Source organism: Nakamurella sp., from assembly GCF_044224575.1.
In the GTDB taxonomy this organism is placed as follows: Bacteria; Actinomycetota; Actinomycetes; order Mycobacteriales; family Nakamurellaceae; genus Nakamurella.
The window spans coordinates 1-90,518 of the sequence record NZ_JBGAKE010000023.1 but is presented as its reverse complement, the minus strand read 5'-3'; the positions used below and the strand labels follow the sequence as shown (position 1 = coordinate 90,518).

Annotated in this window: 76 protein-coding genes, 2 tRNA genes and 2 pseudogenes; 39 read left to right on the top strand and 41 right to left on the bottom strand. The window is 70.4% G+C overall.

Translation table 11 applies throughout. The annotated features are described in order from the left end of the window. Positions 1–122: 122 nt before the first annotated feature. Complete coding sequence (locus tag ACILSK_RS20915; protein WP_395729114.1) at positions 123–1,034, bottom strand: hypothetical protein; 912 nt, start codon at positions 1,032–1,034, stop codon at positions 123–125. 100 nt (positions 1,035–1,134) lie between these two features. Here ACILSK_RS20915 and ACILSK_RS20910 point away from each other — a divergent pair, with 100 nt between their 5' ends. Further along, positions 1,135–1,323: a hypothetical protein gene (locus ACILSK_RS20910; protein ID WP_395729113.1), complete on the top strand. Its 189-nt coding sequence runs from the start codon at positions 1,135–1,137 to the stop codon at positions 1,321–1,323. A 55-nt stretch (positions 1,324–1,378) separates the two neighbouring features. Here the strand turns inward: ACILSK_RS20910 and ACILSK_RS20905 are convergent, their stop codons facing one another. The 6 genes from ACILSK_RS20905 to ACILSK_RS20880 form a co-directional block, all read right to left on the bottom strand. Further along, positions 1,379–2,359: a biotin-dependent carboxyltransferase family protein gene (locus ACILSK_RS20905; protein WP_395729112.1), complete on the bottom strand. Its 981-nt coding sequence runs from the start codon at positions 2,357–2,359 to the stop codon at positions 1,379–1,381. Positions 2,360–2,408: 49 nt separating this feature from the next. Next, entirely contained in the window at positions 2,409–3,284 is an 876-nt protein-coding gene (locus ACILSK_RS20900) for an allophanate hydrolase subunit 1 (RefSeq protein WP_395729111.1), read from the bottom strand. Beyond that, the gene (locus tag ACILSK_RS20895; protein ID WP_395729110.1) at positions 3,281–4,639 is read right to left on the bottom strand and encodes an acetyl-CoA carboxylase biotin carboxylase subunit; all 1,359 of its coding nucleotides are present in this window, start codon (positions 4,637–4,639) and stop codon (positions 3,281–3,283) included. Before ACILSK_RS20895 ends, ACILSK_RS20900 begins: the two co-directional genes overlap by 4 nt. Continuing rightward, the gene (locus ACILSK_RS20890; protein WP_395729109.1) at positions 4,639–4,878 is read right to left on the bottom strand and encodes an acetyl-CoA carboxylase; all 240 of its coding nucleotides are present in this window, start codon (positions 4,876–4,878) and stop codon (positions 4,639–4,641) included. The genes ACILSK_RS20895 and ACILSK_RS20890 overlap by 1 nt, the downstream gene beginning before the upstream one ends. A gap of 104 nt (positions 4,879–4,982) precedes the next feature. Next, positions 4,983–6,395 carry a purine-cytosine permease family protein gene (locus tag ACILSK_RS20885; protein WP_395729108.1) on the bottom strand — a complete coding sequence of 471 codons (1,413 nt, stop codon included), beginning with the start codon at positions 6,393–6,395 and terminating at the stop codon, positions 4,983–4,985. Between the two features lie 102 nt (positions 6,396–6,497). Then, positions 6,498–7,280 (bottom strand): 5-oxoprolinase subunit PxpA, encoded by a 783-nt coding sequence (locus tag ACILSK_RS20880; protein WP_395729107.1) that lies wholly within the window; start codon positions 7,278–7,280, stop codon positions 6,498–6,500. Positions 7,281–7,378: 98 nt separating this feature from the next. On the opposite strand from ACILSK_RS20880, the gene ACILSK_RS20875 reads away from it, so the two are divergent. Both ACILSK_RS20875 and rpmB read left to right on the top strand, forming a co-directional pair. Then, the gene (locus ACILSK_RS20875; RefSeq protein ID WP_395729106.1) at positions 7,379–8,293 is read left to right on the top strand and encodes a LysR family transcriptional regulator; all 915 of its coding nucleotides are present in this window, start codon (positions 7,379–7,381) and stop codon (positions 8,291–8,293) included. 162 nt (positions 8,294–8,455) lie between these two features. Continuing rightward, positions 8,456–8,647, top strand: coding sequence for a 50S ribosomal protein L28 (rpmB, locus tag ACILSK_RS20870; RefSeq protein WP_137448485.1), 192 nt, complete (start codon positions 8,456–8,458; stop codon positions 8,645–8,647). A gap of 114 nt (positions 8,648–8,761) precedes the next feature. Here the strand turns inward: rpmB and ACILSK_RS20865 are convergent, their stop codons facing one another. Continuing rightward, complete coding sequence (locus tag ACILSK_RS20865; RefSeq protein WP_395729105.1) at positions 8,762–9,883, bottom strand: branched-chain amino acid aminotransferase; 1,122 nt, start codon at positions 9,881–9,883, stop codon at positions 8,762–8,764. A gap of 112 nt (positions 9,884–9,995) precedes the next feature. Continuing rightward, a complete protein-coding gene (gene gcvT, locus ACILSK_RS20860) occupies positions 9,996–11,117 on the bottom strand; it encodes a glycine cleavage system aminomethyltransferase GcvT (RefSeq protein WP_395729104.1) in 1,122 nt (373 codons plus the stop codon). A 71-nt stretch (positions 11,118–11,188) separates the two neighbouring features. Here gcvT and ACILSK_RS20855 point away from each other — a divergent pair, with 71 nt between their 5' ends. After that, positions 11,189–12,697, top strand: a complete 1,509-nt coding sequence (locus ACILSK_RS20855) for a leucyl aminopeptidase (protein ID WP_395729103.1) — start codon at positions 11,189–11,191, stop codon at positions 12,695–12,697. Positions 12,698–12,725: 28 nt separating this feature from the next. On the opposite strand, the gene ACILSK_RS20850 is transcribed toward ACILSK_RS20855, so the two are convergent. Beyond that, entirely contained in the window at positions 12,726–13,103 is a 378-nt protein-coding gene (locus ACILSK_RS20850) for an oxidoreductase (RefSeq protein ID WP_395729102.1), read from the bottom strand. A gap of 278 nt (positions 13,104–13,381) precedes the next feature. Between ACILSK_RS20850 and lpdA the strand changes: the two genes are divergently transcribed. From lpdA to ACILSK_RS20825, 5 genes are all read left to right on the top strand, one after another. After that, on the top strand, positions 13,382–14,758 hold the full coding sequence (gene lpdA / locus ACILSK_RS20845; protein ID WP_395729101.1) for a dihydrolipoyl dehydrogenase: 1,377 nt from the start codon (positions 13,382–13,384) through the stop codon (positions 14,756–14,758). A gap of 102 nt (positions 14,759–14,860) precedes the next feature. Continuing rightward, the gene (sucB, locus tag ACILSK_RS20840) at positions 14,861–16,540 is read left to right on the top strand and encodes a 2-oxoglutarate dehydrogenase, E2 component, dihydrolipoamide succinyltransferase (RefSeq protein ID WP_395729100.1); all 1,680 of its coding nucleotides are present in this window, start codon (positions 14,861–14,863) and stop codon (positions 16,538–16,540) included. Positions 16,541–16,651: 111 nt separating this feature from the next. Continuing rightward, the gene (locus ACILSK_RS20835; RefSeq protein ID WP_395729099.1) at positions 16,652–17,533 is read left to right on the top strand and encodes a TIGR01777 family oxidoreductase; all 882 of its coding nucleotides are present in this window, start codon (positions 16,652–16,654) and stop codon (positions 17,531–17,533) included. A 134-nt stretch (positions 17,534–17,667) separates the two neighbouring features. Next, positions 17,668–17,871: a CopG family transcriptional regulator gene (locus tag ACILSK_RS20830; RefSeq protein WP_395729098.1), complete on the top strand. Its 204-nt coding sequence runs from the start codon at positions 17,668–17,670 to the stop codon at positions 17,869–17,871. Then, positions 17,868–18,263: a type II toxin-antitoxin system death-on-curing family toxin gene (locus ACILSK_RS20825; protein WP_395729097.1), complete on the top strand. Its 396-nt coding sequence runs from the start codon at positions 17,868–17,870 to the stop codon at positions 18,261–18,263. Before ACILSK_RS20830 ends, ACILSK_RS20825 begins: the two co-directional genes overlap by 4 nt. A 9-nt stretch (positions 18,264–18,272) precedes the next feature. On the opposite strand, the gene ACILSK_RS20820 is transcribed toward ACILSK_RS20825, so the two are convergent. Genes ACILSK_RS20820 through recO form a run of 4 tightly spaced genes read right to left on the bottom strand, consistent with a single transcriptional unit; the run spans position 18,273 to position 21,773 of the window. Beyond that, positions 18,273–19,217 (bottom strand): TIGR03943 family putative permease subunit, encoded by a 945-nt coding sequence (locus ACILSK_RS20820; protein WP_395729096.1) that lies wholly within the window; start codon positions 19,215–19,217, stop codon positions 18,273–18,275. Next, positions 19,217–20,233 (bottom strand): permease, encoded by a 1,017-nt coding sequence (locus ACILSK_RS20815; RefSeq protein ID WP_395729095.1) that lies wholly within the window; start codon positions 20,231–20,233, stop codon positions 19,217–19,219. Before ACILSK_RS20815 ends, ACILSK_RS20820 begins: the two co-directional genes overlap by 1 nt. Beyond that, positions 20,230–21,030, bottom strand: coding sequence for an isoprenyl transferase (locus tag ACILSK_RS20810; protein WP_395729094.1), 801 nt, complete (start codon positions 21,028–21,030; stop codon positions 20,230–20,232). The genes ACILSK_RS20815 and ACILSK_RS20810 overlap by 4 nt, the downstream gene beginning before the upstream one ends. Then, positions 21,027–21,773, bottom strand: coding sequence for a DNA repair protein RecO (gene recO, locus ACILSK_RS20805; RefSeq protein ID WP_395729093.1), 747 nt, complete (start codon positions 21,771–21,773; stop codon positions 21,027–21,029). The genes ACILSK_RS20810 and recO overlap by 4 nt, the downstream gene beginning before the upstream one ends. 342 nt (positions 21,774–22,115) lie before the next feature. Here recO and ACILSK_RS20800 point away from each other — a divergent pair, with 342 nt between their 5' ends. From ACILSK_RS20800 to ACILSK_RS20790, 3 genes are all read left to right on the top strand, one after another. Then, positions 22,116–22,598: a GNAT family N-acetyltransferase gene (locus ACILSK_RS20800; RefSeq protein WP_395729092.1), complete on the top strand. Its 483-nt coding sequence runs from the start codon at positions 22,116–22,118 to the stop codon at positions 22,596–22,598. A gap of 32 nt (positions 22,599–22,630) precedes the next feature. Continuing rightward, entirely contained in the window at positions 22,631–23,491 is an 861-nt protein-coding gene (gene fdhD / locus ACILSK_RS20795) for a formate dehydrogenase accessory sulfurtransferase FdhD (protein ID WP_395729091.1), read from the top strand. A 220-nt stretch (positions 23,492–23,711) separates the two neighbouring features. Then, a complete protein-coding gene (locus tag ACILSK_RS20790) occupies positions 23,712–24,302 on the top strand; it encodes a hypothetical protein (protein WP_395729090.1) in 591 nt (196 codons plus the stop codon). A gap of 85 nt (positions 24,303–24,387) precedes the next feature. On the opposite strand, the gene clpX is transcribed toward ACILSK_RS20790, so the two are convergent. The 5 genes from clpX to ACILSK_RS20765 form a co-directional block, all read right to left on the bottom strand. Further along, the gene (clpX, locus tag ACILSK_RS20785) at positions 24,388–25,656 is read right to left on the bottom strand and encodes an ATP-dependent Clp protease ATP-binding subunit ClpX (RefSeq protein ID WP_395729089.1); all 1,269 of its coding nucleotides are present in this window, start codon (positions 25,654–25,656) and stop codon (positions 24,388–24,390) included. A 319-nt stretch (positions 25,657–25,975) separates the two neighbouring features. Then, positions 25,976–26,563: an ATP-dependent Clp protease proteolytic subunit gene (locus ACILSK_RS20780; protein WP_395729119.1), complete on the bottom strand. Its 588-nt coding sequence runs from the start codon at positions 26,561–26,563 to the stop codon at positions 25,976–25,978. A 56-nt stretch (positions 26,564–26,619) separates the two neighbouring features. Further along, complete coding sequence (locus ACILSK_RS20775; protein ID WP_395729118.1) at positions 26,620–27,222, bottom strand: ATP-dependent Clp protease proteolytic subunit; 603 nt, start codon at positions 27,220–27,222, stop codon at positions 26,620–26,622. 306 nt (positions 27,223–27,528) lie between these two features. Beyond that, complete coding sequence (tig, locus tag ACILSK_RS20770; RefSeq protein ID WP_395729088.1) at positions 27,529–29,094, bottom strand: trigger factor; 1,566 nt, start codon at positions 29,092–29,094, stop codon at positions 27,529–27,531. 236 nt (positions 29,095–29,330) lie between these two features. Beyond that, positions 29,331–29,404: transfer RNA gene (locus ACILSK_RS20765), tRNA-Pro, on the bottom strand. Positions 29,405–29,487: 83 nt separating this feature from the next. Here ACILSK_RS20765 and ACILSK_RS20760 point away from each other — a divergent pair. Further along, positions 29,488–29,558: transfer RNA gene (locus tag ACILSK_RS20760), tRNA-Gly, on the top strand. A gap of 43 nt (positions 29,559–29,601) precedes the next feature. Here the strand turns inward: ACILSK_RS20760 and ACILSK_RS20755 are convergent. Further along, entirely contained in the window at positions 29,602–30,069 is a 468-nt protein-coding gene (locus tag ACILSK_RS20755; RefSeq protein WP_395729087.1) for a hypothetical protein, read from the bottom strand. A gap of 759 nt (positions 30,070–30,828) precedes the next feature. Here ACILSK_RS20755 and ACILSK_RS20750 point away from each other — a divergent pair. From ACILSK_RS20750 to ACILSK_RS20740, 3 genes and pseudogenes are all read left to right on the top strand, one after another. After that, a complete protein-coding gene (locus tag ACILSK_RS20750; protein ID WP_395729086.1) occupies positions 30,829–31,980 on the top strand; it encodes a DUF222 domain-containing protein in 1,152 nt (383 codons plus the stop codon). A 518-nt stretch (positions 31,981–32,498) separates the two neighbouring features. After that, complete coding sequence (gene ltrA, locus ACILSK_RS20745) at positions 32,499–33,968, top strand: group II intron reverse transcriptase/maturase (protein WP_395726837.1); 1,470 nt, start codon at positions 32,499–32,501, stop codon at positions 33,966–33,968. A gap of 122 nt (positions 33,969–34,090) precedes the next feature. Next, positions 34,091–34,315 (top strand): annotated as a pseudogene (locus tag ACILSK_RS20740) (HNH endonuclease signature motif containing protein); the annotation flags it as partial. A 153-nt stretch (positions 34,316–34,468) separates the two neighbouring features. Here the strand turns inward: ACILSK_RS20740 and ACILSK_RS20735 are convergent. From ACILSK_RS20735 to glgX, 3 genes are all read right to left on the bottom strand, one after another. Next, positions 34,469–35,059 carry a DUF4276 family protein gene (locus ACILSK_RS20735; RefSeq protein ID WP_395729085.1) on the bottom strand — a complete coding sequence of 197 codons (591 nt, stop codon included), beginning with the start codon at positions 35,057–35,059 and terminating at the stop codon, positions 34,469–34,471. Next, entirely contained in the window at positions 35,056–36,282 is a 1,227-nt protein-coding gene (locus ACILSK_RS20730; protein ID WP_395729084.1) for an AAA family ATPase, read from the bottom strand. The genes ACILSK_RS20735 and ACILSK_RS20730 overlap by 4 nt, the downstream gene beginning before the upstream one ends. 65 nt (positions 36,283–36,347) lie before the next feature. Next, a complete protein-coding gene (gene glgX / locus ACILSK_RS20725) occupies positions 36,348–38,429 on the bottom strand; it encodes a glycogen debranching protein GlgX (protein ID WP_395729083.1) in 2,082 nt (693 codons plus the stop codon). A 205-nt stretch (positions 38,430–38,634) separates the two neighbouring features. On the opposite strand from glgX, the gene ACILSK_RS20720 reads away from it, so the two are divergent. The 7 genes from ACILSK_RS20720 (at position 38,635) to ACILSK_RS20690 (ending at position 48,789) form a co-directional block, all read left to right on the top strand. Next, a complete protein-coding gene (locus tag ACILSK_RS20720; RefSeq protein ID WP_395729082.1) occupies positions 38,635–40,089 on the top strand; it encodes a cytochrome ubiquinol oxidase subunit I in 1,455 nt (484 codons plus the stop codon). Between the two features lie 11 nt (positions 40,090–40,100). Continuing rightward, positions 40,101–41,114 carry a cytochrome d ubiquinol oxidase subunit II gene (gene cydB, locus ACILSK_RS20715; RefSeq protein WP_395729081.1) on the top strand — a complete coding sequence of 338 codons (1,014 nt, stop codon included), beginning with the start codon at positions 40,101–40,103 and terminating at the stop codon, positions 41,112–41,114. A 28-nt stretch (positions 41,115–41,142) separates the two neighbouring features. Then, entirely contained in the window at positions 41,143–42,429 is a 1,287-nt protein-coding gene (locus tag ACILSK_RS20710; RefSeq protein ID WP_395729080.1) for an NAD(P)/FAD-dependent oxidoreductase, read from the top strand. Positions 42,430–42,523: 94 nt separating this feature from the next. Then, positions 42,524–44,083 (top strand): GMC oxidoreductase, encoded by a 1,560-nt coding sequence (locus ACILSK_RS20705; RefSeq protein ID WP_395729079.1) that lies wholly within the window; start codon positions 42,524–42,526, stop codon positions 44,081–44,083. A gap of 5 nt (positions 44,084–44,088) precedes the next feature. Next, entirely contained in the window at positions 44,089–45,369 is a 1,281-nt protein-coding gene (locus ACILSK_RS20700; protein WP_395729078.1) for an MFS transporter, read from the top strand. 3 nt (positions 45,370–45,372) lie between these two features. Next, positions 45,373–47,985: an MGH1-like glycoside hydrolase domain-containing protein gene (locus ACILSK_RS20695; protein ID WP_395729077.1), complete on the top strand. Its 2,613-nt coding sequence runs from the start codon at positions 45,373–45,375 to the stop codon at positions 47,983–47,985. Between the two features lie 27 nt (positions 47,986–48,012). Beyond that, complete coding sequence (locus ACILSK_RS20690) at positions 48,013–48,789, top strand: SDR family NAD(P)-dependent oxidoreductase (protein ID WP_395729076.1); 777 nt, start codon at positions 48,013–48,015, stop codon at positions 48,787–48,789. 548 nt (positions 48,790–49,337) lie between these two features. On the opposite strand, the gene ACILSK_RS20685 is transcribed toward ACILSK_RS20690, so the two are convergent. The 3 genes from ACILSK_RS20685 to ACILSK_RS20675 all read right to left on the bottom strand — a co-directional run bounded on the left by ACILSK_RS20685 (position 49,338) and on the right by ACILSK_RS20675 (position 54,178). Further along, the gene (locus ACILSK_RS20685; RefSeq protein ID WP_395729075.1) at positions 49,338–51,461 is read right to left on the bottom strand and encodes a glycosyl hydrolase; all 2,124 of its coding nucleotides are present in this window, start codon (positions 51,459–51,461) and stop codon (positions 49,338–49,340) included. A gap of 89 nt (positions 51,462–51,550) precedes the next feature. Next, a complete protein-coding gene (locus ACILSK_RS20680) occupies positions 51,551–52,273 on the bottom strand; it encodes an HlyD family efflux transporter periplasmic adaptor subunit (protein ID WP_395729074.1) in 723 nt (240 codons plus the stop codon). A 153-nt stretch (positions 52,274–52,426) separates the two neighbouring features. Further along, the gene (locus tag ACILSK_RS20675; protein ID WP_395729073.1) at positions 52,427–54,178 is read right to left on the bottom strand and encodes a glycosyltransferase family 2 protein; all 1,752 of its coding nucleotides are present in this window, start codon (positions 54,176–54,178) and stop codon (positions 52,427–52,429) included. A gap of 575 nt (positions 54,179–54,753) precedes the next feature. Here ACILSK_RS20675 and ACILSK_RS20670 point away from each other — a divergent pair. The 3 genes from ACILSK_RS20670 to ACILSK_RS20660 are packed head-to-tail and all read left to right on the top strand — an operon-like array spanning position 54,754 to position 57,879. Next, on the top strand, positions 54,754–55,971 hold the full coding sequence (locus ACILSK_RS20670) for a pyrophosphate--fructose-6-phosphate 1-phosphotransferase (RefSeq protein ID WP_395729117.1): 1,218 nt from the start codon (positions 54,754–54,756) through the stop codon (positions 55,969–55,971). A 54-nt stretch (positions 55,972–56,025) separates the two neighbouring features. Beyond that, a complete protein-coding gene (locus ACILSK_RS20665) occupies positions 56,026–57,249 on the top strand; it encodes a GNAT family N-acetyltransferase (RefSeq protein WP_395729072.1) in 1,224 nt (407 codons plus the stop codon). A 60-nt stretch (positions 57,250–57,309) separates the two neighbouring features. Then, positions 57,310–57,879, top strand: coding sequence for a hypothetical protein (locus ACILSK_RS20660; protein WP_395729071.1), 570 nt, complete (start codon positions 57,310–57,312; stop codon positions 57,877–57,879). 10 nt (positions 57,880–57,889) lie between these two features. Here the strand turns inward: ACILSK_RS20660 and ACILSK_RS20655 are convergent, their stop codons facing one another. Further along, on the bottom strand, positions 57,890–58,432 hold the full coding sequence (locus ACILSK_RS20655) for a universal stress protein (RefSeq protein WP_395729070.1): 543 nt from the start codon (positions 58,430–58,432) through the stop codon (positions 57,890–57,892). 140 nt (positions 58,433–58,572) lie between these two features. Next, entirely contained in the window at positions 58,573–59,229 is a 657-nt protein-coding gene (locus ACILSK_RS20650) for a DsbA family protein (RefSeq protein WP_395729069.1), read from the bottom strand. 165 nt (positions 59,230–59,394) lie between these two features. Between ACILSK_RS20650 and pepN the strand changes: the two genes are divergently transcribed. Beyond that, positions 59,395–61,947: an aminopeptidase N gene (gene pepN / locus ACILSK_RS20645; protein ID WP_395729068.1), complete on the top strand. Its 2,553-nt coding sequence runs from the start codon at positions 59,395–59,397 to the stop codon at positions 61,945–61,947. A 92-nt stretch (positions 61,948–62,039) separates the two neighbouring features. Here the strand turns inward: pepN and ACILSK_RS20640 are convergent, their stop codons facing one another. The 3 genes from ACILSK_RS20640 to ACILSK_RS20630 form a co-directional block, all read right to left on the bottom strand. Then, on the bottom strand, positions 62,040–62,468 hold the full coding sequence (locus ACILSK_RS20640) for a DUF5130 family protein (RefSeq protein ID WP_395729067.1): 429 nt from the start codon (positions 62,466–62,468) through the stop codon (positions 62,040–62,042). After that, positions 62,455–62,688, bottom strand: coding sequence for a hypothetical protein (locus ACILSK_RS20635; RefSeq protein WP_395729116.1), 234 nt, complete (start codon positions 62,686–62,688; stop codon positions 62,455–62,457). Before ACILSK_RS20635 ends, ACILSK_RS20640 begins: the two co-directional genes overlap by 14 nt. 80 nt (positions 62,689–62,768) lie before the next feature. Further along, the gene (locus ACILSK_RS20630) at positions 62,769–63,371 is read right to left on the bottom strand and encodes an HNH endonuclease (protein ID WP_395729066.1); all 603 of its coding nucleotides are present in this window, start codon (positions 63,369–63,371) and stop codon (positions 62,769–62,771) included. A 302-nt stretch (positions 63,372–63,673) separates the two neighbouring features. Between ACILSK_RS20630 and ACILSK_RS20625 the strand changes: the two genes are divergently transcribed. The 4 genes from ACILSK_RS20625 to ACILSK_RS20610 all read left to right on the top strand — a co-directional run bounded on the left by ACILSK_RS20625 (position 63,674) and on the right by ACILSK_RS20610 (position 66,988). Then, positions 63,674–64,669 (top strand): mechanosensitive ion channel family protein, encoded by a 996-nt coding sequence (locus ACILSK_RS20625; RefSeq protein ID WP_395729065.1) that lies wholly within the window; start codon positions 63,674–63,676, stop codon positions 64,667–64,669. An 88-nt stretch (positions 64,670–64,757) separates the two neighbouring features. Further along, on the top strand, positions 64,758–65,153 hold the full coding sequence (locus ACILSK_RS20620; protein ID WP_395729064.1) for a globin: 396 nt from the start codon (positions 64,758–64,760) through the stop codon (positions 65,151–65,153). Positions 65,154–65,214: 61 nt separating this feature from the next. Next, a complete protein-coding gene (locus ACILSK_RS20615; protein ID WP_395729063.1) occupies positions 65,215–66,228 on the top strand; it encodes a polysaccharide deacetylase family protein in 1,014 nt (337 codons plus the stop codon). Between the two features lie 436 nt (positions 66,229–66,664). Further along, positions 66,665–66,988, top strand: a complete 324-nt coding sequence (locus tag ACILSK_RS20610; protein ID WP_395729062.1) for a hypothetical protein — start codon at positions 66,665–66,667, stop codon at positions 66,986–66,988. A 190-nt stretch (positions 66,989–67,178) separates the two neighbouring features. Here ACILSK_RS20610 and ACILSK_RS20605 read toward each other — a convergent pair whose 3' ends face one another. The 8 genes from ACILSK_RS20605 to ACILSK_RS20570 all read right to left on the bottom strand — a co-directional run bounded on the left by ACILSK_RS20605 (position 67,179) and on the right by ACILSK_RS20570 (position 78,864). Continuing rightward, positions 67,179–68,609 carry an FAD-dependent oxidoreductase gene (locus ACILSK_RS20605; RefSeq protein WP_395729061.1) on the bottom strand — a complete coding sequence of 477 codons (1,431 nt, stop codon included), beginning with the start codon at positions 68,607–68,609 and terminating at the stop codon, positions 67,179–67,181. 61 nt (positions 68,610–68,670) lie between these two features. Continuing rightward, positions 68,671–70,719 carry an ATP-binding protein gene (locus tag ACILSK_RS20600; protein WP_395729060.1) on the bottom strand — a complete coding sequence of 683 codons (2,049 nt, stop codon included), beginning with the start codon at positions 70,717–70,719 and terminating at the stop codon, positions 68,671–68,673. A 41-nt stretch (positions 70,720–70,760) separates the two neighbouring features. Further along, positions 70,761–71,390, bottom strand: coding sequence for a hypothetical protein (locus ACILSK_RS20595; RefSeq protein ID WP_395729059.1), 630 nt, complete (start codon positions 71,388–71,390; stop codon positions 70,761–70,763). Then, positions 71,383–71,817 (bottom strand): acyl-CoA thioesterase, encoded by a 435-nt coding sequence (locus ACILSK_RS20590; protein WP_395729058.1) that lies wholly within the window; start codon positions 71,815–71,817, stop codon positions 71,383–71,385. The genes ACILSK_RS20595 and ACILSK_RS20590 overlap by 8 nt, the downstream gene beginning before the upstream one ends. An 86-nt stretch (positions 71,818–71,903) precedes the next feature. After that, complete coding sequence (locus tag ACILSK_RS20585; protein ID WP_407077052.1) at positions 71,904–76,745, bottom strand: NAD-glutamate dehydrogenase; 4,842 nt, start codon at positions 76,743–76,745, stop codon at positions 71,904–71,906. Between the two features lie 314 nt (positions 76,746–77,059). Then, positions 77,060–77,941, bottom strand: a complete 882-nt coding sequence (locus tag ACILSK_RS20580) for an ABC transporter substrate-binding protein (protein ID WP_395729056.1) — start codon at positions 77,939–77,941, stop codon at positions 77,060–77,062. A gap of 105 nt (positions 77,942–78,046) precedes the next feature. Then, a complete protein-coding gene (locus tag ACILSK_RS20575; protein WP_395729055.1) occupies positions 78,047–78,487 on the bottom strand; it encodes a MarR family winged helix-turn-helix transcriptional regulator in 441 nt (146 codons plus the stop codon). Continuing rightward, on the bottom strand, positions 78,484–78,864 hold the full coding sequence (locus ACILSK_RS20570; RefSeq protein WP_395729054.1) for a hypothetical protein: 381 nt from the start codon (positions 78,862–78,864) through the stop codon (positions 78,484–78,486). Before ACILSK_RS20570 ends, ACILSK_RS20575 begins: the two co-directional genes overlap by 4 nt. 210 nt (positions 78,865–79,074) lie before the next feature. Between ACILSK_RS20570 and ACILSK_RS20565 the strand changes: the two genes are divergently transcribed. Genes ACILSK_RS20565 through ACILSK_RS20545 form a run of 5 tightly spaced genes read left to right on the top strand, consistent with a single transcriptional unit; the run spans position 79,075 to position 84,458 of the window. Further along, entirely contained in the window at positions 79,075–80,739 is a 1,665-nt protein-coding gene (locus ACILSK_RS20565) for an ABC transporter substrate-binding protein (protein ID WP_395729053.1), read from the top strand. A gap of 27 nt (positions 80,740–80,766) precedes the next feature. Then, positions 80,767–81,798 carry an ABC transporter permease gene (locus ACILSK_RS20560; RefSeq protein WP_395729052.1) on the top strand — a complete coding sequence of 344 codons (1,032 nt, stop codon included), beginning with the start codon at positions 80,767–80,769 and terminating at the stop codon, positions 81,796–81,798. Further along, a complete protein-coding gene (locus ACILSK_RS20555) occupies positions 81,788–82,798 on the top strand; it encodes an ABC transporter permease (protein ID WP_395729051.1) in 1,011 nt (336 codons plus the stop codon). Before ACILSK_RS20560 ends, ACILSK_RS20555 begins: the two co-directional genes overlap by 11 nt. 50 nt (positions 82,799–82,848) lie before the next feature. Further along, the gene (locus ACILSK_RS20550; RefSeq protein ID WP_395729050.1) at positions 82,849–83,814 is read left to right on the top strand and encodes an ATP-binding cassette domain-containing protein; all 966 of its coding nucleotides are present in this window, start codon (positions 82,849–82,851) and stop codon (positions 83,812–83,814) included. Next, complete coding sequence (locus ACILSK_RS20545) at positions 83,811–84,458, top strand: ABC transporter ATP-binding protein (RefSeq protein WP_395729049.1); 648 nt, start codon at positions 83,811–83,813, stop codon at positions 84,456–84,458. The genes ACILSK_RS20550 and ACILSK_RS20545 overlap by 4 nt, the downstream gene beginning before the upstream one ends. A gap of 121 nt (positions 84,459–84,579) precedes the next feature. Here the strand turns inward: ACILSK_RS20545 and ACILSK_RS20540 are convergent, their stop codons facing one another. After that, the gene (locus ACILSK_RS20540) at positions 84,580–85,290 is read right to left on the bottom strand and encodes a (2Fe-2S)-binding protein (protein ID WP_395729115.1); all 711 of its coding nucleotides are present in this window, start codon (positions 85,288–85,290) and stop codon (positions 84,580–84,582) included. Positions 85,291–85,516: 226 nt separating this feature from the next. Here ACILSK_RS20540 and ACILSK_RS20535 point away from each other — a divergent pair, with 226 nt between their 5' ends. Further along, positions 85,517–85,693, top strand: coding sequence for a hypothetical protein (locus ACILSK_RS20535; protein WP_395729048.1), 177 nt, complete (start codon positions 85,517–85,519; stop codon positions 85,691–85,693). 118 nt (positions 85,694–85,811) lie between these two features. Here ACILSK_RS20535 and ettA read toward each other — a convergent pair whose 3' ends face one another. After that, positions 85,812–87,491 carry an energy-dependent translational throttle protein EttA gene (gene ettA / locus ACILSK_RS20530; RefSeq protein ID WP_395729047.1) on the bottom strand — a complete coding sequence of 560 codons (1,680 nt, stop codon included), beginning with the start codon at positions 87,489–87,491 and terminating at the stop codon, positions 85,812–85,814. Between the two features lie 231 nt (positions 87,492–87,722). On the opposite strand from ettA, the gene ACILSK_RS20525 reads away from it, so the two are divergent. Both ACILSK_RS20525 and ACILSK_RS20520 read left to right on the top strand, forming a co-directional pair. Then, the gene (locus ACILSK_RS20525; RefSeq protein ID WP_395729046.1) at positions 87,723–89,027 is read left to right on the top strand and encodes a hypothetical protein; all 1,305 of its coding nucleotides are present in this window, start codon (positions 87,723–87,725) and stop codon (positions 89,025–89,027) included. Between the two features lie 501 nt (positions 89,028–89,528). After that, a pseudogene (locus ACILSK_RS20520) lies at positions 89,529–90,437 on the top strand (cytosine permease); the annotation flags it as partial. Positions 90,438–90,518: the final 81 nt, after the last annotated feature.

Genomic DNA, 90,518 nt, shown 5'->3' with positions numbered 1-90,518 from the left:
CGGTCGGCGTTGGTGGTGAGCACGCCGATCGCCACGAAGAGCCCGCCGAACGCCAGCACCAGCACCCCCGCCCAGAGCGGAATCTGCAGACCCCCGATCATCCCGGCACCCTAGCGAATCGATCAGCCGAGCCGGGTGATCGCCAGATCGAACGGCACTCCGCTGGCGTAGAGCTGTTCGATCGCCTCACCGGGCCGGTCGGTGTGCAGGTGCAGCGACGACGACCGATCGGTGGGCCACAGCGCCACCTCCCGGCACAACCGGTTGAGCTCACCGATCAGCGTGGGCAGCGCCTCGTCGGCGACGTGCAGGGTGCAGGTGATCTCGGCGAGGAACGCGGCGCCCCGATTCTCCCCGGGCAGGGCTCCGCAGCTGGCCGGCCGGGCCGGCGGCAGCGGTTCCCGGCACTCCAGTTCCAGGGCCACCAGCACGGTCCCGACGAGGGCCTTGGCCCGGTAGTCGGCGCGTTCGGCCGGATCGTCGGGCAGGCCCACCCGCCAGCCGTCGACCGCGGTGCCGGCGGCGTGGGCGGCGACCCGATGCAGGTCGGCGCCGTCGACGACCACTTCGGCCGCGGTCACGCCGGCGGCGCGGGCCGACTCGGCGGCGGTCGGACCGCCCCGGCCGGCGGACGGCCGGTCGGCGGCCCACCCGGCCAGGGCCGCGGCCGCCGCGTTCAGACCGGCCGCCAGCGCCAGCGCCCCGACCGCCGATGCGCCCGGATCGACGCCGCCGGCCAGGCCACCCAGGTCCACCGCCGGCTCGACCCGGAGCAGCCGGCGGGCTTCGGTGATCCCGGCGGCAAAACCGGTGAGATAGTCGCGCAGCATCAGCGCGGGCGTTTCCGTCAGCGCCAGCACGGGTGCCGGCGCGGGAAGGTCACGGATCGCGCAGCCGATGGCCGTTCCGCCCTCGTCAATGGCGGCGCGCTCCTGGTCGGTGGGTCGCACGTCCCAGAACGCGATCGCCGACAGGTCCTGCCGGCGGAGCCGGTCGAACCAGCGGTGCACCAGGTCGGCATCGAGAACGGCCATGGGCCCATGGTGCCCGACGCGGGTCGCCAGCCGGCTCGCCCACCCCGGCCCGGCCGGACAGCACGCTCGACCGGAGCAATGCCGGGGCGCACACTGGTGTATGGCCACTGTCGCAGTGAACAGGATGTGGGACACCCACCGGCGCCTGCAGCCATGGGTCGTCTACGACTTGGAGCGGGTCGCCTGGATCGTCGAGGCCCGGGCCGGCGACCTGACCGATGCGGAACGGGTCCTGGTCCGGGACGCCGCGGCCCGGCTGGGTCGCGCCGTCGATTCCGACCGCGGGTGACGCGCGACGCCACTGTCGCACGTCACCACGCTCCGCGGCTTGCCCACCCCGGCCGTCACGCGGCGACGGCCGCCCGGACCCGGTCAAGGCGGGCGGCCCGGGACGCCCGGGCGGCGAGTGCCTGTTCCATGGTCACCGCGACGAACCGAACCTTGGTGTTCGGCGGCATCTGCCCGATCAGGTCCAGGTCGGCGCTGATGACGGTGCCGACCATCATGTAGCCGCCGCCGGACACCGCGTCCCGGTGCAGGACGATCGGCTGCTGCCCGGAGGGCACCTGGATCGAGCCGATCGGATAACACGCGTCGACGATGTTCGACGGGTCGTCGCCGGCGCCGAACGGTGGCTCCCGCGGCACGAAGTCCAGTGGAGTCCCGCCCTTGAGCCGGTAGCCGATGCGATCCGCCTCGGACGCCACCAGCCAGGTCTCGGCCAGGAACGTCGCCATCGACTCGGCCTGCACCCGGTAGTCGTAGAGCCCGGGCACCATTCGCAGCTCGTATTCCTTGCCCAGCGGCGCCCGCAGCTCCTCGGGGAGCACGGCCCCCGCCGGCGGGGCCGCGGCGGCCGGATCACCGGTCACCAGGGTGTCGCCGGCCTGCAGGGTCCGGCCCCGGTGGCCGCCGAGGCCGCCCAGGGCGTACGTGGATCTGCTGCCCAGGCGCTCCGGGACGTCGACCCCGCCGACCACGGCCAGGTAGCCGCGGGCACCCTTCGCCGCGAACCCGAACGAGAGCGTCTGTCCCGCTCCGACCGCCAGCACCGTGTTCGTCGGGTGGGCCTGACCATCGATCTTCGGAGCCATCTCCGCACCGGTGACACAGATCCGGGTGGCCCGGTCGAACCGCAGCTCCGGGCCCATCAAAGCGCACTCCAGCGACGCCGCGGTCTCCGGGTTGCCCAGCAGCAGATTGCCGGCCCGGTAGGACATCTGGTCCATCGCCCCCGACGGCGGGATGCCCAGGTGGTAGTAGCCGGACCGGCCGCCGTCCTGGATCGACGTGGCCAGGCCGGGCTTGACGACCTCGATCGACACCGGGCCCACGGTCGGGGCCGGTCGCTCGGAGCGGTCGGAGCGGAAGGCATCAGGCATGGACACGGAGGGCCTCCACCATCGTCGACGGGTAACCGGCGGGGTCGGCCTCGAACTCGCGGAGCGAGAACTCGACCGGCGCGGACCGGAGTTGATAGTCGTTGCGCTCGACCGCCGCCAGGATCTCGTCGTACTCGGCGCGGTCGACGGGGCGGAACTTCACGATGTCGCCGGGCCGGAACAGGATCATGAAATCCGCGAGATAGCTGAGCCGCTGATCCGGGTCGTAGATGGGCACCGGCGTCACCCCGAACATCTGGTAGCCGCCGGCCCCCCGCACCGAGTAGATGCAGCTGAAGCAGCCGCCGTACCCGACGGTCAGCTTGGGGGTGTCGGTCCGCGGCTTGAGGTACTTGGGCACCTGGATCTGCCGGTCCCGCTCGACCATCTGGTACATGAACGGCAGCCCGGCGACGAAGCCGACCATCGACACGAACCAGGGCGTGGCCGCGTGCGCGGCGATGAAACCGGCCACGTCCGGGTACCCGTTGACCCGGGCGGCGTAGGCCAGGTCGGTCGATTCCGGGTCCTGGTGCCGGTCCCGGAACCGTTGCTGCGTCTCGTTGGTCCACGGATCGTCATACAGCACCGGGATTTCCAGGATGCGGGTGGACAGCGTGCCGTGGCCGATGTCCAGCCCGTCCTCGATCCCCTCCAGCGTGGCCCGCAGCTCGCCGACGGGCAGCACGTCCGGGTCGAACCGGACCTGGTAGGACGCGTTGGCCGGGCAGATCTCGGTCACCCCGGCCAGGTTCCGCCCGGCCAGCTCACGGGTGATCATGATGGCCTTGAAGAACGCCTCCAGGGACATGCTTTCGGACAGTTCGACGAACAGGTGCTCGTCGCCGCCCGGCGTGTAGCGGGTCATGCCGGCCCCGCCGCCAGCCAATTCTCGACCCAGGTGGTGTGAAAGTCGTTGTTCACCACTGCTTCCTGGTCCAACAGCGTCGCGAAGAACGGCAGCGTGGTCTTCGGGCCACCCAGTTCGGTTTCGCCCAGGGCGCGGCGCAGGCGGGCCAACGCCGCCGGCCGGTCCGGCGCCCAGACGATGAGCTTGCCGATCATCGAGTCGTAGTACGGCGGGATCGTGTATCCGTCGTAGGCCATGGTGTCGATCCGCACCCCGGGGCCGGCCGGCCAGCGCAGGCCGTCGATGGTGCCGGGCGACGGCAGGAACTTGCGGGCCGGATCCTCGGCATTGATCCGCACCTCGATGGCGTGGCCCCGGCGGGTGATGTCCGATTGGCGCACCGGCAGCGGATCGCCCTGCGCGACGGAGAGCATCAACTGGATCAGGTCGACGCCGCAGATCTCTTCGGTGATCGGATGTTCCACCTGGATACGGGTGTTCATCTCGATGAAGAAGTACTCGCGGGTGGCCGGGTCGTACAAGAATTCGATGGTGCCGGCGCCCCGGTAGCCGACCGACCGGGCGAGCTCGACCGCGGACGCGCACAGGTGGTCACGGGTCGGCTCGTCCAGGATGGCGGCCGGCGCCTCCTCCCAGATCTTCTGCCGGCGGCGCTGCAACGAACAGTCGCGTTCGAAGAAGTGCACGGCATCGGTGCCGTCGCCGACCACCTGCACCTCGATGTGCCGGGCCCGCGGGATGAAACGTTCGAGGTACACCCCGCCGTCGCCGAATGCGGCCTGCGCCTCCTGCTGGGCGGCGGTGATGCCGGCGACCAGCTCGGCGTCGTCGCCGGCGATCCGGATGCCGCGGCCGCCCCCGCCGGCCGCAGCCTTGATCAGCATCGGGTAGCCGATCCGGGCCGCCGCCGCGAGCGCGTCGTCGGTGGTCGCGACCAGGCCGTCGCTGCCCGGGACGACAGGCACACCGGCCGCCTTGGCGGTGGCGATGGCTTGCGCCTTGTGCCCCATCCGGGCGATCGTGTCGGCGTCGGGACCGACCCAGGTCAGCCCGGCCTCGACCACGGCCCGGGCGAAATCGGCGTTCTCCGAGAGGAAGCCGTAGCCGGGGTGGACCGCATCGGCACCGGTCTGTTGCGCCGCGGCCAGCAGGGCGTCCGCGTTGAGGTAACTCTTGCGGGCATGCGCGCCCCCGATGTGCACCGATTCGTCGGCGAGCCGGACGGCCAGCGAACTCTCGTCGGCGTCGCTGTAGACGGCGATCGCGGTGATGCCCATCTCCTTCGCGGCCCGGATCACCCGCACCGCGATCTCGCCGCGGTTGATCACCAGGAGTCGTTTGACGGCCGGCATCAGGACTCCTCGATGACGACGAGCACGTCGTCGACGTCTACGGGATCCTCATTCTGGAAACGGATCTCGACCACGGTCCCGGCCACCTCGGTGGTCACCGGGTTGAACATCTTCATCACCTCGACCAGCCCGACGGTGTCGCCGGCCGCGACCGTCGCCCCGACCTGGACGAACGGATCGCTGGTGGGTGACTCGCGGTGGTAGAAGGTGCCGGGCAGCGGGGACGTGACTTCGTGCATTGTCTGCTCCTGCGGTTCGAAGGGGTGGGACGGAACTCGGATCCGGGGGCGCCGCCGATCGCATCATGTTCGTCGGCGCGGAGCCAGTGGTGGACGAGGATCGGTCAGGGGGTCGGGGCGCGACCCGCCGCACGGGCGGCCGCCGCGGCCGGCCCGGTGGCGTACCACGTCGGCCGGGCGACGCGCAGCATCGCGCCGTAGATCGCCGCCGACAACAGCACCGTGACCACCGGGGCGAAGGCGGCCCCGACCCCGGTCAACGTCATGGTCAGACCGGTGCCGGCGGCGACGAACCAGGCCGTCAGGCCGGCCGGGTTGACGTTGGGCACCTCGTCGAAGTGGTAGTGCACGGCGTCGCCGAACATCCGCCGGTACCCGCCGGACAGTACGTGGGTCAGCGCGATCCCGACCCAGGCGGTGACGAAGATGCCCTGATAGGTCAGCGCGGCCAGGATGTAGCTGAAGACGTCGGTGGCCTGCATCATCACCAGCACCACCGCCCCCACCACGATGGCCCAGATCCACTTGCGCAGATGCACGCCCAGCTTGCCGAAGAACGCCTGCATGTTGACCGTGGCCAGGTAGAAGTTGGCCGTGTTGATCCGGGTCTGGGTGACCCAGATGAACAGCAGGGCCAGCACCCCGCCCAGCACGGTGATCAACTGGTCGACCACCGCCGTCTCGGAGACGGTGGCGACCTCACCGGAGGTGACCAGGAAGATGCCGACCAACCCGTTGGCACCGAAAGTCATCAGGTAGAAGGGGATTCCGAAGTTGAAGCGGGAGTGGTAGCGCACGTCGGTATGGCGCCCGAACCGGGCGTAGTCGACGGTGAACATCATCAGCACCCAGACGCCCATGTAGGCCACGTACGCGCTGAACCAGCCGCCGGCCGGGGCGCCGCCGGGCGGGGTGTAGGTCAACCAGTCGTTGCTGTAGCCGTAGGTGGCCACCGTCGCCACCACGGCCGCGATCAGTCCCAGCACGTAGAACGGCAGCAGCAGGCCGTTGAGCTTGTCCAGGAACTTCTGCACGCTGCCGAACACCATGGGTACCGCCAGCAGCACCACAATGACGCACGCCCAGCCGTAGCTCAGCCCGCCGACCACCTGGCTGGCGGCGACCGCGATCACCGAACCCTCGAACACCGCGTAGTAGATCGCGGTCAGGAAGAAGATCGCGGTGGCCAGCAGCGCGCCGACCCGGCCGAACAGGATCCGGGAGAACAGCGAGACGCTGAGCCCGTTTCCGATCGCCGACCGCGCCAGTACCCCGTTGATCAGTCCGTACGTGACGATGGTCAGCGCCATGGCGATCAGCGTGTCGACGGTGCCGTAGGCCACGGCGAGGGTGGCGGCCAGGAAGATGTAGAACAGCGCGCTGCACACTCCCCACCACGCCATGGTGAGCGATCCCCGGGTCGCCCGGCCGGCGTCCGGGATGGCATGGGTGGCGGAATCGATGCCGTCGTCGGCGGCTTCGGCGGCGGGCTGATCGGTGGTGAAGGAACCCGGCATGGGGTGCTCCTGGCATGAGTCATCGGCCCGACGGTCGATCCGTCGCGGCGGGTGGGCTGCGGGATGAAGCCGGCTGCCGGTAGCGGAAAGCCGGCCGTCCGGTCAGGCGGCGAACGAGTGGACCTGGATGCCGGCGGCGTCCAGCGCCGTCCGGGTGCGGTGCATCAGGTCGTAGGCGCCACGGGTGTCGCTGTGGATGCAGACCGACTCGAACTCGATCGGCACGGTCGAGCCGGTGACGGTGACGACCGTGCCCTGGTGGCAGGCCCGCAGCACCTTGGCCGCGACCTCGTCGGCGTCCAGGGCGCCGACATTGCGGGTGAAGACGATCTGACCGTGGTCGCCGTAGTGCCGATCGGCGTAGAACTCGCGGACGACCGGCTGGCCGCGGTCCCGGGCGACCTGGTCGAGCACCGACCCGCCCATCGCCAGCACCGGCAGCTCCGGGTCGACGATCTGCAGGGCGTCGACCAGCGCGACAGCGAACTCCTCGTCCCGGGCCGCATGCATGTACAGGGCACCGTGCAACTTGAAGTGCTGCAGCTCGACCCGGTGGTACCGGACGAACTCGCGAAGCGCGCCCAACTGGTACAGGGCGTCGTTGACCAGTTCGGCGGCGCCCGCGTCGATGTGCCGGCGGCCGAACCCGACCAGGTCACGGAAGCCCGGGTGCACACCGACGCCCACTGCGTGCTCCTTGGCCAGGCCCACCGTGCGGGCCATGGTGTTGGGGTCGCCGGCGTGGAATCCGGCCGCGACGTTGATCGAACTGACCATCGGAATCATCGCCGCGTCGATGTCGTCGCCGAACATCCAGGCGCCGAAGCCTTCGCTCATGTCGCAGTTGATGTCCACCATGGTCCTGCCCGTACCGGTGCCGTCCATGTCGCACCTCCTTGACCAAAACCTAAAGGGCCCCTCATCGATCGACAAGGTTCATATTCCGATAGCGTGCTATCAACTGAACTGATACCCGCGGGAGGTTGCCTGTGCTCTCCATCCGGCAGCTGCAGTTCTTCGTCGCGGTGGCCGAAGCCGGCCAGATCAGCGCTGCCGCCCGGGACCTGTACGTCTCGCAGTCGGCGGTGACGATGGCCGTGCAGGAGGTCGAGCGAACGCTGCGGCAACCGCTGTTCACCCGGACGTCCCGCGGTGTGACGCTGACCCCGACCGGGATCGAGTTCCTGCCCAGGGCGCGGCGGATCCTGCAACTGGTCGAGGAGGCGACCCTGGTCTCCACCACCGATGCCGAGCTGCGCGGCCGTCTCCGGATCGGCGTCACCTACACGGTCATGGCTTATTTCCTGCCCCACCACATCCAGCGGCTGGCGATCGTGTTCCCCCACCTCGAGTTCGACTGGCGGGAACTGGGGCGACCCGAGACGGAGGCCGCCCTGGTGCAGGGCGACCTGGACTTCGGCTTGCTGCTGACATCGAACCTCCGGCATCCGGAGGTCGCGCACGAGACCCTGGTGCACTCCAAACGGCGGTTGTGGGTGGCGCCCGGGCATCCGCTGGGCGAGGTGGCGGACGCCGGTCTGGCCGACGTCGCCGCCCATCCGTACGTGCAGCTGACGGTGGACGAGACCGAGCGGACCACCCAGCGTTACTGGGGCGCCATCGACCCGACGGTGTTCCTCCGCACCTCGTCCATCGAGGCGGTCCGCAGCATTGTCGCCAACGGCAACGGGGTCACGATTCTGTCCGACATGGTCTACCGACCGTGGTCGCTGGAGGGCAAGCGGGTCGACACTGTCGTGCTGCGCGATCCGATCCCGGATATGCGGATCGGGCTGGCCTGGCGCCGGGGCACCCGGCCGTCGACGGCCATGACGGCCGTGCGGGCGTATTTCGCGGGGCAGTTCGGCCACCCCGAGCCGTCGGGTGCCGGCACCTGAGTCCCGCCCGCGCCGTTGGGTCGGCCGCGGTTTGGCGTCTGCGCCGCGGGTCAGTACCCTGGTGAGGTTGCCCGGCGGCCGCCGGGCCGTTGTTGACTGCTCTGAACGGCCGCTGTAACTCCGGTCTGGCCGCTCGCTCGAAATGTGACAGGGGTGTTCGGCGTGGCTGCCGTGTGTGACGTGTGTGGCAAGGGTCCAGGATTCGGCATGAGCGTGTCCCACTCGCACCGGCGGACCAACCGCCGGTGGGATCCGAACATTCAGCCGGTGCGGGCGCAGGTCGCGCCGGGCACCGTGCGCAAGTTGAACGTGTGCACCTCGTGCATCAAGGCGGGCAAGGTCGTCCGGGGCTGACCCCGGGGCGGCCTGCTCCCGAACGCAAGAACGGCGCCGATCGACTCTGATCGGCGCCGTTTTTGCTGTCTCTGGAGGAGCTCGTTCCCGTCCCGCCGGGTTCGGTCCGCCGGGTCAGCCCAGCTTGGTCAGCCACCCGTGGGTGTCCGCGATCCGGCCGTACTGCAGATCGGTCAGCCGCTTGCGCAACTCCATGGTGATCGGGCCCGGCTGGCCCCCGTTGATGTCGAAGCCGCCGTCGGCGTGCAGCACCGAGCCGACCGGCGTGATCACGGCGGCCGTGCCGCAGGCGAACACCTCGGTCAGCTCGCCGCTCTCCACCTTCTTGGCCCACTCGTCGGTGGAGATCCGCCGTTCGGACGCGGTGTAGCCCAACTCGCGGGCCATCTCCAGCAGGGAGTCGCGGGTGATGCCGGGCAGCAGCGAACCCGACAGCTCGGGGGTGACCAGCTCCGCCGCGGGCCCCGAGCCCATGACGAAGAACAGGTTCATCCCGCCCATCTCCTCGACCCAGCGGCGCTCGACGGCATCGAGCCAGACCACCTGGTCGCAGCCCTTCTCCGCGGCCTGCGCCTGGGCGGCCAGGGACGCGGCGTAGTTGCCGCCGAACTTCGCCGCGCCGGTGCCGCCGGGCGCCGCCCGGACATACTCGGTGGACCACCACACGCTGACCGGCGCCACCCCGCGCGGGAAGTAGGGCCCGGCCGGCGAGGCGATGATGCAGAACAGGTAGCTGGCCGACGGCCGTACGCCCAGGCCGACCTCGGTGGCGATGACGAACGGCCGCACGTAGAGCGACGACTCGCCGCCGGATGGCACCCAGGAGCCGTCGACGGCGAGCAGCTCCCGGATCGCGGCCAGGAACAGCTCCTCCGGCATCTGCGGGATCGCCAGCCGGTCGGCCGACCGGTTGAACCGGGCCGCGTTCGCCTCGGGCCGGAACGCCGCAAGCGACCCGTCCGCCTGGGCGAAGACCTTCAACCCCTCGAAGATCTCCTGGCCGTAGTGCAGCACCATGGTCGCCGGGTCCAGCGAGAACGGCCCGTACGGCACCACCCGCGGGTCGTGCCAGCCCTGGCCGTCGTCGTAGTCGATGAGCACCATGTGGTCGGTGAAGTAGCGACCGAAGCCGGGCGCCGCGTGGATCTCGTCCCGCCGGCTGACGCTGACGGGCGAAGGATGCAGTTCGCGCCGGAACGTCGGGACCGCGTTCGCTCCGGCGGTGGAGGTCGTCATGGATCAACGATATCGCAATTAGTAGGACGTCCGAGTATCTGCCACCGCGGCCGCAGGAAATCAGGCCAGTTCTACCGGATCGGCCTGGTCGCCGCACCCGGAGCCCGGCACCTCAGCGCACGTGGGAGGGCACGAACGGCGGCTTGGCCACCCGGACCCGCAGCTGGCGGCCGCGGACGTCGACGGCGAGCTCGTCGCCCTCCACCACCCCGGCCACCGTGTCGATGAGGGCGAGCGCGATGCCCGCCCCGAGCGTCGGCGAGAAGGTCCCTGACGTGGTCTCGCCGATCTTGGTACCGGCCGGGTCGACCACCGCCAGGTGCCCGCGCAGCACCCCGCGGTCCAGTGCGAGCAGCCCCCAGGATGCGCGGTGCGGACCGTTCTCCCGCTCGGTCAGCAGCACGTCCCGACCGAAGAAGCTGGTCTTGCGCCAGCCGACCGCCCAACCGACCCGGGCCTGCACCGGCGTGATCTGCGGTCCCAGGTCCTGGCCGTGCAGGGCGTAGCCCATCTCGGTGCGCAGCGTGTCCCGGGCGCCGAGTCCGGCCGGTCGCCCGCCGCGCAGGCCGGCCTCGTGCACCACGGCGTCCCACACCTGCTCGGCGGCGCCCCACCCGGGCACCAGTTCGTAGCCGTGCTCGCCGGTGTACCCGGTGCGGCAGACCCGGACCGGCAGGCCGTCGAGGTCACCGTCCCGCCAGGACATGTAGTCCAGGTCGGAGGGCAGCCCGACCGCGTCCAGAACCTCGGCCGAGGCCGGCCCCTGCACCGCCAGCACCGCGAAATCGGTGTGCCGGTCCACGATCTCGATGCCGTCCGGGGCGGCGGCGGCGAGTGCGGCGACCACCGCGGCGGTGTTCGCCGCGTTCGGGATCAGGAACACCTCGTCCGGCGAGACCAGGTAGGCGATCAGGTCGTCCAGGACGCCGCCGTCGCCGGTGCAGCACAGCGTGTACTGGGCCTGACCGGGCTTGATCCGGTTCAGATCGTTGCTCAGGCAATCGTTGAGGAATGCCGCCGCCCCCGGCCCGGTGACGCTCGCCTTGCCCAGGTGGGAGACGTCAAACACGCCGACCGCGGTGCGCACCGCGGTGTGCTCGGCGACCACGCCCGCGCCTGCGTAGGAGATCGGCATGTCCCATCCGCCGAACGCGCCCATCGTCGCGCCGAGCGAACGGTGCCGGGCGTCGAGCGGGGACAGCTTGAGGGGGGCGTCATCGTCATGCTGGACCATGCCGCCGACCGTAACGTGCGTCACCACCGGCCCGCACCGGCGGCGTCCGGACGCCCGACTACGGTCGGGGCATGACGCGCCTGAGCCTGACCACCGCCGACCCGCTGACCGTCAAGGCCGACGCCCTGGTGGTCGCTGCGTACCAGGGCGCCAATGGCCCGGTCGCCGCCGACGAACGATTCGCCGCCCTGGTCGACGCCGCGGCGCTGGCCGGCGCCGCCGGCAAGCCCGGATCGGTGACGACCATCCCGGCCGCCGGGGCGGTCGCCGCGGATCGGGTGGTCGTGGTCGGTGTCGGCGCGGCGGCCGACGACCGGTCGCCGGCCGAGTCGGACGACCTGGCCGATCGGGTGCGCCGGGCGGCCGGCGCGGCGTCCCGGGCGGTCGCGGGCCACACCAAGGTGGTCTCCACCCTTTCGCTGCTGGACGCGGCCGCCGCCGCCGAGGGTCATCTGCTGGGCGCCTACGTCTTCGATGCGTACAAGAAGCCGGGATCGGCCCCGGTGGACGCCGTCGTGCTGACCGTCCCGTCGGCGAACAAGGCGGCCAAGCAGATCCTGGAGCGGGCGACCGTCGCCGCCGAGTCCGTCGCCTTCGCCCGCGACCTGGTCAACGCGGCCCCCAACGACCTGTACCCGGCCGAGTTCGCCGCCCGGGCGTCGGCGGCCGCGAACAAGGCCGGGCTGACCGTCGAGGTGCTGGACGAGAAGGCGCTGGCCAAGGGTGGTTACGGCGGGATCCTGGGCGTCGGCGCCGGCTCCTCCCGGCCGCCGCGGCTGGTCCGGATCGCCTACACCCCCGCCAAGCCGGTCACCACCGTCGCGCTGGTCGGCAAGGGCATCACCTTCGACACCGGCGGCATCTCGATCAAGCCCGGACCCAAGATGGATCAGATGACCAGCGACATGGCCGGGGCGGCCGCGGTCGTCGCCACCGTGCTGGGCGTCGCCCGGCTCGGTCTACCGGTCACCGTCATCGCCTACGCGGCGCTGGCCGAGAACATGCCGTCCGGCACCGCCTACCGGCCCGGCGACGTCCTGCGCCACTACGGCGGCGCGCCCGCCGGCCGGGGCAAGGCAGCCGCGCAGGGGAAGACGGTGCATGTGCTGAACACCGACGCCGAGGGCCGGTTGGTGCTGGCCGATGCGATCGTCCGGGCGTGCGAGGACAACCCGGAGTACCTGCTGGAGACGTCCACGCTGACCGGCGCGCAGGTCGTCGCGCTGGGCAAGCGAACCATGGGCGTGATGGGCGACCCGGGGCTGCGCGACCGGGTCGCCGAGCTGGCTCGATCGGTCGGCGAGGGCGGGTGGGCGATGCCGCTGCCCGAGCACCTGCGGGAGGGTCTGGACTCGCCCCTGGCCGATCTGCAGAACATCTCCGGTGAACCGGCCGGCGGCATGCTGGTGGCCGGGCACTACCTCGCCGAATTCGTCGCCGACGGCGTGCAGTGGGCGCACCTGGACGTGGCCGGGCCCGCCTTCAACGACGGGAAGGCGTACGGCTACACCGCCCCGGGCGGCACCGGGGTTCCGGTGCGGACGCTGCTGGCCACGATCGCGGACCTCGCCGGCCGTTGAGCCGCTGAGCGCCCGCGGGTCGGCCGGGTCAGTGCTGGTCGTCGAGCGCCGCGCGCTGGGCACGCTCGCGCAGGATGGTCTGCCGGCGCGAATAGTCCCGCATGCGCTGCGGGTACCCGACGATCATCGCGTCGTAGATCGGCAGCTCGTGGGCGTGCGCGAACTTCTGCGCGGCCTTGGGCGAGGAGATGCGGCGGCGGGTGAACTCGCCGTCGTGCGCCACCAGCACGACGCTGGTGCCGGTGACCGCGGTCTTGGGCTCCACGTACACCTCGACCCCGCGCCGGCGGGACGCCCACTCGGCCAGATCGTCGGCGACCTTGCCGCGCGCGCCCTTGCCGGAGCCGCCCGACGGACCGGACGAACCCGATCGGCTCGATCGGTGCAGCCAGGAGAACATTCCCATGCGGTCAATCATCCCTGTCCGATCGAGGGCCGCGGACCGCCGGGGCGACGACATCCCGCTCGTCCGTGTTCCCGATCACCGGCAATCGGTTGACAGGGCGCCGAATGTGCGGGGATGCCAAGATGGACACCGCGCCGACTGGGGAGCACCGGCCAACGGCCCACCCGACCATGCCGCCGGAATCGCGACCACGCGTCGAGCGTTGCCGTGAGTGGTAATGAGATTCAAATTCAGTGCGGTTCGGCCAGCGGCTGAACTGGGAAGAGGAGCGCGTAGCGATGACCGACACCAACGTCGACCTGGTCGTCCTGGGCGGAGGTTCCGGCGGATACGCCGCCGCCCTCCGGGCCGCAGAACTCGGCATGTCGGTGGCCCTGATCGAGAAGGAGAAGCTCGGCGGCACCTGTCTGCACTGGGGCTGCGTCCCGGCCAAGACGCTGCTGCACGCCGCCGAGGTCGCCGACGAGGCCCGTGAGGGTGCCTCCATCGGAGTGAAGTCGACCTTCGACGGAATCGACACCGCCGCCCTGCTCAAGTACAAGGACGGCATCATCACCCGGCTGTACAAGGGTCTGCAGGGTCTGATCAAGTCCCGCGGCATCCAGGTGGTCGAGGGCGTCGGCACGTTCGTCGGCCCGAACACCGTGGTCGTCGGGAACGACCGGTACATCGGCAAGGACGTCATCCTGGCCACCGGCTCGTACTCGCGGTCGCTGCCCGGCCTGGAGATCGAGGGTCGGGTCATCACCTCCACCCAGGCGCTGAGCCTGGAGTGGGTGCCGGAGACCGCCATCGTGCTCGGTGGCGGCGTCATCGGCGTCGAGTTCGCCTCGACCTGGGCCTCCTTCGGCACCGACGTGACGATCGTCGAGGCGCTGCCGACATTGGTTCCGCTGGAGGATCCGTGGGCCGCCAAGCTGGTCGAACGGGCCTTCCGCAAGCGCAAGATCGGCTTCAAGACCGGCGTCCGGTTCAAGAGCGTGACCCAGGACGACTCCGGCGTCACCGTCCTGCTCGAGGACGGCACCGAACTCAAGGCCGACCTGCTGCTCGTCGCCGTCGGCCGCGGGCCGGCGACCGCGGGCTGCGGGTACGAGGAAGCCGGCATCACCATGGACCGCGGCTTCGTCATCACCGACGAGCGGCTGCACACCAACCTGCCGCACGTCTACGCCGTCGGCGACATCGTGCCCGGCCTGCAGTTGGCCCACCGCGGCTTCCAGCAGGGCATCTTCGTCGCCGAGGAGATCGCCGGCCTGAACCCGGTCGTCATCCCCGACGAGAAGATCCCGAAGATCACCTACTGCGACCCCAACGTCGCCTCCGTCGGGGTCACCGAGGCCGTCGCCCAGGAGCGGTACGGCAAGGACAAGGTCGAGTCCTACGTCTACGACCTGGGCGGCAACGGCAAGTCGCAGATCCTCAAGACCGCCGGCGGCATCAAGGTCGTCCGGGTCAAGGAGGGTCCGATCGTCGGGGTGCACATGGTCGGCGCCCGGATCGGCGAGCTGATCGGCGAGGCCCAGCTGGTCGTCGGCTGGGAGGCGCATCCCGAGGACGTCGCCCCGATGGTTCACGGCCACCCCTCGCAGTACGAGGCCTTCGGCGAGGCGATGCTGGCGATGGCCGGCAAGCCCCTGCACGTGCACGACTGACCCGCTTCCCGGTCGCCGCCGCGGTAGGCGGTGCGGCGACCGGGAGTCGATCGCCAGCAGATCTTCCGCAGACCCGGTCACCCAGCAAGGAGAGCAACACCCATGTCCCACTCCGTCCAGATGCCCGCGCTCGGGGAGAGCGTCACCGAGGGCACCGTCACCCGATGGCTCAAGAACGTGGGCGATCAGGTCGAGGTCGACGAGCAGATCCCTGCGCCGTACGGCGGCGTGCTGGAGAAGATCCTGGTCGGCGAGGACGAGACCGCCGCCGTCGGCGCCGACCTGGCGATCATCGGCGACGGCTCCGGAGCCGCCGCCGCGCCCGCCAGTGCACCCGCAGCGGAGCCCGAGGCGGCGCCCGCCGCCGCGGCGGCCCCGGCCGAGGCTCCGTCCACCGAGACCGAGGTCCCGGCCGAGAAGCCGAAGGCCGCGACCGGTGGGGCCGCCTCCGGCACCTCGGTCAAGCTGCCCGAGATGGGCGAGTCGGTGACCGAGGGCACCGTCACCCGGTGGCTCAAGGCCGTCGGCGACGAGGTCGCGGTGGACGAGCCGCTGGTCGAGGTGTCCACCGACAAGGTCGACACCGAGGTGCCGTCGCCGGTCGCCGGCACCCTGCTGGAGATCAGCGTCGGCGAGGACGAGACCATCGAGGTCGGCGGCCAGCTGGGCATCATCGGGGACGCCGCCGCGGCGCCCGCGCCGGCACCGAAGGCCGAGGCCCCCAAGGCCGAAGCGCCGAAGGAAGCCCCGAAGCCCGCCGCCGCTGCCCCGGCTCCGGCCAAGCCCGTCTCGGCGCTGCCGCCGGAGCGGGTGCCGGAGGGCACCTACGTCACCCCGGTGATCCGCAAGCTCGCCGCCGATGCCGGCGTCGACCTGGCGTCGGTCAAGGGCACCGGAGTCGGCGGTCGGATCCGTCGCGAGGACGTGGTCGCGGCGGCCGAGGCGGCCAAGGCCGCGGCGGCCGCACCGGCGCCGGCGGCTGCGCCTGCTGCCGCCGCTCCCGCCGCCGCCCCGGCGGCCGGGTCCAGCGTGCCCAAGCCGGACGCGAAGGCCAGCGCGCTGATCGGGACCACGGTGAAGCTGCCGCGGATCCGCCAGTCCATCGCCAAGAACATGAAGCACGGCCTGGACACTGCCGCTCAGCTGACCACGGTGTTCGAGGTCGACTGCACCCGGATCGCCGCACTCCGGGCCAAGGCCAAGGGCTCGTTCGCCGCCCGCGAGGGCGTCAACCTGTCCTTCCTGCCGTTCTTCGTCAAGTCGGCGCTGGAGGCCCTCAAGGCCTACCCGGTGATCAACTCGACGCTGTCGGAGGACCTGAAGGAGATCACCTACCACGGCTCGGTCAACCTGGGCATCGCGGTCGACACCCCGCGCGGCCTGATCGTGCCGGTGATCAAGGGCGCGGACGACCTGAACATCGCCGGGTTGGCCCGCAAGATCGGCGAGCTGGCGGGCAAGACCAGGGACAACAAGGTCGGCCCGGACGAGCTGTCCGGCGGCACGTTCACCATCACCAACACCGGGTCGGTGGGCGCGCTGTTCGACACCCCGATCTTCGTGCCGCCGCAGTCGGCGATCCTGGGCACCGGCGCGATCGTCAAGCGGCCGGTGGTCGCCAAGGACGCCGACGGCAACGAGGTCATCGCGATTCGCTCGATGTGCTACCTGGCGCTGTCCTACGACCACCGCAACATCGACGGCGCCGACGCCTCCCGCTTCCTGGCCGCGGTCAAGAAGCGGATCGAGGCCGGGGAGTTCGAGGGCGACCTCGGTCTGTAACGTCCCAGCCTGTAACGTGCGCACGCGGGCGGCCTGCCTCCAGCGGGCCGCCCGCGGCCGTATTCAGACGGCCAGCGCAGGACAGGTTCAACGCGTGGAGGTTCGCACAGCGTGAAGGTCGTTGCCGCCGGGGTGAGCGGGTTTCTGGGACGCGGGTTGACCCAGGCCCTGACTACCGCCGGTCATCAGGTCATCCGGTTGGTCCGCTCGGAGCCGACCGGGCCCGATGAGAGCCTGTGGAACCCGCATTCGGGCGATCTGGACAGCTCCGTCTTCGACGGAGCGGACGCCGTGGTGAACCTGTGCGGTGCCCCGACCGCGTTCCACCGCTGGACCCGGGAGTACAAGCACCAGCTGCTGTCCTCCCGGGTGAACCCGACCCGGACGCTGGCGGCCGAGTGCGCCCGGCTCGGCGTCCCGGTCCTGCTCAACGCCTCCGCGGTCGGCTACTACGGGGCCTGCGGCACCGAGATCGTCACCGAGAACGCCCCGCCGGGCGACTCCTTCCTGGCCCAGCTCTGCGTGCAGTGGGAGGACGCCACCGCCCCGGCCCGCGAGGCCGACGTGCGGGTCGTCCTGCTGCGGACCGGCCTGGTCCTGGGCATGGACGGCGACCTGCTCAAGCTCACCTCGCTACTCACCCGGCTATGGGCGGGCGGCCGGCTGGGCTCGGGCGACCAGTACTACCCGTGGATCTCCGTCACCGACCACCTGGCCGCGATGCAGTTCCTGCTGACCAACCCCGTGCACGGACCGGCCAACCTCACCGCGCCCTATCCGGTCACCAACGCCGAGTACACCAAGGAGCTGGGCAAACAGCTGCACCGGCCGACACCGTGGATCGTGCCGGAGTTCGCGCTGCGGATCGCGCTGGGCGAGTTTGCCGACGAACTGGTCGACGGGCGCCGGGCGGTGCCGGCGGTGCTGCACGAGGCCGGCTTCGAGTTCGCGCACCGGACCCTGCCCGAGGCGCTGGCCGCCGAGCTGCGGTAGGACCGCGCGGAACGATCCGGCTCCTCCGTCGCCGAATTGTCGGCGCCCGGTCCTGCAGCGATTCGATGGCGGCCTCGCAGGCTCGGCCGACTGGACTCGTCGCGGGCGTGGTATCACGTTGATACCATCGGTGCATGGCCATGACACTTCGGCTCGATGAGGCAACCGCGGACGCCCTCCGCGATCAGGCGCAGTCCGACGGTCGGTCGGTGCACCAGACCGTGCTGATTGCGATCGACGAATACTTGGCGCGGCACCGGCGCAGCCGGCAGATCGATGCACTGGCGCGGGAAGCGGCGTCGGACTACCCGGATGTCCTCCGGCGCCTGGGCGAGTGACCCGCTTCCTGTCCGCCGAGGACGCCTTGGCGATCGCGCGCATCGCGGTCGGCGGCGACCCCGGCGTCCGCGACCTCGGCCTGCTCGATTCGGCCTGCCATCGACCGTCCAGCACTGTCTTCGGCGAAGACGCCTACTCCTCACTCACGCTGAAGGCGGCGGCGCTGCTGCACTCGCTGACGGCGAACCATCCGTTTGTCGACGGCAACAAGCGGACGGCCTGGCTGGCGACGGTGGTGTTCCTCCGCGACAACGGCGCGACAGTCACCGCCCCCGATGCCTACGACGGCGACGTCACCGATCTCGTCCTGGCCATTGCCGCAGGTGAGTTGCGGGACGTCAACGATATCGCCGAGCGGTTGGGCACCATGGTGCAGCAGCCCGGGGACTAGCGCCGCACGTCAGTGCTCGTACGGGTCGTCCGGCTGGTCAATCGTCTGCATCGACTGGACGGTCACCGACGGGACATAGCCGTTGTCCAGGGTGCCGGTGTTCGGCACGTTCACCACCACGGCCTGCACCCACGTGTTCGACGGCATGGGCATGTCGCCGTCGACGTGCAGCTGCAGCGGGTTCGCGTCGGCCGCGCAGCAGCTGATCGCCATCCGGGCGATGGTGTACCCGGAGTCGAAGCCGTCCCCGGCGGGGGCGAGAAAGCCGGTGACGGTCACCGGGGTGCCGCTGTCCAGCGAGCGGTCGGCGTCGTACAGGGAGCGCAGCACGAAATCCTTCATGGTCAGCTGCGGGTCGGTGCCGGACAGCGGATCGAAGTGCATCGTGCGCCGGCCGCCGCTGGAGTCGTAGACCGATCCGCTGCCGTCGTTGAACGCGTAACCCCCACTGACCCCGGTGGTGCCGTCCTTGCCGCCGACGTCGGTCTGCGCGGGCGCCGCCGGGGCACTCGCGGCCGCGACGTCGTACCCGGCCAGCCCCTGCGATCCGGCGTTCCGGGCGACCGCGTCCGCGCCCAGCGCGGGCGGCGCAACCAGTAGCAGCACCAGGACCGGGGCCAGGATCAACCAGGACGCCTTGGACGTCGAGTGGTCGTGGCCGTGCGCATCGTGACCCTCGGCGCCGGGTTCGTCCTGCTTGCCGGCCTTCATGTCCGCGCGGACCGCGAGAACCAGGGAGACGATGCCGACGACGACCAGAATCGCCCCGGCGATCAGCAGCAACCACTTGAAGCCGGGCCGGACGTACGAGGTGAAACGCCCGGAGACGGTGATCGAGATCAGCAGCCCGCCGAGCAGGGTGACGATGATCGACTGCGTCTCGACGCCCATGCCGCCGAGACGGAACCGTCGGCGCCCGGACCCGGTGCGGGGCTGCTCATCGGTTCCGAGCATCACTGCCACCCCCAGAAGATCAGGCCGACGGTGGTGCCGACCAATACGGCCACGCCGAACGTCAGCGGGGCGAACCGGACGGCGAACTTGCGGCCGAAGATGCCGGCCTGCATGGCGAAGAGCTTGACGTCCACCGCGGGCCCGACGGTCAGGAAGACCAGTTTGCCGACCATCGGGATGGTCGAGAAGGAGGCGGCGACGAACGCGTCCGCCTCGGAGCACAGGGCCAGGATGAACGCCAGGCCGGCCATCAGCAGCACCGAGAACAGCAGGGAGGCGCCGATGCCCTCCATGACGTGGGCCGGCACGATGGTCTTGAACGTGGCCGCGGCCGCGGCGCCGATCACCAGGAAGCCGGCGGCCTGGGTGAAGTCGCCCAGGATGGTGGACAGGAACACCCGCCACCCGGACTGTCCGGGCTCGGTCCGGGCCGGGTTCTTCGGCCGCATCCATTCGGGACGGCCGATCCGCTCCCACAGCCAGCCGACGATGAGCGCGGTGAGCAGGCCGGAGAGCAGCCGCGCCCAGACCATCGCCGGGTAGCCGGTGAACGCGACCGCGGTGGCGACCAGCACGATCGGGTTGATCGCCGGCGCGGACAGCATGAACGCCAGCGAGGCCGACGGGCGGACGCCGCGGTCGATGAGCCGATTGGAGATGGGCACCGAGCCGCATTCGCAACCGGGCAGGGCGGCCCCGCAGACGGTGGCGACCGGGACGGCCAGCAGCGGCTTGTCCGGCAGCACCTTGCTGAACCAGGCGGCCGGCACGAACGCGGCGATCGCGCCGGAGACGACGACCCCCAGGACCAGGAACGGCGTCGCCTGCACGCAGATGGCGATGAACACCGTCGCCCAGCTCTGCAGCGCCGGTTCGCCCAGCAGCGACTCCAGCGGGCCGCGGAACAGGATCGCCAGCAGCAGGATCGCGCCGAACAGCTCCAGCGAACCGGGCCGGTAGCGCTGTCGAGCCGGCGGGACGACCGGATCGGCCACCTGGGTCTTGCCTGCGGTCACGCTGTCCCCCCATCCGGGTTCGTCTCGATCACTGCGCCGAACCGCCGCTGACGCGACGCGTACTCCACGCACGCCCGCCACAGATCCCGGCGATCGAAGTCGGGGAACAGCGTGTCCTGGAACACCAGCTCGGCGTAGGCGGACTGCCAGATCAAGAAGTTGCTGGTGCGCAGCTCCCCCGACGGTCGCAGGAACATGTCCACGTCGGGCATGTCCGGCTCATCCAGGTACCGCGCCAGCATCCGCTCGTCCACCTTTGCCGGGTCCAGCCGACCGGCCGCGACCTGCTCGGCGATGGCCCGCGCGGCGTCCGCGATTTCCGCGCGGCCGCCGTAGTTCACACACATCGTCAGGGTCAGGACGCGGTTGTTCGCGGTGAGTTGCTCCGCGATCTCCAACTCCTTGATCACGCTGCGCCACAGTCGCGGCCGGCGGCCGGCCCAGCGGACCCGTACGCCCAACGCGTGCATGTCGTCCCGGCGGCGGCGGATGACGTCCCGGTTGAAGCCCATCAGGAAGCGCACCTCATCCGGCGAGCGCTTCCAGTTCTCCGTGGAGAACGCGTACGCCGACAGGTGGGTGACACCGATCTCGATCGCACCCTCGACCACGTCGAACAGCGCCGCCTCGCCCCGCTTGTGACCTTCGGTCCGCGGCAGACCGCGCTCTTTGGCCCACCGACCGTTGCCGTCCATCACCAGCGCGACGTGCTGGGGCACCGCGCCGGCGGGCAGCACCGGCGGCCGCGCACCGCTGGGGTGCGGAGTGGGGGGTCGGGGCGACGTCGAACGGATCATGCCCGGACCTCGCGGTCGACCATCGGCAGCGAGCGCAGGCCCCGTTCCAGATGCCACTGCAGCAACGCGGCGACCAGGCCGGACGCCTCCCGCCGGTGGCTCGATTCGGAGGCATCGGCGACGGTCCACGCGCCTTCGGTCAACGCACACATCAGGTCGATGGTGGCCGGCGCCGGCCGGACCACCCCGGACGAGCTGAGCCGGCAGTCGGCACACAGCGCCCCACCGGAGGCCACGTGAAAGGCGCCGTGCGGGCCGGGGCGACCACACCGGGCGCACTCCCGCAGCGCCGGCGCCCAGCCGGCGAGCACCATCGCCCGGAGCAGGAATGCGTCCAGGACGAGCGTCGGCACCCGGGTCGGCTCGGTCAACGCCCGCAACGCCGACACCGCCAGCAGATACAACCGCAGGGCCGGCTCCCGCTCCTCGGCGGCCAGCCGCTCGGCGGTCTCGGCGATCGCGGTGGCGCAGGTGTATCGGGGGTAGTCGGCGGCCAGCGTCGCGCCGAACGGGTCGAGGGTCTCGGCCTGGGTGACGATGTCGAGGTTCCGGCCGGCGTACAACTGCAGGTCGACGTGACTGAACGGCTCCAGCCGGGCGCCGAACTTGCTGCGGGTCCGACGCACGCCCTTGGCGACCGCCCGCACCTTGCCCGTCCGCCGGGTGAGCAGAGTGACGATGCGGTCCGCCTCGCCGAGTTTGGTCACCCGCAGCACTACGGCGGAGTCACGGTAGACGGGCACCTGGCCATGGTGCCACCCATATCCGGCCAGGTGCGGCAAGCTCGCGTGTGGGGCTCCGGTCGACCTTTCGCAGTGTTCACGAGCGCTTCACCCGGCACGCCCGCCCGGCGGCCTGGCGCGGACGGACGGCGATCCGGGGTGCACTAACCTGAGGATGGTCGGTTGACGACCGCATCGACATGCATCTGCCCGACGACGACTTCGGTCCCCCGCGTGACCGACGTGAACTTGCTGCCCGAAAGGTGGATCCATGAGGGAGGCTTGCCGACCGAATCAACGGCACCGCACGGTCGCACCCGCGCGGGGTGCCGATCCAGCGGGGCACTCCGTGGGAGCGGTGGCATGACCCCCACGCCCACGGTCCGCCCGGCGCTGCCGGACGACGCGGACGCGTTCGCCGCCTGCCACCTGGCGTGCTGGGAAGAGGCGTACGGCACCCTGTGGGGAGCGGACCGGTTCGAGGGCATGGACGTCGCCCGGCTCGGGGCGCGCCGACGCAAGGAGATCGAATCCGGGGTCGCCGACCACTACCTGGTGGAGTCGGACGGCGAGGTCATCGGCATCGCGATCGCCGGTCCCACCCGCGACGATGACCCGCAGACCGAGCGCGAGCTCTACGCGATCTACGTCCGGGAGGCCCATCAGGGCACCGGCCTGGCGGACGCGCTGCTGGCCGCGGCGATCGCCGACGGCCCGGCAACGTTGTGGACCTACCGGGACAATCCCCGGGCGGCGGCGTTCTACGTCCACCACGACTTCATCCCCAACGGTGCCGAACGCACGGACTCCGAGGGCATTCTGGAGATCCGGATGGTCCGCCGCTGACCGTCCGACGCGGTCGGTGGCATGCTGGCTGAATGAGTCGGGTCACCGTCCGGACGCCGGTCGTTCGCTACCGCGACGGCGCCTTCAGCAGCCGGTCGGACACCGTGGCGGGCGAGGAGCCGCTGGAGATCCGGATCGGCGGCGAACCGTTCACCACCACGATGCGCACCCCCGGCGCGGACATCGAGTTGGTGCACGGGCTGCTGCACGCCGAGGGCATCATCGCGAGCCGGGACGACGTCAGGTCCGCGCGGTACTGCACCGGGGTCGGGCCCGACGGGCGCAACACCTACAACGTCCTCGAGGTCGGGTTGGCCGACGCCGCTGCCCAGGCCCGAGTGCGCCCCCGCCGGCAGGTCACCACCTCGGCCTGCGGGGTCTGCGGCGCCGAATCGATCGACGCGATCACCCGGGCCGGCCGGTACCCCCCGGGGAGGGTCGAGCTGGCGCCGGAGACGATCCGTGCTCTGCCCGGCCGGCTGCGTGCGCAGCAGCGGACATTCCGTACCACCGGCGGCGTTCACGCCGCCGGCCTGGCCACCGCCGGCGGACTGGTGGAGCAGGTCCGGGAGGACGTCGGCCGGCACAACGCGATGGACAAGGTCATCGGGGCCGCGCTGCTGGCCGACCGGTTGCCACTGGTCGACCGGGCGCTGGTGACCTCGTCGCGGGCGTCATTCGAACTGGTTCAGAAGGCGGTGCTGGCCGGGGCCGGCATGCTGGTCGCGGTCTCGGCACCCTCCTCCCTGGCCGTGCAGTTGGCGCAGGAGGCCGGGCTGACCCTGATCGGCTTTACCTCCGCATCCGGGTTCAACATCTACTCGGGTGCCTGGCGGGTCGTCGGTGCGACGAAGGCGGACGAGAGCCTGGCCGGAGCCGGCTCCGCCGAGTAGGACCGCGCTGAACAATCAGGCTCCTGCGGCCCAAGATTGCCTGCGCACGGTCCTACTGTCCACATGGCGGCCTCGCAAGCTGGTCCAACTGACCCGATCGGACGCGTCGTATCAGCGCGCATGCCGCCGCCTCTTGGCGGCTGTGTCCATTGGCGGCCGCGCAAGCTCGGCCGACTAGGATCCTGCTTGCCCAGTCCGGTTGCGTCCGTAGGAGTGAACCATGCGGTCTCGTCATGCCCTCACCGCCGCGCTGGCGCTCAGCGTGGTCACCATCCTGACGGTCGCCGCGTGCGGCTCATCGGTCCAGGGGTCGGCCCAGGTGAACACGGCGGCCGCCGAATCCGCGACCTCGGCGGCGACGACGTCGGAGCGGACCAGCCGGACCTCGACCGCGGCGCCCACCGATCTGTCCGATCTAAGCTCGATGCTCAACGACCTGAGCACCGAGCTGTCCGTGCCCGACCTGTCGGTGCCGTCCGACCTGAGCGATCTGAACATCCCCGGGTACAGCGACACCTGTTTCGCCGTGTCCATCGCCTACCTGACGATCGTCGCCGCGCCATTCGCAACGCTGGGAGGTGGCTCCGGTCAGTACGACGCATCCGAGTTGAAGCAGGCCCTGGAGGATCTGGGCAACGGCGGGCAGGTCCCACCGGAGCTTGCCCAGGACTTCGCCACGCTCTCCCAGTTGGCCGACCGGGCCGGGGGCGAATCGTTGTCCGACGCAGAAGCAGTGTTCGGTAGCCCCGAATTCGCCACGGCCAGCGACAACATCTCCAAGTGGGTCGACGCCAACTGTGGTGGCAACTGACCGCGATCAGCGCGAAGGCCCCGGACCCGTGAGCGGGTTCCGGGGCCTTTGTCGTTGATCCGGGAGTGGACTGGCCGGGCGGCCGTCAGGCCGACTTCTCCCGCGGTGTGCGCTTGGGTGCCCGCGGCACGATCGTCGGGTAGACGTTGGACCGGACGGTCTCGGCGCTGACCACGACGCGTTCGACGTCGTCGCGGCCGGGCACCTCGTACATGGCAGGGAGCAGGACCTCTTCCATGATGGCCCGCAGCCCCCGCGCGCCGGTGCCGCGCAGGATCGCCTCGTCGGCGATCGCCTCCAGGGCGTCGGCCTCGAACTCCAGGGCGACGCCGTCCATCTCGAAAAGCCGTTGGTACTGCTTGGACAGCGCGTCCCGAGGCTCGGTGAGGATCTTGACCAGCGATTCCTTGTCCAGGTTGGTCACCGAGGCAACCACCGGCAACCGCCCGATGAACTCGGGGATCAGCCCGAACTTGATGAGGTCCTCGGGCATGACGTCGGCGAAGACGTCGGAGCCGTCGATGTCGAACTTGCTGCGCACCTCGGCGCCGAAACCCAGTCCGCGCTTGCCGACGCGTTCCCCGACGATCCGTTCCAGGCCGGCGAACGCGCCGGCCACGATGAACAGCACGTTCGTGGTGTCGATCTGGATGAATTCCTGATGCGGGTGCTTGCGGCCGCCCTGCGGCGGCACCGACGCCTGGGTGCCTTCCAGGATCTTGAGCAGGGCCTGCTGCACGCCCTCGCCGGACACGTCCCGGGTGATGGAGGGGTTCTCGGACTTGCGGGCGATCTTGTCGACCTCGTCGATGTAGACGATGCCGGTCTCGGCCCGCTTGACGTCGTAGTCGGCGGCCTGGATCAGCTTGAGCAGGATGTTCTCGACGTCCTCGCCGACGTACCCGGCCTCGGTCAACGCCGTCGCATCGGCGATGGCGAAGGGCACGTTGAGCATCTTGGCCAGCGTCTGCGCCAGGTACGTCTTCCCGCAGCCGGTCGGCCCGAGCATCAGAATGTTCGACTTCGCCAGCTCGACCGGCTCGGGACCGCGATCGGGGCCGGCCTGAATCCGCTTGTAGTGGTTGTAGACCGCGACCGACAACGCCTTCTTCGCGACATCCTGACCGATGACGTACTGGTCCAGGTACTCACGGATCGCGGTCGGCTTGGGCAACTCGTCGAGTTTGACCTCGCTGGTCTCGGCGAGCTCCTCCTCGATGATCTCGTTGCACAGGTCGATGCACTCGTCACAGATGTAGACGCCGGGTCCGGCGATCAGCTTGCGCACCTGCTTCTGGCTCTTCCCGCAGAAGGAGCACTTGAGCAGGTCGCCCCCGTCACCGATGCGCGCCATGAGACCTCTCGATCCGTCGTGTGCCAGTCCTCGTTAACACCCTGAAGGACCCAATTCCCAGTACTGCCGCGACCGCGTTGACGTTACCTGCCGGACACGCACCGGTCCCCGGTTTAGAGGTCACGACACGAACACTCGCAAGTTCGTGTGCTCGACCTTCCCCGACCGGAGGCGTCCGGTCGGCGGGCCTGGCACCGATGCCAGCACGGCAAGGCACTTGCTACCAGAGTATCGGGCTCCGCCGACGACGCCAGAGGCAATATCTGCCGATGGAAACCCGCGCGACGGCGGATTCCGGGCCGGGACCGCCGGGCCCGGTTCAGCCCAGCTTGCGGTAGTTGAGCACCTCGTCGATGAGCCCATAGTCCTTGGCCTCGGCGGCCGTCAGGATTTTGTCCCGGTCGATGTCCTTGCGGACCTCTTCCGGGGTCTTGTTCGAGTGCCGGGACAGGATCTCCTCGAGCGCGGACCGCATCCGGCCGATCTCATTGGCCTGGATCTCCAGGTCGGACACCTGGCCGTAGACGCCCTCGGTGGCCGGCTGGTGGATCAGGATCCGGGAGTTCGGCAGCGCGAGGCGCCGACCCGGGGTGCCGGCGGCGAGCAGCACGGCGGCCGCCGACGCGGCTTGGCCCAGGCACACCGTCTGGATGTGCGGCCGGACGAACTGCATCGTGTCGTAGATCGCGGTCATCGAGGTGAACGAACCGCCCGGCGAATTGATGTACATGATGATCTCGCGGTCGGGATCGGTGGACTCCAGCGTCAGCAGCTGAGCCATCACGTCGTTCGCGGATGCGTCGTCGATCTGCACACCGAGGAAGATGATGCGCTCCTCGAACAGCTTGTTGTAGGGGTTGGACTCCTTGACCCCGTAGCTGGTCCGCTCGACGAACGACGGCAGGATGGTGGCCGGGCTTGTTCACGGTCGTGTCTCCTTCTGGACGGTCCGGCTGGCCCGGATCACTTCTTGCCGGACTGCTCGACGGCCGCCTGCTCCTGCGGATTGGCCCGGCTCACGACCTGGTCGATGAAGCCGTACGCCAGCGCCTCCTGTGCGGTGAACCAACGGTCCCGGTCCTGATCGACCTCGATCCGCTCGATCGGCTGGCCGGTGTGCAGGGACTGCAACTCGGTGAGCTCCCGCTTGGACTTGGTCAGCATGTCGGCCTGGATCGCGATGTCCGCGGCCGTGCCGCCGACCCCGGCACTGGGCTGGTGCATCAGGATGCGGGTGTGCGGCAGCGCGGACCGCTTGCCCTTGGCCCCGGCGGTGAGCAGGAACTGCCCCATGGAGGCGGCCAGGCCCATCGCGGTGGTGGCCACATCGGGCTCGATCCACATCATCGTGTCGTAGATCGCCATGCCGGCGGTCACGCTGCCGCCGGGCGAGTTGATGTAGAGGGTGATGTCCCGCTCGGCGTCCTCGGCGGCCAGCAGCAGCAGCTGCGCCGTGATCTCGTTCGCGTTGGTGTCCCGAACCTCGGAGCCGAGCAGGATGATCCGCTCCCGCAGCAACCGCTCCGCCACCGAGTCGGACAGCGACATCGGCGCGCCGGCCCGCATCATCGGGTCCGCCAACCCGGGAGCAATGGCCTCCAGGCGCTGCACGGCCTGCACGGCCCTGGAGACGGGGGAATGACGATCGCTCACGGAATGCTCCTTTGTCGACTGCCCGGCCGGGTGCGGTTGGGTGGTCATGAATTCTGCTGCCGCCGACCGCCGCGTCACCGCGGTGACGTCGGGGGCATCACCCGACAGTAACGACCGACGCCGGCCGACCGATGCCCGGTGCGGCGGTGTTCGCTGACGGCGTGACCTTGGGTGCGCGGGGCCGGCACGCTCCCATTCCGCGTCGGCCCCAGGCCCCGCTCAGGCCTTGGAACTCTCGTCGCCCTCGGCCTGCGCGATGTCCTCGGCCACGATCTCCTCGGCGATCTCCTCGGCCAGCGCTTCGGCCACGATCTCCTCGGCGATCTCCTCCGCCAGTTCCTCCGCGATCTCCTCGGCCAGCTCGTCCGCGACGGCTTCCTCGATCAGCTGTTCCTCGACCTCGGCCTCGGCCAGCGCGGCGGCCTCGTCGGCGAGTTCGATCGCCTCGTCCTGCTCGTCGACCTTCTCCAGACCGAACAGCTCGGCGACATCGAGCACATCGCCGGAGGCATTGGTGACCGTCGCCTGCTCGACCGCCTGGGCCAGCGCCTTGCCCCGCCGCACCTCGGCGAAGATCGCGGCGAACTGGTTGCCCTCCTGGATCCGCTGGAAGTACTCGTCCGGCGACATGCCCAGCCGCTGCGCGTTGAACAGCACCCGCTCGGTGAACTCGTTCTGGTCGACGCCCACCTGGTTGGCCTCGGCCAGCGCGTCCAGCAGCAACTGGGCCTGAACGGCCTTGGTCGCGCTCTCGCGCAACTCCGCGTCGAACTCCTCGCGGGTCTGACCCTCGCGCTCGATGTGCGCGTTGAGCGCATCCTCGCTGTGGTCGAAGGCGTGCACGGCGTCGTGCGCGCGCGACTCGAACTCGGTGGTGACGATGCCTTCGGGGGCCGGCACATCGGTGATCTCGAGCAACGCGTCCAGCACCTTGTCCCTGGCCTGGGCCCCCTGCTCGCGGTTCTTCACCCGACGGATCTTCTCGGCCAGGTCGGTCCGCAGTTCGTCGACGGTGTCGAACTCGCTCGCGAGCTGGGCGAAGTCGTCGTCGACGTCCGGCAGGTTTCGGTCCTGGACCTCGGTGACGGTGACGGTGACCTGGGCATCCTGGCCGGCGTAGGGTCCGGCAACCAGCTTGGTCGGGAAGGTCTTGCTCTCCCCCGCCGACAGCCCGACGATCGCCTCGTCGATCCCGTCCACGAGGTCGCCGGCGCCGACCCGGTAGCTCAGGCCCTCGGTGGCCGCCTCGTCCAGGGCCGCACCGTCCACCTCGGCGGCCAGGTCGATGGTGACCAGGTCGCCGTCAGCGGCCGGTCGATCGGCCGGGGTCGTGGTGGCGAAGCGCTCCCGCAGGGCCTCGACCTGCTCGTCGATGTCGGTCTCGGCGACCTCGACGTCGTCCACCGAAACGGTGATCTCGCCGAGCGCGGGCAGGGTGATCTCCGGCCGCACATCGACCTCGGCGGTGAAGGCGAGCGCGTCGCCGTCGTCGATGCGGGTCACCTCGATGTCCGGCTGGCCCAGGACCAGCAGGTTGGCCTCGCCGATCGCCTCGCTGTACTTGGCCGGAACCGCCTCGTTGACCACCTCGGACAGGATGGTGCCTCGGCCGAGCCGGGCGTCCAGGATCTTCGCCGGCACCTTGCCGCGGCGGAAGCCCGGGATGTTGACCTGTCCGGCCAGGGCCTTGTAGGCCCGGTCGAAGTGCGGCTTGAGCTCGTCGAACGGAACCTCGACGGTGAGCTTCACCCGGGTCGGGTTCAGGTTTTCGACAGTGCTCTTCACGGTGCAGTTGCTCCTCGGACGGGCGGGTGACCGACGTCGTCCGGGTGGCGGACGCCGGGGCATGCCGGCAAGCACGAACCCGGCGCCAGGAATGCGCCACGCTGCCGCAGTGCGTTCGAGGGCGGGCTGCCAGGCCGCGGCGGCACGCCGGCCGCGTCACGGCCGTGCTGCAGGCAGAGCCGCGGGCCATTCTAGGGCAGGACGGGACCGGGTCGACCCACCGACTGCGTCCCGGGTCGGGGTGACAGGATTTGAACCTGCGACATCCTGCTCCCAAAGCAGGCGCGCTACCAAGCTGCGCTACACCCCGCGGCCGCACCGTCGACCGGTGTGACCGGTCGAGGGTACGACGTGCGTTAGCATTCGTGTGCACCCGCCACCGGCGGGTGCACAGCGGGCGTAGCTTAGTGGTAAAGCCTCAGTCTTCCAAACTGATGATGCGAGTTCGATTCTCGTCGCCCGCTCCCCTGTTTCGAGCCGACCAAGCCTGATGGGGCGCTGCCAGGCTCAGAACCTGCGGAAGTCCCGCCGCCGCTCCCGGCGGCGCATGCCGGCCACGGATACCGGGCTCAGCGGGCGGCCGAACGGGTCGATGAACAGCGACACGGCCCCACCCTCGGCCGGCACCGCTCCGTCGAGCACCTCGATCGAGTAGGTGATGGCGTCCTCGCCGGCCACCGGGTCGCGCAGCACCACTACCGCGTCCTCGGGAGCGTCGTCACCCGACTCGACCCACGACAGCACCGCGTTGGGCGGGTCCTCCAGGAAGCTGTTCGGGCCCTGCGACCACATCTGCACGAACTGCGCCGTGGTCATGTGCCCGACGACCCGCTCGGGGCGGTCGGAGAAGTACAGGGTGGACGGGTTCAGCCCGTGCAGGGTCAGCGTGCCGGCGTCGCTGGAGACCGACCGTGCCGTGTGCACGAACATCTCCTCCAGCAGGGCCGGCGAGGGGGTCTCGGGAGCTTGAGTCATCTTGTGCCTCCGTGGCTTTCGAATACGACCCGGCATGGGCCGCACCGCTGGGAGCCAGGCTGGCACCGTGGCGCCCCGCTCGCCTCACCCGACCTGGACGGTCCGGGCTCGGAGCCCGATGGGAGCCCGATGAGAACGGTGCTCGGACCTGGCACGCTCCGGCGGGTTCGCGGGCGGGCGCGCGCCGGCGGTTCGACCAAGCCAGGCGGGCGACACTGCTGGAAGGGCCCGTTGCCCAGCCGGCAGTCCTGCGCCACCTCATCCAACGGGAAGACGACGCTGGAGGCACTGAAGGCGCTGGACGGCACTGAAGCGGCCGGACGAGCTCGGCTTCCGCACCGGCTTGCGATGGCATGCCGGCAGCAATTGCGGACCCATAATCCGGCAGCCGGATGCCTCATTCCAGGCGGTCTGGTCGCGCAAGCGGGCGGACTCCGCGGATGACCGTGCCAGTGACCAGTTGGAACGGGCAGGGTGTCGACGCCGTGGCCTGCACCGCAGGGTACGACCGACGGCTGACCAGAGGCCTGGTTCTGAGCATCACCCCTGGCCGGGCGCCGCTGTCGTACACGTGTGGGATGGTTCGGGTGTGACCACAGCGTTGACCACCAGCGACGACTTTCATGGCGTCACTGCCGCGGAATCGCCCGACGGCCGCGCCCGACCGCCTGCCCGGCCGGCCGGTCGGTCGGTCGGCCCGGGTTGCGGTGTTTCCGCTGATCAAGGGTCACTGTCGTACACGTGTGGGATGGTTGGGGTATGACCACGGCGGTGACCACCCTCGACGACGTCCAAGACGTCGCCGCGACGGTCGCCGCCGGTCTGGACCAGCTGCTGCACGCCGAATACTGGAAGCTCCCCGGCGATGACCTGCTGGCCGCGGCCCGCACCGTGGAACACCTGGCCCGGCTGACCTACGCCGTGCAGGTCGCCGTCGCCGGCGAGATCGACCTGGCCCACCTCGCCCAGACCCACGGCCAACCCAGCACCGCCGCCCTCCTCCGGCACGCCCTGACCATCGGCCCCGGCGACGCCCGCGGCCGGGTCCGCGCCGCCCGCACGGTGCTGCCCCAGGACGCGATCAGCGGTGGCGAGATCCCACCCGTACTCCCCGAACTCGGCGACGCCCTCCGCGGCGGGGCGGTCGGCGCCGAACAGGTCGGCATCGTGGTCAAGACGATGAGCCGCGTCCCCACCGACACCCCACCCGACATCCGGGACCAAGCCCAGAGCACCCTGGTCGGCCACGCCCAACACATGGACCCGGTCCACCTCGGCCGGGTCGCCGAGAAACTCCTGGACACCCTCGACCCGGACGGCGACGTCGAACCCCGCGACCCGGCCGACCGCGCCGACCTGACCATTGGCCCCCGCGGTGCCCGCACCGGCCTGACCGGCATCAAGGGCCGACTCGACGACCTGACCGTCGCCGCGTTCATCGCCGCCACCGACCCGCACGCCCAGCCCCGCCCCGAAACCGACGGCATCAAAGACCCACGATCCGCCGCGACCCGCCTCGCCCACGCCCTGGGCACCGTCCTCGACGGCTACCTGACCGCCGCCGCCGGCCCCACCCAGGCCGGGGAACGACCCCACGTCACCATGACCGTGCCCTACGACGTCCTGACCGGCCGGCTGGGTCAGGCGACGCTGGACGCCACCGGCATCACCATCGGCCCCGCCCAGGCCCGGCGGCTGCTGTGCGACTGCAACGTCATCCCCGCCGTCCTCGGCACTCCCAGTGAACCGTTGGACATCGGTCGCGCCACCCGGATCTGGCCCACCGGCCTGCGCCGCGCGATCACCCTGCGCGACAGGCAATGTGTGTTCCCCGGGGTGCGCCGTGAGGCGCTTGTTGATCGTGTGGAGGTGAGAGGCCTTCGCCGCAGTCCTGTCGCAGCAGTGCTGTGAAGCTGGGGGCAGCCCGCTCCGGGAGACGCCGGACGTGGGTGGCAAGCGGCCCTGACAAAGCCGGGACGTGTCGGCACTGCCAGACGGTGCGGGCCCGGCAAGCGAGACGAAACGGTATACGCAAGAAACCGATGTTCTAAAGCCTCTCAAATACGCACCGACCCCGAGCCTGGCGGGTATGGGTCGGAGGCGGTGATGTCCCTCATAAAGTCTGGGTAAGAGGGAACTCCCGGCGACCGAGGTCGTTCGGGATGGCCATGGTGAAGTGCTGCGGGGTAACCGTGGTGAGCGCCGCAGGGGCAAAGTCGGGTGCCTCGTTCGTCGAGCGATCAACGAGTGAACACGGGAACCATCCCGGTTCCGCCACCTGGCGCCGCATCCAGCGGCGACAGCAGGGGCTGGGTCCGTCGTCGGCCGATCGGCCCGGGATGGGGCGGAGCCGCCGTAGTAGTCCGAGACCGGGAAAGCCGGTCACATGGCGAAGGGCGGCAGCGGTAATCACGAAGAGAGGCACTGACATGACGAGAGATGCGTCGGTGAATACCGGCGCCGACCCGGTCCGGGATGACCCGGACGGGTGGGTATCGCGGATTCAGACCAAACTTCATTGTTGGGCGGCGGCCGATCCCGGCCGCCGGTTTGATGATCTGTTCAACCTCGTGCACGACCCGGCCATCCTCGCGGTGGCGTGGGACCGGGTCGCGACCAACAGGGGGGCCCGCTCGGCCGGATCGGACGGCATCACCGTCGCCCGGATCGAGACCGAGATCGGGTCCGCCCAGTTCCTGAGCGAACTGCGGATGCAGCTGCGGACCAGCGAGTTCGGTCCGCAGCCGGTCCGGGAACGGAAGATCCCCAAGCCGGGCGGTAGTGGAAAACTGCGCCGCCTTGGGATCCCTACCGTGGCCGACCGGGTCGTTCAGGCGGCGTTGAAGCTCGTGTTGGAGCCGATCTTCGAGGCCGACTTCTTGCCGGTCTCCTACGGCTTCCGACCCGAACGGCGCGCGCACGACGCGATCGCCGAGATCCATCTGTTCGGCACCCAGCAGTACCAGTGGGTGCTGGACGCGGATATCGAGGCGTGCTTTGACCGAATCGACCACACCGCCCTTCTCGAGCGGGTCCGTGGCCGGGTCAAGGACAATCGCGTGCTCGCACTGGTGCGGGCATTCCTCAAGGCCGGGATCCTCACCGAACTCGGCGACTACGAGGACACCTACACCGGCACACCGCAAGGGGGCATCCTGTCCCCGCTGCTGGCCAACATCGCGTTGTCGGTGCTCGACGAGCACCTGCACGCCGATTGGCAGCCGGGCGGACGGATGCACACGAGTGACCAACGCGCCGGCCGCCGCAAACGCGGAAAACCGAACCATCGCCTGGTCCGCTACGCGGACGATTTCGTGGTGATGGTCAACGGCACCCGCGCCGACGTGGAGGCCCTGCACGAGGACGTCGCCCGCGTGCTCGAACCCATGGGATTGCGGCTGTCACCGGCCAAAACCCAGATCGTGCACATCGACGACGGATTCGAGTTTCTTGGCTTCCGAATCCAACGGCGCAAGAAGCGAGGCAGCAACCGCTGGCACGTCTACACCTTCATCGCCGACCGCTGCATTCGGTCGGTCAAGGCGAAGGTTCGGGCCCGCACGCGCAGAACATCACAGGCCGACCTGAAGGACACGCTGATCTGGCTCAACCAGATCCAGCGTGGCTGGGTCAACTACTTCCGGCACGCCATCGCCCAGCGCACGTTCGATCATGTTCGCCAGTTCACCTGGTGGCGGGTCGTGCGCTGGCAACGCACCCGGCGTCGCTGGAACTGGACGGACGTTCGTCGATGGCTCACTACCCCCACCGGAAAGTGGCGTCCCATCCATGCGGACGGGATCGAGTTGTTCAACCCCGCGGCGGTGCCCATTCGGCGCTACCGCTACCGGGGCCAGGCGATCCCCAACCCCTTCGTGGCCTGCACCACCACCGCCTGACAACTGAGACCGTGGAGAGCCGGATGCGGTGAGAGTCGCACGTCCGGTTCGGAGAGCGGCCTGAGAAAACGGACCCTGCGGAAGCAGAGCACCGCGTTTCAGGCCGACTCACCTGCGACCGGCCCGCCCGCTGGTCCGAAATCCACCACATCCAGTTCTGGGTCAACGGGGGACCCACCAGCCTGGACAACGGTGCGGTGGTCTGCGGGTTCCACCACACCCTGATCCACCAGGGCGACTGGACCATGCGAATGGGCAAAGACGGCCACCCCGAAGTCATTCCACCCACCTGGATCGACCCCGACCAACGACCCCGCCGCAACACCCTGCACCGGCTTCGGCAATGACCCGGCCCTCCAACCCGAGCCCTCCCGGCTGGAGCAACCGCACGGCATCTACCGATCGACCCAGCACGCCGAAGGCGCGCTCTAGCGCTGACTCTTAGGTCCGCGGCTGTGAGCACCACGTTTGGCGATCGGCGCGAGTCCTCCACTCGCCGCCTATCCGGCGTTCGGGGGGACGATGAGGTCGCCCACTGCTCGGACCAGGAAGTCGAAAGACGGACATCGCAGACGAGTCGCGTCGATGGACAGCAGCTCCGTGAATGCCGGCTGTTGGAGCGTCTCACGATAGGACTCGTGCATGAGCTGGCGCAGTCGACCCTTGGCGTCGCGCGGCGCCTCCGGATCGGAGTCGAAACGCGCGTCGTCGCGCACGCTGCGGTGAGCACGCAGAGATTCGATGCCCCCCAAGAACCAAGCCTCGTACTCGCGGCACGCCACGACGACCCGCAGGTCGGCCATGCCGGCCATTGGTTCGGAGACTCTGCCGACCAGTCCGGCGATGTCATGATCGTCATCCTGATCGAGCACCACGATGACGCCGCCGCCGCCGACGAGACCGCGCGCGAGGGCCCGGTACACACGTCCGATCGATTCGTTGATCGTCATCTGCGACCGCGGAAGTCGCCACGGCTGACGAATGTCGACATCCCACCGGTCGAAGACTTCGCCGCAGATTCGGCGCAACAGGATTCGGACCGCGCCGACATCGCCATCACCCTCGACCACCGGGAGAAGCGTGTAGGTCACCGGAAGAGGTCGATCTGCTGCGACGTCGACGGTTCCGGTTGGAGTTGACTCACCCGCATCAACTCCCCCGGGGTGAACAAGCTGTCCTCGAGCGCCGCCCGGGCGGTGGCGTCCAGCCGCCCGATCGTCGTCTGCCCCGCGGTCGCCGTCACCGCCAGAATTTCGCTCTCCCGAATTGAGGCGTTGTCCAAAAGGTCCGGACTGTGACTAGTGACCAGGACCTGCCGTCGCTCGCTCGCGTCTCGCAGTGCATCGAGCAGGAGCCGAGCGGCGGCCGGGTGCAAAGCCGATTCGGGTTCCTCGACTCCGATCGGACTGAGCCGATCCTGGGAACCGGCAAACAGCGCGGTCAAGACTCCGAGAGCGCGCAACGTGCCGTCCGAGACCGACGTGGCCTGGAAAGACCATGGTGCCTGGGCCCCTGCGACCTGCTGATCGACCTCGATGGTCTCGTAGGAACCGAGCGCGACCCGGTCCACCTTGCTGACCCCTTGGACGATCTGTTGTAAGTAGTCCTCGATGCGCTTCTTGATGCCGGGGTGCTCTCGTCGCAGGCGTTCGAGCACGCTGGCGATATTGGACCCGTCACGGCGCAGGAGCTCTCCAGCATCGGGGGTCTGGAGCTGCCGCATCGAGTCGGGGTTGATGTTGTACACGTTGACGCCCGCCAACCCGTCGTAGACGGACCGGAAAATCGGGATCGCCGACGCAGTCACCAGGAACAGTCGGTCCTTGCTCGCCGGTGGCAGGGCGATACCCGGTGATTGAACGACCTGCCCGTCCCGTACCTTGAACGCCGCCGGCCCCGACCATAGGCCTTGGCTGTCTAGCGCGTCAGTGTCGAACGTGTGGACCTCGCATTCCTCGTGCGAGATGCGGAAATCCTTGCCCTTGACAGCAGCCACCTGGAACCCGTAGGAGCCGGTCCCCTCCGGATAGACGAAGTCCAACCGAATCCCGAAATGCGTCGGATGACCGGTCGCCCGGCGCCGCACCTCGGCAATCCCCCCTCGATCACGCAGCGCGTGATCAAGGGTCGTCTGCAATGAATCGGAGACCAGCCGCAGGCTGTCCAGGAAGCTGCTCTTTCCCGATCCGTTCGCGCCGACCAGCAGGGCCATGCGTCCAAGCTCGACATCACATGCGGCAATGCTCCGGTAGTGCCGCAGGCGCACCCGGGTGATCCGGAACTGCCGACTAGCTTTGCTCGACCGGCCGGTCATTCCCTCACCCCTTCATGGCCCGCCCATCGTATCGTCGGTGCCGCGAGCAACTCTGGGCCCGCGGCTCAGCCCAGTCGCAGCAGCACCACCGAACGCGGCCCGACCACCACCGAGCCGTCCACCTTCGTCCCCGATCGGCTCGGGTCGTAGCTGTCGGACTCGACGACGGCCGGCGCCGCGCCGGCCCAGCCGAGCGCGAAGGTCTCGGGTTCCCACCAGGCGTTGACCAGCACGGCAAGGTCGTCGTCGAGCATCGGCGTCCCGTCGTCGGCCAGATCGGCCTCGACCGTCCCGGACACCGCCATGGCGATGCTCTTGCCCTCCGGGTTGGACCAGTCGGCACCGGTCATTGCGGCCCCGTCCGGCCGGAACCAGCGCAGCGCATCGGGGTCCACCGGGTAGCCGCGCCGGCGCAACGCCGGGTGGGCGTGCCGCAGCGCGATGAGCGAGGCGGTGAACTCCCGCAGCGACTCGTCGACGGCCGACCAGTCGAACCAGGTGATCTCGTTGTCCTGGCAGTACGCGTTGTTGTTGCCACCCTGGGTGCGGCCGAGTTCGTCACCGCCCAACAGCAGCGGGACGCCCCGCGCCAGCAGCAGCGTGGACAGCATCGCCCGCCGCTGCCGGTCGCGCAGGGTCGTCACCGCCGGGTCGGTGGCGGGACCCTCGACTCCGCAGTTCCAGGACCGGTTGTCGTCGGTGCCGTCCCGGTTGTGCTCGGTGTTGGCTTCGTTGTGCTTGTCGTCGTAGGAGACGAGGTCGGTCAGGGTGAAACCGTCGTGCACCGTCACCAGGTTGATCGACGCGTCCGGCCCCCGCCGACGCCGGCCGTACAGGTCGGACGAGCCGGCCAGCCGGGTGGCCAGGTCGGGCAGCAACCCGTCGTGGCTGCGCCACAGGTCGCGCACGGTGTCCCGGAACCGGCCGTTCCATTCGCTCCAGCCGGGCGGGAACCGGCCGACGTCGTAACTGTCCCCCTGTCCGACGTCCCACGGCTCGGCGATGAGCTTGACCTGGGCGATCACCGGGTCCTGCCAGACCAGGTCGAAGAACGCCGCGAGCCGGCTGAACGACCCGTCCTGCCGGGCCAGGCTCGGCGCCAGATCGAAGCGGAACCCGTCGACGCCCATCTCGGTCACCCAGTAGCGCAGCGAGTCCATGATCAACCGCAGGCAGGTCGGATCGCCCACGTTCAGCGCGTTGCCGCACCCGGAGGTGTCGACGTACCGGGCCGGGTCCTGCGGATCGAGCCGGTAGTAGGCGGCGTTGTCCAAGCCGCGGAAGCTGATGGTCGGCCCACCCGCGTCGCCTTCGGCGGTGTGGTTGTAGACGACGTCCAGGATCACCTCGATGCCGGCCTCGTGCAGCGACGTCACCATGTCCCGGAACTCGGCGACCTGACCGCCGGGCCGGCCGGCTCGCACGGCCGCGGAGTACTCCGCGTGCGGCGCCAGGTAGCCGATCGTGTTGTAACCCCAGTAGTTGGTCAGCCCGCGCGCGGGCAGGAACGGTTCGGAGACGTGGTGGTGCACCGGGAGCAGTTCCACGGCCGTGACGCCGAGCCCGCGCAGGTGCCGCACCGCGGCCGGGTGGGCCAGTCCGGCGTACGTGCCCCGCAGCTCCGGCGGCACATCCGGATGGCGGGCGGTAAACCCCTTGACGTGAATCTCGTAGATGACCGAGTCATTCAGGTGGTGGCCGGGCCGCGAGCCCAGCTCGCGCCGGTCGAACGGTTCGACGAGCACGCTGCGCGGCATCACCGGCGACGAGTCCAGCGCGCTCGGTTGCCCCGGGTCGTCCACGTCGTACCCGTAGGCCGCCGGCGAGAAGGACACCGAACCGTTGATCGCCCGCGCGTACGGATCGAGGAGCAGTTTGTTTGAATTGCTCCGCAGGCCGCCGGCGGGGTTCCAGGGGCCGTGCACCCGGAAGCCGTACAGCTGACCGGCCGTCAGCCCGGGGACGAAGGCGTGCCAGATGCCGTCGTCGCGGCCCGGCAGGGCGACCCGGGTCTCGACGTCGTTCTCGTCGAACAGGCAGAGCTCGACCGAGTCGGCCACCGAGGAGTAGACCGCGACGTTCGCGCCGCCGTCGCGCAGATGCACGCCGAGCGGGAAGGGGCGGCCGGGCCGGACCTGGACATCCATGCCGCGAAAGTTACCGCCCGTAAGGCGTGTTGTCTCTGTGTAATCTACGCTGCGAAGGCCATCTACCCGCATGGGGTGATGTCGAGGTAGTTCGCCTGCGTCAGGGTTGGGGGGCCTGGCGTTCCCAGGCCATGCCCGCCGGTGCCGCCGGGTCAATACCATGTGATATCAGCACCCCCTTTGCCGCGTCAGCCGGAGCGCATCAATGGATCAGTTGGAATTGGCCCGTATTCAGTTCGCCACGACCAGTATTTACCATTTCCTGTTCGTTCCGATCACCATGGGAATGGCCATTCTGGTGGCCGTCCTGCACACCCGGTGGTTCCGCCGGGGCACCCCTGAGCTGCGCCGGGTCCTTCGCTTTTTCGGTGGCCTGATGCTGATCTCGATCAGCGTGGGGGTGGTGACCGGTCTGGTGCAGGAGTTCCAGTTCGGACTCAACTGGTCCGCCTATTCGAGGTTTGTCGGCGACGTCTTCGGGGCGCCGCTGGCGATGGAGGGGCTGGCCGCATTCTTCTTGGAATCGACGTTCCTGGGCCTGTGGCTGTTCGGATTCAATGTGCTGTCCCGTCGGGTCCATCTGTTCACCGCATGGATGGTTGCCGTTGGCGCGTGTCTTTCCGCGTTGTTCATCATCGCGGCGAACTCGTGGATGCAGAACCCTCGCGGCTACACCGTCAACCCGGACAACGGCCGTGCCGAACTGACCTCGATCGGCGACGTGTTCACCAATCCGGTGTTCATCTGGGGCTACCTGCACGTCCTGCTGGTGGCGCTGATCTTCGGCGGCGGCATGCTGCTCGCCGTGTCGGCGTGGCAGCTGCGGCGACCCCCGGCGCCGCAACCGGTCACCGTCCCGGATTCGGGCGAGATCGCCGCCTCGAGTAGCCCGAGCCCCTTCCTGGCCACCGCCAAACTGGGCCTGCTGGCGCTGCTGATCGGCACCGTCCTGCAGTTCCACGTCGGTGGCCAGCTGGGCATCAACGAGACCACCTACCAGCCGATGAAGATCGCCGCGGCCGAGGCGAACTGGACCACCTGCCAGCCGTGCTCGTTCTCGATGCTGCAGATCGGCGGCTGGACCGCGGACGACCCACCCACCAAGATCATCGAGATCCCGCACCTGCTGTCGCTGCTGGCCACCGGCACCTGGAACGGCGGGGTCCAAGGCCTGACCACGCTCAACGGGCAGTATCAGCAGCAGTACGGGCCGGGTGACTACGTGCCCAACGTGTTCATCCAGTACTGGTCGATGCGGGTGATGGCCTACCTCGCCACCCTGGTCGCATTGTTCTGCCTCTGGGGTGTCTGGCTGTGGTGGCGCAAGAAGCTGGCCACCTCCCGGGTGTTCCTCTGGGTCGCCAGCTGGATCATGGTCACCCCGTTCTTCATGGCCACCGCCGGCTGGCTGCTCACCGAGAGCGGCCGGCAACCCTGGATCGTGCAGGGGCTGATGCTCACCACGGACGGCCTGTCCGGGTCGGGCAGCGCCACCCAGATCGTGATCAGCCTGAGCATCGTGGTCGTTCTCTACACGACGCTCGGTGTCATCGCCGCAATCCTGATGCTCCGGCACGCGCGGCGACCTCTGCCCGAGGAGTCCGCGGAGTCCGCACCCCCGGCCGACACCGCCGCACCCACCCCGTCGCTGACGTACTGAGGACGGAACCGATGACTCTGCCCACCGTCTGGTTCGTGATCGTCGCCTTCTTCTGGACCGGATTCTTCGTGCTGGAGGGCTTCGACTTCGGGGTCGGGGCCGTGCACAAGATCGTCGGCCGGACCGACGTCGAACGTCGGGTCGCCATCAACTCGGTCGGCCCGTTCTGGGACGGCAACGAGGTGTGGCTGATCGTCGCCGGCGCCGCGATGTTCGCCGCCTTCCCGAACTGGTACGCGAGCTGGTTCTCCGCGCTGTACCTGGCCCTGTGGCTGCTGCTGGCCGCGCTGATCGTGCGCGGGGTGTCCTTCGAGTTCCGCGGCAAGTTCGCCGCCCCGGTCTGGCGAGCGACCTGGGGGTGGACGCTGACCATCGGCTCGGTGCTGGCGCCACTGCTGATCGGAGTCGGGCTGGGCGACCTGCTGGCCGGGCTGCCCATCGACGCCGGCGGCGATTTCACCGGGACCTTCCTCGATCTGCTCACCCCGTTCGGGATGATGCTCGGCGTGACCCTGTTGGTGCTGTGCCTGCTGCACGGGTCCGCCTTCCTGACGCTGCGCACCACCGGCCCGGTGTTCGACCGGGCCCACTCCCTGGTGCGCCGGCTCGCGCTGCCTGCGCTCGCGCTGGTGCTGATCGTGGCCGTCTGGATGGTGGTGCTGGCCGCGCCCGGCGGTGGGGGGATCCTGGCGGTCGCGGTCCCGGCGGTGGCCGCCGTCGCCGCCACCGTTTCCGGGCTGTCCGGCCGGTCGGCCGGGGCGACCTTCATCGCCACCGCGGTGACCATCGGCGGCGTCATCGCGGCGCTGTTCGTCTGCCTCTACCCGACGCTGCTGGTCTCGACGACCGACCCGGCGTACTCGCTCACCGTGACGAACTCGTCGTCGAGCCAGTATTCGCTGCAGGTGATGACGGTCGCCGCAGCCGTCCTGGTGCCGTTCGTCCTGCTGTACCAGGGCTGGACGTACTACGTCTTCCGCCGGCGGGTGTCCGCCGGACCGGCCGCGGCCAATGTCGCCGCATGAACGCATCAGCAACCAGGAGGACTGCAGGATGACCACTGCGATCATCGTCGGCGGCGGGATGGCCGGAGTGGCCTGCGCTTCCGAGCTCGCCGACCACGACGTCAACGTGACCCTGATCGACCGGAACAACTACACCCAGTTCCAGCCCCTGTTGTACCAGGTGGCCAGTTCCCAACTGCCCGCCGAGGACGTCGCCCGCCCGTTGGCCACCGCCTTCGCCGGGCAGGACCGGGTGGCCGTGGTCACCGCCGAGATCACCGGGATCGACGCCGCCACCCGCACCGTCACCACGCCCGATGGTCCGGTCACCGCCGACTACCTGGTGATCGCGGCCGGGTCGCAGGCCAACTTCTTCGGCGTCCCCGGCGCCGCCGAGCACGCGTTCCCGCTGTACACGGTGCAGGACGCCCGCCGGCTCCGGCGGCACCTGCGCGACCGGCTGCGGGTGCTGTGCGATCCCGCCGGCGACGGTGCCCCGTACACGGTCGTCATCTGCGGCGGCGGGCCCACCGGGGTGGAGACCGCCGGCGCGCTGGCCGAACTGTTCGGGGCGTTGAAGGAACAGGGCACGTTGCACGGCGAGGCCACCGTCCGGCTGGTCGACCACGGCCACGCGTTGCTCAAACCGTTCACCGACAAGACCCACGAGTACGCGCTGGCCAAGCTCACCGAGAAGGGCGTGCAGGTCACCTTCGGCGTGGCCGTGTCGGCGGTCGGCGCCGACACCGCCACCCTCTCCGACGGGACGACCGTGGCCACCGACACGGTGATCTGGGCCGGCGGCATCTCCGGGCCGGCGATCGCCGCGACCACCGGCATCGCCCTGGGCCACGGCGGCCGGATCGACGTCGCCGCCGACCTGACCGTGCCCGGATTGACCGGCGTGTACGCGGTCGGCGATGTCGCGAACATCCCGGACACGGAAAACGGCGCAGACGGGCACCCTTTGCCGCAACTCGGCTCGGTCGCCCTGCAGGCCGGCAAATGGGCCGGCAAGAACATCGTCGCCGAGGTCAGGGGCGACGGCGTCACTCCGTTCCACTATCACGACAAGGGCATCATGGCCATGATCGGCCGGAACGCGGCGGTCTCCGAGATCGGCAAGCATCGCCACCATCTCGAGGGACCGCTGGCCTTCGTCGCCTGGCTGGGCCTGCACGCCGTGCTGCTGTCCGGCATCCACAGCCAGGTCGATGCCTTCCTGAACTGGGCCGACGACTACTTCCATCACGACCGGGCCGCCGACCTGGAACTGGCGGACAAGGTCGGCCGGATCGCCTGGGCCGACGACGAGGCCGACGTCCCCAACCTGTAGCCGTCCGGGCCGCCTGCCGGTCGGAGGCGCCCGCAAGAAATCTCACCGCCGCGCACCGCCGCCCCGACGGTCGACACCCACTTGGAGGTCACGCGTGCCCGAAAGCACCGACTACGACGTCATCGTCATCGGCTCCGGAGCCGGGGGCGGCACATTGGCCCACCGGCTGGCGCCGTCCGGAAAGCGGATCCTGATCCTGGAACGGGGCGACTGGCTCCCCCGCGAGGTGCAGAACTGGGATGCCACGGCGGTTTTCGTCGACAACCGGTACGTGTCGAAGGACACCTGGTACGACCGGGACGGCCAGCCGTTCCAGCCGCAGATCCACTACAACGTCGGCGGCGCGACCAAGCTGTACGGCGCTGCGCTGTACCGGTTGCGGGAGAAGGACTTCGGCGAGCTGCAGCATTTCGACGGCATCTCCCCCGCCTGGCCGGTGTCGTACACCGACTTCGAGCCGTACTACACCCAGGCCGAACAGCTGTACCAGGTGCACGGCCAACGCGGCGAGGACCCCACCGAGCCGCCCAGCAGCGGGCCGTACCCGCACCCGCCGGTGTCGCACGAGCCGCGGATCCAGCAGCTGTTTCAGGACCTGCAGCGCAGCGGGCTCCACCCGTTCCACGCCCCCGCCGGCATCATGCTGGACGAGGCGAACATGGCCTACAGCCGGTGCATCCGCTGCGCGACCTGCGACGGCTTCCCGTGCCTGGTGCACGCCAAGTCCGACGCCGAAGTGGTCGCCGTCCGGCCCGCGCTGGAGCACCCGAACGTCACCCTCGTCCGCGGGGCCGAGGTCATCCGGCTGGACACCGACCCCACCGGCCGCTCCGTCACCGACGTGGTGGCCATGATCGACGGGGAACGGCACCGCTTCCGCGGTTCGGTCGTGGTGGTCAGCGCGGGCGCGGCCAACTCGGCCAAGCTCCTGTTGCGCAGCGCCGGCGACAAGCACCCGAACGGCATGGCCAACGGCTCGGATCAGGTGGGCCGCAACTACGTGTTCCACAACAGCCGGGCCTTCCTGGCGGTGTCCACCGAGCGGAACGACACCCGGTTCCAGAAGACGTTGGGCGTCAACGACTTCTACTTCGGTGACGACGACTTCGCCTACCCCATGGGCAACATCCAGATGGTGGGCAAGAGCTCGGCCCCGATGTACCGGGGCGAGAAGCCCCTGGAGACCGCACTCGCGCCGGGCTTCGCGCTGACCGACGTCGCCGTGCACGCGGTCGACTTCTGGCTGTCGACCGAGGATCTCCCCCGACCGGAGAATCGGGTGAGCCTGGCCGGCGACGGCAACATCACCCTGACCTACACGCCGAACAACACCAAGCCGCTGGACGAGCTCTACCACCGGATCAAGAGCCGGCTCAATCATCTGGGTCTCAACCCGCACCACCTGATCCCGCGCAATGCCTACATGGCCAACGACATCCCGATCGCCGGCGTCGCCCACCAGGCCGGCACCTGCCGATTCGGCATCGATCCCGCCGACTCCGTGCTGGATACCGACTGCAAGGCCCACGAACTGGACAACCTGTACGTGGTCGACACCAGCTTCTTCCCGTCGATCGGCGCGGTGAACCCGGCGCTGACCGCAGCCGCCAACGCGCTGCGGGTGGGCGACCACCTGCTGGACCGGCTGGGCTGATCCCGATGGCCGGTGCGGGCGGGAAACGGGGCGGTGCGGGCCGGGGCGACGTCGCGAGCGGCGGCGCCGTCCTGGTGTACGCGGCCGGGCTGATCCAGGGACTGGCCCTGGTGTGCTTCCCGGCCGCCTCGTCGATCCTGACGTCCCCGACCGGGTACGACCTGTCGGCGTCCCAGTACGGGTTGATGTTCGCGCCGCAGGTCGTGCTGGCCATCGGTTCGGCCGCCCTCACCCCGCTCTGGGCCGGACGCTGGACGCTGCAACGGGTCCTACTGGCCGGCCTGACGGCCAACCTGGTGGCGATGCTGCTGCTGGTGGTCAGCCAGTTCCCCGCGCCATCGGGCGCGGCCTACCTGCTCCTGCTGGGCGCCACCGGCGCGCTGGGCTTCGGCTTCGGCAGCTGCGTCTCGGCGCTGAACACCTTCGCCGCCGCGCTGGTGCCCGGCCGCGAGGACCGCAGCGTGTTGACCCTCAACGTGCTGCTCGGCCTGGGCACCGCACTGGCCCCGGTGCTCATTGCGGTGCTGCTGCCGAACTGGTGGCTGCTGCCGCTGGGCGTGTCGGTCGCGCTAGTGGCGGCGATCGGCGCGACGCTCCGGATCCGGTTGAGTCCGGGGGCGGTGCCGGGACCGGCAGGCGCGCGCACCAGGACCCGGATGCCCGGCCGGTTCTGGTGGTACGGCGCCGCCGTCGTGCTGTACGGGATCTGCGAGACCCTGTTCGGCAACTGGTCCAGCCTGTACCTGTCCGGGCAGCGTGGGCTGAGCGTGTCCGTGGCATCGGCCGCGCTGGCCGCGTTCTGGGCGTGCGTGACGATCGGCCGGGTGGTCGTCGCCGTGCTGCCCGCCCGAATCCCACCCACCGCCGTCTATCTGGTCCTGCCGGTGCTGATCGTCGGCGCGAGCGTCGCCGTGTCGGCCGCGACCGGCCCGGCCGCCGCAGTGCTCGCCTACGCCGCCGCGGGCCTGGCCTGTTCGGCGATGCTTCCCCTGTCGGTCAGTTTCGCCGGCCGCGAGTTCCCCCGGCTGGGCGCCACCTCCTCCGGTGAGCTGATCGCCGGCTACCAGGTCGGCTACGGCGTCGCCGCTTTCGGCGTCGCCCCGCTGATGGCGGCGACCGGCCTGGCCATGTCGGGCATCTACCTGGCCGGCGCCGCCGTGGCCGTGGCGCTGGCGGTGGTGGCGCTCGTCGTCGTCCGCGGGGCCGCCCTCCGGCCCGCGACCCCACCGGTCCACCCCGCTCACCACCTCGACATTCCCGCTTCCGACAGCACGGAAAGGTCCTGACTCATGGCAACCACCCGCAAGCGCGGCAGTGCCGCCGCGTCCCGCATGGCCGAGAGCACCCGGCTGGCCGAGGCCGACGCCGGCGCGGCGCCGTGGCGTGACTGGGGTCCGTACCTGTCGGAGCGGGCCTGGGGGTCGGTGCGCGAGGACTACAGCGCCGACGGCAACGCCTGGGACTTCTTCCCGCACGATCACGCCCGGTCCCGGGTCTACCGGTGGAACGAGGACGGGATGGCCGGGTTCTGCGACGCCACGCAGAACTGGTGCCTGTCGCTGGGCCTGTGGAACGGCGTCGACCCGATCCTCAAGGAGCGGATGTTCGGTCTCACCGGGCCGCAGGGAAACCACGGCGAGGACGCCAAGGAGTACTGGTGGTATCTCGATTCCACCCCGACCCACTCCTGGAACACCTGGCGGTACCACTACCCGCAGCGGGAGTTTCCCTACGGCGAGCTGATCGCCGAGAACGCCCGACGCGGCAAGCTCGAGCCCGAGTACGAGCTGGTCGACACCGGCATCTTCGACGAGAACCGTTACTGGGTCGTCACCGTCGACTACGCCAAGGGCGGGCCCCGCGACCTGCTGATGAACGTCACGGTCGAGAACGCCGGCCCGGACGAGGCGACGATCCACGTCCTGCCCACCCTGTGGTTCCGCAACACCTGGTCGTGGGGCTACTCCGACCACCCCAAGCCGTCGATGCGGCTGGCCGCCGGACGCTGCGAGAACGAGACGAACACCGCTCGCCTGTTCGGGGGCGAGAACGGCACGCCATACCCCAAGGACGGCATCAACGACCACGTGCTGCACGGCGCGGACACGGTCAACCCCGAGCACCACGGCACCAAGGCCGCCTTGCACTACACGCTGACGGTGCCCCCCGGCGGCAGCGCCCGGGTCCGGGTTCGGCTGGTCGGTGTCCCACACCCGGCGCTGGACGCCGATCCCACCGCCGTGGCCACCCAGCCGATCGACCTGGCCGAGGAATTCGACACCACCCTGGCCGCCCGCCGGACCGAGGCCGATGCGTTCTACGACGCAGCGATCCCGGTCGAGCGGGACCGGGAGGAGTACCGGGTCGCCCGGCAGGCCTTCGCCGGGCTGCTGTGGGGCAAGCAGTTCTACCACTACGACGTCAGCCGCTGGCTGGACGGCGATCCCGGCCAGCCCGTCCCGCCGCCGGGCCGCGGGCGAATCCGCAACGGCAGCTGGCGGCACCTGAACAACCACGAAGTGATCCTGATGCCCGACCCGTGGGAGTACCCCTGGTTCGCGGCCTGGGACCTGGCCTTCCACTGCGTGACCCTGGCCCACATCGACCCGCAGTTCGCCAAGGACCAGCTGATCCTGCTGCTGCGCGAGTGGTACATGCACCCCAACGGGCAGTTGCCGGCCTACGAATGGAACTTCTCCGACGTCAACCCGCCGGTGCACGGCTGGGCCGCCATCCGGGTGTTCGAGATCGACGGGCGGACCGATTTCGAGTTCCTGGCCCGGATCTTCCACAAGCTGCTGATCAACTTCACCTGGTGGGTCAACAGCAAGGACCGCGAGCAGGACAACCTGTTCGAGGGCGGGTTCATGGGGTTGGACAACATCTCCCCGCTGGACCGGTCCGCCCTGTCCCCCGACGTCGGGTTCCTGGAGCAGGCCGACTCCACCGCGTGGATGGCCATGTACGCACTGGACCTGCTCGACATCGCATTGCGGTTGGCCCGGCACAACCGGTCGTACGAGGACGTGGCGACCAAGTTCTTCGAACACTTCCTGACCATCGCCGGCGCTGCCAACGCCGGCATGATGTGGGACGACCAGGATGCCTACTTCTACGACGTGCTGCACCTGACCAACGGCACGGATGTGCCGATCAAGGTCAAGTCCCTGGTCGGCCTGGTGCCGCTGCGAGCGACCCTGACCTACGACGGATCGGTCGGCGACGCCGACCTGCCGGATTTCACCGCCCGGGCCTTCTGGTACCTGTCCAACCACCCCGAGGCGCTGAGCCTGTTCCACACCAGTGACGTGGACGGTGTCCGCCACCGGATGCTCGCCCTGGTGCCGCCGGACCGGCTGATCCGGTTGCTGGGCAACGTCTTCGAGGAGGCCGGCCTGCTCAGTGACTACGGCATCCGGGCCGTCTCGGCCTGGCACCGCGAGCACCCGTTCGTCATCCGGATCGGCGAGGAGGAGGCCTCCGTCGACTACGAACCGGCGGAGTCGACCACCAACCTGTTCGGCGGGAACTCGAATTGGCGCGGCCCGATCTGGATGCCGCTGAACGTGCTGCTGGTGGAGGCGTTGCGGGACTACGAGCGTCTGACCCCAGGGGCGTTGACGGTCGAGTACCCCACCGGTTCCGGCGCCCAGCTGACGGTCGGCGAAGCGGCCGACGACATCTCGCGCCGATTGGTGTCGATCTTCCTGCCCGGCCCGGACGGCCGCCGGCCGGTGCACGGCTGGTACGACCGGCTGGCCACCGACCCGCGGTGGAAGGACAACCTGCCGTTCCACGAGTACTTCCACGGCGACACCGGGATGGGTTTGGGCGCCGCGCACCAGACCGGCTGGACGGCCCTGGTCGCGCACCTCATCCTCACCACCCCGCAGGACAAGTAGCTTCCACCCGACAGGAGAACCGAACACATGACCGGAGCACTCGCCGGCAAGGTCGCCATCGTCACCGGCGGCAACAGCGGCATCGGCAAGGCCATCGTCATCGAACTGGCGGCGCAGGGCGCGAGCGTCGTCATCGACTACGTCTCACATCCCGAGGCCACCGACGCCCTGGAGCACCAGCTCGCCGCTCTCGGCGAGGACCAGGTGATCGGTGTGGACGCCGACGTCAGCAAGGTCGCCGACCTGCAGCTGCTGGTGGACAGGGCGGTCGAGGCGTTCGGCCGGCTGGACATCATGGTCAACAACGCCGGGGTGGAGACCCGCACGGACGTGCTGTCCACCACCGAGGAGCAGTACGAGTTCGTCATGAACGTGAACCTCAAGAGCGCGTTCTTCGGCACCCAGCTCGCGGCCAAGCAAATGATCGCGCAGGGTGACGGCGGCGCGATCATCACCATCAGCTCGGTTCACGAGGATTGGCCGATGCCCGGCAACACCGCCTACTGCCTGTCCAAGGGCGGGTCCAAGATGCTCACCCGCACCGCCGGGCAGGAGCTCGGCCCGCACGGGATCCGGCTGGTCAACGTGGGACCGGGCGCGGTGGCCACTCCGATCAACAGCTCGACCATGTCCGATCCGGGGAAGATGAAGGTGCTGGACAACGCGATCCCGCTGGGCCGGATGGCCCAGCCCGAGGAGATCGCCTCGGTGGTGGCCTTCCTGGCCTCCGACGGGGGCAAGTACCTCAACGCGACGACCGTGTTCGTCGACGGCGGGCTGATGCACTCCAGCCCGGGGCTGTAGGCCGGTCGGGCATCGGCGGGGGGTCGGGTCGTACGCGGCGATCCGGCGCAGCGGGACGTCGCCGGGGAGCCCCAACCCGGCCCGCAGTGCCACGAACCTGCCGCCACTGCGGCCGAACACCGTCCACCCGCACTCCCCACGGCACCCAAAGTTGATCATGGCGATCCCTGCACCGGAATCGGCGTGTCGTCGGCGTGTCGTGCAGAGAGCGCCATGATCAACTCGGAGGTGGGCGGGTGCGGTGGGGCGTGGGGTGGAGCAGCGAAACCCGGGTCTGCGAGAACCCGGGAAACGCGAAACGGCCCGGACCTGGTCACCCAGGTCCGGGCCGTTCTCGATATGTGGAGGTTGCTATTTCGCGCTCCGAAGACCGCCGGTGAGTACCATCCCTCCTCAGGGATGCTTCACCGCGGTCGCCCCGGGCCTGTCCCTAGAGACCGGGGCGACCGAGGCTCCCCCACTCACTCCCCGGCCGGCGGGTTGACGGTCCAGTCGCCGGGGGGTGAGGCCTTGAGTTGTCGGTACTGCTCAGGTGGCGCGACCGCCGGTCAGGAACCGGACGCGTCGGCCCGCGAGAACACGTAGGCCATCACGTACGACTTGGTGGTGCCGTTGTCGATCTCCGCGGGCAGGTTCGCCAGCTGTTCCCGGGCGGCGGCCGGGTCGGCCAACGCCAGGTACTGGACCATGTACTCGCCGAACTGGGCGCTGTACCCGCCCGGGGCGGCCTCGGCGAGGTTCGCCTTGATCCGGTCGGTATCGCCGGCCAGGTACGTGGAGTACGAGCCCATCGGGATCAGCTGGATCCCCAGCATCGCGCCGGGTTCCGGGCTGAACCAGGTGGCGTAGTCCCGCTTGCCGCCCCAGTTCAGGGCCGCGATCTTGTGGGTGAACGCCGGGAACTCCGACAGGTCGGTGTTGGTCCAGTAGAGCTTGGCCGAGTTGGCCTCGACGCTCATCATCCAGACCGCCTGGTTGTACAGATCCGTGTTGCCGCGGACCTGCTCCCAGAGCGCCAGTGCGTTCCAGGCGTTGACCGACTCGCTGCTGGACTCCTGGTTGTTGCCGTCGGCGAACGGGCTGGAACCCGACGCCCAGGCGTGACCGGAGTACGGATCGAAGTTCCGGTACTGCGGGAAGTCCTCGGTCGCCTGCGCGGAGGCGATGTCGGCCGCCAGCAGATCGGCCACCGGAGCCCACTTCTCGACCAGCGCGGGATCGTTCTTGGCGACAACGGCGGCCGCGTACAGGATGTAGCCGTAGTGGAAGTGGTGGTCGTTCAGCTCGTCGGAGCCGAACGAAGCCTCCAGACCGATCATCGACTTGATGTTCTCGTCGTACACGAAGCACTTGGTCGCGGCGGTCTGGCAACCGGCCGGGTTGAGCCACTTGTCCAGCTCGCCGGTGATCCCGGTCCGCAGCGTCGTCGCGGCGTCGGTGACGCCCAACTGCTCGGCCAGCGTCAGCAGGTTCGACGCCCGGTAGAGCATCTTGCCGCCGAAGTAGGTGTCGGTCGCGGACGCCGCGAAATCGATCGACGCGGTGTCGGTCTTGATCTGTTCGATCAGGGCGGTCTTGTCCTCGTCCGACAGCTTCGACAGGTCGAGTTCCGAGGACGGCTCGGTGACCGGCGCGGTGGTGGTCAGCGAGGATCCGGTGTACAGGTCCATCGTGCCGTAGATGCTGGCATAGGTCCCGGTGCCCTTACTGCCGCCATCGACGGCCTGGTCGGCCATCGGGACGATCGCGGTATCGCCGCCGTTCGCGGTGACGTACTTGAGCGTGGTGCTCACCGTGTCGCCGTTGACGGCATGGTCGACGGAGGTGCTCACGACCGGGTCGGCAGCCAGCTTCGCGAGGGATTCGACGGTGCCGCCATCGGGGGCGCCGTAGAGCGTCATCGTCGAGCCTGCCGGCAGGGTGACCTTACCGGCGTCGTCGACGGTCGCGCCGCCGCCGACCACCAGGCCGTACTCATGGCCGTCGACGGTCGTGGTGAACGTGTTCGGGGTGGACGTGCTCTTGAAGATCGGCTCCAGAGCGATGCTCTGGTCCGCCGCCGCCGTGTAGGTGACGAACGGCGAGCCCTGCACCAGGATGACCGAACCCAGGGCCTTGCCGCCGGCATCGGCGTAGGTCGAGGTGACCGACAGCGTGTCGTAGGCGGTGACCTTCATCGATGCTGCGCCGAGCGGGACCTGGATCTGCGGGTTGTTCCCGCCCATGATCGTCTTCTCGGACACCGTCACGTTCGGCAGTCCCAGGGCGAAGCCCTGGTCGGTCAATGCCGCGGACAGCGGCATCGGGAAGACCGGCTGCGGCTGATCGCCGAACACCAGGCCGGTGAACCACCGGTTGGTCGGCGGCACGAGGCCCTCGGCCAACCTGGTCGGCGCGATCTTGGCGACGTCCTTCTTGGTCATCGCCGCCAGATCGGCGGAGATGTCCGCGGGCGATGCCGCGGCCGCGGTGCTGCTGCCGCCGGCGGCGTTGGTGGTCGTGGTCGTGCCGGTCTCGCTGCCGCCGGTCGCGGTGCAACCGGCGACCAGCGCGGCGCCGGCGACGAACAGGATCGGCTTGACGAAGGCTGAGCGGACGGTGCGGGCCGTGCGGACGGTGCGGGTGGAGCCGGTTGCTGAGATCGAGGTTCGGTCGCTTCGGTTGATAGTCATCTCATCCAGTTGGTGTCGTATCGGTCATCGGGCGGGGCGGGTGCGCCGGCGCCGGCCGGTGGGCGAAGGCCGGCGCACCCGGTCGGCCGTCAGGCGCTCTGGCCGAACCAGCCGGTCACCGTCTTGGTCACGTCGGTGACCACGCCGTCGTTGGTCAGGTGCAGGGTCGCCTGCACCGGGGTGCCGACCGTGAACAGGCCGGTGCCGTTGGCCAGCTCATCGCTGTAGGCGCGGATCGTGGTGCGGGCCTGGCCGTCGTCGGTGCGGACCTGCAACTGCTGCACGGTGGCCGAGATCTGCTGGTTGTTCGGCAGCACGATGTCGACGGTGGCGCCGGACGCGATCCGGGTGAAGTCCTTGGCCGACAGCAGGAAGTCGGCGTCCAGGTACATCGTGCCCGCCTCCTGGATGGTGGCGATGGTCGAGTTCGACGGGACGAACGCGCCCTGGGCGTAGTTGATCTCGTTGACCTGCCCGGCGTTGGTGGCCGTGATGACCAGGGTCTTGTCGTCCTTGATCTCGTGGGTCAGGTTGTCCTTGTTGACCAGGCCCTGGGCCAGGTCGCGCTGCAGGTTCGCGGACTCGACCTCGAACAGCGGCTGACCGGCCTCAACCTGGTCGCCGACGTGCACGTACTGCGCGGTGATGGTGCCGGAGTAGTCGGTGCCGACCGGGTAGTCCTCGGCCGCGAGGGAAGCGGACTTGCTGTCCACCTCTCCAGCGTTGGCATTGACGACCATGGTCAGGCCGGCGGCCAGGACGAGCACGGACAGCAGGCCGAGAACCAGGCCGATTCGCTTACGCCAAGACATTGGGTGACTCCTGTGATATCGCGGATCCGGCGGACCGGATCGGGGGGCGGCCCGAAGGCGCGCCAGGGACATTTCGGTAGGGGTGGTGCGGTGCTGCTCGCCGGCCGTCACCGGCGCCATGAAGGACCTCGTCGTCCTGACGGGATCGAGGTGTCAGCGGGCCGCGGCAACCGGGGGCAGACCCTCGTAGGTCCGCTCCGACATGCCCGAGCCGATCTGTGCATTGCTGGCGGCGCGGGCGGCGGCCTCGGCCGCGACCTTGGCGCTGCCCTTGGGCGGCAGGCCCTTCTCCGCGCGCCGGTTGTGCCGGCTCTCGCGGAAGGCGGTGACCACGAAGGCGCCCAGGACGAACGTGTTCAGCAGGTTCCACAGCAGCGCCAGGGTGAAGGCGCTGACCGTCATGGCCTGCCAGATGCCGACCACGGAGGTGATCGCCAGGAAGACGAAGGCCATCAGCTGCTGGGTGATGAAGTTGAACGGGGAGGCCTTGCGCCGCTGGGCGCCGGTGACGTGCCACTTGGTGTCCTTGCCGAACACCGCGTTGACCAGCGCCTTGCCGTAGATCGGGAAGGACGCGGCGGCCAGCATCAGGGTCTCCCACCGGAACGAACCGATGGTGTAGAGCGCGACGATGACCTGCATGAAGTAGAAGCCGGCGTAGTACAGCAACCAGGTGCCGAAGCTGACACCGGAGTTGATCGGCGCCAGGCCGAAGTAGATCTGCAGCGGCGGGACCAGCAGCAGGATGCCGGGCGCGATGCCGATCAGGTAGAAGGTCGCGGTGCCGAAGTACTGCAGCCGCTGGTCCAGCGTCAGCTTGCGCTTGCGGGAGAACGGGTTGGCCTTGAGCAGGATCTCGAAACCGCCGGTCGCCCAGCGCTGCTGCTGCTTGGTGTACGCCTCGATGGTCTCCGGGGTGTCACCCACGGCGAGCACGGTGGAGATGTAGACCGTCTTCCAGCCGTTCTCGTGCAGCTTGAGCGAGGTCCAGACGTCCTCGGACTTGGACTTCTCGTAGATGCCGCCGATCGACTCGATGGCCGTGCGCCGGTAGATCACGTTGGTGCCGACGCAGAACGCGGCGTTGAACCGGTTCTTGCCGGGCTGGATGAACCGGTAGAACACGGACTGCATGTAGCCGGCGCCGCGGGAGATCAGGTTGTGCAGGTTGCCGTACGCCTGAGGGGTCTGCACGAAGGCGACGTTCGCCTCGGCGAAGAACGGCACGGTCTGGTAGAGGAAATCTTCCTTGGGCACGAAGTCGGCGTCGAGCACGACGAAGTACTCGCCGGTCGTCACGGTCAACGCGTTGTTGATGTTGCCGGCCTTGGCACCCTTGTTGCCCTCGCGGACGATGTACTCCGCGCCCAGCTCGGCGGCCAGCGCCCGGACGTCGTCGGACTTGCCGTCGTCGAGGATGTAGGTGTTGTGCTTGCCGTGCATCGCCAGGGCGGCGCTCACCGTGCGGCGCACGGTGGCCAGGTCCTCGCCGTAGGTCGTGATGTAGACGTCGAGCTCGACCGGCGCCTCGTGCAGGAACATCGGCAGCTCGGTCAGGTCGGTGCCCGGCTCGATGGTCTTGTGGTCGGGCCCGTAGATCCGGTTCTGCGCGTTGTGGAAGCGGTAGCCGCGCGGGTTGTGCCCGCTGGACAGGATCGTCCACAGCGCGATCAGGGCCTGGAAGATGATGACGGACTCGGCCGTCAGCACCATCAGGTACGGGATCCAGTTGCCACGGTTGGAGAAGTCGAAGAGGAAGGTCGTGTAGAGCAGCACGCCGATGGTGGCGACGAGCACCAGCATCATCAATGAGGGTGAGTCGCGGGCGCCGCGGCGGCGGTCATCGGACTCGCGCACCCCGGTGTCGGATGGCAACTGCTCGGTCTGGTCTTGGTTCAGGGACATGGTTGAGCACTCCTCCCAAGGAAGAGATAGGGACGGCTCGACAGGTGAGCTGGGGCCGATCTGGGTCTCCGGCGGGTGGGCAACGGAGGTTCTCGGATGATCGATGCACCCCGTGGGCCGCAATGCCCTGGCGATGGTTCGCCCCGCATCGATCCGGCGTTCGTCAGCGAACGCTCGTGATTTTCACTGTGTGTGACCATCGGCCGTGACCGTCAATGCACTTCCGTGGTCTGCAAGTAGTTTGCTGCATCGATCAAGACGAGGTCAACGTGCCACAGTTCACGTCTCGAAGCCGGTCGCGTTGTTTACCAAGCAAACAGCCAGTAACTACTGGCCCCTCAACAGCGGAAACGGCCCCGATTCAGGAAATTTCCGACGGTCAGCGCGCACGGGACTTTGGACCTATGACGCTCGTCACAGCAGGCTGTCAGCAACCGCGTCGCGGGCTCGGCGTCCTCTAGCCCTGCCCGCCGGTACGGGGGCTCCAGGGTGACACCTGACCCGGCCACGAGCCGGCCGGACGCCGCCCTAGGCTGTGTTCGACCAGGGCCGTCCAGTGCCGAACGAAGGGGCCGATCACCATGCGCAAGGTCGCGCTGCTCACCGCCGGCGGGTTCGCGCCGTGCCTGTCCGCAGCGGTCGGCGGTCTGATCAACCGGTACTCCCAGCTGGTGCCGGAGGTCGACATCATCGGCTACCGGCACGGCTACCAGGGTTTGCTGGCCAAGGACTTCCTGAGCGTCACCCCCGCGGTGCGGGCGCGCGCCGCCCTGCTGCACGAATTCGGCGGCTCGCCGCTCGGGAACTCCCGGGTCAAGCTGACCAACACCAAGGACCTGCTCAAGCGGGGCCTGATCCAGGAAGGCCAGAACCCCCTCGAGGTGGCCGCGAACCGGTTGGTCGAGGACGGCGTCGACGTCCTGCACACCATCGGCGGCGACGACACCGCCACCACCGCGGCCGACCTGGCCCGGTTCCTGAAGGACAACGGGTACGACCTGACGGTCGTCGGGCTGCCCAAGACGATCGACAACGACATCGTGCCGATCAAGCACTCGCTGGGCGCCTGGACCGCGGCCGAGCAGGGCGCACTGTTCGCCCGCAACGTGGTCGCCGAACACAACGCCAACTCCCGCATGCTGATCGTGCACGAGATCATGGGCCGGCACTGCGGCTGGCTGACCGCCGCCACCGCGCAGGCGTACGACCGCTGGCTGGCCACCCAGCGCTGGCTGCCCGAGTTCGGGTTGTCCCGCGACGCCTGGAACATGCATGCCGTCTACGTGCCGGAGGCGACCTTCGATCTGGAGGCCGAGGCGAACCGGCTGCGGCAGGTGATGGACACCGTCGGCAACGTCACCGTCTTCCTGTCCGAAGGTGCCGGCGTGGAGAGCATCGTCGCCGAGATGGAGGCCGCCGGTGAGCCGGTCCCCCGCGACCCGTTCGGCCACGTCAAACTCGACCAGATCAACCCCGGCCAGTGGTTCGCCAAGCAATTCGCCGGCCGGCTCGGCGCGGAGAAGGTGCTGGTCCAGAAGTCGGGCTACTTCGCCCGCTCCGCCCGGGCCGACGAGACCGACCTGCTACTGATCAAGTCGATGACCGACTACGCGGTCGGTTGCGCGCTGCGCGGCATCTCCGGCGTCGTCGGGCACGACGAGGAGCAGGGCGATCAGCTGCGGGCGATCGAGTTCGACCGGATCAAGGGCGGCAAGCCGTACAACATCGACGACCCGGAGTTCCTCCAGCTGCTGGACAAGATCGGTCAGCCGCGGACACCGGCCGTCGCCTGACGGCGCTCCCGGAAATGCGGCGCGCGGGCCGTGTCGGTGCGGCACAGTGACCGGATGACCACCGACTCCTGGGTCGTCCACCCGCTGGCCGACGAGGACCTGCCCGAGTTGTTCCAGTTGGACAACGCGGCGTTCCACGTCGACCAGCCGGTCGGCTTCCTCGACGACGTCGTCCGGCCGACGGTGGAGATCGACCGAGTGACCGGGATCCGCGATCCGGTACCGAGCGGGCCGCTGGTCGGCTCCGCGGCCATCCTGTCCAAGGAGATGACCTTTCCCGGCGCCCGGGTGCATCCGGTAGCCGCCGTCACGCTCGTCGCGGTCCGCGCCGGTTGGCGACGACGCGGCATCTTGACCGCGCTGATGCGCGACGAGTTGCACGGACTGCACGAGCGGACCGGCGAGGCGGTGGCCGTCCTCACCGCCAGCGAAGGCGTCATCTACGGGCGGTACGGCTACGGGCGGGCCGTCGACGCCGCCGAGCTCGCACTGCCGCACGGCGCCGCCTTCGCGGCCTCGGTGCCGACCGACCCGGTTCGCGAGATCGATGGCGCCCGCGCGTCCGCCCTGGCCCGGTCGCTGTGGGACCGGGTCGCGCCAACGACGCCCGGACACCTGAGCCGCCCCGACGGCGTCTGGTCCGGCCGCTTTGCCGAGCACGAGTACCAGCGGCGGGGACTGTCCGAACGGCGATGGGCGGCCCACGCCGACGGCGTGGTCGGCTACCGGGTGCGACCGGCCTGGGTCGACCGGGACGGCCGGTGGACGGTCGTGATCACGGATCTGATCGCTGCCACCCCGCTCGCGCACGCCTCGCTCTGGCGGTTCGTGCTCGACCTCGACCTCACCGACCGCGTCGAGTTCCCGCTGGGCTGGACCGACGATCCGGTGCAGGACCTGCTGGCCGACCGGCGATCGCTCACCCTGACCCCGCACGACCACGTCTGGCTACGGATCGTCGACCTGGACCGGGCGGTGTCGCTGCGGGGGTACGCCACGACCATCGCTGTGGACGTCGAGGTCCTCGACGACTTCTGCCCGTGGAACGCCGGCACCTGGCGGCTGGAGCTGGGCCCGGACGGCGGCCGGGCGACCCGGACCGGCCGGCCCGCCGCCGTCCGATTGAATGTGCGCTACCTGGCCGCGTGTCTTCTCGGCGGCACCCCGCTGGCCCGGCTGGTGGCGGGCGGACTGGTCACCGGTTCGGTCGAGGCCGGGCACCGGCTCGGACTCGCCCTGTCGACCCCGGCCGCGCCCTGGTGCCCCGAGGGATTCTGAGGAGGGCGACCCAGCAGCCGGGTTGCGGCGGTGGCCGCGTTCTCCTGGGATGCTGAACGGGTGGAGCCCACCTCGCCCCGCCGCCGGCGCCGGGCCGCACGACGTCCGTCCGGCCCGCCGGGCGCACCGGACGATCCGGAGTTCGACGGTGCGGAGGATCCGGAGGGGTTGCCCGCCCCGGCCGCCACGCCCTCGCCGGTCGTCCCGGACGGCCACCGCGGCGAGACCCACCCATCGCCGGCCCATCCGGTGCCGTCCCCCGCACCGCCACATCCGGCCGGGATGCCGGGCGCCGGTGGGCATCCCGGGCGGCCGTCCGCCGATCGTCGCCCGGGCGAGTCCGGCGGTCGACGCGGCCGGCCGGCCGGTCCGGAATCGTCCGAGCGGTCGTTGCGATCGTTGGTCACCACCCGGTCCACCCAGGTGTCGTCGACCGCCGCGATGCGCGCGCGGGAGGTGGCGCTCCCCGATGCCGTCGACCTGGCGGAGGCCGAGGCCGAGTTGGTGATCGTTCGCCGGCACTATGTCCCGCCGACCTCACTGCCGGCCGGCCGGCGCCCGGATCGGCGAGGCACTCCGAATGGTCAGGGTGGGGCGGCCCCGCAGGGGTCGGACCGCGACCCGGGCTGACCGGTCTCGATCAGGGGACGACGAGCACGGGGAACTTCTGCCGGGCGACGACGGCCCGGGACACCGACCCGGACGCGATCCGGTGCAGGAAGTCGCCGAATCCGCTGTGCCGCTTACCCACGACGACGCAGGCGGCGTCCCGGTCCTCGGCGATGCGCACCAACTCGGCGCCCGCCTCGCCGGTGGTGGACAGCAATTCCCAGGACACGCCGGTCAGGTCGCCGGATGCGGTCAGGGTCCGGACCAGCTCGGCCTCGACCGCGTCCTCGGCCTCGTCGCTCGCCCCGATCTCCTCGGGGATCGGAACGTATCCCTCCACCATCGGCATGGCGCGTCGGCGCACGTGCACCAGCAACAGCGGCCGGCCGGTCGCCGCGGCCAGGAAGGCCGCCGCCCGCAGTGGCCGGCCGCACGCGGTCGCGTCGTCCACGCCGGCCACGATCGGGCCGCTGCGCAGATCGGGCGGCAAGGGAATGCCCTGCGGGGACATGGCCGGCGCCGGTGACGCCGTCGAAGCGGGCGCGGGATCGGGCGTCGACTCCGTGGCGGTCATGGCATCCTCCCGAGCGGGAACCGTCACCCGGGCATACCGCACCCGGCTGCTGTCACCCACCGTAGCGCGCCGTCGGTCGGTATCGATGACCGGCTCGGCGAGCCCGGATCAATGCTCATGATTCGCTCGGCGAGCCTGGATCAGTCGAACTGCGGGAGCTCCGTCCGGGACCGCTTCAGCTCGAAGAAGTACGGGAACGACGCCAGTTTGACCACCGCGTCCCACAGTTCGCCGGCCTCCTCGCCACGGGGGATGCGGGTGATCACCGGACCGAAGAAGGCCACGCCGTTGACGTGGATCGTTGGCGTGCCGACGTCCTCGCCGACCGCGTCCATGCCGGCGTGATGGCTGACCCGCAGCGCTTCGTCGTAGTCGGTCGAGGTCGCGGCGTCGGCAAGGTCCGCGGGCAGGCCCACCTCGTCGAGAGCGAGCCGGATGACCTCGGCGCGGTCGTCGATCTTCTCGTTATGGATGCGCCGTCCCATCGCGGTGTACAGCGGGGCCAGTACCTCCGGTCCGTGCTGCTGCTCGGCGGCGATCGCCACGCGAACCGGGCCCCAGGCCTTCTGCAGCATCGCGCGGTAGTTCTCGCTGACCGCCCGGTTCTCGTTGAGCACGGCCAGGCTCATCACGTGGAAGCGCACGTGGATCGGGCGGACCCGCTCGGCTTCCAGGATCCACCTGGACGTGACCCAGGCGAACGGGCACGCGGGATCGAACCAGAAGTCCACCTCGTCCACGGACCGCGCCGCGGGCAGGTCGGTGGCGGTCTCGGAAGTCACCGTGGCCAGGCTCATCGTGGTTGTTCTCCTCATGTCAGGCAATCGATAAGGGACGCAAACTAACCCCTTGACATGTCAACCGAGTACCGCGGTTCGGTATTCCCGGGGGCTGTCCGAGCTCGCCATTACACTCCGGCACTGGTGATCGGCCGATCACTTGGTGTCTTCGGAGGGAACAGCATGGCCCAGGCCCCCAATCTGACGCGCGACCAGGCCCGGGAGCGGTCCGCCACGATCGACACGTCGTCCTACGACATCGCGATCGATCTCACCGACGGCCACGGCGGGCCGAGCGAGAAGACCTACCGCACCCGCGCGACGATCCGCTTCACGGCGACCGCCGGATCCGGCAGCTTCGTGGACTTCGTCGGCGACGGCCTGGCCTCGGCCGAGCTGAACGGCCACGGCCTGGACGTCGGATCCTGGACCGGCGCGGACGGCCTGGCCCTGGCCGACCTGGCGGCCGAGAACGAACTGGTCATCGAGGCGGTGGGCCTGTACACCAACACCGGCGAGGGCCTGCACCGGTTCGTGGACCCGGTCGACGGCGCCGTCTACCTCTACTCGCAGTTCGAGACCGCCGACGCCAAGCGGCTCTACCCGTGCTTCGACCAACCGGACCTCAAGGCGCGGTTCACCTTCACCGTGACCGCGCCGGCGGACTGGCAGGTGGTCTCCAATGGGGCGCTGACGGCGTCCGTGGACGCCCCGGGCGGCGGCACCACCCACTCCTTCGCCACCACCGAACCCATGAGCACCTACGTCACCGCCCTGGTGGCCGGCCCCTACCACGTGGTCCGCGACCACCACGACGGCATCGACCTGGCCATCTACTGCCGGTCGACGTTGGCCGATTTCCTGGACGCGGAGCGCCTGTTCACCCAGACCAAGCAGGGCTTCGATTTCTACCACCAGGCATTCGGGGTGCGCTACCCGTTCGGCAAGTACGACCAGCTGTTCGTGCCCGAGTTCAACGCCGGGGCGATGGAGAACGCCGGCGCGGTCACCTTCCGCGAGGAGTACGTGTTCCGGTCCCGGGTCACCCGGTACCAGTACGAGCGCCGCTGCGAGACCGTGCTGCACGAGATGGCGCACATGTGGTTCGGCGACCTGGTCACCATGCGCTGGTGGGACGACCTGTGGCTGAACGAGTCGTTCGCGACCTGGGCCTCGGTGGTCGCCCAGGTGAACGCGACCGAGTACGCCGCGGCCTGGACGACCTTCGCCAACGTGGAGAAGTCCTGGGCGTACGTGCAGGACCAGCTGCCGTCCACCCACCCGATCGCCGCGGACATGGTCGATCTGGCCGCGGTGGAGGTGAACTTCGACGGCATCACCTACGCCAAGGGCGCCAGTGTGCTCAAGCAACTGGCCGCGTATGTGGGCTACGACGAATTCCTGGAGGGCCTGCGCGACTACTTCGCCGCGCACGCGTTCGCCAATGCGACGCTGACCGACCTGCTCGACGCCCTGGAGCGGACGTCCGGTCGTGACCTGCGGGCCTGGGCAAAGGCCTGGCTGCAGACCACCGGCCTCAACACCATCAGTGCCGATCTGGAGGTGGATCCCGACGGGGTGATCACCCGGTTCGAGCTGGTGCAGTCGGGCGCCGAGCCCGGCGCCGGGGAGCGCCGGCCGCACCGGCTCGCGGTGGGCCTGTACGACCGCGACGACCAGGGCCGGTTGACCCGGGTACACCGGGTCGAGCTGGACGTCACGCAGGAGCGGACGCCCGTGCCCGATCTGGTCGGCCGGAACCGGGGCGCACTCGTCCTGGTCAACGACGACGACCTGACCTACTGCAAGGCCCGGTTGGATCCGGTGTCCCTGGACACCGCGATCGCCTCGATCGGCGACGTCGCCGAGTCGCTGCCCCGCACCCTGCTGTGGTCGGCGGTGTGGGAGATGACCCGGGACGCGTTGATGCGGGCCCGCGATTTCATCGCGCTGGCGTCCCGCGGTCTGGTCACCGAGGATCAGCCCGGCGTGTTGCAGCGGGTGCTGATGCAGCTGCAGGCGGCGGTCGGCTCCTATGCCGAGCCCGGTTGGGCGGAGTCCACCGGCTGGCCCGCGGTCGCCGGCACCCTGCGAGACCTCGCCGCCGGCGCCCCCGCGGGCAGCGACACCCAGCTGTCGGCGGTGCAGGCGCTGTCCGCGGCGAAGTTGGACCGGGCCCAATTGGCCGAGATCGCCGGCTGGCGGGACGGGTCCGCACCGCTGCCGGGGCTGAGCGTGGACACCGACCTGTCCTGGACGTTGCTCGGCGCCCTGGTCGCGCACGGCGCGGCGGGCCCTGCGGAGATCGAGGCCGCGGAGCGGGCCGACCCGACCGCGTCCGGGCAACGCCGGGCCACCCAGGTGCGCGCGCTGGTCCCCACGGCCGAGAACAAGGCCGCGGTCTGGGACCGGCTGATCAACGACGACGGGATGGCCAACGCCCTGCAGGACGCGGCGATCGCCGGGTTTGCCCACCCGGCCCAGCGGGAGCTGATGACCCCGTACACCGAGAAGTACTTCGAGGTGGTGAGCCCGGTCTGGGAGCGCCGGTCCAGTGAGGTCGCGCAGAAGGTGGCGGTCGGGCTGTTCCCACGCTGGGCAGTGGCCCAGTCCACCGTCGACCGGGCGCTGGCCTGGGCGCAGGAGGACCACCCGACCGCACTCAAGCGACTGGTGTCCGAGGGCCGGGCCGGGGTGGAGCGGGCGCTGCGGGCCCGGGCGGCCGACGCGGGCTGACGGGACCCGGAACGTGAACCGCCCCCCATCCGATCGGCTACGGGGCGGGTCACAGAGGCCGGACGGCGGCGCGGACGCCCCCGGTCATCAGCTCACCCGGTGGTGCGGTGCCGGACGCCGGTGACCAGGGCACCGCCGATGTCGCCGTCGGTACAGGCGGACACGACGCCGAGCACGGCCAACCGCGCGGCCCGGTCGCTGACCCGGCGCGCCGCCTCGGGCCCGGTGACCACCTCGACCACCCGCTGCCCCGGAGAGACGGCCAGCAGCACGGCGTACGGCGCGTCCGGGCCGAGCCCGTCGAGCAGGCTCTCGGCCGACGCCGCGGTGTTCGCCCCCAGGTCACCGAGGTAGGCCGAGAACCGAAGCCCGGTGAACCGTTCGGCCTCCCGGATCACGTCGTCGAGCAACTCCAGCTGGCTCGTGGTCAGCGGATGGTCCTCACTGCCGGTCGGACCCACCGAGGGATTCCAGTTGGCCAGGCCGGTCGGGTGGGTGGGCACCACCTCACCATGTGCCATGTGCGCCACCTCCCTGGGCGAGCCGGCTCTCGGACCCGGCGGCGGTCACGATCGGCTGGTCGCCGGCCCACCACTGCGGCGGATACTCCCAGGCCTGCCCGGGCCGGTAGCGCGGCCGCTTGTGGCGTCCCGGAACCATGGTCAGCACGAAGATCGTGCCGTAGATCAGCACGGGAATGCCGACGAACACCCCGATGGTCTGAAGGATGGTCACCCGCATACGGTAGCCGACGCCATTGCGGCTGGCCGCGTGACCCGGCGGCGACGCCGCCGACCAGCCCGACCGGCGCAAACGGGTGATCAGGCCGCCGTCGGCAGCCACGGTTCCCAGGCCGGATCGGATTCCTCGTTGGCCCACATCCGGCCGAGCACGCCACGCCGCGGCGGCCCGGGCACCGCGGCCAGGGACCAACCCAGTTCGTCCAGCAGCCGGTCGGCTTTCCGGGCATTGCAGCGGGCGCAACAGGCGACGCAGTTCTCCCAACTGTGCGAGCCACCTCGGCTGCGCGGAATGACGTGGTCGACGGTGTCGGCCCGACCCGGGCAGTAGGCGCAGCGTCGACCGTCCCGCTTGAGCACACCGGCCCGGGTGACCGCCGGCGCCGCCGGGTAGGGCACCCGGACGTACCGGCGCAACCGGACCACGGCCGGCACCGCCAGGGCGACCGACGGCGACCGGATCTGCCCGGTGGGCCGCTCCACCACACATTCGGCCTTGCCGGCGACCACCAGCACCAGCGCCCGGCGGCCGGTGACCACGGCAAGCGGTTCGTGGCTCGCGTTGAGCAGCAGCACCCGCAGCACCGTCACCGGGCGCGCCGCCTCCGGCTCGCGGTGCACACTGGGGCCCGGCGGCGGCCGGACGGGCGCGGGACGGCGGCCGGCGTGACCGGCATTGTCCATCCGTACCTCCCGCGAACCCTGGCGGGCCGCCGGCCCGACGGAATCCGGGACGGGACCACGCGGTGAACAGCGCAACGGACGGGGTCCCGCGGATCCGCGGCGGCGCAGCGGTGACCGATGTACGACTCGTCACCCCGGCCCCGTGGGAGCTCGACAGAATGAGAATAACCGGGCCGGCCAGGCATCCCGGCCGGCGGATGGCGCGTCAGCCCGGTGGGCGATGACCAACCGGTCCGGCGGACACCCGCCCGGCGGAGTCCGATCGCAACGACCCACCATCGACACAGAGGGACTTTCATATCGTGGAAATAGCCGCACCCGACTGCGCGTCCGAGGCCGGATCGCTGTGCCAGTGGGTCTGGGACAACACCGGCGCCGACGTCCTCGCCCGCAACAGCGACGCGTTCGCGTCCGCCGCCATCCACATCCTGCTCATCCTGGTCATCGCCGTCATCGCGCGTTTCCTGCTCTACCGCGCCATCAACCGGTTGACCCGGTTGTCCAACAAGGACGACGCGGGGGTCGCCCTGCGGCCCTTCCAGGCCGGGGCCCGACTGGCGTTGGGTGGTGGCCTGACCACCGACCGCCGGGCCCAACGCACCCAGGCGGTGGGTTCATTGCTCAAATCGATCACGTCGTTCGTGGTGATCTGTGTCGCCGGCGTGCTGATCCTGGCCGAACTCGGCTTCGATATCGCACCGATCCTGACCTCGGCCGGGATCGCCGGCGTCGCGCTGGCCTTCGGTGCGCAGAACCTGGTCCGTGACTTTCTCGCCGGCATCTGCATGACCCTGGAGGACCAGTACGGCGTCGGCGACACCGTCGACCTGGGCTCGGCCTCCGGCACCGTCGTCGCGGTCAGCCTGCGCACCACGACGCTGCGGGGCGGCGACGGCACGATCTGGCATGTGCGCAACGGCGAGGTGCTGCGGGTCGGCAACTCCAGCCAGGGACAGGCGGTGGTCACCGTGCCGGTGACGGTGCCGTACGACTCCGACACCGACCGCGCGGCGACGATCGCCCTGCAACAGGCCACCGGCGTCGCGCAGTCCCCGGAGTTCGAGGCGGCCGTCCTCGCCGAGCCCAAGCTGCTCGGCATCACCGACGTCACCCCCGGGGCGATCACCCTCGGGATCCAGGCCACGGTCGTCGCCAGCGAGAAGGACGGCTTCATCCGCGCCGTCCGGTCGGCGATCCGGACCGCGTACGAAAGGGCCCGCAAGGACGACCCGACGGCCGATTTCCGCCCGCCGGTGCTCGCCGCCGGGCCGGGACCCGACGCCAGGGACCGGGTATGACACCCCAGCGGGCGGCCGGTCGCAGCTCCGGAACGGACCGGCCGTGAGCGGTGAGCTGCCGCTGCGGCCGGTACGGGAGAATGGCCGGGTGAGTTCAACCGGGTCGGCACCGACGTTCTACGACGAGATCGGCGGGCACGAAGCGTTCACCGGCATCGTGCACCGCTTCTACCGGCAGGTGGCCGACGATCCGGTGCTGCGACCGTTGTATCCCGAGGAAGATTTGGGGCCTGCCGAGGTCCGGCTGCGGATGTTCCTCGAGCAGTACTGGGGTGGTCCGCGGACCTACTCCGACCAGCGGGGTCACCCACGGCTGCGGATGCGGCACGCGCCGTTCGTCATCGGCATGCGCGAACGGGACCACTGGCTGGCCGCGATGAAGATCGCCGTCGACGGGGCCGGTCTGGACGACGAACACCACGATCGGCTGTGGGCGTACCTGGAGATGGCCGCGGACAGTCTGGTCAACTCATTGCCCGGGTGAGCGCCCGATCGTCGGCGTGGCGCGACCCGGATCCTCGCTGCGCGAATGATCCCATTGATGCATGGGGCGTCGGGCGGGTGGCGGGTGGCGCGGCGCCATCACCGCGGTCCTGGGTCTGGCCGTGGCGATCGGCGGTGCCGGTTGCGGACGCCCGGACCCCGTCGACCACCAGGCCTTGCCCGGTCAGGCCGTCGGCCTCGCCGCGATCGCAACGACCGCGTCGTCGGCGTCGGGCGCATCGCTGGGCAGCACGGCCGTGGCCGTCACCGTTCCCGCGCTGACGAACGCGGGCACGATCGCGAACCTGACCTCACCGGCGGTGACGGTGCCGGGCTCGACCACTCCGATGGCCGCCCCCGCCTCCACCCCGGCGCCGGCGCCGACCGCAGCCGCCGAGCCGACCCCGGCGGCCGAGCCCGCGCCCGCACCGGCGCCCGCCCCGGTCACCGTCGTCCCGCCCTACACGACGGTCCTGGGCTGGACCGGCGATGGCCTGGTCGCCTACCTGACCTTCGACGACGGTCCCGGCCCGGCAACCGGACAGATCCTGGACATCCTTGCGGCCAAGGGCGTAGCGGCGACCTTCTGCGTCGTCGGCCAGAAGGTGGCCGAGAACCCCGAGATGACCCGACGAATTGCCGACGGCGGCCACACGCTGTGCAACCACAGCTGGGATCACCCGACCGGGTTCAACACCCTGGCCCCCGATGTCCTGGCCGGGCAGATCGGGCGGACGCAGGACGCCGTCATCGCGGCCACCGGGCACACCCCGCGGTACCTGCGGGCTCCCGAGGGCAGCTTCGGCGACCCGGCCGGGTCGGTGCACCAGGCCGCCCAGCAGGCCCGGACCCTGCTGCTCGGCTGGGCGGTCGACTCGAAGGACTGGACCAAGCCGGGCGCCGCCATCATCGTGGCCAATGTGCTGGGGACGGTCAGTCCCGGCGCGATCATCCTGATGCACGACGCGGGCGGAACGGACCGCCAGCAGACGCTGGACGCCCTGCCCGGGGTGATCGACGGCCTGCGGGCGGCCGGGTACACCCTGCTCCCGCTGCCGCCGGATCCCGCCGGCTGAACGGCCGTCGGCACCACCGGCGGCGGGGCGCAGAACCCGGCGCGTTCGACCGTGCCCGCAACCTGTGGGAGCCGCCGGGGCCCCGCGGGCGCGGACACCGCAGACGTCGGCAACGCCGTGCCCGCTGGTGCCTCGACCGGGCCGGTTGCGGCGTCAGCGCGAGGCCGGCTCGGCATTCGCGGTGTCCCCATCACTTCCCGAGGTGATCGAGCGCTCCCGACAGCGCCATCGACTTGTCAAGTCCCGATTCCAGGTGCCTTTGTCCGCTTCCAATCGAACGTCAGACTGTCCTCACACAGCCGTCCGAGGGGGACAAATGGGAACATCAACGACCGAATCGACATGCCTGCCGGCCGAATCCATTCCGAGTCAACGCGATCAGGGGCGACGACGAGGCCTGTGGCAGCCGTTCGCCCGACTCGCGACGGTGCTCGCCTTGGTCGCCGGCGCGACGGTCGTTGCCGCTCCGGCAGCGCTGGCGTATCCGTCCTGGTACCACCCCAACGGGTGCACGGCACCCGGTTTCCTCAGCTCGTGGAACACCAAGTTCCGCTCGGCCTGCGACGCCCACGACATCTGCTACGACTGGGAACTCAACTGGTACCTCGAACCCGGTCGCCTGACCTGCGACGTGCGTTTCCTGAATGCGATGAACGCCACATGCGGCCGAGATGCCGGCTGCCGGGCGATGGCGAGCACCTACTTCGCCGTGGTGCGTGTTGCTGGAAGGCCGTTCTTCAACAACCCGTTCTTGAACTGACTGCCGACGGGCAGTGTGCGTCGCCCCGTCAGACCAGCAGCGGGAGCAGCGCATTCCGCCGGTGGTACCGACGGCCGGTCACCCTGCATCACTCAGGTGGTGATCGGCGCTGATGGAACCGACGGTCGCCACCGGTTGCGCCGACCTGGCCGGCGCCGGCAAGCCGTCGCGCGGAGAACCCGGCGGACCGTCAGGCAGACCGGCGCAGGTCCGCTCGGAGCGCACGCGCCAGGTCGTCCCGATCGGGACCGGGCACCGGATGCCGGGGTGCGGCGGCGCCATGTGTCCGCACGATGTCGACCAGGCCCGGCCGGGCGAACACCTCGGGCGGCAGGGCCAGCAGACTGCCCAGGTCCTGCTGGGCGCGGGCGGCGTGCGGATGGATCCGGGACGCGGCGAACAATGCGCCGGCCATCGCCCAACCGGGATCGTCGGTGCGGTACGGAACACCGGCAATCTCGGCGAGCACCTCCGCGCTGCGGTGCCGACCGAAGCCGATCGTCGCATCGACCAGCGGCCGGACGTCGGCCGTCGTCGACTCGTGGAAGCGCCGGACCAGGTCCGCGGGTCGATCGGGGTCAACCTCGCGCAGCACGTCGCGCAGCACCCGGGCGTGGACCAGGCCGATCGAGGCGCCCCGGCCCAGCGCCGGATTGACGCACGCCCAGGCGTCGCCGACGGGCACGATGCCGCTGACCAGCGGCCCCGCCTCGTCGGCGAACGGCCGCACCCGGTCACCGAAGCCGCCGAACGACTGCAGCGGGCCGACCGGGGTCCCATCCAGCCAATGCGCGTGCGCGGGGAACATCCGCCAGACCCGGTCGAAGACCCGCTCGTCGTGCAGTGCGCGAGCGGCCCGATCGCGGGCCGAGCAGACCAGTCCGACCCCCCATGTCCCGTTGTCGGCCGGCAACGTCAACACCGACATCGAGCAGTAGTGGGTGAGCAACGGTTCACGCAGTTCGGGCAGGGCACCGCCGGGATCCCGCAAATGCCGGGCGTAGTACACGAAACCGGACCCCAGCTGCACCGCCGGTCCGGGCCGGGCACCGGCGGCGGCGAGCATCCGCGGGATCGGCGATCGGCGACCGGTCGCGTCCACCACCAGGTCCGCGGAGCGTTCCACCGACCCCGTCCGCACTCCCGTCACCCGCGGGACGCCGGCCGGCGACCGATCGCCGATCAGCAGACCGGTGACGGCGACGCCCCGGTGCACGGCGATGCCGGGGTCGCGGTCCACCGCGGCGGCCAGCACCGCCTCCAGCACCGGCCGTCGCGCAGTCACCGTGTCGAACCGTTCGTCACCCGCCTGCCATCCGCCCGTCCGCGCCGCCGGTAGCAGGTGCAGGACGTTCATCCGGCGCCCGCCGGCCGCCACCAGCTTGTTTTCGACATCGGGCAGTTCCCGGAACATCTCGCGGTGCCAGCGCGGCAGCATGACGTGCAGCTGCCGGAACTGCTTGACCCCCGGCCGGTCCCAGGACGTCCAGGCCTGCGCCGGATCCGCCGGCGGGCGGGACGCGTTGCGTTCCAGCACCGTCACCCGGTGCCCGTCCCGGGCCAGCAGCAATGCGGTGGACAGGCCGACCATTCCGGCCCCGAGGACGACGATGTGTGCCATGCCGGCCAGGGTCGGTCCCGGCGGTGCTCACTTTCCAGACCACCGGCTGTCCACTCGGCGCTCAGGTCGTCGGGTCGAGGGATTCCTGCCCGATCTCCACCGCCCAGAGCAGGTCGGCCAACGCCTGGACGGCCTTGGCCAGATGCCGTCGATAGGTGGAGAACGGCAACCCGAGGACCTGCGCCGCGGCCTCCTGACTGGGCGCGGGACGGACGAAGGTGCGGTGCAGCACCCGGGCTGCCGCCCGGGTGGTCGGGTCGCCGGCCAGCCGCTGGACTCCGGCGAGAATTGCCGCGCGCAGCGCCGCGCCCGGATCGTCATCACCGATCCCGGCGACTCGCGACCCGGCGAGCGGGTTGCGGCGCAACTCCTCGGTGCTGGTCAGCGACCGCAGCGCTGCCCGGACCGCGTCGTCGAACTCCGACCGGCCGAGCGGGGCTGGGCGCAGCATCGACTCCGGGAAGGGCCCGGACCGACCGGTCAGCTCCCGCTCCCCCATCGCCTCGACCCAGCGCTGCGGCGGCAGCCGGCGCCAGTCGTGCCCGAACAGGGTGAACGTCCGCCCGTCGCAGTCGACCCGGCCCAGCACCCCGAATCCGATGTAGTCGAAGATCGGCCCCCAGCACGGCAGGTCCAGCACCGCGATGACCGACCAGGCCAGCGGCTGGGTGACCCACGTCACCAGTGAGGTCGTCGAGGCCACCAGGATCGCATGGGGGTCCCGCTCGCCGTCCCGGCCGCCGGTGAATCGGGAGACGCCGACCAGCTCGCCCGGCCGGGCGGGCGCCCGCCGGATGACCGCCCGGGCCGCGGCCAGCACCGGATCCTCGTCGGGCACGGCCGGTTCCGCGGCGAACATCGCGTCGAAGCTGAAGCCGGCGACCCGCCCGTCCCGGGACCGGATCACCCACAGCCCCTGCGGTTGCCGGTCCAGCCACCGCCGCGCCAGTGCCCCGCTCCGGTTCCCCTGGATCCGGCCGACCATCTCCACCACCTCCGCGTGGTCGGCCGCCGCGCCCGCCGTCACCGCCGCCGAACCCCGCTCCCGCAGCACCCAGTACGCCGAGGCGAACGGGCTGCGCGGGTGAAGGTGGATCAGTTGGCTTCCCCAGAGCTGTCGTTGGCCCAGGTCGGGGGCCTGCATCTGGGCGATGGCGCGCTGGTGGACGACACGGTGGATGGTCCGGTACAGCTCCGGGCGGCGGCGCCGCAGATCGAGCTCGAGCACGTCGCGGACGAGGTCGTGGGGATACAGTCCGTCCGGACCACGAGTGACGTACGGGCGTGTCTCCAGCCACTCCCACAGCTCGGGGGCGCGGTCGCCGACCAGGTCCCGCAGCAGGTCCTGGGTGGTGAGCCAGGCCTGCGCGCACAGCCCGCAGGCCAGGGCCTGACCCTCGTCCGACAGCCCGCCGACCAGCGTCGCGGCCAGCGAGGCCACCAGATCGGGAGCGTCCGCCAGCGTCTCGACGACATCCCGGTCGCGGGCGACGTGCGCCAGCATCGCCAGGGTCAGCGGGTGACCGTGACTCAGCTCGACCAGCCGGTCCCGGCCGGCCGGTGGCACGCCCACCCGGGCCAGCAATTCCCGGCCGTCCGGCTCGGCCAGGGTGGTCAGTGGTAGGCAGCGGGCCAACATTCGCCAGCCCGGGTCGACCCGCCAGGCCGCGGCCGGGGCCTCCCGTCCGGCCACCGCGACCACCGAGTTCGTCGGCAGGCGGATCAGGAACTCGTCGCGGAACCAGTCGTCGATCGGCCGCAGCCGGTCGTACCCGTCCACCAACAGCACCGTCGACGACGACCCGCGTGCATCCCAGACACCGAGGAAACCATCCGGCGTGCAGTCGATGTCGCGGGTGTCCAGGACGAGAACGGGTCGACCAGCGCGCTGCGCGGCGATCCGGTACCGGTGCAGCAGGGTGGTCTTGCCGATGCCGCCGGGACCGTGCAGGTACAGGACGCGCGGCGGGTCGGCACTGCCCAGGGCCGCGTGGAAGACCGCGCGTTCGACGGCCCGGCCGACGAACCCCGCCACGCGGGCGGCGTCGACCGCCGAGCCGAGGTCGGCGGCGCCGGCCGCACCCGGACCGGGCCCGAGATCGTCGGCCATCGTCACCCCCGATGCAGCGCCTCTGCCAGGTATACCCCCGGTCAGACCAGCAGCGGCAGCAGCGCATGCCGGCGGCGCACGACCGCGCCGAACCGGCCGTCGATGCGGGCCCACGCGTCGGTGGCGCTGACCCGCACCTGCTCCCCCGGGAGCGTCGGGGCGAACCCCATGCCGGACAGCGCAAACACCATCCGCAGATTGATCACCACCCGCATCCCGGCACCGCTCACGGTCAGCACCTCGGTGTCCAGCAGCGCGGTCGAGGCGGCCCCGGCCGGTCCCGGGCGTTCCTTGGCACCGGTGGCGCCCTCCTCGGCCAGCGCGGCGAGGACGGTCGCCGGCACCTCGTCCACGGTGACCCACCCATCGGGCGGCGGCAGCTGCGAGCGCCAGGCCGCGTCGACGGGCGGTCCGGGGTCGATTGCGTCGGCGCGCGCCACCGCCAGACCGGACAGCAGGTTGCCGGCGTGCACCGTCACGTCGGCCGGCACCACCCGGCCATGCACCGCGCGGGTGACCAGGGCGTCGAACGGGGTCGTCGCCCACAGCCGGACCAGATCGCCGTCGGCGCGGAGCCGGATCAATCCGGCCGGGTCCCAGCGGGCCACCCGGCCGGTGAACGCCGTCGCGTCCTCCCGGTCGGCCGCGTCGGCGGGCTGCAGGCTAGCCATGGTGCGCGGTGACCCGGCTCGGGGCGGGCGGCAGGAACCGACCCAGATACGTCCGTTCCCGTTCGTCCATGCGGCGCGGCCGGAAGGTGGCCGGATCGACCGGGACCAGCACGGTGGATGCGGTGGCCGCCGTCGCGCCCGCCTGGCTGAGCACATAGTCGATGGTGAACGACGCGACGCCCAGCTTGGTCACTCCCATGGACACCGTAACCGGCAGCTTCATGCCGATCGGCCGCTTGTAGTCGATGTCCAGATGGGCGACCACGATCCCCTCGGTGATCCGTTCCACTCCATGGTGGGAGGCGTCGGTGAACAACCAGTCGACCCGGGCCTCCTCGAGCAGCGTGACCGTCCGCGCGTTGTTGACGTGGCCGAAGGCGTCCAGGTCCGACCAGCGGACCCGGACCTGCGTCACGTACCGGCTCATGCCTTGGGCACCCTTCATGCGACCTGGGTCGGAACAGCACCGGTCGGTGCCCGACGCAGTCTGCCGTATCCCGATGTCCCCGTTGATCAGCGGATCATCGTCCGGATCTCCCGCGCGGCCACCGACAGCTCGGCCAGGTCGGTCACCGATACCCGGCTGATCTCGCCGAGCGTGCGCCGCGCCCGGGCCAGCCGAGACTTGTTCTGTTTCTCCCACTGTTCGATCTTGGCCTGCGCGTCCTGCTCCGGGGACGTGGTGGACAACACATCGGCGGTGAGCAGCCGCAGCGACCGGTACAGGTCGTCGCGCAGCGCCTGCCGGGCCAGCGCGTGCCACCGGTCGCCGCGCTCCAGCGCGCTCACCGAGGTCAGCAGATGGTCGAAGTCCAGGTGCGCGGACAGCGCGTACAGCAGCTTGGCGCATTCGAGCAGGTCACGACCGCTGTCGGCGGCCACGTCGACCGCGTCGAGCAGGCTGTAGGTGTGCAGCCCGTAGGCCACCGTCTCGGCCAGCGCGCGCGGCGCACCGGCCTCGGTCAGCTCGGCGATCTCGGCCTGCACCGTCTCCAGGTCGGCCCCGCAGACCAACGTCGGCAGCAACGGCACCATCTGCTCGATCGGGCCGGCGTACCGGTCGATCTCGGCCCGCACGTCCAGCGGTTGCGGGCGTTGGGTGAGCAGCCAGCGGGCGGCCCGGTCGAGGAGCCGGCGCACCCGCAGGATGATGGTGTCCTGGGTCAGTGCCGGGGCCCGGTTGTTCAGCTCGGCGACCTGCCGCCAGACCGTCGGCAGGTCGAAGACCGTGCTGGCGACCGTGTAGGCCCGGATCGCGTCGTTCGGGGTGGCCGCCATCTCCTCCTCGAGCCGGAACGCGAACGTCAGGCCGGCCCGGTTGACCATTTCGTTGACGGTCTCGGTGGTGACGATCTCCCGGGCCAGCGGGTGCTCGGTGATCGCCCGCCGGGCCACGTCCGAACCGTCCCGCATGGCCCGGGGGAAGTACTCGGGTAACCGGTGGGCGAACGCCGGATCGCCCGGCAGCTTGCCCTTGAGCATGGCCGAGGACAGGCCGGCCTTGACATAGGCGAGCAGCACGCACAGCTCGGGACCGGCCAGTCCCTCCCCCGCCGCCTGCCGCGCCTGGATCTGGGCGTGGCTGGGCAGGAACTCCAGGGCCCGGTCCAGCCGGCCCGATTCGACCATGGCGTCGATCAACCGGGAGTGCACCGACAACATGACGGGGGCGTGCAGCCGGGACGCGCCGAGCACCCGGTTCTGCCCCTTGTTGTCGGCCAGCACCAGGTCGGCGACCTCGTCCGTCATCGACGACAGCAGTTCCAGCCGGCCGGGCTCGTCGAGGTCGCCCTGCTCCATCCGGTACTGCAGGGCGATCTTGATGTTCACCTCGTGGTCCGAGGTGTCCACGCCGGCGGAGTTGTCGATGGCGTCGGTGTTGATCCGACCCCCGTTCCGGGCGAACTCGATCCGGCCGAGCTGGGTGACGCCCAGGTTGCCACCCTCCCCGACGACCTTGGCCCGCAGGTCGCCGCCGTCGACCCGGACGGCGTCGTTGGCCTTGTCACCCACCTGCAGGTTCTGCTCGCTCGACGCCTTGATGTAGGTGCCGATCCCGCCGTTCCACAGCAGGTCGACCGGCGCCAGCAGGATCGCCCGGATCAACTCGGTCGGGGTCAGCTTCTCGACACCGTCCGCCAGTCCGAGCGCCGCCCGCATCTGCGGCGTGATGGCGATCGACTTGGCGGTCCGCGGGAACACGCCACCACCGGCCGAGATCAGGTCGGTGTTGTAGTCGGCCCAGGACGACCGGGTCAGCTCGAACAGCCGCAGCCGTTCGACGAACGACTCGGCCACGTCCGGGGTCGGGTCGACAAAGACGTGCCGATGGTCGAATGCGGCGACCAGCTTGATGTGCTGGGACAGCAGCATCCCGTTGCCGAAGACGTCCCCGGACATGTCGCCGACGCCGACGCAGCTGAAGTCCTGCGTCTGGGTGTCCACCCCGAGCTCGCGGAAGTGGTGCTTCACCGACTCCCAGGCCCCCCGGGCGGTGATGCCCATCGCCTTGTGGTCGTAGCCGACGCTGCCGCCGGAGGCGAAGGCGTCGTCCAGCCAGAAGCCGTAGTCGTGCGCGACCCCGTTGGCGATGTCGGAGAACGTCGCGGTGCCCTTGTCGGCGGCGACGACCAGGTACGAGTCGTCGTCGTCCCGGCGGACCACCAGCGGCGGCGGCACGATGTCGTTGACCTGCCGGTTGTCGGTCAGATCCAGCAACGCCGCGATGAACATCCGGTAGCAGGCCACGCCCTCGGTCAGCTGCTGTTCCCGATCGACCTGCGGGTCACCGGTGGGCGTCGGCGGCCGCTTCACCACGAAGCCGCCCTTCGCGCCGACCGGCACGATGACCGCGTTCTTGACCTCCTGGGCCTTGACCAGGCCGAGGATCTCGGTGCGGAAGTCCTCCGGCCGGTCCGACCAGCGCAGGCCGCCCCGGGCGACGTCGCCGAATCGCAGGTGCACGCCCTCCAGCCGCGGCGAGTACACCCAGATCTCATGGGCCGGAACGGGTTTGGGCATGCCCGGGATCTTGCCGGGGTCGAGTTTGACGGACAGGAAGTCGCGCCGGTTGCCGTTCTCGTCGGTCCGGTACTCGTTGGTCCGCATGGTGGCGGTGATCACCGACAGCAGGGTGCGCAGGATCCGGTCGGCGTCCAGGCTGCTCACCGCATCCAACGCCGCGGTGATCCGCTCCGCGATGCGGGCCGCCTCGGCGGCCCGGGTGTCCGGGTCGTCGACGAACCGGTCCGGGTCGAACTGAGTCGCGAACAGCCCGGCCAGGTCCGCGGTGATCTCCGGATGCGCGGCCAGCACCTGCTCGACGTACCGCTCGGTGTAAGGGGTTCCGATCTGCCGCAGGTAGTGCGCGTACGACCGCAGCACCGCCACCTCGCGCCAGGCCAGCCCGGCGGCCAGCACCAACTGGTTGAACCCGTCCACCTCGGCCCGACCGGCCCAGGAGGCGATGAACGCCTCCGACATCCGGGTCCGCAATTCGTCGTCGGCGGCCCCGGCGGCGATCGCGTCCTGCGGGAACGTCAGCCCGAAGTCGTAGATCCGGGAGGGTGCGCCGTCCCCCCGACGCACCTCGAAGGGCCGCTCGTCCAGCACCTCGGCGCCCAGCGTCTGCAGCACCGGCAGCGCCCGGGACAGGGTGACCGCCCCGCCGGTGACGTACAGCTTGAGGCGCCAGTCGCCGACCTGGTCCGGACCGCTCGGCGTCATCTTCAGCGCCAGGTCGTCCGACCCGGTCAGTTCGTCCAGCCGCCGCAGATCGGCGACCGCGTCCTCGACCTGATAGGTCTCCTTGTAGGCCTCGTCGAACGCGTCCGCGTACCGGGACAGCGCGCCGGCGGTATCCAGATCGTCCTCACCGGCCGCACCGCCACCGCCGACGACGGCGGCGACCAGCCGGTCCTCCCAGGTCCGGATGGTCCCGCGGAGCGCCTTGGTCAACGTGCCGACATCGGGTTCGACCCGGTTCGCCGGGTCCGTGCTGACGGTGAAATGCACGGCCGCGAGCAGCGAGTCGCCGACTCGGGCGGTATACCGGATGCCGGTGCCGCCGAACGCGTCGACCAGGATCTGCTGCATCGCCAGCCGGCACGCCGTGGTGTAACGGTCCCGGGGCAGGTACACCATCACCGAGACGAACCGGCCGAACGGGTCGGGCTGCAGGAAGGCGCGCAGCCGGCGGCGGCTGGCCAGTTGCAGCACGTTGCCGATCACCTCGACCATCTGGTCCGGCTCGGCCCAGAACAGCTCGGCCCGCGGATAGGTGGCCAGCAGATCCAACGCCCGCTGACCGGTGTAGGTGTCCGGGGCCGCGCCGAGCGTGGACAGCACGGCCTGCACGGTCAGCCGCAACACCGGAGTGGTGGTGATCTCGGCGTTCAGCGCCCGCGCCGTGAACACGCCGAGGAAGCGGTGCTCCCGGGTGATCGCACCGTCCGGACCCAGCAGGCGCACCCGGACCTCGAAGGGCGGCACATCGCGGGTCAGCGCGGACCGGACCGAGGCCTGGGTGAGCAGCAGGTGGTGCGGCTCGCCGGACGGCGACTGGCCGATCAGATCGTCGCCGTCGGATCCGGCCACCCACTCCCGCAGGATGCCCAGGCCGGAGCCGCGCACCGGCACCAAGCCCGCCGCGTCCCCCGCCCGATCCGCGGTCAGGTCGTACCGCCGGTAGCCAAGGAACGTCATGTGGCCGGAGATCAGCCAGTAGAGGAAGTCGGCCGCTTCGGCCACCTCCTGCGCGGACCGCGGCGAGAACGTGCCCCGCAGGTCCCCGGCGGCGGTCGCGACCGCGGCCGTCAACGCGCCGCTGTCGCCCACCACCGCCCGCACCGAATCGAGCGCATGCCGCAGCACGTCCTCGATGGCCTCCGCGCGCTCGGCGTCGGACAGCCGGTCGATCAGGATGTGCATCCACGACTCGCGGAGGCGCGAGGCCTCCTCCTCGGCCGGGGCCGACTCGTCCACGACCGTGACCAGGTCGCCGTCGGCGTCCCGGCAGGCGATCAGGATCGGGTGCAGCACCCGGTGCACGATGACGTTCTGGGTGGTCAATGCGCCGATGACGGAGTCGACCAGCGACGGCATGTCGTCGGTGACGATGTCGATGACCGTCTTCGTGTCGGTCCAGCCGGTTCCCGTTGGTTCGGTCGACGGGCCACCGACCGGGGCCGGGTTGAACACCCGGATGCGCACCTCGCCCTGCCGGCGGCGGCGGCCGACGCGCCAGTGGCCGTCGATGATGCCGAGCACGTCCTCGGGGGTTTTGGGCTGATCCTCGGTCGGAACATGCCGGAAGTACGCGTCGATCATCGACGCCCGCTCGGGGCGCCGCGTCATCGCCCGGGCGACCGCGCTGTCCGGGTCACCCGGATGTGGCCCGCTCGTGGTCGGGTGGACAAGCGGGCGCGATTGCGTCTGTGTCATCGGCCGCACCGAGTCATGGCTGTGCTCTCCCAGTATTCCGGACACACGTGCGCACCCGGCCGGGGCGCTCCAATGCGACCTGTCTGCGGACCGAGCCTATGCCTTGACCGTCGCGCCGACCTAGGTTTGCGCAGGTCGGGGTGAGACTTCTCGTCCGGGGGCAACCTGTGACCGGCCCGTACGTCCTTGCGCGCCGCCGGTCGCCATGCTCGCCGGTGCGACCGCGGTCAGCCGATGCGCAAGCTGCGGCCGGGCACGACCGGGACGGCGCCGGGGTGCAGGATCGCGGCCAGCGCCTCGACCCCGTCCACCAGTCGCGGACCCGGGCGGACGACGAGCGCGTCCCCGTCGATGGCCCACACCGGCCGGTCGGGGAATCGATGCGCGACCAGACTGGCCTGCTCGGTGGCCCCGTCCAGGTGGAACCCGCAGGGCGCCACGACCACCACATCCGGTCGCTCGGCGGCGATCTCGGCCCAGCTGGTCGGCTCGCTCGGCCGTCCCGGGCGGGCCGAGACCGCGATCCCGCCGGCCGCGTGGACCAGGTCGGGCACCCAGTGCCCGGCGGTGAACGGCGGGTCGACCCATTCCACCACCGCAACCCGCGGGCGCGGGCGGCCGGCGACCGCCGCCGCCACCGCGGCCAGCCGCCCGCGCAGACCGGCGACCAGCCGCGCCGCCCGGTCGCCGGTTCCGGTCCGCCCGCCGACCTCGGTGATCGTGGCCAGCACGTCGTCGAGGCTGCGTGGGTCGAGCGACACGACGTCGGCGCGGCAGCCCAGGTAGGCCAGCGCGTCGTCGACCTGTCCCGACGGCAACGCGCAGACCTGGCACAGATCCTGGGTGATGATCAGATCGGGGTCCAGCGCGGCGAGAGCCCCGGCGTGCAAGGTGTACAGGTCCTCGCCGGCGGCCATTCGCTCCCGCACGTAGGCATCGATCTCACCCGGGGTCAGCTCACGGGTGTCCCGACCGCCGACCACGATCGTCTTCTCGGAGCGCGCGGCCGCCGGCTCGTCGCACTCGAAGGTGACCCCGACCAGGTCGTCCCCCAGGCCGAGCGCGTAGACGATCTCGGTGGCCGACGGCAGCATCGAGACCAGGCGCATCGGCCGACCCTAGTTGGCCGTAGCGCGCGAGGCCACCATCGAGCACCGGAGGGGTGTCCCGGAGGCAATGCGGCGACCCAGGAGCATCGACGGCGCTTCGGTGCCTCATCCATCGATCTCGTAGGACCGGACCATGAGATCGGTCATCGCGCGTTGGAACTCGTCGCGGCGCTGCTGGCTCCACCCGGCGGTCAACTCGTCGAATTTCCGTTCCTGCCAGGCGTGCGCCTGCCCGAGAACGGCGCGCCCGGCGGAGGTCACGGCGGCCGGGCGCCGGCGTCCGTCCGACGGGGACGTCGTCATCGTCAGGTAGCCCGCGGCGACCGCGCTCGTGATCAGACGCGACGCGCCACTCTGATCGATACCGATCTCGTCCGCCACCGCGTTCACCGTCGCCGGCTCCCCGCGGCCGGCCAGGGCCGCCACGGCCTCCGTGGCCAGGACGAGCCGTCCTTGCTCGGCGACGGAGGCGTCGGCCGATCGCGAACGACGCGACCAGTGCCGCACGAAACCGAACAGGAGCTGGCCCGGTCCGGAGTCGTTCATTCGGTCGCGGCCATTTCCCGACACAGGTACGCCAGGTCGAGCGCGGACCGCAGATCCGGCAGCCGCAGCGCCGCCGTCACCTTCCCGCCGGCGACGCGGAACACTATGGCCACCCGGGTCGGCGTCCGGTTCTCCGGCCACGTCGCGTCGTGCTCGACCACCATCAGCCGCTCGCTGATCGGGTGCCACGAGCGCGGCACCAGCCGGATGCCGGACCGCTCGACCCAGTCGGCGAACTGGTCCGGCGAGATCGGTCCCGCGCCCTTCGGCCCGAGGACGACGACCGGATCACCGACAGCCGCTTTCGCGCGGCGTAGGTCGCCGGCGTTCACGCCGGCATGCCACTCGTTGATGGCCGGTTCCAGCTCTGATTCCATCGTCCGACTATATGCGAATCGCATGCATCGTGCCCATGGCTCCGATCGTCGTGACCGGCACAGCGCACCGCCACCAGCCGCACCCTGGTCGTTCGGTCAGGCTTCGGCCTCGCGAATCCCCTCCCCTCCCCGTCCTTCCCCAATGGATCATCGGCCCATATGCTCCGACATCTACCCGACCGCGAACCACCTCGATTCCGAGGGAGCACCGTGGAAACCCTGACTCGCCGACCGTTTCCGATCCGCCGCCGGGCGGCCCGGATCACGGGCACCCTGACGGCTGCCGTACTGCTCGCCGGGTGTGCCAACCCGGACGCCACCTCCTCGAGCACCTCGGGGTCGGGCGGCGGCTCGGCGGCCAAGACCTCGCTCGTCCTGTCCGACGGGTACGACACCGCAACCTGGAATCCGCTGAACGGCGACGCGGACTACACCTCGAAGGTCTACGACGGGCTGCTGCGGCTGGCGCCGGCCGACGGCGGCGAGCCGACGTTCGTGCCGAACCTGGCCACGGCGCTGCCCCAGGCCAACGGCGATGCCACCCGGTGGACGGTCACCCTGCGGGAGGGGGTCACGTTCCACGACGGGTCACCGCTGACCGCGGCCGACGTGGCCGCCACATACACGACCGCGATCGACCCGGCCGCCGCGGCGCCGGTCGCGTCGATGTACGACATGCTCGAGCGGGTCGAGGCCACCGACGACCGGACGGTCGTGTTCGACCTCAACGAGCCGTACGCGGCATTCCCGTCCAAGCTGCTGATGGGCATCGCGCCCGCGGCGGCGTTGCAGCCGGTCGTCCCGGTCGAGCAATCACCGCTCAATACAGCCCCGATCGGCACCGGGCCCTACCGGCTGGTCTCCACCGGGCCGGATCGCACGGTGCTGCAGGCGTTCGACGGGTACTGGGGTGGACCCGTGCCGGTCCGCGAGATCACCATCGTCAACGTCACCGACGACAACACCCGGGTGCAGCGGATGCTGGCCGGCGACTTCGACGGCACGGTCATCCCGCCGCAGTTGGCCGCCGGCTTCCCCGAATCGGCCGGCTTCACGGTCATCTCGAATCCGTCCGCGGACTGGCGATCGGTGGTGCTGCCCGCGAAGGACCCGGTCGCCGGCGACCCGGCGGTGCGCCAGGCGCTGAACCGGGCCGTCGACCGCACCGCCATCGTGCAGACCGTGCTGGCCGGGCACGGCATCGCCGCAAGCACGCCCTTCTCCCCCATTTTCAGCACCTATTACGACCCGGCGGCGGAGTTCACCTACGACCCGGACGCCGCCCGCACGATTCTCGACCAGGCCGGCTGGGTCCCCGGCCCGGACGGCATCCGGGTCAAGGACGGGCAGCGGGCCGAGTTCACGCTGATGTACTACGCGCCGGAGACGTTGCGCCGGGACCTGGCCACCGCGTTCGCCGGCGACGCGCTCACGATCGGCATCTCCGTCCGGCTCGACGGCCTGGGCTCCTGGGACGACATCCAGCCCCGGCTGGGCACGGACGCGGTCATCTGGGGCGGCGGCGACACCCCGTACGACCCGGACAGCAACCTGTACCGGATGCTCTCCTCGACCTTTGCGGGCCAGCCGGGTTCCTACGACAACCCGGGCCAGTACGTCGATCCCACCGTCGACGCGCTGCTGGCCCAGGGTCGCAACACGCTCGACCCCGCGGCTCGCGCGCAGCTGTACCGGCAGGTGCAGCAGGCGTACGTGGCCGACCCGGCGTTCGTCGTGCTGGCCTTCATCGACCACGTCTACGTCACGCGTAAGGACACCGGCTGGACCGGCACGACGCCGATCCTGGAGCCGCACGCGCACGGCGTCCTGTCCTGGGGCCCCTGGTGGAACATCACCGACTGGACCCCGGCGTGAGCACCGGACCGCATCCGTGACCCCCGCGTGATCGCCGCCGACGACGAGGCTCTGGAGGCCTCACCGATCAGCCGGCGGGGACGATGGGCGGCCGCCGGCCGGCTGGCGGTGCGTCGCCTGCTGATCGCCGTGCCGATCACCGTTCTGGTGTCGATGGGGGTCTTCGCGCTGGCCGCGGCTTCGCCGTTCGACCCGTTGGCCGGCTACCTCGGTGACCGGTACCTGACCGTCGGCGTCGACCAGGCCGAGGTGCTGCGTGAGCAACTCGGGCTGAACCGGCCGTGGATCTACTGGTGGTGGGACTGGTTCACCGCCGGCCTGCACGCCGACCTGGGCACGTCGCGCTCCTACGGCCAGCCGGTGGCGACTGTGATCGGCCAGCGGCTGCCGTGGACGCTGCTGCTTGCCGGCACCGCCCTGGCGCTCGCGGTGGCCATCGCCATCGGAGCCGGGGTGCGCTCGGCGGCCCGGCCCGGCGGGCTGGTCGACCGGACCCTGATCCCGCTGGCCTACGTCCTGCAGGGCATCCCGACGTTCGTGCTCGGCCTGGGCGCCATCCTGCTGTTCGCGCTGACCTGGCCGATTCTGCCGGCCGCCGGGGCCACCGACGCGACCGCCGCCGTCTCGGTCGGCCAGGTGGCTCGACACCTGGTCCTGCCGGCGAGCGTGCTGGCGATCTCCCAGGTGCCGTGGCTGCTGCTCAACGTCCGCCAGTCGATGCTGGCCGCGCTGTCGGCCGATCACGTGCAGACCGCCCGGGCCCGCGGGCTGCCGCACCGCACGGTCATCCGCCGGCACGCGCTGCCCGGTGCGCTGCTGCCGTTCCTGTCGGTGATCGGCGTCCGGCTGCCCGAGCTGGTGGTCGGCGCCACCCTGATCGAGGTGGTGTTCTCCTGGCCGGGAATCGCTGCGGCCACCGTGTCATCGGCCCGGACGATGGACTTCGCCCTGCTCGCCGCGCTCACCACCCTGACCACCCTGCTGGTGCTGATCGGCAACATGCTGGCCGACATTGCCTACACCCTGGCCGATCCGCGAGTGAGCGCCGATGAGCAGTGACACCACCACCGGCAGCCCGACCGACAGCGCAACCGGGGCCACGACCGCCATCACGACCGCCCCCGGTTCGCGGGTCGGCGCGGGACCGGGGTCGGCGGCGCGCGGGGTGCCGCCGCCCCGCTGGCGGGCCGCGGTCACCTGGCGGCCGGCCCGCATCCCCGGTGGTCGCCGCACCTGGGTGCTGCCGGTGTGCGCGGGCACCTTGCTGGCCCTGCTCGGGTTCGCGCTGATCGTGCCGTGGGTCGCCGACGTCGATCCCCGGCTGACGGACCTGGCCGCGGCCAACCAGGGCCCGTCGGCGGCGCACTGGTTCGGCACCGATCAGTCGGGGCGGGATCTGCTGGTCCGGGTGGCCCAGGGCATGCGCGTCTCGTTGCTCATCGCGATCCTGTGTGCGGTCGTGGCCACCGTGCTCGGCTGCCTGATCGGGTTGGCAGCGGCGGCGTTCGGCGGGTGGGTCGACCGGGTGCTGATGCGCGCCGTCGACGCGCTCAATGCGATCCCGCACCTGCTGCTGGGCATCGTGATCGCGTCGATGTGGAAGGGCGCGATCCTCGCCGTCATCGCCTCGATCGCGCTGACCCACTGGACCCAGGTCGCCCGCATCGTGCGGTCCGAGGCGTTGACCGTCCGCACCCGCGACTACGTGCTGGCCGCGGTCTCCCTCGGCGGCACCCGGTGGCGGGTGATGGCCGACCACCTGCTGCCGGCGGTCGCCCCGCAGGCGCTGCTGGCGATCGCGTTGCTGCTGCCGCACGCGGTCTGGCACGAGTCGGCGCTGTCGTTCCTCGGGGTCGGTCTACCCCCGGACCGGCCCAGCCTGGGCACCCTGCTGGAGGACGCGCGCACCCGGATCCTGATCGGCCAGTGGTGGATGCTGCTGTTCCCGGCCTTGGCCCTGGTGGTGGCCACCGCGGCGACGGCCGGCCTGTCTGCGGTCGCCCGGGACCGGATGCTGCCGCACCGGCACACCGAGCTGGGTATCGGCGGGGTCCGATGACGGCGGCGTCGCGCCCGGGCCCGCCGGTCCCGGGTTCACCGGCGGCGGGCGTGTCGATCCGGGGCCTGTCGGTGCAGCTCGGGCTGGCCGGCGACCACTGGGTGCACGCGGTGACCGATCTCGACCTGGATCTGCCGGCCGGCACCGTCACGCTGCTGGCCGGGGAGTCCGGCTGCGGCAAGTCGGTGCTGGCCGCGGCGCTGATCGGGCTGCTCCCGCCGACCGCCCGGATCCGCGGTCGGGTCGAGCTGACCAGGCCCGACGGCCCGCCGGTCGACCTGCTGTCGCTGACCGACGACGAGCTGGCATCGCGGGTGCGGGGCCGGCGGATCGGGCTGATGCCGCAGTCGGCAGCGACCTCGCTCACCCCGACCCGGACGGTCGGCGCCCTGCTCGACGAGGCCGTGGCCACCCTCGGCGGCCCGGTCCCGACCGCGCAGCTGCTGGCCGACGTCGGGTTGGCACCGGTCCGGGTGCGCGAGCTGTACCCGCACCAGCTCTCCGGCGGGATGGCGCACCGGGTGCTGGTGGCACTGGCCCTGGCCGGCGAACCCGACGTCCTGCTGTGCGACGAGCCGACGGCCGGTCTGGATCCGGCGAACTCCGACCGCGTCGTGCGCCTGCTGGCCGACCAGGCCCGGGCCGGCCGGGCGGTACTGCTCATCACCCACGACATCGCGGCCGCGGCGGCCGTCGCCGACCGGATCGCGGTCATGGTCACCTCGCGGCTGGTCGAGGTCGGGCCGGCCGCCGACGTGCTGGCCGACCCGCTGCACGACTACTCGCGGGCGCTGTGGGACGCCCTGCCCGAACGCGGCTTCCGGCCGGTGCCGGGCGATCCACCGCCGCTGACCGATCTGCCGCCCGGCTGCGCGTGGCATCGCCGGGCCGGCGGCGCGTGCAGCGGTGTGCTCACCCTGCAGCCGGCCGGCCCGCATCGGCGGGTCAGCTGCGGTTCCGGGCGCGCCGGCGCGGTGGCCGACCCGGCCGCCGACCTGAGCCGGGAGGCGTCATGACGCTGCACGCCACGGGGATCGTCGCCGGGTACGGCGAGCGCACCGTGCTCGCCGGGGTGGACCTGACCGTCGAGCCGGGCCGGATCACCGGCCTGCACGGCCCGTCGGGCAGCGGGAAGTCGACCCTGGCCAAAGTGCTCGCCCTGCTCCATCCGCGCACCGGCGGCACCGTCACCGTCGACGGCGACGCGGTGCCCGGATCGGGCTACCGCGCCCCGGCCGCGCTGCGGCGGCAGGTCGGCCTGGTGTTCCAGTCCCCCCGCGCGGCCACCGATCCGCGGTGGACCCTGCGGCAGATCATCGCCGAACCGCTGCGCGGCGGCCGGCGGGCCCGGCCGGGATCGGACGTCGCCGCGCTGGCCGCCCGGTTCCGGCTGACCGACGATCTACTCGCCCGGTACCCGCATCAGGTGTCCGACGGCCAGCTGCAGCGGGCCTGCCTGGCCCGCGCGGTGGCGCTCGACCCGCGCTACCTGATCTGCGACGAGGCAACCGCCATGCTCGACCCGTCCACCACCGCGACCATCGCCCACCTGGTGCGGGAGCTGGCCTCGGCCGGGACGGGAGTACTGGCCGTGTCCCACGACCGGACCCTGCTGCGGCACTGGGCGGACGACACGTACGACATCGCCGACCTGTCCTGAACCCGGCGGCCGGCGGGCCGACCCCGCCGTTCGCCGTTCGTCGGCCGGTGGTCAGCCATGCGTGGGCTCGTGCCGCCGGTCGGCGACCACTCGCGGGCGCGGGCGGACTTGCCCCTGTCCCTCAGGCCGCGCCGAGCACGCAGTCACCGCAGACCGCCGCGGTCGACCCGGCCAGGCGGTAGATCAGGCAGCAGCTGCGCCGGCGAAAACCCGGCCCGGCCCGCAATGCGCCGCCCTCCACCCGGCGGTCGGCCAGCAGGGCGTCGGCGGCATCCCGGGCGGCGGCGGCCAGCTCGGGACGGGCGGCACCGACCAGACCGGCCGCGCTGACGGCCGCGGAGGCCGCGTTGCCCCACAGCACCCGGGGGCTGACCGAGTAGGCGGCCAGGCAGGCGTCGGTGATGGCCTCGACGGCCGATCCGGGCAGCCGCAACGCATCGCTGGCGTGCCCGCCGGCCGCTGCGGGCACCGGCTCGGGCCTAGGCCCCGACCCCGGCCGGGCCACGGAGAGCGGGTACGGCCCGCCCAGCTCGTCCCGCCACCACATCCCCGCCGCGGTCAGCGGCAGCGTGCTGCCGAGGGCGGCCGCACCGACCGCCGGCGCGATCAGCCGGGCCACCAACCCGAGGTGGGCCACCGAGACGGCCACCCGCAGCTCGATCCGATCCGGTGATCGCCCACCGCCCGCCGCCAGGGCCTGGCGCACCCGCCGCACACGCGCATCGAGCGCCGGCCCGGGGCCGGTCAGGTCGGTCAACGACCGCCAGCCGGCGGGCGGGGCCGCGCCGGAGGGATGCCGGTCGATCGCGAAGAACGGGCCGAGGTCGGCCAGCGGGGCCGGGTGATCGCTCCGACCGGGCGGGGGCGTCGACGGGACCGGCGCGCTCACCGGGCCAGTGTGGCATGCCCGCCGATCGGGACCCCGACCCCGACGAGTCGCTCACCCTCGGTCAACCCAACCTGTGATTTCGGCATGACTTCACCCAACTCGGCCAACGGCGACCATCACGGTACGTCTACCACCGCCCGGCGAACGATAACCCGATCGGAGACGACCGATGACCGATAACACTGCCCGACGCCAACCCCGCGTGGTGGGATCCAACGATTCCGCCCACGCCACCGCCCTGCTGAAGATCGGCGCACCCATCGCCTGCCCGACCTGCGGCTCGTTCACCGAACCGACCGAACGTGGCTGGCGCTGCACCAAGTCCACCTGCGTGTTCGCGAGCTGACGAACACGACAACACCGACAACACCGCAACACCGACGAAGGCGCCGCCGGATCCGATCCGGCGGCGCCTTCGTCATGTCCGGGGGCCGATCCTATTTCCGGGGTCGTCCCCGAGTGGCTCAGTCCCGGGTGAGCTTGCGGTGCGTCACCCGGTGCGGCCGGGCCGCGTCGGCGCCCAGCCGGGAGACCTTGTTCTTCTCATAGTCGGAAAAGTTGCCCTCGAAGAAGTACCACTGGGCCGGGTCGTCGTCGGTGCCCTCCCACGCCAGGATGTGCGTGCACGTCCGATCCAGGAACCAGCGATCGTGCGAGATGACCACGGCGCAGCCGGGGAACTGCTCCAGCGCGTTCTCCAGCGAGCCCAGGGTCTCCACGTCCAGGTCGTTGGTCGGCTCGTCGAGCAGCAGCACGTTGCCACCGACCTTGAGGGTCAGCGCCAGGTTCAGCCGGTTCCGCTCACCGCCGGACAGCACCCCGGACGGCTTCTGCTGGTCCGGCCCCTTGAACCCGAAGGCGGACACGTAGGCCCGGGACGGCATCTCGACGTGGCCGACCTTGATGTAGTCCAGCCCGTCGGAGACGACCTCCCAGACGTTCTTCTTCGGGTCCAGGCCACCGCGGCTCTGGTCGACGTAGGACAGCTTGACCGTGTCGCCGACCTTGACGGTCCCCGCGTCCGGCTCTTCCAGCCCGACGATCGTCTTGAACAGGGTGGTCTTGCCGACCCCGTTGGGGCCGATGACGCCGACGATGCCGTTGCGCGGCAGGGTGAACGACAGCCCGTCGATCAGCACCCGGTCGTCGAAGCCCTTCCGCAGGTTGCCCACCTCAACGACGATCGAGCCCAGCCGCGGGCCCGGCGGGATCTGGATCTCCTCGAAGTCGAGCTTGCGGGTGCGCTCGGCCTCGGCCGCCATTTCCTCGTACCGCTGCAGGCGGGCGCGGGACTTGGCCTGCCGGGCCTTGGCCCCGGACCGGACCCAGGCCAGCTCCTCCTTCAGGCGCTTGGCCAGCTTGGCGTCCTTGCGGCCCTCCACCTGCAGCCGCTCGCCCTTCTTCTCCAGGTAGGTGGAGTAGTTGCCCTCGTACGGGATCAGCCGGCCGCGGTCCACCTCGGCGATCCACTGCGCGACGTTGTCCAGGAAGTACCGGTCGTGGGTGACGGCCAGCACCGCCCCCTCGTAGGAGGACAGGAACTGCTCGAGCCAGAGCACCGACTCGGCGTCCAGATGGTTGGTGGGCTCGTCGAGCAACAGCAGGTCGGGGGCCTGCAGCAGCAGCTTGCAGAGCGCGACCCGGCGCCGTTCACCACCGGAGAGGAAGTCCACCGCGGAGTCGCCGGGCGGGCAGCGCAGCGCGTCCATCGCCTGGTCGAGCTTGGCCTCCAGGTCCCAGCCGCCGGCGTGGTCGATCTCCTCGATCAGCTCGCCCATCTCGGCCATGAGCTTCTCGTTCTCGTAGTCGGTCTCCGCGAGCTTGGCGACCTCCTCGTACCTGGCCAGTTTCAGGTTCAGCTCGCCGAACGCGGACTGGATGTTCTCCAGGACCGTCTTGGACTCATCCAGTGGCGGTTCCTGCTGCAGCATGCCGACGCTGAAGCCCGGGGTGAGGAACGCCTCGCCGTTGCTGGGGGTGTCCAGCCCGGCCATGATGCGCAGGATCGTCGACTTGCCGGCGCCGTTCGGGCCGACCACGCCGATCTTCGCGCCCGGGTAGAACGACATCGTGACGTCATCGAGGATGACCTTGTCGCCCACGGCCTTGCGGGCCTTCTTCATGGTGTAGATAAATTCGGGCACTTCAGGCCATTCCTCTCAAACGCAACCTTGCCGACGATCCCGGCATCGGTCGCCGCGCAATCCCCCGGCCGCAGGAGCCGCGGCCCGCGGTGCGACGCCGCCCTACAGTGTGCCGGACTCGATGGGGTGGTCACGCCCGTCGGGAGAGCGAGATCGCCGACCGGGCCTGTTTCGGGCCCGTAGATGGAGGGCACACTGTCTCAAAGGTAAAGAGATGGTCAAGGAGGTGGCGTGCGCGCGGCATCGCAGGCCCCGACGGGCGGGATCGTCACCCTCCCCGCGTTGCCTCCGCCACCGTCCGCCGACTACGACTCACCGACGGTCCGCGCGAGAATCCGCGACGAGCGGGCCCGGCGTCGGGCGCGCTGGCGTCGCGCATGGTGGCTCCCGCCGGCCGCCGTCGGGCTCTTCTTCTGCTGCCTGTGGGGACTGCTGCGGGTGGACCAGTACGTCGCCGACCGGTTCTTCTGGCCGAGCAGCGGCGCGCAGTTCGTGGAGGTCGGACCCGTCCCGGCCGATCCCGATTCGACCGGCGGCACGATCGTCGTGGTCACCGGCGGGCTCAATCGCAAGAGCGGCACCGGCCCGGCACTGGCCCTGATGCCCGCCCTGTCCGCCGATCACGCCCGGGTATTCAGCCTTGTCTACGGAAACGGCATCAGCGACAACGACGTCGATGACAAGTTCTTCGGGCTGGTCGACCGGGTACGGCCCGACCGGGTCGACTTCTTCGGCAGCAGCATGGGCGGCGACGTCGCGCTCCGGCTGGCCGCGCACCTGCAGCGGATGCGTTCGGAGCCCCACCCGGAGCCCGCCGGGAACGCCGACCTCCGGCCGGCCGGGCTCCGTCCGGACACCCGCCCGCTGCCTGCCCAGGTCCGCGCCGAGCGCTCGGGGAACCCCCGTGCACCCACCGGGTTCGCCCGCTGGACGACCCCGTCCGCGCCGGCCGCGGGCGCCGACCGGCCGACCTCGCCACGCCTGGGCGTCATCTACCTGGACTGCACCCCGCTCGGTGCCACCGACGTCCGCGACGTGGGGCGCACCCGGGCGGACGCGGTGACGGCGCTGTCCGAGGCGCTGCACACCGACGGCGGCGTCGGGGTGCGGATGCTCGCGGAGGTGCTGGGGCAACAACCGCAGTGGTCGACCGGTGTGTTCCCGTTCCTGGACGTCCGCTGGCCCGACCTGACCTACAAGGTCGATCAGGTCTGGCGCGAGAAGATCGCCGGCCCGGGCGTGTCGACCCAGCTCGTCAAGGACCAGTACGGCGTCATCCGGCGGATGGACATCGGCGCCGTGGCCGCCGATCTCGGTCCCGGCGCGCGCATCGTCTATTTCCGCCCCGAGGTGGCCGCGGACGACCGGGTGGTCCGGGTGGGCGCCGCCGAGAAGACCCTGCGCGATCTGGCCCGGGACCTGGGGCTGGACGTCCGGATCGCCCCGATTCCCGGCGGGCATCATGCCGGTGCGGAGAGCAATGGCCCGGCCTACCTTTCCGTTTTCGAGTCGGTCCGGGCCAGCCATGCGAGCTGACCGGCTCATTCCCGGACGGCATTGTTGCGCCATTGTTTCGACGGCATTTCGGTATTCTCGTATCCCGACCTTTCGGGCTGTCGCGGCCGGCCGGCGATGATCGCCGGACTGTGATCTTCGACCTCGTACCGCGCTGGCACTCAGTATTTCGGCACGTCAGAGCAGTTGTGCCGGCCAACCACCCGTCGCCGGCGACGACGGTCCGAGATATATCGGCGTCCAGCTGCGATATATCTTGCTTCGCCGGAACCGGCGTTGGATGCTGTTCCCATCGAATTTGCCAGAAGTTCCCCTGGTGGCCAATCCGGACGGCCATCGGCAAATCGGCAGACACATCGCGCGCTGTGTCGATGTCCTTCCCGGTGTTTCCCCCGCCACCGAGCCCGTAGCCGTGCCCGGCCCAGATGTCGATCGGTAGGAGCAGCAAGCATGACCGACAAGCAGGTGACCGCCAGCCCCGCCCCGGGTGCGCCCGGTTCCCCAGAGCACCACCATCTGTCCATGCATGACATCACCCCCGAGCACCCGGCCGGCGCCGGGGTGATCAAGCCCGGTTACGACGACCGGCTCACCAACGAGGACCTCGCCCCGCTGCGCAAGCAGACCTGGGGTTCCTACAACTTCTTCGCCTTCTGGATGTCCGATGTGCACAGCGTCGGCGGGTACGTCACCGCCGGCAGTCTCTTCGCCCTGGGCCTGGCCGCCTGGCAGGTGCTGGTGGCGCTGCTCGTCGGGATCACCATCGTCTACTTCCTGTGCAACCTGGTGGCCCGGCCGTCGCAGGCCACCGGCACGCCGTACCCGGTCGCGTCCCGCATCTCCTTCGGTGTGCTGGGCGCCAATATCCCGGCCATCATCCGCGGCCTGATCGCCGTCGCCTGGTACGGCATCCAGACCTACCTCGCCTCGGTGGCCCTGGTGTTGCTGGCCATCAAGCTCTGGCCCGGGCTGGCGCCGTACGCCGAGACCGCGCAGTACGGCTTCGCCGGCCTGTCCCTGCTCGGCTGGATCGGCTTCATGATCATGTGGGTGGCGCAGGCCGTCGTCTTCTGGCGGGGCATGGAGGCCATCCGCAAGTTCATCGACTTCTGCGGACCGGCCGTGTACGTCGTGATGTTCGCCCTGGCCATCTACCTGGTCGCCGCCGCCGGGTGGGACAACATCGACTTCAACCTGGCCGAGGGCGGCCTGACGCTGACCGGGTGGGCCGTCATTCCGGTGCTGCTGTCGGCAATCGCCCTCGTCGTCTCCTACTTCTCCGGGCCGATGCTGAACTACGGCGACTTCGCCCGGTACGGCAAGTCATTCAAGGCGGTCAAGAAGGGCAACTTCCTGGGCCTGCCGGTCAACTTCCTGGTCTTCTCGCTGCTGGTGGTCGTCACCGCGGCGGCCACCCGGCCGGCGCCGGGGTGATCAAGCCCGGTTACGACGACCGGCTCACCAACGAGGACCTCGCCCCGCTGCGCAAGCAGACCTGGGGTTCCTACAACT

Coding starts and splice junctions, on each gene's coding strand:
- ACILSK_RS20850 (WP_395729102.1), bottom strand. CDS start 13,103: ATGGGAATGTTCTCCTGGCTGCACCGATCGAGCCGATCGGGTTCGTCC.
- ACILSK_RS20700 (WP_395729078.1), top strand. CDS start 44,089: ATGGCCGGTGCGGGCGGGAAACGGGGCGGTGCGGGCCGGGGCGACGTC.
- ACILSK_RS20545 (WP_395729049.1), top strand. CDS start 83,811: ATGACGCTGCACGCCACGGGGATCGTCGCCGGGTACGGCGAGCGCACC.
- ACILSK_RS20570 (WP_395729054.1), bottom strand. CDS start 78,864: ATGGAATCAGAGCTGGAACCGGCCATCAACGAGTGGCATGCCGGCGTG.
- ACILSK_RS20750 (WP_395729086.1), top strand. CDS start 30,829: ATGACCACGGCGGTGACCACCCTCGACGACGTCCAAGACGTCGCCGCG.
- fdhD (WP_395729091.1), top strand. CDS start 22,631: ATGAGTCGGGTCACCGTCCGGACGCCGGTCGTTCGCTACCGCGACGGC.
- ACILSK_RS20880 (WP_395729107.1), bottom strand. CDS start 7,280: ATGGACGGCACCGGTACGGGCAGGACCATGGTGGACATCAACTGCGAC.
- ACILSK_RS20605 (WP_395729061.1), bottom strand. CDS start 68,609: ATGGCACACATCGTCGTCCTCGGGGCCGGAATGGTCGGCCTGTCCACC.
- ACILSK_RS20790 (WP_395729090.1), top strand. CDS start 23,712: ATGCGGTCTCGTCATGCCCTCACCGCCGCGCTGGCGCTCAGCGTGGTC.
- ACILSK_RS20585 (WP_407077052.1), bottom strand. CDS start 76,745: ATGACGCGGCGCCCCGAGCGGGCGTCGATGATCGACGCGTACTTCCGG.
- ACILSK_RS20590 (WP_395729058.1), bottom strand. CDS start 71,817: ATGAGCCGGTACGTGACGCAGGTCCGGGTCCGCTGGTCGGACCTGGAC.
- ACILSK_RS20900 (WP_395729111.1), bottom strand. CDS start 3,284: ATGACCCGCTACACGCCGGGCGGCGACGAGCACCTGTTCGTCGAACTG.
- ACILSK_RS20690 (WP_395729076.1), top strand. CDS start 48,013: ATGACCGGAGCACTCGCCGGCAAGGTCGCCATCGTCACCGGCGGCAAC.
- ACILSK_RS20600 (WP_395729060.1), bottom strand. CDS start 70,719: ATGGCCGACGATCTCGGGCCCGGTCCGGGTGCGGCCGGCGCCGCCGAC.
- ACILSK_RS20685 (WP_395729075.1), bottom strand. CDS start 51,461: ATGACTATCAACCGAAGCGACCGAACCTCGATCTCAGCAACCGGCTCC.
- ACILSK_RS20755 (WP_395729087.1), bottom strand. CDS start 30,069: ATGACTCAAGCTCCCGAGACCCCCTCGCCGGCCCTGCTGGAGGAGATG.
- ACILSK_RS20910 (WP_395729113.1), top strand. CDS start 1,135: ATGGCCACTGTCGCAGTGAACAGGATGTGGGACACCCACCGGCGCCTG.
- ACILSK_RS20575 (WP_395729055.1), bottom strand. CDS start 78,487: ATGAACGACTCCGGACCGGGCCAGCTCCTGTTCGGTTTCGTGCGGCAC.
- ACILSK_RS20830 (WP_395729098.1), top strand. CDS start 17,668: ATGGCCATGACACTTCGGCTCGATGAGGCAACCGCGGACGCCCTCCGC.
- ACILSK_RS20535 (WP_395729048.1), top strand. CDS start 85,517: ATGACCGATAACACTGCCCGACGCCAACCCCGCGTGGTGGGATCCAAC.
- ACILSK_RS20555 (WP_395729051.1), top strand. CDS start 81,788: ATGAGCAGTGACACCACCACCGGCAGCCCGACCGACAGCGCAACCGGG.
- ACILSK_RS20675 (WP_395729073.1), bottom strand. CDS start 54,178: ATGTCCCTGAACCAAGACCAGACCGAGCAGTTGCCATCCGACACCGGG.
- ACILSK_RS20855 (WP_395729103.1), top strand. CDS start 11,189: ATGACGCGCCTGAGCCTGACCACCGCCGACCCGCTGACCGTCAAGGCC.
- cydB (WP_395729081.1), top strand. CDS start 40,101: ATGACTCTGCCCACCGTCTGGTTCGTGATCGTCGCCTTCTTCTGGACC.
- ACILSK_RS20890 (WP_395729109.1), bottom strand. CDS start 4,878: ATGCACGAAGTCACGTCCCCGCTGCCCGGCACCTTCTACCACCGCGAG.
- clpX (WP_395729089.1), bottom strand. CDS start 25,656: ATGGCGCGCATCGGTGACGGGGGCGACCTGCTCAAGTGCTCCTTCTGC.
- ACILSK_RS20730 (WP_395729084.1), bottom strand. CDS start 36,282: ATGACCGGCCGGTCGAGCAAAGCTAGTCGGCAGTTCCGGATCACCCGG.
- ACILSK_RS20650 (WP_395729069.1), bottom strand. CDS start 59,229: ATGAGCCTGGCCACGGTGACTTCCGAGACCGCCACCGACCTGCCCGCG.
- ACILSK_RS20635 (WP_395729116.1), bottom strand. CDS start 62,688: ATGCGGGTGACCATCCTTCAGACCATCGGGGTGTTCGTCGGCATTCCC.
- ACILSK_RS20630 (WP_395729066.1), bottom strand. CDS start 63,371: ATGGACAATGCCGGTCACGCCGGCCGCCGTCCCGCGCCCGTCCGGCCG.
- ACILSK_RS20915 (WP_395729114.1), bottom strand. CDS start 1,034: ATGGCCGTTCTCGATGCCGACCTGGTGCACCGCTGGTTCGACCGGCTC.
- ACILSK_RS20720 (WP_395729082.1), top strand. CDS start 38,635: ATGGATCAGTTGGAATTGGCCCGTATTCAGTTCGCCACGACCAGTATT.
- ACILSK_RS20665 (WP_395729072.1), top strand. CDS start 56,026: ATGACCACCGACTCCTGGGTCGTCCACCCGCTGGCCGACGAGGACCTG.
- ACILSK_RS20580 (WP_395729056.1), bottom strand. CDS start 77,941: ATGCGCCTGGTCTCGATGCTGCCGTCGGCCACCGAGATCGTCTACGCG.
- ACILSK_RS20800 (WP_395729092.1), top strand. CDS start 22,116: ATGACCCCCACGCCCACGGTCCGCCCGGCGCTGCCGGACGACGCGGAC.
- ACILSK_RS20655 (WP_395729070.1), bottom strand. CDS start 58,432: ATGACCGCCACGGAGTCGACGCCCGATCCCGCGCCCGCTTCGACGGCG.
- ACILSK_RS20865 (WP_395729105.1), bottom strand. CDS start 9,883: ATGACGACCTCCACCGCCGGAGCGAACGCGGTCCCGACGTTCCGGCGC.
- ACILSK_RS20885 (WP_395729108.1), bottom strand. CDS start 6,395: ATGCCGGGTTCCTTCACCACCGATCAGCCCGCCGCCGAAGCCGCCGAC.
- ACILSK_RS20895 (WP_395729110.1), bottom strand. CDS start 4,639: ATGCCGGCCGTCAAACGACTCCTGGTGATCAACCGCGGCGAGATCGCG.
- ltrA (WP_395726837.1), top strand. CDS start 32,499: ATGACGAGAGATGCGTCGGTGAATACCGGCGCCGACCCGGTCCGGGAT.
- ACILSK_RS20810 (WP_395729094.1), bottom strand. CDS start 21,030: ATGATCCGTTCGACGTCGCCCCGACCCCCCACTCCGCACCCCAGCGGT.
- sucB (WP_395729100.1), top strand. CDS start 14,861: ATGTCCCACTCCGTCCAGATGCCCGCGCTCGGGGAGAGCGTCACCGAG.
- ACILSK_RS20615 (WP_395729063.1), top strand. CDS start 65,215: ATGGGGCGTCGGGCGGGTGGCGGGTGGCGCGGCGCCATCACCGCGGTC.
- ACILSK_RS20710 (WP_395729080.1), top strand. CDS start 41,143: ATGACCACTGCGATCATCGTCGGCGGCGGGATGGCCGGAGTGGCCTGC.
- ACILSK_RS20640 (WP_395729067.1), bottom strand. CDS start 62,468: ATGGCACATGGTGAGGTGGTGCCCACCCACCCGACCGGCCTGGCCAAC.
- gcvT (WP_395729104.1), bottom strand. CDS start 11,117: ATGGTCCAGCATGACGATGACGCCCCCCTCAAGCTGTCCCCGCTCGAC.
- pepN (WP_395729068.1), top strand. CDS start 59,395: ATGGCCCAGGCCCCCAATCTGACGCGCGACCAGGCCCGGGAGCGGTCC.
- ACILSK_RS20820 (WP_395729096.1), bottom strand. CDS start 19,217: ATGCTCGGAACCGATGAGCAGCCCCGCACCGGGTCCGGGCGCCGACGG.
- ACILSK_RS20595 (WP_395729059.1), bottom strand. CDS start 71,390: ATGGCTAGCCTGCAGCCCGCCGACGCGGCCGACCGGGAGGACGCGACG.
- ACILSK_RS20775 (WP_395729118.1), bottom strand. CDS start 27,222: ATGCGGGCCGGCGCGCCGATGTCGCTGTCCGACTCGGTGGCGGAGCGG.
- ACILSK_RS20680 (WP_395729074.1), bottom strand. CDS start 52,273: ATGTCTTGGCGTAAGCGAATCGGCCTGGTTCTCGGCCTGCTGTCCGTG.
- ACILSK_RS20695 (WP_395729077.1), top strand. CDS start 45,373: ATGGCAACCACCCGCAAGCGCGGCAGTGCCGCCGCGTCCCGCATGGCC.
- glgX (WP_395729083.1), bottom strand. CDS start 38,429: ATGGATGTCCAGGTCCGGCCCGGCCGCCCCTTCCCGCTCGGCGTGCAT.
- lpdA (WP_395729101.1), top strand. CDS start 13,382: ATGACCGACACCAACGTCGACCTGGTCGTCCTGGGCGGAGGTTCCGGC.